This is a genomic window from Acinetobacter sp. SM34, from assembly GCF_022012365.1.
Lineage (GTDB): Bacteria > Pseudomonadota > Gammaproteobacteria > Pseudomonadales > Moraxellaceae > Acinetobacter.
Genome location: NZ_JAKLTP010000014.1, coordinates 1 through 115,343, shown reverse-complemented (window position 1 = coordinate 115,343; position 115,343 = coordinate 1). Strand labels below are relative to the sequence as shown.

The 115,343-nt window shown below is 41.7% G+C and carries 107 protein-coding genes, 5 tRNA genes and 1 pseudogene; 40 read left to right on the top strand and 73 right to left on the bottom strand.

The genetic code is table 11. The features are described from left to right. Nucleotides 1–215 precede the first annotated feature (215 nt). A complete protein-coding gene (locus tag LZZ98_RS12565) occupies nt 216–1,676 on the top strand; it encodes a CYTH domain-containing protein (RefSeq protein ID WP_237788134.1) in 1,461 nt (486 codons plus the stop codon). Between the two features lie 183 nt (nt 1,677–1,859). Then, nucleotides 1,860–3,320, top strand: coding sequence for a CYTH and CHAD domain-containing protein (locus LZZ98_RS12560; RefSeq protein WP_237788133.1), 1,461 nt, complete (start codon nt 1,860–1,862; stop codon nt 3,318–3,320). Nucleotides 3,321–3,341: 21 nt separating this feature from the next. Here the strand turns inward: LZZ98_RS12560 and LZZ98_RS12555 are convergent, their stop codons facing one another. Beyond that, nucleotides 3,342–3,974, bottom strand: a complete 633-nt coding sequence (locus LZZ98_RS12555) for a hypothetical protein (protein ID WP_237788141.1) — start codon at nt 3,972–3,974, stop codon at nt 3,342–3,344. 108 nt (nt 3,975–4,082) lie between these two features. Here LZZ98_RS12555 and LZZ98_RS12550 point away from each other — a divergent pair, with 108 nt between their 5' ends. Beyond that, nucleotides 4,083–4,478, top strand: a complete 396-nt coding sequence (locus LZZ98_RS12550) for a DUF3144 domain-containing protein (RefSeq protein ID WP_237788132.1) — start codon at nt 4,083–4,085, stop codon at nt 4,476–4,478. Between the two features lie 123 nt (nt 4,479–4,601). Next, nucleotides 4,602–5,666 (top strand): amidohydrolase family protein, encoded by a 1,065-nt coding sequence (locus LZZ98_RS12545; RefSeq protein ID WP_237788131.1) that lies wholly within the window; start codon nt 4,602–4,604, stop codon nt 5,664–5,666. 123 nt (nt 5,667–5,789) lie between these two features. Here LZZ98_RS12545 and LZZ98_RS12540 read toward each other — a convergent pair whose 3' ends face one another. Together LZZ98_RS12540 and LZZ98_RS12535 are read right to left on the bottom strand one after the other, a co-directional pair. Further along, on the bottom strand, nt 5,790–8,558 hold the full coding sequence (locus LZZ98_RS12540; protein ID WP_237788130.1) for a M16 family metallopeptidase: 2,769 nt from the start codon (nt 8,556–8,558) through the stop codon (nt 5,790–5,792). 135 nt (nt 8,559–8,693) lie between these two features. Beyond that, nucleotides 8,694–9,518 carry a PhzF family phenazine biosynthesis protein gene (locus tag LZZ98_RS12535; RefSeq protein WP_237788129.1) on the bottom strand — a complete coding sequence of 275 codons (825 nt, stop codon included), beginning with the start codon at nt 9,516–9,518 and terminating at the stop codon, nt 8,694–8,696. A 246-nt stretch (nt 9,519–9,764) separates the two neighbouring features. Here LZZ98_RS12535 and gloB point away from each other — a divergent pair, with 246 nt between their 5' ends. After that, nucleotides 9,765–10,496, top strand: coding sequence for a hydroxyacylglutathione hydrolase (gene gloB / locus LZZ98_RS12530; RefSeq protein ID WP_237788128.1), 732 nt, complete (start codon nt 9,765–9,767; stop codon nt 10,494–10,496). A 21-nt stretch (nt 10,497–10,517) separates the two neighbouring features. Here the strand turns inward: gloB and LZZ98_RS12525 are convergent, their stop codons facing one another. Next, nucleotides 10,518–10,790, bottom strand: a complete 273-nt coding sequence (locus LZZ98_RS12525) for a hypothetical protein (protein WP_442862711.1) — start codon at nt 10,788–10,790, stop codon at nt 10,518–10,520. A 527-nt stretch (nt 10,791–11,317) separates the two neighbouring features. Here LZZ98_RS12525 and LZZ98_RS12520 point away from each other — a divergent pair. Next, a complete protein-coding gene (locus tag LZZ98_RS12520) occupies nt 11,318–11,521 on the top strand; it encodes a hypothetical protein (RefSeq protein WP_086176023.1) in 204 nt (67 codons plus the stop codon). 143 nt (nt 11,522–11,664) lie between these two features. On the opposite strand, the gene LZZ98_RS12515 is transcribed toward LZZ98_RS12520, so the two are convergent. From LZZ98_RS12515 to LZZ98_RS12485, 7 genes are all read right to left on the bottom strand, one after another. Then, a tRNA-Leu gene (locus LZZ98_RS12515) sits at nt 11,665–11,749 on the bottom strand. A gap of 70 nt (nt 11,750–11,819) precedes the next feature. Next, nucleotides 11,820–11,905: transfer RNA gene (locus LZZ98_RS12510), tRNA-Leu, on the bottom strand. A gap of 70 nt (nt 11,906–11,975) precedes the next feature. Continuing rightward, a tRNA-Leu gene (locus LZZ98_RS12505) sits at nt 11,976–12,060 on the bottom strand. 37 nt (nt 12,061–12,097) lie between these two features. Beyond that, a tRNA-Trp gene (locus tag LZZ98_RS12500) sits at nt 12,098–12,171 on the bottom strand. 34 nt (nt 12,172–12,205) lie between these two features. Then, nucleotides 12,206–12,290: transfer RNA gene (locus LZZ98_RS12495), tRNA-Leu, on the bottom strand. A 107-nt stretch (nt 12,291–12,397) separates the two neighbouring features. Then, a complete protein-coding gene (locus LZZ98_RS12490) occupies nt 12,398–13,243 on the bottom strand; it encodes a protein kinase domain-containing protein (protein ID WP_237788127.1) in 846 nt (281 codons plus the stop codon). Further along, the gene (locus tag LZZ98_RS12485; RefSeq protein WP_237788126.1) at nt 13,203–14,714 is read right to left on the bottom strand and encodes a DUF3336 domain-containing protein; all 1,512 of its coding nucleotides are present in this window, start codon (nt 14,712–14,714) and stop codon (nt 13,203–13,205) included. Before LZZ98_RS12485 ends, LZZ98_RS12490 begins: the two co-directional genes overlap by 41 nt. A gap of 187 nt (nt 14,715–14,901) precedes the next feature. Here LZZ98_RS12485 and LZZ98_RS12480 point away from each other — a divergent pair, with 187 nt between their 5' ends. From LZZ98_RS12480 to LZZ98_RS12470, 3 genes are all read left to right on the top strand, one after another. Further along, entirely contained in the window at nt 14,902–15,774 is an 873-nt protein-coding gene (locus tag LZZ98_RS12480) for an ATP-binding protein (protein WP_237788125.1), read from the top strand. 1,011 nt (nt 15,775–16,785) lie between these two features. Continuing rightward, complete coding sequence (locus LZZ98_RS12475) at nt 16,786–18,942, top strand: TonB-dependent receptor (RefSeq protein ID WP_237788124.1); 2,157 nt, start codon at nt 16,786–16,788, stop codon at nt 18,940–18,942. 67 nt (nt 18,943–19,009) lie between these two features. After that, nucleotides 19,010–20,416, top strand: a complete 1,407-nt coding sequence (locus tag LZZ98_RS12470; RefSeq protein ID WP_237788123.1) for a PepSY-associated TM helix domain-containing protein — start codon at nt 19,010–19,012, stop codon at nt 20,414–20,416. Between the two features lie 228 nt (nt 20,417–20,644). On the opposite strand, the gene tsaD is transcribed toward LZZ98_RS12470, so the two are convergent. Beyond that, nucleotides 20,645–21,661, bottom strand: coding sequence for a tRNA (adenosine(37)-N6)-threonylcarbamoyltransferase complex transferase subunit TsaD (gene tsaD / locus LZZ98_RS12465; RefSeq protein WP_237788122.1), 1,017 nt, complete (start codon nt 21,659–21,661; stop codon nt 20,645–20,647). A gap of 145 nt (nt 21,662–21,806) precedes the next feature. On the opposite strand from tsaD, the gene rpsU reads away from it, so the two are divergent. Next, entirely contained in the window at nt 21,807–22,022 is a 216-nt protein-coding gene (gene rpsU, locus LZZ98_RS12460; RefSeq protein WP_001136722.1) for a 30S ribosomal protein S21, read from the top strand. A gap of 34 nt (nt 22,023–22,056) precedes the next feature. Further along, complete coding sequence (locus LZZ98_RS12455) at nt 22,057–22,503, top strand: GatB/YqeY domain-containing protein (RefSeq protein ID WP_086176031.1); 447 nt, start codon at nt 22,057–22,059, stop codon at nt 22,501–22,503. Between the two features lie 92 nt (nt 22,504–22,595). On the opposite strand, the gene LZZ98_RS12450 is transcribed toward LZZ98_RS12455, so the two are convergent. The 14 genes from LZZ98_RS12450 to LZZ98_RS12385 all read right to left on the bottom strand — a co-directional run bounded on the left by LZZ98_RS12450 (nt 22,596) and on the right by LZZ98_RS12385 (nt 35,816). After that, the gene (locus LZZ98_RS12450; RefSeq protein ID WP_237788121.1) at nt 22,596–22,958 is read right to left on the bottom strand and encodes a hypothetical protein; all 363 of its coding nucleotides are present in this window, start codon (nt 22,956–22,958) and stop codon (nt 22,596–22,598) included. 76 nt (nt 22,959–23,034) lie between these two features. Beyond that, entirely contained in the window at nt 23,035–23,403 is a 369-nt protein-coding gene (locus LZZ98_RS12445; protein ID WP_237788120.1) for a GFA family protein, read from the bottom strand. 72 nt (nt 23,404–23,475) lie between these two features. Continuing rightward, complete coding sequence (locus LZZ98_RS12440; RefSeq protein WP_237788119.1) at nt 23,476–24,915, bottom strand: M48 family metalloprotease; 1,440 nt, start codon at nt 24,913–24,915, stop codon at nt 23,476–23,478. 86 nt (nt 24,916–25,001) lie between these two features. Next, a complete protein-coding gene (locus tag LZZ98_RS12435; protein WP_237788118.1) occupies nt 25,002–25,970 on the bottom strand; it encodes a 2-hydroxyacid dehydrogenase in 969 nt (322 codons plus the stop codon). Beyond that, complete coding sequence (locus LZZ98_RS12430; protein WP_237788117.1) at nt 25,967–26,632, bottom strand: hypothetical protein; 666 nt, start codon at nt 26,630–26,632, stop codon at nt 25,967–25,969. Before LZZ98_RS12430 ends, LZZ98_RS12435 begins: the two co-directional genes overlap by 4 nt. Before the next feature lie 97 nt (nt 26,633–26,729). Beyond that, the gene (locus LZZ98_RS12425) at nt 26,730–28,580 is read right to left on the bottom strand and encodes a M48 family metalloprotease (protein ID WP_442862710.1); all 1,851 of its coding nucleotides are present in this window, start codon (nt 28,578–28,580) and stop codon (nt 26,730–26,732) included. 129 nt (nt 28,581–28,709) lie between these two features. Then, a complete protein-coding gene (purF, locus tag LZZ98_RS12420; RefSeq protein ID WP_237788115.1) occupies nt 28,710–30,248 on the bottom strand; it encodes an amidophosphoribosyltransferase in 1,539 nt (512 codons plus the stop codon). A gap of 24 nt (nt 30,249–30,272) precedes the next feature. Further along, nucleotides 30,273–30,860 carry a CvpA family protein gene (locus LZZ98_RS12415; protein ID WP_237788114.1) on the bottom strand — a complete coding sequence of 196 codons (588 nt, stop codon included), beginning with the start codon at nt 30,858–30,860 and terminating at the stop codon, nt 30,273–30,275. After that, on the bottom strand, nt 30,857–31,867 hold the full coding sequence (locus LZZ98_RS12410) for a quinone-dependent dihydroorotate dehydrogenase (RefSeq protein ID WP_237788113.1): 1,011 nt from the start codon (nt 31,865–31,867) through the stop codon (nt 30,857–30,859). The genes LZZ98_RS12415 and LZZ98_RS12410 overlap by 4 nt, the downstream gene beginning before the upstream one ends. 90 nt (nt 31,868–31,957) lie before the next feature. Beyond that, a complete protein-coding gene (gene gspM, locus LZZ98_RS12405; protein WP_237788112.1) occupies nt 31,958–32,437 on the bottom strand; it encodes a type II secretion system protein GspM in 480 nt (159 codons plus the stop codon). After that, nucleotides 32,437–33,576, bottom strand: coding sequence for a type II secretion system protein GspL (gspL, locus tag LZZ98_RS12400; protein WP_237788111.1), 1,140 nt, complete (start codon nt 33,574–33,576; stop codon nt 32,437–32,439). Before gspL ends, gspM begins: the two co-directional genes overlap by 1 nt. A gap of 30 nt (nt 33,577–33,606) precedes the next feature. Continuing rightward, nucleotides 33,607–34,062 carry a phosphoglycerate mutase family protein gene (locus tag LZZ98_RS12395; protein ID WP_237788110.1) on the bottom strand — a complete coding sequence of 152 codons (456 nt, stop codon included), beginning with the start codon at nt 34,060–34,062 and terminating at the stop codon, nt 33,607–33,609. Nucleotides 34,063–34,133: 71 nt separating this feature from the next. Next, complete coding sequence (locus LZZ98_RS12390; RefSeq protein ID WP_237788109.1) at nt 34,134–35,207, bottom strand: NAD(P)H-dependent glycerol-3-phosphate dehydrogenase; 1,074 nt, start codon at nt 35,205–35,207, stop codon at nt 34,134–34,136. A 33-nt stretch (nt 35,208–35,240) separates the two neighbouring features. Further along, nucleotides 35,241–35,816: a nitroreductase family protein gene (locus LZZ98_RS12385; protein ID WP_237788108.1), complete on the bottom strand. Its 576-nt coding sequence runs from the start codon at nt 35,814–35,816 to the stop codon at nt 35,241–35,243. A gap of 227 nt (nt 35,817–36,043) precedes the next feature. On the opposite strand from LZZ98_RS12385, the gene LZZ98_RS12380 reads away from it, so the two are divergent. Then, nucleotides 36,044–36,424 (top strand): hypothetical protein, encoded by a 381-nt coding sequence (locus LZZ98_RS12380; RefSeq protein ID WP_237788107.1) that lies wholly within the window; start codon nt 36,044–36,046, stop codon nt 36,422–36,424. A 129-nt stretch (nt 36,425–36,553) separates the two neighbouring features. Here the strand turns inward: LZZ98_RS12380 and rhlB are convergent, their stop codons facing one another. Together rhlB and LZZ98_RS12370 are read right to left on the bottom strand one after the other, a co-directional pair. Continuing rightward, entirely contained in the window at nt 36,554–37,705 is a 1,152-nt protein-coding gene (rhlB, locus tag LZZ98_RS12375) for an ATP-dependent RNA helicase RhlB (protein WP_086176047.1), read from the bottom strand. A gap of 99 nt (nt 37,706–37,804) precedes the next feature. Continuing rightward, nucleotides 37,805–38,017, bottom strand: a complete 213-nt coding sequence (locus LZZ98_RS12370) for a cold-shock protein (RefSeq protein ID WP_004648643.1) — start codon at nt 38,015–38,017, stop codon at nt 37,805–37,807. Nucleotides 38,018–38,400: 383 nt separating this feature from the next. Here LZZ98_RS12370 and LZZ98_RS12365 point away from each other — a divergent pair, with 383 nt between their 5' ends. The 5 genes from LZZ98_RS12365 (at nt 38,401) to LZZ98_RS12345 (ending at nt 41,184) form a co-directional block, all read left to right on the top strand. Then, nucleotides 38,401–38,634, top strand: a complete 234-nt coding sequence (locus tag LZZ98_RS12365) for a sulfurtransferase TusA family protein (RefSeq protein WP_237788106.1) — start codon at nt 38,401–38,403, stop codon at nt 38,632–38,634. 140 nt (nt 38,635–38,774) lie between these two features. Beyond that, nucleotides 38,775–39,644: an RNA polymerase sigma factor RpoH gene (rpoH, locus tag LZZ98_RS12360; RefSeq protein WP_086176049.1), complete on the top strand. Its 870-nt coding sequence runs from the start codon at nt 38,775–38,777 to the stop codon at nt 39,642–39,644. Nucleotides 39,645–39,803: 159 nt separating this feature from the next. Then, complete coding sequence (locus LZZ98_RS12355; protein WP_237788105.1) at nt 39,804–40,169, top strand: DUF423 domain-containing protein; 366 nt, start codon at nt 39,804–39,806, stop codon at nt 40,167–40,169. Between the two features lie 19 nt (nt 40,170–40,188). After that, nucleotides 40,189–40,386 carry a sulfur carrier protein ThiS gene (thiS, locus tag LZZ98_RS12350; protein WP_237788104.1) on the top strand — a complete coding sequence of 66 codons (198 nt, stop codon included), beginning with the start codon at nt 40,189–40,191 and terminating at the stop codon, nt 40,384–40,386. A gap of 12 nt (nt 40,387–40,398) precedes the next feature. Continuing rightward, a complete protein-coding gene (locus LZZ98_RS12345; protein ID WP_237788103.1) occupies nt 40,399–41,184 on the top strand; it encodes a thiazole synthase in 786 nt (261 codons plus the stop codon). Nucleotides 41,185–41,529: 345 nt separating this feature from the next. Here LZZ98_RS12345 and LZZ98_RS12340 read toward each other — a convergent pair whose 3' ends face one another. The 3 genes from LZZ98_RS12340 to LZZ98_RS12330 all read right to left on the bottom strand — a co-directional run bounded on the left by LZZ98_RS12340 (nt 41,530) and on the right by LZZ98_RS12330 (nt 43,544). Further along, the gene (locus LZZ98_RS12340) at nt 41,530–41,850 is read right to left on the bottom strand and encodes a putative quinol monooxygenase (RefSeq protein WP_237788102.1); all 321 of its coding nucleotides are present in this window, start codon (nt 41,848–41,850) and stop codon (nt 41,530–41,532) included. Nucleotides 41,851–41,876: 26 nt separating this feature from the next. Continuing rightward, complete coding sequence (locus tag LZZ98_RS12335; RefSeq protein WP_237788101.1) at nt 41,877–42,458, bottom strand: NAD(P)H-dependent oxidoreductase; 582 nt, start codon at nt 42,456–42,458, stop codon at nt 41,877–41,879. 474 nt (nt 42,459–42,932) lie between these two features. After that, on the bottom strand, nt 42,933–43,544 hold the full coding sequence (locus tag LZZ98_RS12330; protein WP_237788100.1) for a glutathione binding-like protein: 612 nt from the start codon (nt 43,542–43,544) through the stop codon (nt 42,933–42,935). Nucleotides 43,545–43,763: 219 nt separating this feature from the next. Between LZZ98_RS12330 and LZZ98_RS12325 the strand changes: the two genes are divergently transcribed. The 4 genes from LZZ98_RS12325 to trmB all read left to right on the top strand — a co-directional run bounded on the left by LZZ98_RS12325 (nt 43,764) and on the right by trmB (nt 47,458). Further along, nucleotides 43,764–45,206: a SulP family inorganic anion transporter gene (locus tag LZZ98_RS12325; protein ID WP_237788139.1), complete on the top strand. Its 1,443-nt coding sequence runs from the start codon at nt 43,764–43,766 to the stop codon at nt 45,204–45,206. 231 nt (nt 45,207–45,437) lie between these two features. Further along, the gene (locus LZZ98_RS12320) at nt 45,438–45,725 is read left to right on the top strand and encodes a sensor histidine kinase (RefSeq protein WP_237788099.1); all 288 of its coding nucleotides are present in this window, start codon (nt 45,438–45,440) and stop codon (nt 45,723–45,725) included. A 337-nt stretch (nt 45,726–46,062) separates the two neighbouring features. After that, on the top strand, nt 46,063–46,491 hold the full coding sequence (locus LZZ98_RS12315; RefSeq protein ID WP_237788098.1) for an EamA family transporter: 429 nt from the start codon (nt 46,063–46,065) through the stop codon (nt 46,489–46,491). A 250-nt stretch (nt 46,492–46,741) separates the two neighbouring features. After that, nucleotides 46,742–47,458 carry a tRNA (guanosine(46)-N7)-methyltransferase TrmB gene (gene trmB, locus LZZ98_RS12310; RefSeq protein ID WP_237788097.1) on the top strand — a complete coding sequence of 239 codons (717 nt, stop codon included), beginning with the start codon at nt 46,742–46,744 and terminating at the stop codon, nt 47,456–47,458. A gap of 64 nt (nt 47,459–47,522) precedes the next feature. On the opposite strand, the gene LZZ98_RS12305 is transcribed toward trmB, so the two are convergent. The 9 genes from LZZ98_RS12305 to LZZ98_RS12265 form a co-directional block, all read right to left on the bottom strand. Continuing rightward, nucleotides 47,523–48,983 carry a coniferyl aldehyde dehydrogenase gene (locus LZZ98_RS12305; RefSeq protein WP_237788096.1) on the bottom strand — a complete coding sequence of 487 codons (1,461 nt, stop codon included), beginning with the start codon at nt 48,981–48,983 and terminating at the stop codon, nt 47,523–47,525. Nucleotides 48,984–49,058: 75 nt separating this feature from the next. Further along, nucleotides 49,059–50,672 carry a GMC family oxidoreductase gene (locus LZZ98_RS12300; RefSeq protein WP_237788095.1) on the bottom strand — a complete coding sequence of 538 codons (1,614 nt, stop codon included), beginning with the start codon at nt 50,670–50,672 and terminating at the stop codon, nt 49,059–49,061. 145 nt (nt 50,673–50,817) lie between these two features. Further along, nucleotides 50,818–51,489, bottom strand: coding sequence for a class I SAM-dependent methyltransferase (locus LZZ98_RS12295; protein WP_237788094.1), 672 nt, complete (start codon nt 51,487–51,489; stop codon nt 50,818–50,820). Nucleotides 51,490–51,536: 47 nt separating this feature from the next. Continuing rightward, entirely contained in the window at nt 51,537–52,319 is a 783-nt protein-coding gene (locus LZZ98_RS12290) for a Rossmann-like and DUF2520 domain-containing protein (RefSeq protein WP_237788093.1), read from the bottom strand. A 141-nt stretch (nt 52,320–52,460) separates the two neighbouring features. Next, entirely contained in the window at nt 52,461–53,948 is a 1,488-nt protein-coding gene (locus tag LZZ98_RS12285) for an OmpA family protein (protein ID WP_237788092.1), read from the bottom strand. Nucleotides 53,949–54,110: 162 nt separating this feature from the next. Next, complete coding sequence (locus tag LZZ98_RS12280; protein ID WP_237788091.1) at nt 54,111–55,346, bottom strand: dihydroorotase; 1,236 nt, start codon at nt 55,344–55,346, stop codon at nt 54,111–54,113. A gap of 9 nt (nt 55,347–55,355) precedes the next feature. Beyond that, the gene (locus LZZ98_RS12275; protein WP_237788090.1) at nt 55,356–56,372 is read right to left on the bottom strand and encodes an aspartate carbamoyltransferase catalytic subunit; all 1,017 of its coding nucleotides are present in this window, start codon (nt 56,370–56,372) and stop codon (nt 55,356–55,358) included. Between the two features lie 222 nt (nt 56,373–56,594). After that, nucleotides 56,595–56,933, bottom strand: a complete 339-nt coding sequence (locus LZZ98_RS12270; protein WP_237788089.1) for a hypothetical protein — start codon at nt 56,931–56,933, stop codon at nt 56,595–56,597. A gap of 155 nt (nt 56,934–57,088) precedes the next feature. Next, on the bottom strand, nt 57,089–57,409 hold the full coding sequence (locus LZZ98_RS12265) for a hypothetical protein (RefSeq protein WP_237788088.1): 321 nt from the start codon (nt 57,407–57,409) through the stop codon (nt 57,089–57,091). A gap of 234 nt (nt 57,410–57,643) precedes the next feature. On the opposite strand from LZZ98_RS12265, the gene rlmKL reads away from it, so the two are divergent. Next, nucleotides 57,644–59,851: a bifunctional 23S rRNA (guanine(2069)-N(7))-methyltransferase RlmK/23S rRNA (guanine(2445)-N(2))-methyltransferase RlmL gene (gene rlmKL / locus LZZ98_RS12260; protein WP_237788087.1), complete on the top strand. Its 2,208-nt coding sequence runs from the start codon at nt 57,644–57,646 to the stop codon at nt 59,849–59,851. Nucleotides 59,852–59,915: 64 nt separating this feature from the next. Here the strand turns inward: rlmKL and LZZ98_RS12255 are convergent, their stop codons facing one another. The 3 genes from LZZ98_RS12255 to LZZ98_RS12245 all read right to left on the bottom strand — a co-directional run bounded on the left by LZZ98_RS12255 (nt 59,916) and on the right by LZZ98_RS12245 (nt 64,907). After that, on the bottom strand, nt 59,916–61,193 hold the full coding sequence (locus LZZ98_RS12255) for a DUF945 family protein (protein ID WP_237788086.1): 1,278 nt from the start codon (nt 61,191–61,193) through the stop codon (nt 59,916–59,918). Nucleotides 61,194–61,413: 220 nt separating this feature from the next. Continuing rightward, nucleotides 61,414–63,996 (bottom strand): ATP-dependent chaperone ClpB, encoded by a 2,583-nt coding sequence (gene clpB / locus LZZ98_RS12250; protein WP_237788085.1) that lies wholly within the window; start codon nt 63,994–63,996, stop codon nt 61,414–61,416. A 488-nt stretch (nt 63,997–64,484) separates the two neighbouring features. Continuing rightward, nucleotides 64,485–64,907, bottom strand: coding sequence for an OsmC family protein (locus LZZ98_RS12245; protein ID WP_237788084.1), 423 nt, complete (start codon nt 64,905–64,907; stop codon nt 64,485–64,487). Between the two features lie 147 nt (nt 64,908–65,054). On the opposite strand from LZZ98_RS12245, the gene crp reads away from it, so the two are divergent. Together crp and LZZ98_RS12235 are read left to right on the top strand one after the other, a co-directional pair. Continuing rightward, nucleotides 65,055–65,762, top strand: coding sequence for a cAMP-activated global transcriptional regulator CRP (crp, locus tag LZZ98_RS12240; RefSeq protein WP_237788083.1), 708 nt, complete (start codon nt 65,055–65,057; stop codon nt 65,760–65,762). A gap of 188 nt (nt 65,763–65,950) precedes the next feature. Further along, the gene (locus tag LZZ98_RS12235; protein ID WP_237788082.1) at nt 65,951–67,000 is read left to right on the top strand and encodes an NADP(H)-dependent aldo-keto reductase; all 1,050 of its coding nucleotides are present in this window, start codon (nt 65,951–65,953) and stop codon (nt 66,998–67,000) included. Nucleotides 67,001–67,230: 230 nt separating this feature from the next. Here LZZ98_RS12235 and LZZ98_RS12230 read toward each other — a convergent pair whose 3' ends face one another. From LZZ98_RS12230 to LZZ98_RS12215, 4 genes are all read right to left on the bottom strand, one after another. Then, complete coding sequence (locus LZZ98_RS12230; protein WP_237788081.1) at nt 67,231–68,007, bottom strand: M48 family metallopeptidase; 777 nt, start codon at nt 68,005–68,007, stop codon at nt 67,231–67,233. A gap of 113 nt (nt 68,008–68,120) precedes the next feature. Further along, nucleotides 68,121–68,429 carry a hypothetical protein gene (locus LZZ98_RS12225; protein ID WP_237788080.1) on the bottom strand — a complete coding sequence of 103 codons (309 nt, stop codon included), beginning with the start codon at nt 68,427–68,429 and terminating at the stop codon, nt 68,121–68,123. A gap of 192 nt (nt 68,430–68,621) precedes the next feature. Next, the gene (locus LZZ98_RS12220) at nt 68,622–69,941 is read right to left on the bottom strand and encodes an adenylosuccinate synthase (protein ID WP_237788079.1); all 1,320 of its coding nucleotides are present in this window, start codon (nt 69,939–69,941) and stop codon (nt 68,622–68,624) included. Nucleotides 69,942–70,011: 70 nt separating this feature from the next. Further along, on the bottom strand, nt 70,012–71,178 hold the full coding sequence (locus LZZ98_RS12215) for an ATP phosphoribosyltransferase regulatory subunit (RefSeq protein WP_237788078.1): 1,167 nt from the start codon (nt 71,176–71,178) through the stop codon (nt 70,012–70,014). A gap of 250 nt (nt 71,179–71,428) precedes the next feature. Here LZZ98_RS12215 and LZZ98_RS12210 point away from each other — a divergent pair. Further along, a pseudogene (locus tag LZZ98_RS12210) lies at nt 71,429–71,620 on the top strand (AzlD family protein); the annotation flags it as partial. 23 nt (nt 71,621–71,643) lie between these two features. Here the strand turns inward: LZZ98_RS12210 and LZZ98_RS12205 are convergent. Together LZZ98_RS12205 and LZZ98_RS12200 are read right to left on the bottom strand one after the other, a co-directional pair. Further along, nucleotides 71,644–71,958, bottom strand: a complete 315-nt coding sequence (locus LZZ98_RS12205) for a hypothetical protein (RefSeq protein WP_237788077.1) — start codon at nt 71,956–71,958, stop codon at nt 71,644–71,646. Between the two features lie 385 nt (nt 71,959–72,343). Next, entirely contained in the window at nt 72,344–73,369 is a 1,026-nt protein-coding gene (locus LZZ98_RS12200) for a type I glyceraldehyde-3-phosphate dehydrogenase (RefSeq protein ID WP_237788076.1), read from the bottom strand. Nucleotides 73,370–73,791: 422 nt separating this feature from the next. Here LZZ98_RS12200 and alaS point away from each other — a divergent pair, with 422 nt between their 5' ends. The 3 genes from alaS (at nt 73,792) to csrA (ending at nt 78,342) form a co-directional block, all read left to right on the top strand. Further along, nucleotides 73,792–76,485 carry an alanine--tRNA ligase gene (gene alaS, locus LZZ98_RS12195; protein ID WP_237788075.1) on the top strand — a complete coding sequence of 898 codons (2,694 nt, stop codon included), beginning with the start codon at nt 73,792–73,794 and terminating at the stop codon, nt 76,483–76,485. 66 nt (nt 76,486–76,551) lie between these two features. Continuing rightward, entirely contained in the window at nt 76,552–77,832 is a 1,281-nt protein-coding gene (locus LZZ98_RS12190; protein ID WP_086176336.1) for an aspartate kinase, read from the top strand. 246 nt (nt 77,833–78,078) lie between these two features. Continuing rightward, the gene (gene csrA / locus LZZ98_RS12185; RefSeq protein WP_067723263.1) at nt 78,079–78,342 is read left to right on the top strand and encodes a carbon storage regulator CsrA; all 264 of its coding nucleotides are present in this window, start codon (nt 78,079–78,081) and stop codon (nt 78,340–78,342) included. Nucleotides 78,343–78,405: 63 nt separating this feature from the next. Here the strand turns inward: csrA and rnhB are convergent, their stop codons facing one another. Both rnhB and LZZ98_RS12175 read right to left on the bottom strand, forming a co-directional pair. Further along, entirely contained in the window at nt 78,406–78,978 is a 573-nt protein-coding gene (gene rnhB / locus LZZ98_RS12180) for a ribonuclease HII (protein WP_237788074.1), read from the bottom strand. 72 nt (nt 78,979–79,050) lie between these two features. Further along, complete coding sequence (locus tag LZZ98_RS12175) at nt 79,051–79,437, bottom strand: hypothetical protein (RefSeq protein ID WP_237788073.1); 387 nt, start codon at nt 79,435–79,437, stop codon at nt 79,051–79,053. Between the two features lie 234 nt (nt 79,438–79,671). Between LZZ98_RS12175 and LZZ98_RS12170 the strand changes: the two genes are divergently transcribed. Continuing rightward, on the top strand, nt 79,672–80,226 hold the full coding sequence (locus tag LZZ98_RS12170; protein ID WP_237788072.1) for a cytochrome b: 555 nt from the start codon (nt 79,672–79,674) through the stop codon (nt 80,224–80,226). A 79-nt stretch (nt 80,227–80,305) separates the two neighbouring features. Here the strand turns inward: LZZ98_RS12170 and LZZ98_RS12165 are convergent, their stop codons facing one another. The 5 genes from LZZ98_RS12165 to yaaA form a co-directional block, all read right to left on the bottom strand. Further along, the gene (locus tag LZZ98_RS12165; RefSeq protein WP_237788071.1) at nt 80,306–80,665 is read right to left on the bottom strand and encodes a hypothetical protein; all 360 of its coding nucleotides are present in this window, start codon (nt 80,663–80,665) and stop codon (nt 80,306–80,308) included. Between the two features lie 85 nt (nt 80,666–80,750). Further along, a complete protein-coding gene (locus LZZ98_RS12160) occupies nt 80,751–81,752 on the bottom strand; it encodes an adenosine deaminase (protein WP_237788070.1) in 1,002 nt (333 codons plus the stop codon). Between the two features lie 79 nt (nt 81,753–81,831). Further along, entirely contained in the window at nt 81,832–83,154 is a 1,323-nt protein-coding gene (locus LZZ98_RS12155; RefSeq protein ID WP_237788069.1) for an NCS2 family permease, read from the bottom strand. A gap of 377 nt (nt 83,155–83,531) precedes the next feature. Then, nucleotides 83,532–83,762 (bottom strand): hypothetical protein, encoded by a 231-nt coding sequence (locus tag LZZ98_RS12150; protein WP_086176342.1) that lies wholly within the window; start codon nt 83,760–83,762, stop codon nt 83,532–83,534. A gap of 146 nt (nt 83,763–83,908) precedes the next feature. Further along, complete coding sequence (yaaA, locus tag LZZ98_RS12145; protein ID WP_237788068.1) at nt 83,909–84,691, bottom strand: peroxide stress protein YaaA; 783 nt, start codon at nt 84,689–84,691, stop codon at nt 83,909–83,911. Nucleotides 84,692–84,816: 125 nt separating this feature from the next. Here yaaA and LZZ98_RS12140 point away from each other — a divergent pair, with 125 nt between their 5' ends. Beyond that, complete coding sequence (locus LZZ98_RS12140) at nt 84,817–85,449, top strand: alpha/beta hydrolase (RefSeq protein WP_237788067.1); 633 nt, start codon at nt 84,817–84,819, stop codon at nt 85,447–85,449. A gap of 111 nt (nt 85,450–85,560) precedes the next feature. Here the strand turns inward: LZZ98_RS12140 and LZZ98_RS12135 are convergent, their stop codons facing one another. The 4 genes from LZZ98_RS12135 to pheA form a co-directional block, all read right to left on the bottom strand. Beyond that, the gene (locus tag LZZ98_RS12135; RefSeq protein WP_237788066.1) at nt 85,561–85,938 is read right to left on the bottom strand and encodes a hypothetical protein; all 378 of its coding nucleotides are present in this window, start codon (nt 85,936–85,938) and stop codon (nt 85,561–85,563) included. Between the two features lie 109 nt (nt 85,939–86,047). Further along, entirely contained in the window at nt 86,048–88,294 is a 2,247-nt protein-coding gene (locus LZZ98_RS12130) for a bifunctional prephenate dehydrogenase/3-phosphoshikimate 1-carboxyvinyltransferase (RefSeq protein WP_237788065.1), read from the bottom strand. Between the two features lie 3 nt (nt 88,295–88,297). Then, nucleotides 88,298–89,404: a histidinol-phosphate transaminase gene (gene hisC / locus LZZ98_RS12125; protein ID WP_237788064.1), complete on the bottom strand. Its 1,107-nt coding sequence runs from the start codon at nt 89,402–89,404 to the stop codon at nt 88,298–88,300. A 79-nt stretch (nt 89,405–89,483) separates the two neighbouring features. Further along, nucleotides 89,484–90,593 (bottom strand): prephenate dehydratase, encoded by a 1,110-nt coding sequence (gene pheA / locus LZZ98_RS12120; RefSeq protein ID WP_237788063.1) that lies wholly within the window; start codon nt 90,591–90,593, stop codon nt 89,484–89,486. Between the two features lie 759 nt (nt 90,594–91,352). Here pheA and LZZ98_RS12115 point away from each other — a divergent pair. Further along, nucleotides 91,353–91,871 carry a type 1 glutamine amidotransferase domain-containing protein gene (locus LZZ98_RS12115; protein ID WP_237788062.1) on the top strand — a complete coding sequence of 173 codons (519 nt, stop codon included), beginning with the start codon at nt 91,353–91,355 and terminating at the stop codon, nt 91,869–91,871. Nucleotides 91,872–91,963: 92 nt separating this feature from the next. On the opposite strand, the gene LZZ98_RS12110 is transcribed toward LZZ98_RS12115, so the two are convergent. Together LZZ98_RS12110 and LZZ98_RS12105 are read right to left on the bottom strand one after the other, a co-directional pair. Then, nucleotides 91,964–93,106, bottom strand: coding sequence for an acyl-CoA dehydrogenase family protein (locus tag LZZ98_RS12110; protein WP_237788061.1), 1,143 nt, complete (start codon nt 93,104–93,106; stop codon nt 91,964–91,966). Nucleotides 93,107–93,257: 151 nt separating this feature from the next. Further along, nucleotides 93,258–94,604: a dicarboxylate/amino acid:cation symporter gene (locus tag LZZ98_RS12105; protein ID WP_237788060.1), complete on the bottom strand. Its 1,347-nt coding sequence runs from the start codon at nt 94,602–94,604 to the stop codon at nt 93,258–93,260. 436 nt (nt 94,605–95,040) lie between these two features. Between LZZ98_RS12105 and LZZ98_RS12100 the strand changes: the two genes are divergently transcribed. After that, nucleotides 95,041–96,045 (top strand): glycosyl transferase family protein, encoded by a 1,005-nt coding sequence (locus LZZ98_RS12100; RefSeq protein WP_237788059.1) that lies wholly within the window; start codon nt 95,041–95,043, stop codon nt 96,043–96,045. Between the two features lie 317 nt (nt 96,046–96,362). Here the strand turns inward: LZZ98_RS12100 and LZZ98_RS12095 are convergent, their stop codons facing one another. Further along, a complete protein-coding gene (locus tag LZZ98_RS12095; RefSeq protein ID WP_086195677.1) occupies nt 96,363–96,635 on the bottom strand; it encodes a YeaC family protein in 273 nt (90 codons plus the stop codon). Between the two features lie 3 nt (nt 96,636–96,638). Continuing rightward, on the bottom strand, nt 96,639–97,580 hold the full coding sequence (locus tag LZZ98_RS12090) for an NAD(+) kinase (protein WP_237788058.1): 942 nt from the start codon (nt 97,578–97,580) through the stop codon (nt 96,639–96,641). A gap of 412 nt (nt 97,581–97,992) precedes the next feature. On the opposite strand from LZZ98_RS12090, the gene mrcB reads away from it, so the two are divergent. Further along, nucleotides 97,993–100,386, top strand: a complete 2,394-nt coding sequence (gene mrcB, locus LZZ98_RS12085; protein WP_237788057.1) for a penicillin-binding protein 1B — start codon at nt 97,993–97,995, stop codon at nt 100,384–100,386. Nucleotides 100,387–100,401: 15 nt separating this feature from the next. Next, complete coding sequence (locus LZZ98_RS12080) at nt 100,402–100,968, top strand: tetratricopeptide repeat protein (RefSeq protein ID WP_237788056.1); 567 nt, start codon at nt 100,402–100,404, stop codon at nt 100,966–100,968. A gap of 78 nt (nt 100,969–101,046) precedes the next feature. Here LZZ98_RS12080 and LZZ98_RS12075 read toward each other — a convergent pair whose 3' ends face one another. Then, nucleotides 101,047–101,946 carry a thiamine phosphate synthase gene (locus tag LZZ98_RS12075; protein WP_237788055.1) on the bottom strand — a complete coding sequence of 300 codons (900 nt, stop codon included), beginning with the start codon at nt 101,944–101,946 and terminating at the stop codon, nt 101,047–101,049. Between the two features lie 138 nt (nt 101,947–102,084). Here LZZ98_RS12075 and hemP point away from each other — a divergent pair, with 138 nt between their 5' ends. Then, on the top strand, nt 102,085–102,255 hold the full coding sequence (gene hemP, locus LZZ98_RS12070) for a hemin uptake protein HemP (protein WP_237788054.1): 171 nt from the start codon (nt 102,085–102,087) through the stop codon (nt 102,253–102,255). A gap of 63 nt (nt 102,256–102,318) precedes the next feature. Here the strand turns inward: hemP and LZZ98_RS12065 are convergent, their stop codons facing one another. The 4 genes from LZZ98_RS12065 to LZZ98_RS12050 form a co-directional block, all read right to left on the bottom strand. Then, nucleotides 102,319–103,662, bottom strand: coding sequence for a sensor histidine kinase (locus tag LZZ98_RS12065; protein WP_237788053.1), 1,344 nt, complete (start codon nt 103,660–103,662; stop codon nt 102,319–102,321). Between the two features lies 1 nt (nt 103,663). Beyond that, nucleotides 103,664–104,323 carry a response regulator transcription factor gene (locus LZZ98_RS12060; protein ID WP_237788052.1) on the bottom strand — a complete coding sequence of 220 codons (660 nt, stop codon included), beginning with the start codon at nt 104,321–104,323 and terminating at the stop codon, nt 103,664–103,666. Nucleotides 104,324–104,467: 144 nt separating this feature from the next. Then, entirely contained in the window at nt 104,468–104,830 is a 363-nt protein-coding gene (locus tag LZZ98_RS12055; protein ID WP_237788051.1) for a NirD/YgiW/YdeI family stress tolerance protein, read from the bottom strand. 98 nt (nt 104,831–104,928) lie between these two features. Further along, entirely contained in the window at nt 104,929–106,686 is a 1,758-nt protein-coding gene (locus tag LZZ98_RS12050) for a GspE/PulE family protein (protein WP_237788050.1), read from the bottom strand. A 260-nt stretch (nt 106,687–106,946) separates the two neighbouring features. Between LZZ98_RS12050 and LZZ98_RS12045 the strand changes: the two genes are divergently transcribed. Then, nucleotides 106,947–108,194, top strand: coding sequence for an MgtC/SapB family protein (locus tag LZZ98_RS12045; RefSeq protein ID WP_237788049.1), 1,248 nt, complete (start codon nt 106,947–106,949; stop codon nt 108,192–108,194). A gap of 29 nt (nt 108,195–108,223) precedes the next feature. On the opposite strand, the gene tsaA is transcribed toward LZZ98_RS12045, so the two are convergent. Beyond that, nucleotides 108,224–108,934 (bottom strand): tRNA (N6-threonylcarbamoyladenosine(37)-N6)-methyltransferase TrmO, encoded by a 711-nt coding sequence (gene tsaA, locus LZZ98_RS12040; RefSeq protein WP_237788048.1) that lies wholly within the window; start codon nt 108,932–108,934, stop codon nt 108,224–108,226. A gap of 105 nt (nt 108,935–109,039) precedes the next feature. Between tsaA and LZZ98_RS12035 the strand changes: the two genes are divergently transcribed. Continuing rightward, nucleotides 109,040–109,819, top strand: coding sequence for a ferredoxin--NADP reductase (locus LZZ98_RS12035; protein WP_086176364.1), 780 nt, complete (start codon nt 109,040–109,042; stop codon nt 109,817–109,819). Nucleotides 109,820–109,870: 51 nt separating this feature from the next. Here LZZ98_RS12035 and LZZ98_RS12030 read toward each other — a convergent pair whose 3' ends face one another. Continuing rightward, a complete protein-coding gene (locus LZZ98_RS12030) occupies nt 109,871–111,079 on the bottom strand; it encodes a reverse transcriptase domain-containing protein (RefSeq protein WP_237788047.1) in 1,209 nt (402 codons plus the stop codon). Nucleotides 111,080–111,718: 639 nt separating this feature from the next. Further along, complete coding sequence (locus tag LZZ98_RS12025; RefSeq protein ID WP_237788046.1) at nt 111,719–112,357, bottom strand: cation transporter; 639 nt, start codon at nt 112,355–112,357, stop codon at nt 111,719–111,721. A gap of 82 nt (nt 112,358–112,439) precedes the next feature. Here LZZ98_RS12025 and LZZ98_RS12020 point away from each other — a divergent pair, with 82 nt between their 5' ends. The 3 genes from LZZ98_RS12020 to LZZ98_RS12010 all read left to right on the top strand — a co-directional run bounded on the left by LZZ98_RS12020 (nt 112,440) and on the right by LZZ98_RS12010 (nt 114,608). Continuing rightward, nucleotides 112,440–112,868 carry a Cd(II)/Pb(II)-responsive transcriptional regulator gene (locus LZZ98_RS12020; protein ID WP_237788045.1) on the top strand — a complete coding sequence of 143 codons (429 nt, stop codon included), beginning with the start codon at nt 112,440–112,442 and terminating at the stop codon, nt 112,866–112,868. 70 nt (nt 112,869–112,938) lie between these two features. Next, nucleotides 112,939–114,339, top strand: coding sequence for a prephenate-dependent tRNA uridine(34) hydroxylase TrhP (trhP, locus tag LZZ98_RS12015; RefSeq protein ID WP_237788044.1), 1,401 nt, complete (start codon nt 112,939–112,941; stop codon nt 114,337–114,339). A gap of 14 nt (nt 114,340–114,353) precedes the next feature. Continuing rightward, nucleotides 114,354–114,608: a YfhL family 4Fe-4S dicluster ferredoxin gene (locus tag LZZ98_RS12010; protein ID WP_237788043.1), complete on the top strand. Its 255-nt coding sequence runs from the start codon at nt 114,354–114,356 to the stop codon at nt 114,606–114,608. A 236-nt stretch (nt 114,609–114,844) separates the two neighbouring features. Here the strand turns inward: LZZ98_RS12010 and LZZ98_RS12005 are convergent. Further along, on the bottom strand, nt 114,845–115,343 hold a 499-nt coding region (locus tag LZZ98_RS12005), incomplete at its 5' end, for an FAD-dependent oxidoreductase (RefSeq protein ID WP_237788042.1).

The window sequence follows — 115,343 nt, the reverse complement described above, 5'->3', positions numbered from 1 at the left end:
GTCCGCTAGCATCATTTTTTGATCATTTCCGAAGCAATTATTCACAAATCCATTCGTCAAGTCTTACATCAAACCTCATTTTCGCTACAATCAGAAGCCTAGAATGAACAATACAATTCCGGCGCTAGAAAAAATAGATTTTATAACGCATTTGTAAGCTATCGGATGTCATGTTTCATTGTTGACATCGCATCAAAAAATTAGGATGAAAGATCATGGTTGAAGTGGAATTAAAATTTCAAATTCCTGAAGCAAGACGTAATGCCCTAGCTAAGGCATTAGATCCTAAAAAATCTGAAATTATTCAACTGAAAGCCAAATATTATGATACTGAAGATCGCCTACTTTCTCAGCACGGCGTTGCCTTAAGACAACGTCTGGAAGGCACACGCTGGATTCAAACCTTAAAAGCTGCCGGAAAAAGCCACTTACACCGTTTTGAGCATAATCATGACCTAGGTGAACTTGAACACGCCCCGCAACTGGATTTATCGATTTATAATCAGGATGCCGAAGCACAGCAAATCTTGAAAAATGCTTTGGGAGATGCACAGGATCAGCTCAAACTGCAATTTGAAACCGATATACAGCGCACCTTTCGGGTGATTCAGTTTGAAGAAACCGATATTGAAGTCAGTTTAGATGTCGGTGCAGTGCGTACCGAAACGGCGCAAACTGAAGTGCATGAAGTTGAATTTGAACTTAAAGCCGGCTCTATTCAATCGCTGTTAGCCTTTAGCTTTGAATGGGTAAAAAAATATCATTTATGGCTGGATGTGCGTAGTAAAGCTGAAATCGGCAATCTTTTAGCAACCCAGCAACAAGTGAGTCCGGCAAAATCTGCCAAAGAATTTAATTTAAGTAAAAAAGATCCGGCCAATAAAAACCTCAGACTACTGATTGCCCAGCAACTTCAGCATTTACTGCCGAATATTGCAGCCATTTCAGCAGGCGTTGCGGAAAAGGAACATATTCAGCAAGCGCAAATTGCCCTGGATCATTTGAATTTGACGCTATCTTTATTTAAAGACTGGAATAAGGCTGTTTCAGATAAATGGGCCATGCAACTGGGTGCATTTAAGCAGCAGTTCGATCATTTGCAGCATTTGCAGCACATGCAAACCACTTTAGGTGCATTTTTACAGAACCCTAATACTGCATCAAATTTAGCCAAAGATATTTTGTACGCCAAAGAAAAGTTGGCCAATCTGGTGCGTTCAACCCAAAACGTGCATCACTATCTGGAATTATTGATGTTCAGTTTGGATCAGGAAGATAAGGCGCAAGCACAAGACCTAAAAGGTTTTGCGCAAACCACCCTACAAAATCAATATAAACAGTTGCAAGACAGCCTAAACGGCGCTGACATTACTGATTTTGCGAGTCTGGATATCTTAGCCACTAAAATTCATGAACTGAAGTTTAGCTTTCCGATCCTGACCTCAATTTATGATGTCAAGAATTTGCAAAAATACAGCAAAGCTTTAAATGATGCGCAACTTGCAGCCAGTGAATATCAGATTCTGTCCTCTTCTGCCGAATATATTCAGCAAACCGAACTTGAAGCCAGTGACTGGTTCGTGTTGGGCTGGCTGACAGCAAAACAGGAAGTGTATGCACAAAACCTGCTTGAAGCGACAGAACAATTCCTAGTGAGTCGTAAATTTATTAAGTAACAAATAAAGCAACAAAATTAAACCAGTAAAATCAAAGCGTATGGCATGATCTTTTAATGCACACCAATGAGTGGGGCGACATACGCTTGATCTACTTTCTGGCAAAACCCTACTCTTTTTTTGATACTGGCTTACAATGAAAGTCATGGCCCTATCGGATGATGAAGCGTCAGGAGTTTTAACATGCTTGAAGTAGAATTAAAATTTCAGATCCCCGCATCAGATCAAGAAAAGCTCTATCAGCTCTTCTTGAACAAGAATGCTCGCTTGATTTCTTTATACGCAAAATACTATGACACGCCCGAACGACATTTGGCTGAAAAAAATATTTCATTACGGCAACGTCTTGAAGACGATCACTGGATACAAACTTTAAAAGCGCCCAGCGATCATTCCTTACAACGTTTTGAACTGGAAACCGATCTAGGCAAGCTAGAAAACCCCTCTTTGGACCTTGAGATTTACCAGTCGCATGCAAAAGCAAAACAATTGCTGCAAAAGGCTTTGGGCAAACAGGCTAAAAACCTGACTGTGCAATATGAAACGGTCGTTCAACGTCTGGTACATGTGATTCATTTTAACCGTTCAAAAATTGAAGTGAGTCTGGATCGCGGCGAGATTCGCCATAACGATCAGAGCGTATCAATTTATGAAATTGAATTTGAGCTTAAACAAGGTTCCATACAAGACCTGATCAAGTTTATTCACCCCTGGGTGCAGCGATATCACTTATGGCTGGATGTGCGAAGTAAAGCTCAACGCGGTGATTTGCTGGCACAGGATTTAACAATTCCTCCCGCTCAGTTTGCAAGCCCGCTCAAACTGAATCAACAGGATTCAACAGATCACGTATTCAAGCAGATCATCAATAATACCTTGCAACACCTATTGCCGAATGCATCGACCATCGCTTCCGGACAATATGATAGCGAACATGTGCATCAGACTCGGGTTGCCATTCGCCGTTTAAGAAGTGCCTTACGTGTGTTTGATGATTGGTCGGATGAGGTCAATCCGCAGTGGCAAGAACAGCTGACCAGCTTATTTCGTCAACTGGGTGCAACCCGTGACTGCGATGCCTTGAACGAAGGACTGTTACCGCAATTACAACAAGCGGGAGGACCTTATATTGAACTTCCGAATATTACTAAAGAAAATCAGATTGCAGTGGATGAATCATTACGCTCTTCAGACTTTGTTGAATTGATTCTGGATTTACTACAGTTTTTCCATCGGCCAAGTAAAAAACAGAAAAAATCCGGATTAAAAAAAGATATCGCCAAAAAACTGCAAAAATTACATCACCAGATCTGCAAAGATGCCGATCAATTTTTACAGATGGATATTCCATCCCGGCATCGTACCCGCAAACGGGTCAAACGCTTGCGTTATTGTGTAGAATTCGTGGCTTCGCTTTATCCAAACAAAGATGTAAAGCGCTATCTTAAAGATTTAAAACCAGCCCAAGAAAGTTTGGGACAATATAACGATTTAATGGTGGCTGAAGTCATGTTTCAGAACATCGTAAAAAGGAAGCAAAAAGCATGGTTTGCCGTGGGCTGGATTGCCAATGAAAAAAAATACATTCTGCAACAGGCCAAACAGCATTTAGATGATTATTCTAAAACCGATACTTTTTGGTAAGTAAAAAAAGAAAACCAAATATTAGCGATATTTGCCAAAAATTTTCCAGGTTCCATTATCCGCCAACGGGTCACTATAACTGTCATTGCGCTGTTTGCGCGGCTTATCACGGGCATCGACCAGCTCAAAATGTGGTTCTGTACTCAGCACAATGCCATTTACATAAAACCGTGTGCGGGTATATTCACTTTGCCCATGCTGGAACACATAAGTGCGCAAATCGATAAATTCACGGTGTGCCACCAATGCTGCCGTATCATCGCTTTCCAGCCAGGCTCTCATGGCTTGAATCTGCTCGGGTGGATATTCTCCGCATTTATCGAGCAGGCTGGCAATACCACGAAAGGTTTTCGATTCTTTGGCGCGGGTTTTGTTAATCCGGATTCGATCGACATGAAAATAAAATAACGGCAGGTTCAAATGGCTGGGTAAATGCACAGCATCAATGGTTTCATCCTCCATAAAAGGCTGAAACAGCTCTTGTGCCCTTTCAATTAAACCCGTCCATTGCCGGTAATATTCATCAACTTCTTTTTTAGAACCATAATAAATGGGCAAGCCTTCAACATTGGCCAGATTTGCAGGCGGCCAAATATTTTGTCGCAATAAGGCAATGTCACTTTTTAAACTTTGAACAGCAATGGCATCTTGCATTGGAGTATCCATTTTATGCTTAGGCTATTTTTAGATTAAGCCAAAGGTTTAGTTTCTGCAAGGCTTTGCCTATAATATGCCATTAGATCGTTTTTGCAGGAAAAGTTCATGGTTCAAAAGATTGAAGCAACAGATGTAACCGAAGAAGAAGCGTTAAATGCTGCTTTTTTTGAACGTGCTGATGAATTTATTAAACAAGCCAATGAGTTTAGCCGTGTAGAAAAAGGTTCAGCTGTAAAACCTGCTGAAATGCGTGGACAAGTCAGTGCTGCAATGTTGTTCGGTACTGCCCGTTTTAATACCTGGGTGGCTGCCAATAACTTTAAAGATGGCAATGAAATGCGCGATGCCAAAGATCAGGTGATGTCTTATATCATGCAGCAGTTCCAGATGATGCTGGAAGACAACTATGATGAATATTGTGAACAGTTTGAAAACTATCTTCGCTTCCGTCATAACGAAGAATTTCATGCCAATAATCATGATCATGATCATCAGCACTGATCATCCGTTGAAAAAGCCCGTCAGGGCTTTTTTTAGGCCCTTTTTTTTTGATGAAAGGTTATTTAAAGCCATAATACTTTACAGTATTTTAACTAACAGAGATTTGCTGAACCAAGGACAGAAATGCAACAGCTGGATTTTGCAATTATTGATGCACATATTCACCAATGGAATCCTTATACTACGCCGCATGCAGCTGCATTGGCGGTCAAATTACTGGGTAAACATCCTTACCTGCTCGACAAAATGGTCCGTATGGTGAATGCTGATGATCTCATTGAAACCGTAGGCTTAACCAATCACGTTACCGCACCCTATTTACCGGAAAATTATGTGCAAGATATCGGGCATTACCAGGTTGAACAGGTGGTGCATGTGGAAGCTGGCTGGCATAAGAATAAGGGGAAAGGCGTGATCGATGAAACTCACTTTATTGAATCGCTGCCCTTTAATGTAGAAACGGTCAAACTTGGCGGTATTGTTGCAACGGCAGATCCACGAGACAGCAATTTCAAAAAGATTTTGCAATTGCATAAAAAGGCTTCGCCGCGCTTTAAAGGCATTCGTAAAATGGCCGCAGTGCATGAAGACAAAGAAATCCGCGCCTGGGCCGATGAACCGCATTTATATTGCAATAAAAAGTTTTTAAAAGGCTTTGAAGCCATCGCACAAAACAATTTAACTTTTGATGCCTGGGTATATTCCACTCAATTGAGTGATGTCATTGCTTTAGCCAAGCAGTTTCCAGAAACCTCTATCGTACTGGATCATTTTGGCACGCCTGCCGGTCTATTTGGCCATGTGGGTGCGCTGACCGGCTTGACCAAAGTCGCACGGGAAAACATTCTGGTACGCTGGCAGGAAGATATTGCCGAGCTGGCCAGCTGCCCGAATGTTTATACCAAAATGTCAGGCCTGTTTATGCCTGTGTTGGGTCATCAGTTCCATAAGCAAAACCGCCTAGCCAGCAAACAGGAAGTTTATGACCTGGCCTTTCCCCTTATCAGCCATGTGCTGCAACACTTTGGCAGTTACCGGGTAATGTTTGCCTCCAACTTCCCGATGGATAAGGTCAGCACTTCACTGGTCAACATCATTGATGCCTTTAGTGATGCAGTTGTGGCTTGTGATGCGAGTGCACTGGAACGGATATTTCATCATAATGCGAAGCAGTTTTATCGCTTATAACTGTTCCATCTGCCAAAATCCAAAAATCCCCCCTTTATAAAAGGGAGGTGTTTTATTGGGTTCACTCTTTATTATAAAAATGAAAAATTCAGATCTATAGCTCTATAAAGAAGGGATTAAACATTATGACTTGGTTTGTGGCTTCCCATACTGGTCTGCCATGACTTCCACCAACTGATCCAATTTGATGTATTTCTTGATTACGGCGTCTACATCGACTTTGCTGAGTTTTGCAAATGCCTGATCGCGTTTTTCACGGAACAACAAGTCGCGATTATGTTCCAGTTGTGGCATAAGCATTGCGTGAATATTGCGCTCATCTTCCAAAGCAGTGACCCGTTTTTTCAGAATATTGGCTTTGGCCGCTTCCAGCTCCTGTTCCGTCACCCCATTACTAAGTAAATCATTCAGCACCTTATGCACCCCTTGTGATACTTGCGCCGACTTCGCTGCCGTATAATTGGCTTCAATAGTGAGTGCACCTGAATCGATCCATTCATCCAGATCCAGATCACTGCCAAAACCATACACCAAGGCATTTTTCTCACGTAGTTCTTGTGCCAGACGTGAAGACAGTTGCGAGTCACCCATAATATGACTCAGCACCATGAGTGCTGGTGCATCAGCATGATCTGAACCTACCGGCAAGGTCAAAATAGCCTGATAATTACCAAATTCACGTTGCTCCGCCAAGGCATGAACTTTTTGTGCCTTATAGGCCTGATAATCAGAATTTAGGCGTTGATAAGGCAATTGCGCTTTCCATCCTGAAAATTCTTTTTGCAGCAGTTTAAGCATGGGCTGAGCTTGATAATCACCGGTGATGGCAATTTGTGCATGATTGCTGACAAAGAAATCCTGATACAACTTTTTCACTTGCTCAACGGTTGCCGCTTTAATCTGCTGTTTGGAAAGATCCGGTTCAAAATGGTAACGTAAATCTCCTGGCTGATAAGTTTCTAATAAGCGGGTCATGGTCAGGGCTGCAACCGTTTCAGGTTCAGTATAAGGACGATCCAGACTCGACAAGCTTTGTGACTTGATCAAATCAAATTGCGACTGTTCAAACTTCGGTTTTTTCAGTACCTGCATCATAAATTTAAAGAAGTCATCAAATTTATCTTTTTTCGCCACAATCTGAATGGTAATGCTATTTGCAGAAGCGCTAGCAGTTGCTCCACCGCCTGCTTCAATCGATTTGTCGGTAATATCCTGCAAGCTATATTGATCTGAACCACGCAACAGTAAATACGCCATCAAATCCAGCACTTCACCTTTGTTAAATAAGGATTGTTCTGTACCGAAATCGATAGAAATCGTGGCATAGGTTTTATCATCACGGGTGGAGGTCGGATATAAGGCATAGGCAATGCCATTTTTCAATTTTCCACGCTGAATTTTCTTTTCCGTACTCAGCAAATACTGTTTGGAAGTTTTGACATATTCCGCGACTTCCTGCTTATACACACTGCTATCTTTAAGCGGCTCTTCTTGCACACTGGTCTGATTTGGCGTTTTAGGCTGCTCGGCGGCCTGTTGCTGCAATGCTTTTTTCTGATCTTCCGGTGTCGGTTTAATATCACCAGAAATACGGTGTTCAGGCACTAAAAACTGGGTTAGGGTCTGATTGACCTCGTTCAGCTTGAGCTGTTTTACATTATTCAGATCAGTAAAATACTGTGACCAGTCTCCCTGATAAGCCACATAATAATCACTTAATCGCCCACCCAGCGCAGCTGAATTACTCAGCACACTGTCCGCCTGATTCTGAATCAGGTTTTTCACCCGGTTCAGTTCGGTCTCATTAAAGGGCTTACTCTTTTCCACTCCTGAAACCAGTTCGGATTGAACCTTTTTCTCATCATGATTTGGCGCGTAAACCGCTCCCATAAACACCAGATTAAAGTCCTGATCCAGCCAGGTGGTCGATTGAACACCGGTACTTAGCCCAGTTTCCACCACGCTTTGATAGAGATGTCCACTCGGCTGCATGGTATATAAATAAGGGGCCAGTGCCAAAGCAGATTTGATTTTTTCATTTTTGCCGTTCAAATAAATATTGAACTTGGCCAGATCACTGCCCTTTTTCACGACAAAATTTCTTTGCTGAATTTTGGCTGAATCCAGCACCGGAACTTTGGTCTGGGCAGGAACTTGGCGGGCTGCTATTGAACTAAACTGCTGATCAATCTGTTTTAATACGGCTGCTTTATCAAATTTACCGGAAATGATCATGACGGCATTATTCGGTGCATACCAGGTTCGGTAAAATTTATTCAGCTCATCCATTTTGATCGACTGTAATTCTTTTAAATCGCCAATCGGCAAACGTCCCAAATACCGGTTGCCATAAGCCGATTTCCACATCTGGTCCATCATCACCGAAAAAGGCTGGTCCATACGAACTTCGCGTTCGCGCTTCACAATGGAAATTTCAGAAGGCACAAACTTTTCTTGCAGCACCAGTTTATCCATGCGCTCGGCTTCAAGATGAATCACTTCATTAATCACATTCTGTTCAGGACGAATAATATTGGTATATTTAGTGGAATAATAATCGGTACTGGCATTGGTCATTAAGGTGTACTGATCCAGACGGCGCTGAAATTCTTCACCCTTAATATTCTGGGTACCCTTAAATGCCAGATGCTCTAGCAAATGCGCCAAACCGCCTTTGCCCTGCGGATCATTGAGTGAACCGGTCAGATAGACCGTGTTCATAAATACTTTATTTTCTTTATCATTTTGCGCCAGCACCACGCGAAAACCATTGTCTAATTTATATTCTTCAATCTTCTGCTCAGATTTAATTAAAATAGGTTGTGCCCAAGCAGTTGCACTAAAGCCAACAAATAATAATGAGATAGTAAGTTGTTTAAACCGCATGAGCATAATTATTCCAATTTATTCAGTCATATGAATTTTTAAGCCATCACATCTTAGAAAATGATGATGATGACGAGTAGTAGCTTTTTGCAAGAATTGCTGTTTATTTCAACAGCTTTGTAGTTCTTTTATATCTATAAGTTAAAAATTTAACTCGGCCTGCATATATAACTTGGCATAACCTGAAATTTCAATCCGTTCATTTTCAAGCACTTCACAATATAAGTGTCCTCCACGTGCAGATGCCTGATAAGCCAGAATTTCACTCTTGCCCAATTTTTCTGCCCAAAGCGGTGCAATGGCGCAATGAATTGAACCGGTAACCGGATCTTCGTCAATACCATTGGCTGGGGCAAAATAACGAGATACACAATCATAAGGTGCAGCAGCCTGAGCCGTAATGGCAAGATCCAGCGCAACCTGCGGTTCTGTTACTTTTGCTTGATGTTGTACCCATTGTTTTAATAATTGCAGGTTGGGCTTTTCATCCAGTACATCTTGCGGATTTTCATATTCCATAATGTAAGCCTGAGTATTTAAATAAACATTTTTAAATGGCTTGCTTAAAATTTGCTTTAAAATTTCAGGATAATGGGTAATTTTTTCTGCACGGCGAATCGGAAAATTCATTTTGATTTTGCCATCAGCCGCTTGGCTTACGACAAAAACACCCAAGTTTTTTACATGAAAGTGAATGGTTTTCGCAGTAGTAAAATCCTTAAATAGCACAAAACTGCTGGCTAAAGTGGCATGCCCACAAAAATTCACTTCTGTGGTTGGGGTAAACCAGCGGATTTCATAATTCTCTGCATCCATTACTCTAACAAACGCCGTTTCAGACAGATTATTTTCCAGAGCAATATTTTGCATTAACGCCTCATCTAACCATTGCTCGGTGATAATCACAGCCGCTGGATTCCCTTTAAATAATTCTGTTGTAAACGCATCCACCTGATACATTTTCATATTTATTTCCCCAATTTTAGGCTCTGCATTTTTGCATGTGCTGACTGCAATACAGAAATCGTTTCAACCAGCATTCAATAGCAACCATTTCTAAAATAAACAGCTGTCTATGAGGATGAGCTTTATCTCTTCCTACAGATCAGCAACTTTATGTATAAATCCTGCCCTATTAATTGCGATTTTCCCCTAGAAAAAACTTGGCTTTAACGCTAGCTTATTCATATCTATATTGTTGATTTCTATCTCATGAATTTTCAAATCCATATGATTGATGTGAAAAATCAATTACAGAACTATATTTGGTTATTAGAACATATCCCAACTAAAGAAGTGGTCGCAGTTGACCCAACCGAAGCACATATGGTCGAAGACTATTGCGCAGAACATGGTTTAAAACTCAGTCAAATCTGGCTGACGCATTGGCATAAAGATCATACCGGTGGTGTACCTGAACTTTTAATCAACCGCCACATTCCTGTGTATGGGCCACGTGATGAGTTGAGCAAAGTTCCTTTTATCACTCATCCCCTGCAACATGAAGCACATATTCATTTTCATGATTTAAATGTAGAGATTTTTGCCGTACCGGGACATACGCTGGGGCATATTGTTTATTTTATTGATGCTCTGGATGTGCTTTTCTGTGGCGACACATTGTTTGCCATGGGTTGTGGTCGGGTATTTGAAGGTACTTACGAGCAAATGTACCATTCGTTGAATCGTCTGGCTGCTTTGCCTGCACGAACCAAGGTTTACTGTACCCATGAATATACGCTGGCCAATGCCAAGTTTGCCTTGCATGTAGAACCCGATAATCTTGCGATTCAGCAACGCTTCGATAAAGTAGAAGCTCAACGCATGCTAGGACAATGTACCTTACCCAGCACGATTGAACTGGAGCTACAAACCAATCCTTTTTTAAGAGTGGAAAGCATTGCAGCATTCCAGCGCCTACGTGAAATGAAAGATCAGTTTTAATTGAACTGGCGAACAGGACATTTATAAAAGTTGATGCGTTTGAGCATAAGCATCCAGCTTAGCCTGAGTAACCACCTGGGTCATGTTCATCTCATCCACACGAACCAGCAGTAAACCGCCTAAAGCCGGTTGATAACGGCGAGCACTGCCAAAAGGTGTATAAGCTACTTTCGACTGCTCAGCAAAAATCAGCCAGTCTTCATGCCCTAACATCACAGCAACAGGAACTTGATCCTGTTGCTGCATCTTTTGAATTTGATCCAATACTTGCTGTTCGATGGTTTCTGTCATCATTTCAATTTAACCAGTTTAATCTAAGCTTGTTGATATCATCTGCACTACACACAGCCCAGAACTGCTGAGCGATCCTGCTACACTGTGCACGGCAACTTTAACGTTTTTCACTATATCAAGCATGGCCATTTTTTAGATGCATATTTTTTAGATAACTATCTTTTGGCTATCTATATATCAATAAAAAATCTGAAAGTGGATCGCTTTACTTAGATATTTTTTAAGTAATCACCTGGCAATAGAATATTTAACAGCAATTGAAAATTGTGTATAAATATTTCCATAATCTCACCAACAATAATAAAGCGATTAAAATAAATAAAAATCAGTCATATAATTTCTATTTAATCTAACTCCTTGCTTAAATAAAAATCATTTTTTAGCGATTATTTAGCCATTTACTGCATAAAAAAAATACAAAAAAATTATTTTATAAAAAACCTGCCAAAGCTACCCTTTAAAAAAATTGCTGCATCCCTATTATTTATTAAATAGCGGTTCGTAACTTATATACAAGGAGTTTTCTCGTGAAGAAAGTTGTTAAGGCAAAAAATTTAATTGCATTTCGTATCTGGTTAGAAAAATTGGGCTATTCAGTAAAATCATTGACTGATAATCGTGGCTTCACTTTTAGCTTTAAAAAAGAATATGGTCTGGTCACTTGTGATTTGGCAGGCAATGCACTTGCCATGCAACTTGGCGAAGAATTCGAAGATCATTTAAAAGCTTAAACGCTATTTTCCTTTTGGATCGAGACAAAAACAAATCAATTATTCAAATCTATTTAAAGCCCTGTTTGGGGCTTTTTTTTATTGATCTTTAACTTATTTTCAGACAATAAAAAAGCAAGGTCATTTACCTTGCTTTAATATAATGGTGGGGACGGAGAGACTCGAACTCTCACACCTTGCGGCGCTGGAACCTAAATCCAGTGCGTCTACCAATTTCGCCACGTCCCCGTCAGGATACCAACTTAGTGCTAGATTTTTTACAACAAAAAAGCAAGGCATTTACCTTGCTCTAATCTGATGGTGGGGATAGAGAGACTCGAACTCTCACGCCCAGAAGGCGCTGCGACCTGAACACAGTGCGTCTACCAATTCCGCCATATCCCCATCAGGGCACCAACTTTATGCTGGATTTTTTCAACAAAAAAGCAAGGCTCTTTACCTTGCTCTAATCTGATGGTGGGGACGGAGAGACTCGAACTCTCACACCTTGCGGCGCTGGAACCTAAATCCAGTGCGTCTACCAATTTCGCCACGTCCCCATCAGGGTACCAACCAAGTAGTTGGATTTTTAAAGCTTGGCAGAGGATCAAGGATTCGAACCTTGACGAACGGTTTTGGAGACCGTCATGCTACCATTACACCAATCCTCTGTTACCTAATTATCAAGCTATGTTGATATTTAAGTGGTGGGGACGGAGAGACTCGAACTCTCACACCTTGCGGCGCTGGAACCTAAATCCAGTGCGTCTACCAATTTCGCCACGTCCCCAATGGCTGTGTATATTATAGAGATCGATTACGCATGACAAGACCTTTTTATGAAAAATCCACTTGTTTGTTTAAATAAGAAACAAAAAATGTTTTCCTGTATTTTTCTTAAGCATTTTCAGTGAGTAAGAGCTGTTTTATCGCGTAAATATCGGCAAATCTCTGCTTGTTTTGCTTGGCCAACATGCCCATCAATAACTTTTCAAATACGTGCAAATGTTGTGGAAGTTCAATACTTAAGCACTGACAATGCAAATAGGCCCAATCCTTGTAATTTTTTGCCGTCAAACGCTGCCCGCTTAACCATTCATAAAGAATAATGCCTAAAGCATAAATATCGCTTTGTACGGTTTTATCTGCACAGTGAAAAAGTTCGGGCGCCATATAGCGTGGGGTTGCAGTTAGGTTTTTCTGCTGTTGTGCTGAATTGATGTTTTCTACCTGTTCAAAATCGATTAAACAGGCGCGCTTTTGGTACTCAACAAAATGCTCTCGCTTTAAATCACCATGCACCCAGCCCAGTTGATGTAATTGATCGATGGCGTCCAGTAACAGTAAGATCTTCTGTTTGATCTGTTGAACTGATTGGAGGGTACAGTCATCTAGAAACACATCCGCATGCGCCAATAGCAATGCTGCTGTACCCTGCCCTTGAGTTTCTATGGCATTTTTAAAATGGGAAATTATTTGAAAAGGCAATAAAAAATTGACCGTTTTTGCTTGATCTAGAAATTGCCGATAAAAATTGAGTTCCTGCACAAAGCCGGCTTCGATGTCCGGATGAATATTGAGGGTTTGAGTCTTTAACCAATAGCGTTGCTGCTGATATTCAAATGTGTATAAACAACGCCCAAAAGTTAAACTTTTGGGCTTGGTGTACAGCTGTAATGGGATGTTGGCAAAATCCTCTTTTTTAAACTGCAATAAATTCTGCGGTTTTCTGTTCTGGATCATGCTGATAACTTAAAAGCTCTAAACAATGCTGAATGGTTTTACCCACTCGAGCATGGGTTTCAATAGAGGATATTTTCGGCCAGGTTGCCCGCTCACCTTCACGTTGCAATAATTTGAACAAATATGGACGCGGGTTCTGAAACATATAACTATAGTGACGTAAGCTATAATTTCCCACAATATTCAAATCACCATAATAGCCTTGGTTGACTACACCAAAGCCATGATCGAGGAGCCGACGTATCGGGGGGATTTTACCCATCCGTCCCCGGCTAAAGTCCATAAGGCCTCTGGCAATCACCTTGCCTTGACGGCGAATAATCCGTTCAGGCCAACTCAGCATGTCACTACGATAACGCTCCAAATCGCTTTGCATAAACGGCACGATATGCGGATTCACCTGACTGGCGATGGTGTAATTTAAGTTATATAACCTGGCCATTTTCTCTTGTGGAAAATCACTTCTTACACTCCCATCCACCCAACGCGTGTTTGCCATATATGGGGTAAGCTGACCATTCTGACGTTTACTGGTCAGCTTCACCGGTGGAAATAAAATTGGCACGGCGCAGGAAGCCAATACCGCACTCCAAACCAGCAAGTCTGGAGATGTATAGGCATTCATAATGCGAGCGTCCTGTGAGGCATCATATGGCGCCACAGCTACATTGACATTCAAACCCGAGGTTTTAAATGCCTCTTCAAATGTCACATCACCCAGATTTTCAACCAGGAATTTTTTCAGATATTTAACATCGGCAAAACCACCATTGCCTTTGATGATTTCATTAAATTTACGGAAGTGAAATGCTTCTGTAAAAAAGTTTTCGCCATTTAACAGACCTGAAATATGTGAAGGTTTTGAAGTCCCCAGCATGGCGGTCATAATCGCTCCAGCACTGGAACCAGATAACACCTTAGGCATTAAATCCTGCTCAAGCAGTGCCTTACACACCCCAGTATGAAACAACCCCAATGTTGCCCCACCCGAAAACATGATTGCAGGTTGACCATAGGCCTTTTTACAATGCTGGAAAAATTCTATTTTTTCCGACATCGACAAACAATGACAAGACGAGGATGCGATATATGCCAGGCTTTCACTGACTTCTTCCACATAATCTTCAATAATTTTTTTGGTGCCGACATAAGTTGCCGCAAAAAGCATGGGATGGGCAATATTGGCGATATCGTAGGTAAGACCTTCACGTAATATATACATCAGGTCTTGGGTGCGCTTTTGAAAACGATAGCGTTTTAGCAAACTTAAGCGATAGGAAATAACTTCGGCATCGAAATAGGGAGAACAGTTGTCATATTTCCATTCTTGGGCACCGGATTCTTCATCTATTTTTAGGGCGATGCTTTTCCATTCTTCATAGGTTTCTGCCGCTGCGAGCTGGCCTTTTAATTTTTTTATACGATACGCTTGATGTGGATTAATATCTGTCGTGAAGTCTGTAAATAACATATCTATCCCTCAAACACTTTCATTATTATGTCCTATTCTCAATAGGTGATCAAACAACATATGTGCACAATACTTAATTGATTATTCACCCATCATACCCCCGATTCAATTGGCAAACTATGACTATTTGATATACAGTCCCAAGTAAATTCTTCTTTTAATTTCGTACGCATAAAGCTGAACAATCATGGCAACAATTGATCTACCCGACAATATCTTACAAGCCCTTGCTACTGTACTCCAACAGCTACAGCAAAATTTACCCGAACTGAAACAAGAAACCAACTTTTCCGCCTCTGCCTTTAAATGGCAAGATAAACAGTTGAAAGCCATTCAACAGCCGAAAAAAATTTATCTGGACGATTTAAAAGGTATTGAGAAACAAAAAGAAAAAGTCATTCAAAATACCTTGCAGTTTTTAAAAGACTTGCCGGCTAATGATGTGTTACTGACCGGCTCACGTGGTACAGGAAAATCTTCTATTGTACGTGCCCTGCTGACTGAATATGAATCGCAAGGTTTACGCCTAATTGAGATTGAACGTGATGATTTGTCAGACTTACCGGAAATTCAAAAAATCATTGCCGGTCGCCCGGAAAAATTCATTGTCTATTGTGACGATTTGGCTTTTAACGCAGAAGATGAAAATTATCGCAGTTTAAAAAGTGTGCTGGATGGCTCATTACAGTCCGGTGCAAGCAATTTTATTATTTATGCCACCAGTAACCGCCGACATTTATTGCCTGAATTTATGCATGAAAATACTCCAGTCACACGTGTCGATGTTCCACAATATACTGAACTGCACCCGCAAGAAGCGATTGAAGAAAAGATTTCACTGTCTGACCGTTTCGGCATGTGGCTGTCGTTCTATCCGATGGATCAAAACCTGTATCTGGAAATTGTGCAGCACTATTTGGCCAAAGCCGATATGCCAATGACTGAAGAAACTCGTGCTGAAGCATTAAGATGGTGTCAGGGTCGTGGTCAGCGTTCAGGTCGTGCTGCCTATCAATTCTCTAAACACTGGATCGGGTCACAGCAGTTGAAAGCGATGTAATGAAAGCAGCAGCCTGATTAAATATCGGGTTGGAATGTGACCAATCCACAAAAAATCCCGGACTGAAGAGTCTGGGATTTTTTAATTAAGCAGATTTCTGTATTTTAAATTTATTACCGAAATCATTGTAAACAACACTTCTGATGTAACTTGTATAAGTTATTAAAAATAAAACTTTAAACAAAGCTGTTATGCCTTAGGGGTTACCTTATTTTTAAACTGATATGATGTCTTTAAACTTAATAAACACCCAGACCCTAACTGTCAATATCATGTCAATCACAGGAAATATAAATTTCTGTTTCATTCATTCTACTAGAGGGTAGCAAAATTAGTGATGTAAGGTTGCACAGCCCAAGCTGGCTAAAATAATGTAACTAAAAAAAATTATTCTCTTTATCTCTATCAACTTTTACGCTATTAAGAAACACCATCTTCTGTATACATTCACATCGGTAAATTCATTTTGCGTTCATTTACTCAGAAAGCAACTATTACATTGACCATCTTTGCATGGTTGATGCAGCTTTCTGTCTTTATTACGCCTATTTTACAAAAGCATCCAGAACTTGGTTTTGGTGTTTGTGAACAACTTGCTATTTTCACAGAACCCCAGCCACATTCCCAGCATGTCAAATTAGAACATGCACAGCATCATATGCATGAACCCTTGCTCCAAAGTGAATCGAGCAGTACCAAGAAAAATCCCTTGCATAGAGCAGACTCATATTGCAAATTCTGCTTAGTGTTGGGTCAAAATTTTAATCCCGTTTTTTTGGCCTGCCTTTTGGTGTTATTGGCATTGATACTGTGCAAAGTGCCTCGCCCTCTGCATGTTTACAGTTTTAAGCTGCATCAGAAACTCTACTTTTTTCTCTTTCAAAACCGGGCTCCACCTGTTCCTGTCGTGTTCACACCATAAGCTGGTGTTTGAAAAATTATTCATACTTCGTGTTTAAAGCACGCAGTTTTGCATTTCCTTTTATGTCCTCATCTGGGCGGAATAATGTAATGAACACACAGAACAATTTATTTAAATTCAGTACACTTTCACTGGCAATTTTGACCTGCAACCTGAGTTATGCAGAAGATGAAAATGTAAAAAAGCCACAGCAATTAGCAACCATATCGGTCATGGCAAGCCGTGGCAGTGACTTAAAAGACATGGATATGAGCACCACGATTATCCAGCATGCACAAATACAACATGCACCCCAAACCAGTATTGATCAAATCATCAATAAAATTCCCGGGGTATTTGCTCCAGCCCGCTTATCTACCCAGATTCATCCTACCGGACAATTGCTAAACATTCGTGGCTTCGGTACGTCCACCAATGGTTTAACTCTGGTTTTATTAGATGGCATTCCAGCCAATGATCCATATTTTAGAACCATTAATTGGGCTCAGATTCCTAAAGAGCAAGTTGAGCGTATTGAAGTCATCCGTGGCGGTGGCGCAACCAGCTTATGGGGCAATATGGCTATGGGCGGTGTGATTAATATCGTCACACGCCAGCCTGCGCAAGGCAGCGAAGTTTATGCCAGTTATGGCAGTTTTAATACTGCAAGCTATGGGGCTAGCCAAGGGCTTGAACTGTCAGAAAAGTTAAAAATTGGCTTAAGTTATGACGGTAGCCAGTCTGATGGTTATTGGCAGACGCCGAAACAATACCGCCACCCCGAGATGAGTAAAACGCAGACTCAGGTGGATAGCTTAAATGTTAAAGCCGTTTATACCCCAAATCAGCAGGATGAATATTGGCTTGCCTTACAAGCCAGCCAAACCCAAGAAAATGGTTTGCAATATCAAAATGCTGAAAATGAATGGAACAGTTACCGCATTGCTGCAAGCGGGAAAACTGTGCTTTCATCCGATTGGAGCTTAAATACTTTAGGCTGGTATCAAAGCAATGAAATGAATACGCAGAATGTGTCTAATGCCGGCTATAGCTTGGCCACACCGAATAATGGCACAGCCAATATCAGCCAAAAAGAATTTTCAAAATACCATAGTTTCGGTAGCTCAATGACTGCAAGTACGCAATGGAAAACCTTACACGACATTAAGTTGGGGGTTGACTATCGTCAAATCGAGGTGAAAGATCCACTGAATATTTATAATAGTTCAGGTGCTTTAGGCAAAATTACCGCAGAAGCGACCCACCAGTTCGCAGGCATTTTTGCTCAGGCTTTGTATCAGCCCGACAGTCTTCCCTTAGATATTACCTTAGGTTTACGGCAAGATTTTTGGCAGGCTTCCAAAGCAAAAACTTATGGTGAATATAGTGGTAGCCCCATTCAAAATAACTTGGCGGATCAGGATGAACGCCATTTTAGCCCGCGACTAGGTTTTAAATATCATCTGAATGATCAGCTTGATTTGCGTGGTGCGAGTTATAAAAACTTCTCTGCACCCGGGCTGAACCAGATGTACCGTAGTTTTATCAGTGGTGCTAACTACACGGTACCCAACACCGACTTAAGTTCACAAACCAACCGTGGTACCGAGTTTGGTTTCGATTTTAAACATCAAGATTTAAATTTTTCTGGCACATATTTCTATAATAAAGTTCAGGACTACATTGATTATGCAACCGTGCGCACAGACTGCAGCAGTGCCAATAATTACTGCAATACCGGTGTAAGCACGGCCACAAATTTACGCCAGTATATCAATGCGGGTAATGCAAAAATGCAAGGTTTTGAACTCATTGCAGATTGGCAACTCAATGACCGTCTCAACCTGAATGCTGGATATACACGTACCCAGTCTGAGCTCACCAAATCAAAGCTGGGCGCAAATATAACACCCACAGGACAACAGTTAGGCCAGATTCCGACGTGGAATGCCATACTGGGTGCATCCTGGCAAGCCACAGACAAACTCAATCTGAATGTGCAGTTACGAGACTTTGCCGATTACTGGAACAATACCGCACATACACAGCTGAATGAAGGTGCACTGACCACAGATGTGAGTGCCAACTATCAAGCAACCCCGAAGTTACAGCTATTTGCTATTGCCCAAAATATTACCGATCAAGCTTATTATGATCAGGGAGTTAGCTATCTGGCAGATAGTCGCATCAATACTTCAAGTTCAGGCACAATCCCCCAATATGCAATGCCGTTAAACTTGACTATAGGTGCGAAGTACCGCTTCTAAGCGCTGCTTGTGAATAGTTGCCTAGAGATAGAAGCCCAAATGCTTTTATCTCTATTTCGAGATGCTTATGACACATTCCAATTTTTCTCAGCACATTGATGCACCACAGGCTCAAAAACAGGGCTTGCACTACAATACGGTATGGCGCTGGCATTTTTATGCGGGACTGCTTTGTATTCCCTTTATACTCTGGCTTTCTTGCACAGGTTTAATATATTTATTCAAACCGCAGATTGATGCCTATATTGATCGGCCTTATGACCATTTAATCATTCAGCATGCGCAGCCTGCTTCTGCTCAGGTTCAGGCCGCTGTAAATGCCGTTCCCCATGCTGTATTTTCAGCTTATCAAATGCCGCCTTATCCAGATGCGGCAGCAAGAATTTTAGTTGCACAGCAAGACCAGCTGATTAAAGTCTATGTGCATCCGGAAAATTTGCAGATTTTAAAAGTCATCAATCAAAATGATGAATTTACTCGGCAAATTTTCTTGTTACACGGCGAATTTATGCTGGGTGACAAAGGTTCACATCTCATGCAAATTGCCGCTTCATGGACTGTAGTGCTCATCATTACCGGTATTTTCATGTGGCTAGGCAAAGGCGGAAAATTGCAACTGGGCGGCATGCTATATCCACGTCTAAACCGTACAGGACGAAGTTTTTGGAAAGACATCCATAGTGTGCTCGGTTTCTGGATTTCAGCAATTGTACTGTTTTTGATTGTTTCGGGTTTACCCTGGTCTGCCTCCTGGGGTGCCATGCTAAAAAATATCCGTCAATGGTCGGCGCATACAGAAATCCATCAGGATTGGACCAGCAGCAGCAAAGCCGAGGCACAGCATCAGCAGCATGTATTCAATCAGCTCACAAAGCAGCAAAAATCTGCGCATCATGGTGAAATGCATGCTGCAGATTTAAATGCAGCTCAAAATCAAACACTGGATAAAATCACAGCACAAGCATCTACTTTTGCCTTGGCAAATCCAGTTTTAATTAAACCCGAAATTCAAGATATGCAGCAGCCTTGGACTGTAGAATCTCAAGCACAAAATCGTCCCTTAAGAGAAAAGATTATCTTTGATGATCATGGTCAAATCACACAGCATAAAAAGTTTGCCGATCAAGCATTTTTAGACCGTTTAATTGCTTATGGTGTTGCTATTCATGAAGGTCGGTTTTTAGGCTGGATCAATGTCGTTATTGGTGTCGTGACCCTGTTTTGCCTTATTCTTGTGTCTATCAGCGGCTTAATGATGTGGCTTAAACGTAAACCTCAGGCTGTACTTGGAGCTCCTCCAATCATTTTGTCCCGACGTTTAAGCTGGGCATTAAAATTGACCATGATCATCTTGGGTATTGCATTGCCTTTGCTCGGTTTATCGCTCATTGTTGTATTGTGCTTAGAACAATTTATTTTATCCAGAATTCCTAAAGTTGCCCTTTACTTAGGACTTAAAGATCAAAATACTTAAACTTATGTGAATATCTTGAGAGACTCTACCGTTCAACACACAGACATGGTTCGCATGCTCAACGTTCTTCATTAGATTAGGAACAGCACCATCAAGAGATAGTTAGGTGTCTAGAATTTTGCCAGCTATTCAAAAAATATGCCTTTTTGTTGAATATAGGACAAAACCACAACACAGCTTTTTAAGTAAATAAAAAGAGGCATTACGCCTCTTTTTTATTTCGAATGTTTAAGCTTGATTTGGATTAGTCAACTCCGTCATCGGCCAGCGCGGTGTAGTGGTCACAGACAAGCCATCATGCTGGCCTGCTTTTAAACGCTGATAACCGGCAAAGGCAATCATCGCGCCATTATCTGTACACAGTGCAGGTTCAGCATAATAAACCTGTGCTTTGATTTTGGCCAAATCGGCTTCCAAACGTTCACGTAAACGTTTATTGGCACTTACCCCACCAGCGATCACCAGACGTTTTAAACCGGTCTGTTTCAAGGTTTTTACCGATTTTTTTACCAGTGTATCGACCAGTGCTTCCTGGAAACTTGCTGCAATATCGGCTTCGCGACCTTGACCTGCCACTTTTTTTAACTGAATCGAAACTGCCGTTTTTAGGCCGCTGAATGAAAAATCCAGACCTTGATGCAACATCGGACGCGGGAAAGCAAAGGCTTCAGGATTCCCCTGCTCAGCCAGTTTTGAGATGTTCGGACCACCTGGATAAGGCAAGCCCATCATCTTTGCCACTTTATCAAAAGCTTCACCGGCAGCATCGTCAATGGATTCACCAAGCAATTCGTACTGACCAATACCATGTGCTGCCATCAACTGTGTATGTCCACCAGACACCAATAACGCCACAAACGGAAACTCTGGTGGAGTTTTAGACAACAGTGGCGCAAGCATATGACCTTCCATATGATGTACACCAATAGCCGGTTTATTTAGCGCAAACGCCAAGGTACGACCAAACAGAGCACCAGTCATTAATGCCCCCATTAAACCGGGACCACGTGTATAAGCCACTGCATCAATGTCTGATTTTTTAATCTTGCTTTGTTCAAGCAATTGATTAATTAAAGGAATTAACTTGCGCACATGATCGCGTGAAGCCAGTTCCGGTACCACGCCACCATATTCTGCATGCAGTTTAATCTGACTATATAACACCTGTCCTATTAAGCCGACTTCACTGTCATAGAGTGCTAACCCAGTTTCATCACAAGAAGTTTCCAAGCCCAGAACGATCATTAAACTGCCTTTTACCCGTATCTAAATATTGCTAAAGCTATTATAGACTTGTGATATGAGATGTAAATGAGTAAAATACTGTCCTTCACTTGTGATCCAAGGCAATACAGCCTAGATCTTATCCATAACTTAATGAGGATTCTTCATGCCACAAGTTAAATTGAAAGAAGGCGAACCAGTAGACGTAGCTATCCGTCGTTTCAAACGTTCATGCGAAAAAGCGGGTGTTTTAGCTGACGTTCGTAAACGCGAATTCTATGAAAAACCAACTCAAGAACGTAAACGTAAAAAAGCTGCTGCTGTTAAACGCTACCAAAAGAAATTGGCGCGTGAATCAGTACGTACTACTCGCCTTTACTAAGATTAATTTGTGATTGACTGCCTGGACTAAATAAATGACTACTTTAAAAAACCAAATAACCGATGTTTTGAAAGCCACTATGCGTGCTAAAGAAATGTCCAAGTTAACGGTGATTCGTGGTCTACAGGCAGCAATTAAGCAAATCGAAGTCGATGAGCGCAAAGAACTTGACGACGCTCAAGTTCTTGCGGTCATTGAAAAGCAAATTAAACAACGTAAAGAATCGATCAAAGCCTTTGAAGGTGCTGGTCGAGATGATTTAGCTAGTAAGGAACAAGCCGAAGTTGAGGTGTTATCTCAATTTCTACCAGAAGCTATGACTGAGGAAGAGCTTGATTCTATTATTGCGCAGACGATTACTGCTCAAGAAGCTACTAGCATGAAAGATATGGGTAAGGTGATGAATTCTCTGCGTCCGCTCATAGCCGGGCGCGCCGATCCTGCACAGGTTTCAGCTAAAATTAAAGCGAAACTTGGCTAATCCCCACTCCTAAAATCGTTCTTTATCGTTGAACTGCCTTTATTCAAAGACAGTTCAAATGTTTCCCCCTAATCCCTCATAAATATTTTCTGTTATTTCAGATCACACTGAATATTATATTTTTTCAAAATCAGCATTTCTCTTGATGACATGACTTGATTAATCACATCTTGCCGAGTCATTTGTCTAAATTGACGATCCAAAGAATCCCTGTTCTGATCTGCCGCTTGATATAACCGATCTATATAACGACCCACAATTGCACAGTACTGTGTTTGCTGCTGTGACGTAAAGCTTGTCTGTTGCGCATTTAAACTGCTAAAAAAGTTTCTGCTCTCCTGCTTGTACTGCTCAGAGATTTGATCCACTGCTGCGACATATTGTTCCACGCCTGCAAAAGCCGTATTTAACCCCACACACCCCAATACCGATAAAACCAATAATATTTTTTTCATAAATCGATTCTGTTCATTATTTAAAATTCACAAGACATAAAGATTATCATAGGCATAATCATTCTAGCAGCAGATTTTATTCATCGATATGCAGAAAATCAGGTTTGTATTGCACATAAGCCTGTTCGGGTGGCGCAGATACATGACCTTGAGTTACCGTCCCTAAACGTAAACGGATAATATCCGGTAAATCCAAGCGATATGAATAGATCGGGCTGCCACATTTCTGACAAAACACCCGTGCTTTATGTGGACTATGAAAATATTCTTTTAGAAATTTAATGCCTTGAGTAATTTCAAATTTTGATTTCTGCAAGGGACTGTTCCATCCAAAGATGGAGCCTTGCGCCATTTGACAGTGCTTGCAATAACAGATGATGGTTTTTTCAATCTCAGCATGATAACGATACTTCACCACCCCACATAAGCATTGACCTTCTATCATCTGCAACTCCTTATTTTTATCAGCACGGTAAAGGTAAAATAGCTATTTCAAATTTAAATCCCAAATCCTGAATTAAATTCTTAACTGTCGTTCTTTTTGCATTTCATTGATGCGCAGTTTTAATTTTGCAGCCAACAGTTCATTATCTTTCGTCAAGCGTTGTGCATGCAATAAGGATTTAATCGCATTTTCTTCCGATCCCGACCAGTATTCCACTTCTGCCCGATATCGCAATACATTCACGGTTCTAAACGCTGACTGCTGATCGAGATTTGCAGCTTGCTGCATCAAGCGCCAGGCCTGTATATCACGCGGGTTTTTATTGGTGAATCGCTGAATCAGCTTCTGTGCCTGCGCAGCATCTTTCTGGCGAATATAAACTTCTGCCAGTTTAAAAGCCAAAGCCCGGTTTTCCGGCATAATCCGTGCTGCTGATTGAATGGCCTGATAGGCTTGCTCGTTTTTATTCTGTCCCAGATAAATGTCGGTTTGAATTAAAACCAATAAATTATTTAAGCGCTGCTGTGCTTTCGCCTGATTCAAAACCTGCTGCGCCAGAACATAATCACCCTGTTTTAAATAAAATGCAGCCAATGCCAGCTGGCCGGCAAAATTATTGCGATTGGCCAAAACTTGCAATTGCTGTTCTGTCGCCTGATTAGAAATGACCCTGCTGTACCATTTCAGTATTTCAAAATCTTCATCATGCAAGCTTGATTTTACCAGAGGGAATTGATTGGCTCTTAAACGAGCTTCACTCATCCGCTCGGTACTGAGTGGATGGGTTAACCAGAAGTCAGGCAAGAAACTGACCTTGCTGGTTGACCGATCCATCACTTCAAAAAAGTCGGCCATACTTTGCGGATTAAAGCCAGCGCTATACATATATTGCATCCCAATCCGGTCTGCTTCCCGCTCCTGATTACGGCTATAGTTCAGCTGTTTATCCATTAACGCCGCCTGAGAACCCAGCATCACCGCAGTCCCTGCATCACCATCAGCTTGGGAAGCAATCAGCGCACCGACCAGTAATCCTGCCACAGTTAACAGGCCTTGCCCCTTAAACGCCTCTTGCGAGCGACTGTAATGACGTTGTGACACATGTGCCACTTCATGTGCCATCACTCCAGCCACTTCATCGATATTTCGGGCAGATGTCACCATCCCCGTATTGATGGCAAACAGTCCACCGGGAACAGCAAAAGCATTGATTTGCGGATCATTGATAATCACCAGACCTATGGGCTGTCCCAGCTGGGTCTGGCTTAGAATATGGGAAAATACATCACCTAACTGGTCTTCCAACCATGGGTTTTGCAGCACCGGCATTTGATGTTGCACTTCACGGAATACTTTTTCGCCAATCATTTTTTCTTTTTGTTGGTCAATCAAACCAATGCCGCTGCCGATTTCAGGAACATTAAATTGCGGCATTGAATTGAAATTCGCACTGTGCGTCAATGCCATTGCAGAAAGCAAACCGATGTTGCAAGCCCATAAAAACCGTTTCAATGTGATGTTCTCAAACTGCTTTTTTAAGATTTATCAGACTATAACATTGAAAATTGGAGCAATTTGCAATGAAGTGTTATCAAATTTTAAGAAAAGGAAGGATTCAGCACATACGCAGGTGTGCGCCCTTCCAGAGCATCTACCAAGTTACGATAAGCCAGTTCAGCCATTTTTTTACGTGTTTCTGCAGTCGCAGAACCCACATGTGGCAAAGTCACTACATTTTCCAAAGCAAAAAGTTCAGATTCTTGTAAAGGCTCTTTTGCATAGACATCTAGGCCAGCGGCAAAAATTTTACCGGCTTTGAGTACCTCAATGAGCGCCTGCTCATCCACCACAGAACCACGGGCAATATTGACAAAAACCGCATGTGACTGCATTTGATCGAACTCGTGCTGACCCATCAGCGCTTTAGATTCTGCATTGAGATCAACAGCCAGCACAACAAAATCGGACTGTTGCAACAATTCATCCAAAGCACAATAACGGGCATTTAACGGTTGCGCCAGTTCCAGTTTTTCACGGCGGTTGTGGTACAGAATGTTCATGTTAAAACCATAAAAACCACGCCGTGCAATCGCAGCTCCAATATTTCCCAAACCGATGATTCCGAGGGTTTTGGCAAAAATATCCTGCCCGAATTGCGCCATCCCGACGGTACGTTGCCAATTGCCCTGCTTGGTCCATTGATCAAGAGCAGGAACTTTTCGTGCTGCACTCAGCATTAAGCTAAAAGCCAAATCGGCAGTGGTTTCGGTTAATACATGCGGGGTATTGGATAACCAGATTTTTTTCTGGTTTAAATAGGCCAGATCATAGTTGTCATAACCCACACTGACACTTGAAATAATTTTAAGCTGTTGTGCTGTGGCCAAATTACTTGCATTGAGTAGACGCCCTGCGCCAATCATTGCATCGGCATCTTTAACCTGTTCAAGTAGCTGCGCATTGATATCCCCAAGTTTCGGGTTAATCATGACTACATGATATTGTTGTTGTAATCGCTGAAGGATATCCTGATCTAACTGGCTAAAAACGACAACTTTCTGCTTCATGTTCCATCCGTGTTTTGCGGCCTTTTTTGCATAAACTGCCACAAGCGTTTTTTTAATAAGGGCTGATCCAGCATTTCCTGCAAACCAGCCAAATTGATACTTTTGGAATGTCTAAAATAAGTACATTGCCCGAGAAAGATAATATTTTTATCTGCACTTATTGCATCGAGAAAGCCTTGCACATAACTCTCCGCTCCGTGACCATCCTGAAAATTCATTAAAGGAAATGGCCACTGCAATTCATAATATTCAGCCAGCATTGCCTGTTGAATATTACTCCAAAGCTGCTGCTGCTCAGCGCTCATTTCGGTTGCATCAACCACGATGACGCAATGTGGCAAACTTAAGGCTTGCAATTGAAAAGCTGCAATTTGCAGCGCTGCACGTTCTGCGATGGCTTCAGCAACAACTTCAACTTTTTCTGTACTTGCTGAAACCGGAGCCTTGACAGGTTCTATACGCTCAATCGCTTGCTCAGGATCGGCCTTAAGCTCTAATGGCAAGACTGCTGGCGCTTTTGCCAGCACAATTTCAGTCTGGTATTCAGGTGCAGTCTGGTCGCGCCAGATTGATGAAGAGGGCATTTTTTGACATACAGCATCCCGGGGAATCCAGATATCGATTCCCAATGTTGCCAGTATGTCACGCTGATGCCCTATCATCTTTTTTCATCACCCATTGAATACTTGGTATTCTAACGAGATTACTGATTTTTTGCTGTGCTTTTATTGAATCATCACTAATTTTATCGCAACTTGTTTAGACAATCATCAAACTATTTTTCTTCTGCATCAGTTCAACAATTTCATCGGTTTCAAAACCAAAACGCCAATACAGCAGTTGCAAAACATCCAGTTCATCTTGGGTAATAATACGATCATTCCACAAACATAGCTCAGCAACACCCAAAATACTTAAGCGGTCACGCAGCAATAAACCTGCAATATCATTTAAGATTTCTGACAAATCAATCGGCTCATCCGAAATTTCGGCATACATTTCCAGCTCTTTTAGCGTGAGTACCCGTCGCAGAATTTTTTTACGTACATCGAGCTGATTATGGCTATTAATCTGCTGTACATGCAACAAGGCATCAATCAAACGCACGATCTGCGGCTTTACATCTTCCAGTGAGGTCGGAGTATGTAAAGGCAGCAGATTCAATTCATATTTCACACGTTCCAGTAATAAAGCATCTAGCAGACCTATTTCACCATCTTCCTGAATGATTCGCGCCAGTTTCATTAAAAACTGTCGTGCAATGGTCGCAGGCATGCTGCCAATATTTTTACATGCTTCATAAAAGATCGAGATATGCACCCGGCCATCCAGATGCAGTAATGAATCCACGATGGCACGGCTAACTTCGGCTTCAGCCGGAATAAATTCACGGTACTGCCGAATCATTAAAATGGCTACCATCACTTCTCGCGAACCCGTAGCAGTCTGCAATGCACGCTGGATTAATTCAGGACGCTGCATATTGTTTCGAATTTCTGGATTTAAGGGTTTAATGGCATCCTTCAGGGCAAAACTGATTGGTGACAGGCGCAGCAAGGGCAAGGGTTGCGGGGAACTCCAAGGTATATAGACTTCACTGTTCAACTCATCAAGCGAACGGAACAGACTAAATAAGGGCTGATTGCGTAATTTCTTCAAATTTTCAAGCTGTAAATCCTGCACCAGCCCGGGATTCAACTCATAAATACGTTGATCAATACGCGGATGAATATTCATCCAGTTTTGTGGGCCTAAAGAATTGGCAAAACACATATGTGAAATGGATTCTGCATATTCGCTATGAATTTGTGAGCCTGAATGATGCACATAAATTCTGAGCAAGGTTTGCACATTGGCATCATTTTGAATCAGACGTCTGGTTTTTTGATCATTCTTAAAAGTGCGGCTACCGAGTGAAATATATTTAATAAAACGGGTAATCAAAACCCCTAAACTTCCAACCAACCAGATCAGCCCACCCATAGCCACAAAGAAAGTCGCAAGTTTATGCCTATATGCCTGACCATGCTTGGTAAAGCCCAATTTGGCAATTTTACTGCCCCACTGGCTCAAAGTCGTCAGGCTGCTGTAAAGAATTTTTAAACGCGTATTTTCAGCTGTTTCACCCGATAAAATTTTATTGAACTCATGACTTAACAGACCATACAACTCTAATTCATCCAGATTCTGCAAAGCGCCCCAGGTTAAAATGATCACAATATCACGTGGATAAAATCCGGCTGTAAGTGCATTTACTCCGACTTCATCAGGCAATACATATACCGTAGGTGTATCAATTAAAAAGGTTTCAGCCAGCTGTTCGGTAATTTTAAGCGCTATACTTTCTTCAGGAATACTTTCGATTAAGTTTAAACGACGAGCCCCCATCTGTTTCGCCAGTGAATGTCCACCAGAACGAAAAACATAAAACTCATACCCTATAGAAACAGCCATCACACTCAGTAATAAAGCGATCAAATAAGGACTTAACACATGCCAGAAGATGGATTGAGTTTGATCAAAATAGAAAACATTCAACCCCAAAATGGTATTTAAAATAAATAATGTAAGCAACACCGCAAGTACACAGATACTTGCAGACCAAATCATATTTTTGTTTTGAATAAAAGAATAACCAGCACTCTTCAATGTAAAGTTCCTTTATTACATTGTATTTACCTACTCATCATAAATTAAAAAAGCGGGAATTTCCCGCTTTTCATCGCATGAAAGAAGAATTTATTCTTCTTTCACGCCAGTCAAGTCTACTGATGCAGCATCGATATTGACATCAATATAGCCATCTTGAGCTTTTTTCGCAGAATCGTTACGCTTATTCTCAAGATTATCGAGATAAGCTGCATCAATACCACCTGCCACATACACACCATCAAACACCGAACAGTCAAATTCCTGCAATGCCGGTACTTTACTGGTACGTACTGCGCCTTTCAAATCTTCCAAATCCTGGAAAATTAAACGGTCAGCACCAATAATTTCACGAATTTCTTCAACACTACGGTTTGAAGCAATCAATTCTGCTTTTGCAGGCATATCAATACCGTACACGTTCGGATATTTCACCATCGGTGCAGCTGAAGCAAAGAATACTTTTTTCGCGCCAGCATCACGTGCCATTTGAATAATTTCGTTACAGGTGGTACCGCGTACAATCGAGTCATCTACCAGTAAAACGTTTTTGCCTTTAAACTCAAGCTCAACCGGGTTGAGTTTTTGACGTACTGATTTTTCACGTTGCTGCTGACCCGGCATAATAAAGGTACGTCCGATATAACGGTTTTTCACAAAACCTTCACGGAATTTAACACCTAAGCTATTTGCCAATTCCAAAGCGGAAGTACGCGAAGTATCTGGAATTGGGATCACCACATCGATGTCGTGCTCCTCACCCCATTCACGGATAATTTTATTGGCCAGTTTTTCGCCCATCTTCAAACGTGCCTTATACACTGAAATGCCGTCGATGATTGCATCTGGACGTGCGAAATAGACATATTCGAAGATACAAGGACGATATTCAGGATCTGCAGCACATTGCTTGCTGAACAATTCACCTTCTGAAGTAATCAAGATTGCTTCACCCGGTTCAATATCGCGCTCAACCTTAAAGCCTAAAGCGGTAATCGCTACAGACTCGGAAGCAATGATATATTCCATGCCTTTTTCAGTTTCACGTGAACCATAAATCAATGGACGAATACCATTTGGATCACGGAAGCCGACCAAACCATGTCCAGTGATCATTGCCACAACACCATAAGCACCTTTACAACGCTCATGTACACGTGACACTACATCAAAGATATCTTCCGGTGATGGATTCAACTTGCCGTTCTTGTGCATTTCATGTGCAAAAACGTTTAGTAGTACTTCAGAATCCGAATCGGTATTCATGTGACGAAGATCTGTTTTAAACAAATCTTCATGAATTTCTTCAGCATTGGTCAAATTACCGTTATGCGCCAAGGTAATACCATAAGGCGAGTTCACATAAAATGGCTGTGCTTCAGCACTGCTTGAAGAACCTGCTGTTGGATAACGCACATGACCAATACCGTAATTCCCTAGCAGTGCACGCATGTGACGTGTATGAAAGACGTCTCGTACCATACCGTTGTCTTTACGTAGGAACAAACGCCCTTCATGACAAGTTACTATTCCGGCTGCATCCTGACCACGATGCTGTAACATCGTTAATGCATCAAACAACATTTGGTTAACAGGTGACTTACCAGCTATACCAATTACTCCACACATAGCAACCTCGCAAACAAGCTAGGATTAATAAAAAGGATTATTTGTCGATTCATCTGTACGCGCTGCATGCTTTTGCGTTTTATCAGATGATGAGTCGGAAGATGTCGGCGCACCTTCATCGGACTTGATATGGGCAAGTGCCCCTTGCGCCGCTTCTTTAGAAAGTTCAGTCGCCCAGGGTGCATAAGGAATAAGGAGTTGTACAAATTTAGACTGTTTCCAATGCGGGGAGCTTTCTACCCAGGGGCCAATGCCCTGCATGGTAATCAGTACAATCATTAAACCTTTTAAAGAGCCAAAAGCACCGCCTGCCAGTCTATTCAGAGGACCAAGCTTCAGACTCTTTAATATCTTGTTGAGAAATGCGGTAATAATCCAGGTTAATACCACCATGACCAAGACAATAAATGCAAAAGCTGCAATTTTTTGTACTACTGGATCTGCACTGAGTGAGACCATCGAAGGTGCCAGGATAGTTGCATATTTTGCACCGATGACCAGTGCAAAAATCCATCCTACCAAGTTCGCAAAGGCTGAAACCAATCCTTGTCGCAAACCGTTGAGCCCTCCAATGAGCAGAATAATCAGTATGAAGATATCCAGTGTATTCATGGCGTTTTTAAAGCATCAACACAATCTTTTACCAAGCTTGGACCTGTATATATGAGGCCACTATAAATTTGTACAAGGTTAGCGCCTGCTTGCTGTTTCGCAACCGCCTGTTCACCTGACAAAATACCGCCCACGCCAATCAATGGAATCTGACCTTTCAGTGCTTTAGCAAAAGCTGCCAGACAAGCAGTACTTTTTTCAAATACCGGAGCACCAGACAAGCCCCCGGCTTCATCGCCATGCTTCAGATTTTCTACACCTTCACGAGACAAGGTGGTATTGGTCACAATCAAACCATCAATTTTAAACTGGATGAGTTGTTTCGCAATAAACTCGATATCTTCGGCAGTCAGATCTGGTGCAACTTTAAGCACCAAAGGGACATAATGCTGATGTTCTTCAGCCAGTTCAAGCTGACGTTTTCTTAAGGTTTGCAACAATTCGGTCAGTGCATCGCCGCTTTGCAGGCTACGCAAATTTTTGGTATTCGGTGATGAAATATTGACAGTAATATACGAAGCGTAGTTGTAGACTTTTTCCAGACAGATCAGATAGTCATCTACTGCATTTTCAACCGGCGTATCGGCATTTTTACCAATATTAATGCCTAAAATGCCTTTGAATTTAGCTGCTTTGACGTTTTCAACCAGTTTATCCACCCCATCATTATTAAACCCCATACGGTTAATAATGGCTTTGGCTTCAGGTAAACGGAATAAACGGGGATGTGGATTGCCCGCTTGTGGACGCGGTGTAATGGTTCCAATTTCAATAAAACCAAACCCCAGTCCAGCCAGGGCATCAATATAAGCGCCATTTTTGTCTAAGCCGGCAGCCAAACCCACTGGATTGGGAAATTCGATTCCCATACAGGTCACAGGTTTGGACGCTACGTTTTGACGCATCATGCCCATACGATGAGCTGATTTCAATAACGATAATGTTAGCTCATGTGCACGCTCTGGTGCTAAAGAAAACAACAAAGGGCGGGCAAGAGAATACAACATATCTATAAAAGTCTACTGCTTTTTAAGTCGCCATATTATAGGCATAGCCTGTACAAAACACCATGCTTAGCAGATCTTTATTTTTACCCATTATTGCACTGTCGCTGTTAATTTAATCTGCCCCGCCTCGGAAATTAATTCTATTTTTTCAAGGCTTAGACCCATTTGCGTCAATTGGGTTAAAAAATTGGCCAGAATCGCATAACTTTCATGCACTACCACAATCTGAATTTGCTCACCTGCTTGTTGCGATGCCACAGATAATCCCTGCTGCTGAGCAACACGCTGCACCTTATCAGCTGCAGACAACTGCAAATCATCTGCAGGTTTCATGGTCACCGCATTACTTTGCATCCACACCATCATGTCTTTTAAATCATTGACCCGATTCTGCTGTTTATTCGCGGCAGCATGCATATACCAAAGCGCTGAACCAATGGACGCAACCACAACAAAAATAGTGGTAAAGATCACCATATAACGTTCACGTACAGACAGCCGATCCAGATAATCAGTGATTCTTTCAATGGACTGATCAATCGAGTTTTGCAGTTTTTCTGAGCTATTCATTATTGTATTTTCACCAATCCCATTACACCCGCACCGTTCGGCTGAATATTACCCAATTCTGCCTTAAAGCCTTGCTGATTCAGCTGCTGGATTAAATTTTGCAGCACAGTAGATGAATTCGCCTTCAATTCCATGTTTAAAGCTGAAGCCTCGTAATGAACACGATTAGCCACAATCTGGTTTTGCATGAGCACCGGCCCAATACGGCTCAGCAACTGCAAAGCTTGGGTGTTAGCACTTTTATTTAAGCGCACATGACTTTCAAACTGGCTTTTTAAATTCTGTTCAGTAACACGGCTACTCTGCCCAAACCAGTATTTATACTGATCAACAGCTTGCAATGCAGTCTGGTCTGCCACCTTTTTATATTTATACCAGCGGGTTACATCATAGCCAAATTGAACCACTAAAGCAGCAACCAATACCGCAGCGCACGCTTTCCAATAGCCAGATACACCCGTGCTATTTTTGGCTTTGGGCAGAACATTAAAAGGATGATGTTGTGCTTTTTTTAATAAAGGCACGGCATAATCAAAAGTTTTAATCTGTTCATGCGTCACCATGGCTTCAAGGCTTTGCATTTGTTCAGCAGTAAAGTTGCTGATTTTATAAGATTGCCCCGGAGGCTGATAATCTAAAAAAAGTGCCAGATCATCTACAGAATTTCCCATAAATTCACTTTCACGTACCAGCAAGTGCCCGGACAGGTTGGCAATAATGGTTTGCCCCACTTCTGGAACCGGCAAAATGAGAAAATCAGGCAATAAGGAAATAACTTTAACCGGAATGAGGTTCAAAGCATGTTGCAAGGTTTCAACGGTACTATGTGCCACGCCCAAAATAACCAGCCGATCGGGATTTTGAAAATGATGCAATACTTTCATGGAATCGATGGGTAAAACCACAAATTCTTCTAATAAGTATTTTACCCCGTCCACACCCAATTTCTTGTATTGAGGCTTGGCCAGACTCTGTTGCAGCATTTGCACATCGCGACTGGGGAAAAAAACCACCGCTTCTTGCCCATGATAGCCTTGAGTATCTTGAATCAACTGTTCAAGACTAGCGGCCTGAGACCAGCTCTCTCCAGTCGACCATTGCCAAACCCCATTGGCTTCAGGCATCCATAAATACAACATTAATGTTTTTCTGCCGTTTTAATTAATATTTTATGCGTTTGGAATAAAACTTTTTAACTGGGTTGATAACCCAGTTGCAATGACTGCCTGCTCATAGATCCGCGCTTCAGCCAAAGCATACGGATGAAAAGGTTCTGCTGTCAACAATGACGAAATATGTGCCACCACATTCATATGACACACCACCACAATGGATTCATAAGGAAGCTGTGACAACCAGTCCACTGCCAATTTCGCGTCGTCATCGGGTTTGATTTTATTGCACACCAAGACTGGCACATCATGAAAATAATGTAACAGATGAGCCAAAGTTTCTTGCGCGCGCAATAAAGGACTCACCACAAAAGCATCTGGCTGAATCATGTTCTTTAAATATTCTGCGGTGAATTGTGCCTGCGTATGCCCACGCTCGGTTAAAGGCCGCTTGTCATCATTGCCATGCACTGCTGGAGCAGCTTCACCATGACGGACTAAGGTAAGTTGCATAAAATTTCCTTATTTTCGAATATGCAGCAATTATAACCAGGCTTTATGAAGGTAAGAATCTTATTAAAAAATTACACTTCATTATGAGGCAAAACAAATTCCACATCACTACGATGCCCATTTTTCATGAGTGAAAGTGCGATGCTTAAAGGTGGAGCTCCCTCAAAAATCACATCATATAAGGCACTGGTAATTGGCATATACACATCCAATTCTTCCGAACGGCTGCGCACCTGTACAATGGTATTAATCCCTTCAGCGGTTTGACCCAATTCTTTAGTGGCCTGCTCCAGACTTTTACCAGAACCCAGGGCAAACCCAACTTGATAGTTACGGCTGAGCGGACTATTACAGGTGGCAAACAAATCACCCACGCCTGATAAACCAAGAAAAGTCAGAGGATTTGCACCCAACTTCACTGCAAAACGGCTCATTTCTGCCAGTGCACGGGTTAAAATCATGCTCTTGGTGTTTTCACCCACCTTATAAGCAGCAGCCATACCCATGGCAACAGCATAGATATTTTTTAACGCCCCACCCAGCTCCACACCATGCACATCATCGCTACCAAAAACCCGGAACAATGCACTATGCAATGCTTGCTGTACGGCATAACGCACCAGTTCCGATTGGCTGGCAATCACCGTTCCTGCAGGTTGTCCGGCCATAATTTCCTTGGCCAGGTTTGGTCCTGAAAGTACACCATACGGAACCTGAGGCAATTCCTCACGAATAATATCGCTCATAAAATGGAAAGTTTTTGCCTCAATCCCTTTGGTCAAGGAAATAACGGCCTGCGAAGTAATAAAAGGCTTAATTTGTTTCAGTACATCGCGAAAAGAATGGCTCGGAATAGCCACTAAAATAATGTCACGATCACAAACGGCAGTTTCCAGATCCGAAACTGCCTTTAAACCCGGTTCCAAAACAAAATCGGGTAAATAGCGTTTATTGATATGGGTCTGGTTAATTTCTGCTGCTGCCGCTTCATCACGAATCCAGATCATGGTATCGCAACCATTACGTACCGCAGTATTGGCCATAGCAGTACCAAAACTACCACCCCCTAATACCGTTACACGCAAAGCCGTTTTTTGATCGATTGCAACTGGTTCAACAAGATCTGAAAATTTCAACTCTGACATTATTTTTATATCTCAACTCATGATTTAATACAGTTATTTGTTCCAATAACTGACATAATTTTGTGTATCCACTGCTGTACGCGCTGGAATCGCTTTCGCTGCGGTTCCAATATAAATAATTCCAGAAATTAAATCATCTTCTGATAGTCCCAGGCTTCGCTTAAACAATGGCGACTCAACCACCGCCCCACTACGCCACATGGTTGAAAAGCCTTGTACCTGTAAAGACAATAAGAAGTTTTCTATTGCCGCGCCTGAACTTAAGGTTTGTTCAAAATTAGGCACTTTAGGATGGGGCTGAAATTGGGTTAATGCCAAAACCAGCAGCGGTGCACGAAATGGATGATTTTTTACCCGATCCAATTGAGCGGGATCAGTTTCACCCAAATCCGCCAAAGCTCTGGAGAGCAACTCACCAAAAGCTTCACGCTGATCACTCGGAATCACCACAAACCGGGTAGGCTTTAAACGGTGATGATCTGGTGCAGTCAAAGCCGACTGAAAGGCTTTCTCCAGTTGCTCTGCATTCGGCGCAGGCTCAACCAAATGCCCAATCGACTGACGTTGATGAATATTTTGATGAACCGTGTCTACCGCTGAATCCGTCATTGACTTTGATATCTGTGTACTAAATATTTCATCAAGATTAGCATAATCTCGTTCAGATACTCTAGAGCGTTGAGTGAATGTCTACTCCACAATAGCCAACTTAACCAACTTTCAGTCACAGAGAGTTCATATAAAGCTGCATATTTCATACAAGTCCTTCAAAAATCATTCAAAAAATCATGTTCAAATAATTCAAACTCTTTTTAAAACAATCTCAGGGGAAAAAGATGAAACAAGTTTTTGCACTCGCTTCAACAGCTGCCGTTGCTCTCACCCTCACCGCATGTGCATCCAATCCAACCACATCATTAGCTGTGCAAAAAGAAAATAATCAATATGAAGTGACAGGTATCGGTAAAAGCAGTTTAATTTCTAAAAATAATGCGATTACCGCAGCCAATAACACTTGTGGTAAAAAAGCCACCCCTGTCATCGTGAATGAAAAAACTGAATACAATGGCGCCTTAAAAGGTGTAGTTGATGAAAAAACCGGACAAATGATTCAGGCTGCAACCACGGTACTTGGCACCTTGGCTGGCAAAAGCGGCAGTCTGGCACGTGATGAAGACTATCAAACTGTCCTAACCTTTACTTGTCGAGCCAACTAAAGTTTCTAATAAGGGTCTATCTCAGCTTATTCACTCAATAAAATGTCTAGATCAAGAAGCAAAAAAAGCCGCTTATTGAAGCGGCTTTTGGTTTACATGTTATTTAACACTTAGATTAACATCTTAAAATTAACAGTAACCTTCTAAACGGGTTAAAGGTAATTTCTGGCCAATGGCCTTTTCAATTTCCGGAAGATAGAACGCATCATCTTCAGACAAGAAACTGATACTCACGCCACTGGTTCCCGCACGACCGGTACGGCCAATACGATGGACATAGTCATCCGACTGTTCAGGCAAGGTAAAGTTAATCACATGCGAAACGCCATCCACATGAATACCACGACCTGCCACATCGGTTGCGATCATAATATTGTGTTGACCATTCTTAAACTGGTCCAGCATTTTCAAGCGTTTGTCCTGTGCAATTTCACCAGACAGCATCACCACTTTATAACCGTCTTTTTTCAGGTGATCATAAAGCTTACGTACTTGATCACGACGATTGGCAAAGATCATGACTTTTTCAATCGGTTCATCACGTAAGATTTCTTGCAACAACTTATATTTATCTGTTTTAGCAACCATATAAACGCGTTGCTCTACATCAGCATTGGTTTTCTTTTCCGGCTCAATTTCTACAGTCACCGGTTCGAACAACCACTGCTGCGCCAGGTTCAACACATCATAGCTAAAAGTTGCAGAGAACATTAAGGTTTGACGTTGTTCTTTACGCGGAGAAAAACGCACAATACGTTTTACCGATGGAATAAAGCCCATATCCAGTAAACGGTCTGCTTCATCAATCACCAAAAATTCAATCTGGTCCAGCCAGACTTCTTTTTGTTCAACGAAATCAATTAAACGGCCTGGAGTCGCCACAATAATATCGACAAAATTTTTATCTAGCTGTGCTTTCTGCTTATCAAAATCTACCCCACCCAGCAAAGTCACCAGATGCAGATCGGTAAATTTGGTAAGCTCCTTGGCATCACTTTCAATCTGTAAAGCCAGCTCACGTGTAGGTGCAAGAATCAATGCACGCGCTTCACCACGAAAACGCTGTTGTTTGATCGGATTATTCAGCAAATCGTTAATCACGCTGACCAGAAAAGCCGCTGTTTTTCCCGTACCGGTTTGTGCACGACCAATGGCATCATGTCCAGCCAAAGTGAATTTTAAAACCTTTTCCTGAATAGGTGTCATTTCTTTGAAACCTAAAGCATCAATTGCCTGTTTCAGTTTCGGATGTAAATTTAAGGTTTCAAAACCAGATGACATATAAATGTGCTCTAACTTAATGATCAGGAAAAATAGGACTCTATTATAAACAAAAACGCCCCAAATTACATTGGGGCGTTCTCATGAATAATCAGGCGATTAGTCTAAAGGTTGCACTTCTTCAGCTTGGAAGCCTTTTTGACCTTTAACTACGCTGAATTCAACACGTTGACCGTCACGAAGTGAACGGTGGCCGTCACCTTGGATAGCGCGGAAATGAACGAATACGTCGTCGCCGCCGTTACGTTGAATAAAGCCGAAGCCTTTAGTGTCGTTGAACCATTTAACTACGCCTTGTTCACGAGCTGTCATAAGTTAATCCTCATTGTATTTAATTAAAGGACCACCCGGTGTTGCAAACAGCAGAGTAAACAAGGTTTAAAAATAATTATTATTTCTAAGCTTGTAATCATTCTGTATTACTATTAACAAAATCCCGGTTACATCCATTGCAATATTCAATTTTAAGACACCTGAAATAGTGTCATTAATTTTGAATACGCGACGAGCTTAACACGGGTTTATAACAATTCATACTGTTTTTTTTGATTAATCTTCTTTTTGATTCCGCTTCTTTTTTACTAATTATTTCCTTATTTTAGATAAGTATATTTATGTTTAAGTTATATAATTTTATTGGGCTTTGGCACCAAATTTGCTAATATTTATTTAATGTTAATCAGATATAGAATGTGATGAATGATCTAGCCAATTCAGCAATAATTATTGATGCAATGGGTAAGCCTTGCCCCATGCCATTATTGATGCTTAAGCGAGCGATCAAGAACAAATCAGGCGGCATATTTTTACTCAAATCTTCAGATCCCCATAGTCAGCAAGATGTAAGCCGTTATTGCCAGATACATCAGATGAATTGCAAGATGAGCAAAATTTCTGATTTTGAGTATCACTACTTAATTGAATCTTAATTATTTTCAATTAAACTAGAACGTTTCAAATGTGCATAAAAAATTACATTTCTCTACCCAAAGTTCCTAATTTCATGGAAATATTGGATTAAAATAAATTTATTAAGATGGTTATGTCATCCAACTCTCAAGGAGAACACATGAGTGACAGCAGCAATCAATTGATGCCCCTGTCATTATCGGCACCAGGGGTAAATCTCGGTGCTTATATAAGTACTGTCAATCAGATTCCTATTTTGACGGCTGAACAAGAAAAAGAGTTAGCCGAACGCTATTATTATGACCAAGATTTAGATGCCGCAAAAATGCTGGTAATGTCGCATTTGCGTTTTGTGGTACATATTGCACGTAGCTACGCAGGCTATGGTTTGCCACAAGGCGATCTGATTCAAGAAGGCAACCTGGGCCTGATGAAAGCGGTTAAACGCTTTGACCCGAATATGGGTGTGCGTTTGGTGTCTTTTGCCGTGCATTGGATTAAAGCTGAAATTCATGAATACGTGATTCGTAACTGGCGTATTGTTAAAATTGCCACCACCAAGGCGCAACGTAAATTATTCTTCAATCTACGTAGCCTAAAAAAATCCAGTAAAAAATTAACCCTGGATGAAGCACAATCCATTGCCAATGACTTGAATGTCACACCTGAACAGGTGCTGGAAATGGAAGGTCGTCTAACCGCTTATGATGCTGCCTTTGAAGCACAAGGCGATGACGATGATGAAGGCTCGACCCATGTCGCTCCAGCCTTATATCTGGAAGATAACCGTTACGATCCGGCACGTTTAGCTGAGGAAGAAGACTACGAGGAACAAAGTACTTCTGCCCTGCATGATGCCATGGATCAACTGGATGACCGTTCACGCAACATTTTACAGCGTCGCTGGTTAGATGATGAAAAATCGACATTGCACGAGCTGGCTGCTGAATATAACGTATCTGCCGAGCGTATTCGTCAGTTAGAAAAAAATGCCATGGAAAAAATTAAGGTCGCCATGTCATCTAATTAAGTCTTCCAACTAAGTGATCGAACCGATTTTATGATATTTTGAAAAAAAGGGCTGCGTGCTCTTTTTTTATATAGGCTGCAGGAATGTTGCTTTTTGCCTTTCGTGCAAGTGCCAGAATATGCTAAGTTATGCGCAAATTTACTCAGGTAGTCATTGCTTATGTGGATTGCAATTTCAGCCCTCAATTTAGCTTTTGCTGTCATGCTAGGTGCTTTCGGTGCCCATGGTTTAAAAACACGTGCAACTGAAGCGCAATTGGCATGGTGGCATACCGCAACTGATTATTTTTTCTATCATGCGCTTGGACTTTTGGCGCTTGCCATTTTAGCCAGAGTACTTCCCCAGCTTCCCATTAAAGCAAGTTTTATCCTGATTCAGGTTGGTATTTTCTTTTTCTGTGGCTCACTCTATGTCATGGCCTTGGGCCTACCCCGCGTTTTAGGTGCCATTACCCCGATTGGCGGTGCTTTGATGATTGCAGGCTGGCTGGTATTGGCGTGGAATGCCTTTAAATACGTGAAATAAAATTAAAGGGAAAATAGAGATGCAGATTTATTTAAATGGCGAAGCAAAAAATACCACATGCAGCAATTTATTAGAACTAATTCAAGAGCTTGAACTTGAAGGCAAACGCTTTGCTGTAGAACAGAATGAAATGATCATTTCCAAAAGCAAACTGGCACAAACCCCTATTTGCGCTGAAGATCAAATTGAAATTATTCATGCCGTCGGTGGCGGCTAATTCGGAGCTCCCATGGAAGACACCCCGCTTATAATTGGTTCTCGTACTTTTAATTCACGTTTATTGGTCGGTACAGGTAAATATAAAGATTTAACTGAAACTGACCTGGCTATTCAGGCCAGCGGCGCAGAGATCGTCACGGTTGCCATCCGTCGGGTGAATATCGGCCAGCATCCTGATCAGCCGAATTTGCTTTCTGTCGTTCCACCAGAAAAATATACCATTTTGCCTAATACAGCCGGCTGCTTTGATGCCAACAGCGCAGTACGTACCTGTATGCTGGCACGTGAACTGCTGGATGGGCACAATCTGGTGAAACTGGAAGTACTGGGCGATGAAAAAACCCTTTATCCAAATGTCACTGAAACCTTAAAAGCAGCGCGTACATTAATTGATGATGGCTTTGAGGTTATGGTGTATACATCAGATGACCCGATTATTGCGCAAGAATTAGAGAGCATGGGCTGTGTCGCGATTATGCCTTTAGGTAGCCTGATCGGTTCAGGTTTGGGTATTTTAAATCCGCACACCATTTCGATTATTAAGGAAAATGCCAAAGTTCCGGTATTGGTGGATGCAGGCGTCGGTACAGCGAGTGATGCTGCTATTGCAATGGAATTGGGTTGTGACGGCGTACTCATGAATACTGCCATTGCTGCGGCGCAAAACCCTATCTTAATGGCATCTGCGATGAAAAAAGCGGTTGAAGCCGGACGTGAGGCGTTCCTTGCAGGACGCATGCCGCGTAAACGCGTGGCCAATGCAAGCTCACCTGAAACCGGTTATTTCTTTAAATAAAGTTAAAACCTTAAAAGAAAGGACTTAAAGGAGCACGGCTGTCCCATAATTTGAATCTTATTTTAATACTGAACCAACATGATGATTTGTGATCTTTAAATATTTGATATTTATATTTTTCACAGCCTTGTCTTTTCTTTAAAAGTTTAAATGGCTTTGTGTAGGCTAAACCCTACTTTTGACAGACCAAAAGTAGGCAAAAGTCTTTATTCCCCATACACGACATCCTGTCGTGATGGGGAATGTGTGGCATCCCTGCCACACTCGCGAATCTAATACATGGACTTCAACTACGGGATAGTAGTGCTCAAAGGAGTCCTTTTTTATATTTCAAGAATAATACACTTAATTACTTAAACCCTTTTGCATAATCCGGATTTTGACATTCAGCACATCGTCTTTAACTTGTTGTTGATAGGCTTTCATATGGGGTGTTTGTAAATGAGCATTCAAATGCTCTATACGTTCCCAATGTTCCAACATGGTAATTGAATCAGGTGATTTAGTCTGATAATCAACATCCGATTCATGATCTATTAGTAATTCATAACCGTGACAGCCCTCTTCCTGCAAAACAACAGGTGTTATTTTTCTAAAGGCGTTTAGTACGTTTTCACGATGTTCAGTGCCTGAGCGAATCTGAATATCTGCAATCACAATCAACATGATTTACTCCTTCAACAACCGATCAATTAAGCAAAAACATCCATAAGATGTTGACGGTACTCATGTTCATATTGAGCGACATTGGGCATTTTTATCACATCATTCACGATGAAAGTATCCAAACTTTTCATACCCAAAAATTGATTGGCTTTATGAAAAGGCAGATAAACCCCGTCGACCCCAACGCCATGAAAAAATTGATAAGGGTCATTAAAAGCTTCGATCGGTGCATTCCAGGTTAAGGACAACATATATTTTTTATCGTGGATGAGGCCACCTGAACCATATTTTTTTGATGTATCTGAACGTGATCGGCCATCACTGGCATATAAAGTGCCATGCCCTTCGGTAAAAATTTCATCCATATATTTTTTTACTGTCCACGGTGCACCCATCCACCAGCCTGGCATTTGGTAAATGATGACATCAGCCCAGACATATTTTTGAATTTCCTGCTGAATTTCATAGTCGCTATCGGCACGGGAAATTTTAACGCTATGCCCCAGTTCGCCAAGCACAGTATTTGCCAATTCAGTCAAGGTGTCATTTAACTCGCCATTCGAGTGTGCAAACTGCTTGGCACCATTCACAATCAGGATATTACTCATTCATTCGCCTTTGAGGATTTGTTTTCAGCAACCAATATACTTAAATATTTTATTGATAAAAATTCATAAATTTGCAAAATACTATTGATAAAAAATCAACAATATCATTTTCAAATCCTTCCACTTCTAATAATTTTTAAAACCCCAAAAGCACCCTTAGGTCACTGCTGTCCCATAATTTGAATTTTATTTTAGTACTGAATCAGTATGATGATTTGTTATCTTTAAATATTTGATATTTATATTTTTCACAGCCTTGTCTTTTCTTTAAAAGTTTAAATGGCTTTGTGTAGGCTAAACCCTACTTTTGACAGACCAAAAGTAGGCAAAAGTCTTTTATTCCCCATACACGACATCCTGTCGTGATGGGGAATGTGTGGCATCCCTGCCACACTCGCGAATCCAATACATGGACTTCAACTATGGGACAGCAGCACCCTTAGGTGCTTTTTCAAATCAATTCAATGTAAAAAATTAAGGAATCAAACCTTCATCACGCATGGCAATCTGTACCGATTGGCGTTCTGCCACTTTATTACGCAAGGCAATAATATTCTTATACGGCATTAAGTCATGTTCGATACCATTCGACCAGTTGGTTAATACGAATAAATATGCATCTGCCGGGCCAAAGTTATCATCGACCAGATAATCGTTATCTGACTCGCCAATTGCTTTATCGATATAAGTCAATAAACGGTCGATTTCGGCGTAGGCTTTTTCTTTTGCTTCTTTTTCCAAGGGAGCACCAAAGAAAACCGCATAAGCATCATGTAATTCTGAGTTTAAATATCCCAACCATTCTAGAACTTTGGCACGCCCAAGCCCGGATGGTGGAATCAAATCTTGTTTAGGGTCGTGCTGAGCAAGGAAAGGTAAAATGGCAACGTTTTCAGTAAGGATCAAACCTGGATTAATTTCTAAAGCCGGAACATAACCTTTAGGGTTAATGTCGTAATAATCTGTGCCTTTTTCAGTTTTATGTGTTTTTAAATCAACGCGCTCCAAGTCAAAATCAACATTAATTTCATTTAAAATAATGTGGGATGCCAAAGAACATGCACCTGGAGAATAATAAAGCTTCATACCTGATCCTTGTTATATATCTATTTACTGTTTTAAATTGCTTCTAACAAACTTTCAAGTGATCAAACCTGTAAATTGCAAAAAAGCGTAAATGTATAAAAATCACTTACCTTTTGAATATTGTATAAATCACGCATATTTTCAATTCAAACTGTTATGCATTTTTTATTAAACTTGTTTTAACATACGCATCTTTAAAATTTGATGAAATCAATTCGTGTGATTAGCCTTAAAAAAGAACAATGGTTTTCCAATATCCGTAGCGATGTATTGGCCGGATTGGTGGTCGGTTTAGCCTTAATTCCCGAATCCATCGCTTTTTCAGCTATCGCTGGGGTTGATCCACAGGTAGGCTTATACGCCTCTTTCTGTATAGCAGTATCAATTGCATTTTTTGGTGGTCGCCCTGCGATGATCTCTGCTGCCACGGGTGCCATGGCTTTGCTGATGATTACCCTGGTGAAAGATCATGGGCTGCAATATTTACTTGCGGCCACGATTTTAACCGGGATCATTCAGGTGATTGCTGCCTATTTTAAAGTTGCAAAACTGATGCGCTTTGTCTCGCAGTCGGTGGTTTATGGTTTTTTGAATGCCCTCGCCATTTTGATTTTTGCTGCACAGCTGCCAGAAATCGGCAAGATGGATAGCTTAGGCTATTTATTTATGGCGCTTGGCCTTGGCATTATTTATCTGTTTCCTTATCTGCCCAAAATTGGCAAAGCCATTCCTTCACCTTTAATCTGTATTGTGGTGCTGAGTGGTTTAGCTGTTTTACTGGGTGCCGACATGCGTAGCGTCGGTGATTTAGGACAATTCCCTGATACTTTGCCGATCTTTTTGATTCCAGAAATTCCGCTGAACTTGGAAACCCTGCAAATCATTTTTCCATATTCGATCACTTTAGCCACTGTGGGTTTACTGGAAACCATGATGACTACAACGGTGATTAATGAAGTGACTGAAACTGAAGCTGACCGTCATCAGGAATGTCGCGGTCAAGGGATTGCCAATATTGTCAGTGGTTTTATGGGCGGTATGGCCGGTTGTGCCATGATTGGCCAGTCGATTATTAACGTATCTTCAGGTGCACGTACCCGCCTGTCGACTTTGGTGGCTGGTATGTTCTTGCTCTGCCTGGTCGTTTTCTTAAAAGACTGGCTGGCTTATGTGCCGATGGCGGCATTGGTGGCCATTATGGTGATGGTGGCCTTGACCACTTTCCAATGGGGTTCAGTGAAACAGTTCCGCCAGCATCCTGCTTCATTTAATGTGGTGATGCTTGCTGTGGTGATTGTGGTACTGGCAACGCATAACTTGGCTTTAGGCGTATTGACTGGTGTGCTGCTGTCTGCACTATTCATTATCAACAAGCTGGAAAGTGAAGTGAAAGTACAATCAAGCCTGCACAATAATCAACGCCACTATGTAATTAGCGGTCAAATCTTCTTTAGCAGTTCAGAAAAATTCTTCCAGTTTTTTGACTTTCAGGAACACATTGATCAGGTCACCATTGATCTGACACATGCGCATATTTGGGATATTACTTCGGTGAATATGCTGAATTCCGTGGTACAGAAATTTGAAGCTAAAGGCATACAAACCACTTTGATGGGTTTAAATGAAGCCAGCAGTACCTTGATTGACCGTGTCAGTTCTTAAGTTATAAATTTGAACTGAATCTGAGAGATAAAGCAGCCCATTCAGGCTACTTTTATTTTGGATTTTAAGTACTTAAATAAAATATCCGGCTTGATAAAGTCATATTCTTAAAGATAAATCTGTTATATTGACTATTAAATAAACAGTAATTTAAAAGCGCTTTAGCGCTTTGATATCAATGTATGCCTTTATTTGAGGAAATACGTGATTTTTTAATGGGGAACCTCTGAAATGCAATGCATCTTCAGCCGAAATACATTCAATGTATTCTATTCAACACTAGAAGTCATGGTTTCTTTATCTGAGTCCGATCATAAACTAATATTACAAATTCAGGATAATGGCATCGGCTTTGACCCGGCAACGGTTGAGCAAGGCCTGCACGTTGGCCTGCATAGTATGTGCACCCGAATTTCCCGTATTGGCGGTGAATTTAAAATTGATTCGGAACCTGGTCACACAACCATTCAAGTGATTCTTCCCTTAACGGAAAGCAAGCAGATGACAGCCATGGATTAGCGCATGATTACTGTATGAATCAATACATTATTACAGGGTATCCGGTCTGATTTTCTTTATCATTTCAGATAAATCCAGTTTTTTGATTTTCAACAAAACCTATCAAAAATCGTGATGGATCTGTGTGATGTTTATATATGGGCTATGAACCATGGGGTACAGCAATTTAAAAGCTCAGCATATTGAAGTTGCCGGTTTAAATGAAGCAAGCCAGACTTATTGATTGCTATAATCCACTGTAACTTTGAATTAAAATAACCATGAGATCATCGCTGCTATCGTTTCTATATCCCTCTTACGATAGCCACCTAAAACTAAAAAAATCATAGGCAGCTATATGAATACGAATCACTGGTTGATGTGGGCGATATTATCTGCCTGCTTCGCAGCTTTAACCGCTATTTTTGCTAAAGTCGGTTTACGCCAGGTAGATTCCGATTTAGCCACACTCATTCGCACCGTGATTATTGTATTGGTATTAAGTTTAATGGTTTGGAGATTAGGCAAATGGCAGAATCCCTTATTGCTTTCAGGGAAGACCTGGCTGTTTTTAACTTTATCTGCCTTAGCGACCGGTGCTTCATGGTTGTGTTATTTTCGGGCCCTGCAACTAGGTCAAGCATCTCAGGTTGCACCGATTGATAAGTTCAGCGTAGTTCTGGTGACGGTATTTGCTGTTATTTTTTTAGGTGAACGGCCAAGCGTGCAGGAATATCTGGGTATTGTCCTAATTGCTGTTGGCGTACTCACCATTGCCTTAAAATAAAGTATTTTCTGACCCGCACCGCTTCCATATTTTCTAAGCCAATATTTTACAAAATACGCATTACTCTTAATTTAGTCAAAATATCCTTCCACAGCAGAAATTCTTACAGATTGGTACTTCTTATAATAAATAAGGGCACAACAACTACAAGACACTGCTGTCTTTGTTGCATCTTAAAAATGAAAAAGTTTGACTTGTCAGGCTCAGGACTTAAAATACCGCATTCGAATTTTTTACATTTGCCAAAGTTATGTCGAACGATCAATTAGACCAGCAAGTCGTAGAGCTGGACAACTTGAATGAACATCGTGAAATTGTCACTTTTATGCGTCGTTCATCTCCGCTGAATACCTCTCAACGTACTGCGCTTGAACAATATGGTCACCTAATTTTGGAATATCCGGTGGGTGACTTACGTCAGCAGTTTGAGCACCCTGAACGCCCGCTTACCGTTGAAATTGGTTTTGGTATGGGTCGCTCACTGGTACTCATGGCAAAAGCCAACCCTGAGCGTAACTATGTCGGTATTGAAGTTCATGTTCCGGGTATTGCGCAATGTGTGTATGAAGCCGGTATGGCAGGTCTAACCAACTTACGCTTGCTTGATGCGGATGCCATTCAGGTACTTCGCGAAATGCCAGATAACAGCATTAATGCCGTACAGCTGTATTTCCCTGATCCTTGGCAAAAGAAACGCCATTTCAAACGTCGCTTTGTATCACACGACCGTATGCCACTGGTGGAACAAAAACTGGAAATGGGCGGTACTTTCCACTCAGCGACCGATTGGGAACCGTATGCTGAATGGATGCTCGACGTTTTAGATAACCGTCCAAATCTTGAAAATATGGCAGGCAAAGGCAACAGCTACCCTCGCCCGGACTGGCGTCCGCAAACAAAATTTGAGCGTCGCGGCTTAGAGGAAGGTCATAAAATTAATGACTTCCTGTTTAAGAAAATTGGCTGATTTCGCCTAGACTGGAAATATTACAACCAAAAAGCGCTCAACCGAGCGCTTTTTTATTGAGCAATTAGCGTATAAATAAACGGTAAATCAGCTGTTGAATCCACGTTCCATACGGTGGATAAATCAATTTCATCAAGCTGAATTTCGGCCGCACAAAAACCGACTTGGCATGACTAAAGGTCTTAAAGCCTTCCTGACCATGATAGTGCCCCATACCTGAAGCACCAATGCCACCAAACGGCATATCTTCCATCCCGGCAGTCATGAGGGTTTCATTCAAACAGACACCGCCACTATGGGTTTCATGCAGCACTTTCTGCTGTTCAGCCTTGTTATAGCCAAAGTAATACAAGGCCAAAGGACGCTCGCGTGCATTGATATACTCAATCACTTCATCTATATGCTCATAGCAGACTATCGGCAAAATAGGCCCAAAGATTTCATTCTGCATCAATTGCATATCGTCATTTACATCTGTAACGATTGCATGAGGCATACGTCTATCATCCGCTTCTGGCTCAATCTGGATCAGCTGCGCGCCTTTTTGCTGTGCATCCAGTAAATAATGCTGTAAACGCGCGAACTGACGCTCATTGACGATGGCGGTGTAATCTGGATTGGCATGAATGCTGTCGGGATAAAACTGCTGAATCACGTCAAAATAGGCTTTGATGAATTCATCCTGCTGACTGCGATGCACCAGAACATAATCCGGCGCTACACAGGTTTGACCTGCATTCATGGTTTTACCAAAAGCGATACGGCGCGCGCTTTCTTTCAAGTCTGCATCCTGAGCCACAATGACTGGAGATTTGCCGCCCAGCTCTAACGTGACTGGAGTCAAATGCTCAGCTGCCGCATGCAGTACATGTGATGCAATTGAAGTTGCACCAGTAAACAGCAAGTGATCGAATGGCAGTTGGGTGAACTCTTGTGCGATTTGTGCATCGCCTGTAATGACATTGACATGACTTTGTGCAAAGTTTTCAGCAATCAGCTTTTTAAACAGTTCAGAAAATGCAGGCGTGTACTCGCTCATTTTCAGCATCACGTTATTGCCTGCTGCCAAAGCCTGTGCCAATGGCCCTATTGCCAAAAACAAAGGATAGTTCCAGGGCACAATTACGCCGATAACCCCTAAAGGCTGATACATGACATAGCCGCTGGCGGGCTGGAACAGAATACCGACTTCCCGCTTGCTCGGCTTCATCCATTTTCTTAAATGCTTCAGACTGTGCTTGATGCCATTCAAGCTGGTCATCACTTCAAACAGTCGGGTTTCATCGGCACTGCGATTGGAAAAATCATGGCTGATGGTCTCAGCAATTTCATCCTGATGCTGTGCCACCATTTGATACAACGTTTGTAAATACTGCTTGCGCTGCTCAAAACCAGGATAAGTCTGTGCTTTAAATGCCTGCTTCTGCAGTTCAAAGACCTGCTGCAACTGCCCCTCTGCTGTGTCAGAATCGCCTGTTCCAGGCTCATCGAGGCTTTCAAAAAGCTGATGCTGTTCCATCGCCATAATCTTTTTTCCTATTTTTCTTGTTTTACAACATAGATGAAACTTAAGTTGATGTTAGTACAATTTCTTGTCTATTCAAGCCACATACTGCGTAAGTGCACTTTGACGGATCAAATCGGCCGCTTTTTCCGCAATCATGATCACCGGCGCATTGGTATTGCCATTTACCACGGTTGGCATAATGGATGCATCCACCACGCGTAAATTCTGTATGCCGTAAACCCGTAATTGCGGGTCAACCACAGCCATGTCATCCACACCCATCTTACAACTGCCGACCGGATGATAAACCGTGTCTGTGCGCTCACGCAGAATCTGGCGAATATCATCATCGGTTTTGACATGCTCGGTAAACAGGTCACGTTTATAAATTTCAGATAATGATGGCGACCGCATCAATTTTTGTGTGAGTTTAAAGCCTTGCACCAAGTCTTCCAAATCCTGTTCATCTGCCAAAAAGTTAGGATCAATTTTTAATGGATCAGAAATTTTGTTACCGCTGAGCTGAACCGAACCACGACTGCGCGGATTTAACAGGCAAACGTGACAGGAAACCCCATGACTGGCATGAAATTTACGTGCATGATCATCGACCAACGCCACCACAAAATGCAATTGCAAGTTTGGAATAGAGAGTGATGGATGGCTTTTTAAAAAACCGCCACATTCAGCAAAGTTTGAAGCAATCATGCCACGGCGTTCTTTCCGATAACGCCCTACCTGCTTAAACATATCCAGCGAACCTGGGATGGATATGCCAAAAGTCCCCTGAATATCCTTAACGCTATAGCCAAAAATAAAGTCGGGATGATCATGAAAATTTTTACCTACACCAGGTAAATGATGCTGCACTTCAATCTGATACGCTTTCAGCTCAGCCTGATCCCCAATGCCAGACAGCATCAAAATTTGCGGTGACTGGATTGCGCCAGCGCTGAGCAATACCTCTTTGCGGGCACGTAGCTGCTTGATTTTCCCGGCATGCTGAACTTCTACGCCTATAGCCGTTTTATGTTCAATCAGAATCTTCTGCGTCAGCGCCTGGGTCAAAACCATCAGATTTGGCCGCTGCAAATGCGGATATAAATAGGCACGGGCAGCGCTGCAACGCTCACCATTGACATGGGTGACCTGATAAACGCCTAGCCCTTCCTGTTCCGCGCCATTAAAGTCATCCAGTATTTTGTAGCCTTGTTCCTTTGCAGCTGCAATATAGCGCTGATGCAGCGGATTGTCAGTGCGTACATCGGAAACTGAAAGCGGCCCTGAATTGCCATGATATTCATTCTGCAGGCGTTCATTATTTTCGGATTTGATAAAATATGGCAATACCTCTTGATAAGACCATCCTGTATTGCCTAAAGAAGCCCAATGATCATAGTCTGCCTGATTACCACGTATATAAATCATGGCATTGATATTGGAAGAGCCACCCAGACCTTTGCCGCGAGGCTGATAGCCTTTGCGCCCATTCAGTCCTGCCTGCGGTACGGTTTCAAAAGCCCAGTTATTAATTTTACTCGGTAAACTAACTACAGCTGCGGCAGGGATATTCACGGTCCAATTTTCCCCGTTGCCCCCTGCCTCCAAAAGGCATACCGAAATGTTCGGATCTTCAGTTAAACGGCTTGCTAAAACACTGCCGGCACTGCCTCCACCAATGATGATGTAATCGAATTCCTGTTGCATCTTTTTTTGTTCCTTAGCATTATTTTATTTATTCGTTTTATAGTGTCTTTTAATAGCATAGAACTGGATGCAACAGCAGTATCTTTCATCCAAATTAAATAAATATATGGATGTGCAGTAATTCCATAACCATGACCACACATTTTTAAACTTGAGCAATGAAGCCCTGATAGCAGAGAATTTGGGTAAAGCGTTCTATAGAATCAAAACCACAGCCTTTGAGTTGTTCAAATGTTTCCTGTTCCGAGAGTGGATAAAAGTCATCGTCTAAACGATCCACCATTGCCGCAGCCTGCGAAGTAGTTAAGCCGTTTGCCTCACATAGATATTTGAGTGCTTGCAACCCCTGCTCGGACTTGATTCTGGTCAAGTCAAAAGTTATGAATATTCCTTGAGATTTTAAACGCGAAGAAATGGCTTTAAAGAATTGGGGCTTATCTGCATAGTCCACAAAATGCGTAACCAGAATAGAAAGTGCCGCATCATAAGATTGGCCTGTTTTTAACTGATCCAGATTGCCCAATACAAACTCCACCCGATGCGATGCATTTAAGGCATGAATATGATGTTTGGCTTTATCCAGCATGGTTTCCGACAACTCGGTTGCAGTAAAGGTCCAGTCAGGGAACGATTGGACCAGATGCCCCAGCTCATAGCCTGTTCCACAACCGACAATCAGCACATGCGCATATTCATCCACATACGTTTTTAATAAAGCCCTGATCTGTTGATGTACAACTTCATAGCCGGGAATTAATTTCCGGATATGTTCATCATAGCCATCCACAACATACTGGCTTTTAAAATCCTTGGCCATACGCCTCTCCTTTTGCAATATATGAGCTAAATCTATTTAAGTTTGAGTCACGCTTTAGCCTGATGCGCTTGTAGAATCTGTTGACTCAGCAACTGATACACATTTTTCAAATCTTCCCGATCAACATCATCTAACATCTGCTGATGCATATTCAAGATATTTTGATCCCCTCGCATTGCAGGCCCTGTCTGTACTTGTTTAGGGTCATGCTGTACAGCTTTATGCGCTGTTTCCAAAATCAACGGATAAAGCAGCGAGAAATCTACCTGCTTGGCATCGACAATCTGTTTCGCCATATCATAGCAATAATTGCTAAAATTACAGGCAAACACTGCAGCCAGATGTAAACTTAAACGCTGTGCCGATGTATAGGCATAGACTCGTGAACTTAGGCTATTTGCTAACTGGATCAATTGTGCCAGATCATTCGGCCGGGTTGCCTCCACGAACAAGGGCGTGGCCTGCCAATCTACTTCACGAGCCAAGCTAAAGGTTTGTAAGGGATAAAATACCCCGGCACGTGCATGAGCCTTTGCCAGAACTTGAATATCGGTACTGCCTGAGGTGTGGACAATCAAAATATCTGCCAATTGTGCATGCACTTGTTGAATGACCTCAGCAATGGCCTGATCACTCACTGCAATGATCACCAAATCCACATCCGGTTCAAGTTCTGCAATATCGGCCGTAGCCCTTGCAGATACCTGAACAGCCAAAGTCTGGGCATGTTCTAAAGTTCGGCTATAAATCTGCACAATTTGATGATTTTGGCTTAGAATAGCAGCAAGATGATGCGCCACCCGCCCCGCACCAATAAAACTAATTCGCATAGCAAGTTCACGTTTTACAATTCAGCACAAGCATGCCAATAATAAAAGGACGAATCAATTCATCCTTTTATTTAATTACTATTCAACAAGTATTGTTAGGCATATTATTTTTAAACAAAAATTTTTTCTTGCTTCACTCAGTTACTGTTTATTTACGCCTTGTTCATCCACTTCACGCACCACGCCTGTTTCGGTATTTAACACTTCAAACTCAATCCGGCGATTTTTAAACTGGCCTTCAGGCGTTGCATTATCCGCTACAGGTTGTTCCGAACCATAGCCCACTGCTTGTAACTGAGCTGGATCTACACCTTGTTTAACCAGATAATCCACTATCGTCTGCGCACGCTTTTGCGATAAGGCTTTATTGACTTGAGCATTTCCAGATGCATCGGTATGACCTTTTACGGTTAAATGTACTTGCGGTGCCCGCTTAATCAGCGCAGCAGCCTGATCTAAAATCGATTTATTGGCATCAGGGATTTCAGCACTTGACGTCACAAAATTAATAATTTGCAGATTCAATGCCGTAGCAATATCTAGCGCACGAATCTGATCTGGATTAATTTCTTTCAATGTTTTTTCTGCATTGCTATTGCCTGTAGCAATCGCCGTATTGGTATCTACAGCTGCTGATACACTCTCCATTCCAGCCGGAGTCAGTACAGTCATATTTTTTACCAGGGGACGAATTTTAGCTGCAAGCTGTTCAGCATCAGCTGGATTAGCAGTCTGAATAGAGAGCTGGTCACCCATCCAGGTTAATGAAGCATTTGGCACACCCTTAACCAGCTTCAATACACTTGGAATCACATCCTGATCAATAAATTCCGAGTGATAACGCGCATTATTTTCTACGCCGCAACCGATAGGATGATTAAAAATCTGTTTAATTTCATTTTGCAGAATATCAATGTAATTTGCATTGCCAGAATAGAGCTGACAGCTGGTTAAATCCCCCGTAGCTCCGGTACTCAGTTGCAATTTTGCAGGCTCACTACTTGCAGTTGTGGCAGGTATTCCACTGGCAGTAGCGGTTTCCTGCTTATCTGAACACGACTTAAAAATCAATGCCAATAGTGCAGCTAAAATAAGGAAAACAATCAAGGGAATTAAAAAACCTGATTTCCTATTTTCCTCGGGTACCCGATAAGGATCAACGGAGGGCGCTTGATGTAAAGTTTGCCCTGATGCAGTATTTATCCCCAAAGCACTGAGTAGTGCGGGAACCCAATGCGGCAAGGCACTCGTTACCGCAGGCCATTGGGTTTCAATCAGATGTATGATCGCACTGGGCTCGGAAGATCCAGCCTCATCTTCCAGTACACCCAAGGTAGGTGCTATAGCACGATTGAGCGTTGATTCGATTGTTTCGGTCGGCACCGTGCCGGAAATCTGTTGCAAAAACTCCTGCTTTAAAGTGGGGTTAATGTTGAAGATATCGCCCAGTCGCGGATTTAATTGATGCTGTAAATTGGTAATAAGATCGGGTTTAGATTTTAAGATAGCTAATAGAATAGGCAAAAAACTGTTGAGTGCCTGACTTTTTTCACTCAGATGGGCAGTCTCCCCCTCCAGAACCATTGCAGATACTTTCTGCTTTAATAAATCTATCAAATTCATGTTCATTCTTTATTCCTCTTATTCTCTTTTTAGCCGCCTTTTTTAGTTTATATGCTGATTTTTTAATCGCTGTAAATAATTGTATTATTTGAATACTATTTTATTTTTGAACAAAAAAAAGCCAGCCGAAGCTGACTTTTTAAAAAGTATAAAAATGAATTAAAACATTTAAACTGCGAAAGTTTTTACTACTTTACCGACTACTTTTTGGTTAATCAGTGGGGTATTTTTACCTTGAGAGATAATGCTCTCTTTACTGACTGTCCACTCAAGTTGAGGGTCAAGCAAAGCCCAGCCCGCTTCTTCAGTCCAGCGTTCTAGCATGTTGGCTACTTTTGCCGGTGCAAGCGTGACTTTCTCCACCCATTCTAAAGGCTCAAACAAACCTTCATTAATCAGTTGAATACCAAAAGGTACAAATGTATCAAATGCAGTAAAACCCGGTTGAGTTTCGGCAAATGGCGCCATTTTCGCAGAGCTGCTGAGTGGTTCATGGTGAGTGGTAATTGCATCAATTACACCGTCTTTCACACCTTGACGCAGCAAGTTCTTGTCTTGCTCGGAACGTAAAGGAGGACGTACATGCGCCAATGAATTAAAACCATCAATCAGCTGATCGGTTAGATGCAACTGGTGCATGGCTACATCACAGGTCACTGGCAAGCCTTTTTCTTTTGCAATGCGAATCAGTTCAACAGAAGCACCACATGACAACAAACCAAAGTGGGCACGCACTTTAGTCGCTTCAATCATGAGCAGATATTTTGCAATGGCCACAGTTTCAGCCAAAGCAGGAATCATTGGCAAACCCTGACGTGAAGCGATAAAGCCTTCATGTACACAGCCATCTTTGGCAATTTGTGGTTCTTCCGCATAGAACACTACAGTCACGTTTAGACCCGCAGCATATTCCAGGGTACGGATCACTACATCATCGTCGGCAAATGGTGCATTGGCATTGGAAACCGCAGTACAGCCACCTTTCTTCAGGCCAGCCATATTGGCAGGTTGATTACCTTTCAAACCTTGAGTTTGCGCACCAATCACCTGTAAATAGATGCCGCCATCCAGCATGGCTTTTTCAACCAAGCCGTGGATTAAGGCACCATTGTCTTGTACGATCGGTTTTGAGTCTGGCGGGGTAAACACATGCAAAATACCGTTTTCACGTGCCGCCTTTCCTTCAGACTTTAAGGTCCCGTGCTGCTGCTGTCCCGGTTCACGCAAACGTGCACACAAGTCCACCATAGTGGGCATCAACCATTTGCCTTGCCCGTCAATCGTTTCACTAACTTCGGCAGTTTCAGCAACCAACTTGCCATTTTCAAGATAAACCGTTTGTACGCTGTCGGTTTTTTTGATTGGGTCTAAGACACGTACATTTTCAATTTTTACTATACTCATGACTTTCCCTTATCCCGCAATCGCTTCTAACAAAGCTTTTTCCTGCAACTGACCTTGCATTGCCAGTGCCAACACCGCCATACGTACCGCAATACCGTTAGTCACCTGATTTAAAATCACCGACTGTGTTCCATCAGCAATGCTGGAATCAATTTCTACACCACGGTTCATTGGGCCTGGATGCATCACGATGCAATCCGGTTTAGCCAAAGCCAGACGCTCTTTGTTCAAACCGTACATTTTGTAGAATTCAGCTTGGGAAGAAAGTGCTGGGGAATCAATACGTTCATTTTGAATACGCAGTGTGATGATCACGTCACAATCTTTAATGCCATCTTCCATGTTGTTAAATAGGCGAACATCTTCACCGTATTCAGCAAAACCATAAGGCAGCAAGGTATTGGGCGCAATCACACGGATATCTTTACAACCTAAGGTTTGCAATGCCGCAACATCAGAACGCGCAACGCGAGAATGCTTGATGTCGCCAATAATGGCAATGCTGATATCTTCAAAATTCTTTTTGGTTTCACGGCGAATGGTCAGCATATCCAGCATGGCTTGAGTCGGATGTGCATGACGACCATCGCCGGCATTAATAATGGCGACATTGGGACAGACATCTTTGGCAATAAAATGCGGCGCACCTGAAGATGAATGACGTACCACAAAAATGTCCGTTGCCATCGCTTCCAGGTTCCACAGCGTGTCGCGAAGCGTTTCACCTTTGGAGGTACTTGAACGGGCAATATCAATGTTCAACACATTGGCGGAAAGACGCTTTGCAGCTGCCTCAAAAGTGGTGCGGGTACGGGTAGAGTTTTCAAAAAACAGATTCATTACCGTACGGCCTTCAAGCAGGTTATTGGTAATCAGCTGATTTTGGTCATTAAAAAAGGACTGCGCAGTGTCCAATATTTTTGTGAGGGTTTCTTTAGAAAGGCCTTCGATGGTGAGGAAATGTTTTAAGTTACCATCGTGGTTGAGTTGAATCTGGCTCGGAGTATGCAATGCCGCCAAGTGCATAAGAGATTCCTTATACGTTAAGTCAACGTATTATACAGAGTTTAATCGATTTAAATAGTTCAGCTTGATCTTACTTGTCTAAAAAGCAGCTCGGTATTTGAAATAAAAATATAATTCCTATTTAATTTTTCAATAACATAATTTAACCATTTAATGATTTAGCCCTCTGATTTTAAAAATAAAAACAGGTAACTCAGCCTAGTTCCGAGTTACCTTAGGCAACTAGCGTAAAGCACCAATGTAGCGGTTGACCCCTTGTGCACGCTCTATGTCTTCTTGAGTGGGTTCAACCGAAATTAAGCCTTCATGTTGCGTGAACTGAATTTCATTTATCGGCTCTTCATCAATTTTTAATCCCAGCACTTTAGTCAAACGTTCAACCAGGCGAAGTAATTCAGGGTCTTGTGTTTGTTTCGCCATTGCCATCACATGTTCGGCATATTCGACGTTCTCTGTAAGATAGCTTGCATCAATCACGCGCCCGGATACCCGTCTTAACCGTGCATAAATGAGAGTTGCCACTGAAAAAACTTCATTTGTAATGATTACACTTTCTGACATTTGTCATTCCCGTCTCTAAAAAAGAAAGCGAGGCATCAAGTACTCTCCTTGATCAAGCTGCCTCACTGGGCTATGTAGCAATATCTGTACCAATATAAAAAAAGCTCATATGATTTAACATATGAGCTCTCTTAAAATTATGTTTTTATTCTATTTTAGAATAGGCTAAAACTTACATGACCTTCGTCAAGAGCTTTTTTATTGGTGTTATTTTCCTTCGAAAGAAGAATCTGTTGGTCTTCTCCATTTATAAGCTCATGATCTTCTTGCAAGTCTAAAAGAGCTCGCAGACGTTCCACATAGCCCGCAAGTTCTGGATCTTTTGTCTCAAGTGCAAGTGTGACCACATAATGTGCATAGGAACGATCCTGCATTAAATACATGACATCAATAACCCGGCTATTCACTTTCCTTAAGCGTGCATACAACAATGTCGCAACTGAAAAAATATCATCCTTTTTTGCTGTAATATTCATACTTTACCCTACATAAAATCCATTGATTAAATTTTAAAATTCATTTTTAAGCCCAGTGTAATTTTACATATCCCCTGAATTTTTAATTGGCTTTTTATTCCAACATTTAGAGCTTTTTATAATTAATACACTGACCTAAGTTGCTTGAAGTTTTCAAAATATAAAAATTTTTCAGCACTAAAATAAGTTAAACTTATACAAGTTTTTATTTTATTTTTTCGGTCTCTCTATTTTATGAATACCTCTTCACGTTTAAGCAATTACTGGGTCACCTGTGCAGATGGACTTGAAACCTTACTCCGCGAGGAAATTGAAGGTTTAGGTGTTCAAAATATTGAACAGTTACCGGGTCGTTTGATTTTCAAAGGCACATTGGCAGATGCGTACCGTGTTTGCATGTGGTCGCGTTTAGCTTCACGTGTGTTAACCCCTATTCATACTCATGAACTTGAATTTACCCATGATGCACGTGATGTTGCCGAAGAGCTCTATGAAGGTGCAATCAACTTTGACTGGTCGCTCATTTTCGCACCACAAAGTACATTTGCCATTCGTTTACATGTAGAACGTGACATTAAGGTCAATACCCAATTCGCAACTTTACGGGTAAAAGATGGTGTGGTGGATTCCTTTATGGAAGCGGTGGGCAAACGTCCAAGCATCGACATCAAACAGCCAGAAATTACCCTATATGTGCTTGCTGGCAAAACTGCGCATACCTATTGCCTAGATTTATCTGGCGATTCTTTACATAAACGTGGCTATCGTCATTACATGACCGATGCGCCGATTAAAGAAAACCTCGCAGCAGCTATTCTGCAAAAAGCTCAATTAAAACAACGTAATCCCGATATTATTTTGGATCCAATGTGTGGTTCAGGGACTTTTATCATTGAATCACTGATGATGCTGACTGACCGTGCGCCAGGTCTGGTACGTCGCTTTGGCTTCAATGGCTGGAATGGACATGACCATGAATTATGGATGTCGATTAAAGCTGAAGCAGCAGAACGTTATAAAGCAGCTTTAGAGCAGCCTTTACCGCAGTTCTATGCTTATGATGCCGACTGGGAAGCTGTTAAAGCCACCAAACAGAATATTATTGCTGCAGGCTTTGAAGCATTGCTTGACCATATCAAAATTGAAGAGCGCACCTTGGCTGATTGGCCAGATTTCAAAGCTGAAGGCAAAACCTCATTTATTGTGACTAACCCGCCTTATGGTGAGCGTTTAGGCGATAAAGCATCGAACCGTGCTTTATATTTAGGCTTGTCTGCCCTGTTGCAAAAGAACTTCCCGAATCAATATGCAGCCGTAATTGCTGCACAGGTTGAACAAGCCGATGTACTGGCCTTTAATGAGCCACAAATTCTACGTTTGATGAATGGTAAATTGCCTATTTACGTGCGTTTCGGCATCATCAAACCGGCTGCTGTGTCAGAACCATTTTTAGCACATTGGCAGCCACAGCAGTTCGAGCCAATTGAAGGTGCGCAGGACTTTACCAACCGTTTGCAAAAGAACATGCAAAACCTGAAAAAATGGGCAGTGAAAGAAAATATTTACTGCTTGCGTTTATACGATGCCGACTTGCCAGATTTTAATGTTGCGGTGGATTTATACGGCGATCGCTTGCATGTACAAGAATATGCGCCACCAAAAACCATCGATCCGGAAAAAGCCAAAAAGCGTTTTAATCTCGCGTTGCAGGCCATTCGTTCGGTAACTGGTTTAGGCCGTGATGCGATCTTTATTAAGACACGTGCCCGTCAGGAAGGTAAAAACCAGTACACCAAACAAAGTACCGCCTCTAAACGCTTTATTGTGCAAGAAGGCAAAGCCAAGATTTTAGTGAACCTGACAGACTATCTGGATACCGGGCTGTTCCTTGACCATCGTCAAATGCGTTTACGTATTGCGGCTGAAGCCAAAGGCAAGCACTTCCTGAACTTATACAGTTACACCTCAACTGCGAGTTTACATGCCGCTTTAGGTGGTGCTGCAAGTACTACCAGTGTCGATTTATCCAATACTTACTTAAACTGGTCTAAAGAAAACTTTGTCTTGAATGGTTTAACGGTAGATCATGCCGATGAACAGCATCAGTTCTTTGCCAGCGACTGTTTTGAATGGTTGAAAGAAGGTCATGAACAATATGACCTAATCTTTATCGATCCGCCAACTTTCTCCAATTCGAAAAAGTTTTATGGCACATTCGATGTGCAACGTGACCACCTGTCTCTCCTTAAACGTGCCATGAACCGCTTAACCACGGAAGGTACCTTGTACTTCTCCAACAACTACCGTGGATTTGAGATGGATGATGAAATTCTGGCATTCTTTGATGTTCAGGAAATTACCAATGAAACCATTGGCCCGGACTTCAAGCGTAATACCAAGATTCACCGTGCCTGGAAAATCCAGCATCCACAAAATGGCTAATATATTTTAGATACTGCACTAACTAAAAAGGCTGCCTATCTGGCAGCCTTTGTTTTTACATATGTTAATTTAAAAATTTCTTTTCACCGTATTTATATTCAATACCAACCTTGAGGATATCGCCCTCCCGTTTAGCTTGCAGCGACTGCTGCATACCATTCAGCATTTGCTCAAGTTCTTGATCAGATAAGGTTTTACCGCCCTGTTGCAAATAATTCTTCATGATAATTTTCATAATTTGTTTATCATATTCAACATTCGCCTGATATTCGACCAGATTCGGTGCCATTTTGAACAAGCTTTCAAAAGATGTTTGATGACCTGGCATCACCTTGCCCGTCAGGCTCGCCTTGGCATAACCCTCACCTACCTTAATTTGATTATTCTGCGATTCAAAAGCAAAACCGTCATTTACAATCGCCAGGAAACTGCTTACCACATCCTGATTGAGTTCTTCTTTTGCTATACATGCTGCACTACTTTTTTCCAATAAATCAAAAAAATTCTGCACTTTTTGTCGATTAAGAGCAGCCAGCTTAAAGTTCATTTCAAAATCATGAAAACTAGGAGTTTTATACATGGTCATTTCATCAATTTTGACCTGAGTATCAAAAGCAACCTTGGTTTTATCGAGCTGAGTATTTACCCGCAAAGCAAAGCCTTTTAATTCACCACTGCCAAACTGCTGCACATTTCTATCCGTACGCTGAATTGAAGCAATATTTAATCGAGTTTTCCCTTCATCCAAAACAGAATTTAAGCCCTGATTGGTCTCAAACTCTAAATCACGCATCTGTACATGGCCCAATTTATCATTCACCGTCATATTCGGAATTTGAAATTTTACATTCAACACATCGAATTGGTCATCTTTTGATTTGGCAAGGATTGTAAAAGTCATGGGATCAATGCGAGTTTGTATATCTGCATCATTTTTCTCATACACCGGAGTGACGAGTGAAGTGTGCATTCTTCCCAACCAATCAATTTTTGTTTGAACTGTTAACGGTTGCTTCAGTAAACGTTGGAAGGTTGCATCACCTTGTTTTAGGGAGATTTTTGATTGAATCTGATAGCCATTCCAGCTGCGCTTGATTTCATCTTGCCCGCTAATCATCAGGATATCTTTAGGCTTACAGGGATCAAGAGTAAATTCGGCCGTCCAGTCAGCAGAACCCTGCATCGCACCCATATTAAAATTTTTATACTGAATCGACATGAAATTTGATTTTTGATGCTGTTGATAATAGGAAGTTAAACTTTTGTCTGCATATAAATTCCCTCCTATGACCGCTGTTGCCAATACCACAATGCTTCCCAGACCCCAAGTTAATTTTGACATAGTATCTGCTCTAGATTTATGTGTTTTTATTAAAGAAAAGTATAAGTAAATTTTTTAATAAAAGATAATTATTTTGCATATTAATAACTTATATGCATAAAGAATCACAAAAAAATTAGAAATTATGTCAATTTTTTACCCAAATTTTCACTTTTTCGACTGAAATTGTCAGGCGTAAAAAAACCCGGCCGAAGCCAGGTTTTTTTCTATTTACAGCAAATTAACTTAATTTCATTTTTTCAAATTCAAGATGACCATTTTCCCCTTTCACGAAAATGGTATCTCCTGGCAGAAAATCACCACTCAGGATTTTTTGCGCCAATGTATTTTCTACTTGTTGCTGGATAGCACGCTTTAATGGACGAGCACCATACACAGGGTCAAAACCGGCATCAATCAATTGATCAAATGCAGTATCATCCACTGAAAGTCGCATATCTTTTTCGCTTAAACGTGCACGTAAACGATCTAGCTGAATATCGGCAATACCACGAATTTGGGCTTTTTTGAGTGAATGGAATACCACCAACTCATCAATACGGTTAATGAATTCCGGACGGAAGTGTTGAGATACCGCGCTCATCACCACCGTACGAACTTCATCATCAGTTGCGTGTTCACCCAGTTCACGTACATCCTGTGAACCGAGGTTTGAAGTCAACACAATGACCGTATTTTTGAAGTCCACCACACGACCCTGCGAGTCGGTCAAACGGCCATCATCCAGCACTTGCAGCAAGATGTTAAATACATCTGGATGGGCTTTCTCGACCTCATCAAACAGCACCACACTATAAGGTTTACGGCGTACTGCTTCAGTCAAGATCCCTCCTTCTTCATAGCCCACGTATCCTGGAGGTGCACCCACCAGACGGCTGACGGAATGTTTCTCCATGAACTCGCTCATATCGATACGTACCATGGCATCATCACTGTCGAACAGGAAATTAGCCAATGCTTTGGTCAATTCAGTTTTACCCACCCCGGTAGGACCCAAGAACAGGAATGAGCCACTAGGACGGTTTGGGTCAGACAAGCCTGCACGAGAACGACGCACTGCATTCGATACAGCCACTACGGCTTCATCTTGCCCCACGACACGGTTATGCAAGAATTCTTCCATATTTAGCAGTTTCTCGCGTTCACCTTGCAGCATTTTAGCGACAGGGATACCGGTTGCAGCACTGACCACTTCAGCAATTTCATTTTCAGTGACTTTGGTACGAATCAGTTTAGGCTCTTCGTTATTTTCTTCAGCAACTTCTTCTGCATCCAGACGTTTTTGCAGCTCGGGAATGACGCCATATTGCAAACGGCTGGCTTCAGCCAAGTCACCTTCACGTTGGGCTTTTTCAAAAGCGGTACGTGCTTTGTCCAATTCTGTTTGAGCCTGACTGGTACCTTGAACCAAAGCTTTTTCGGCACGCCACACTTCTTCCAGATCGTTATATTCACGCTGAACTTCTTCAATCTGTTTTTCCAGATGGGTCACTTCAGCCTTACTGACTGAATCTGCATCCTGTTTGACCGCCTCTAGTTGCATTTTCAGCTGAATCAAACGACGGTCCAAACGGTCGAGTGGCTCAGGTTTTGAGTCAATTTCCATTTTGATCCGCGAAGCTGCTTCATCAATCAGGTCAATAGCTTTATCGGGTAATTGGCGATCGGTAATATAACGATGTGACATCTTCGCAGCAGCGATAATGGCCGAATCCAGAATTTGCACTCCATGATGGGTGGCATACTTTTCTTTCAAGCCACGCAAAATCGCAATGGTATCTTCCACGCTTGGTTCATCAACCAGTACCTTCTGGAAACGGCGTTCCAGTGCAGCATCTTTTTCAATATATTGACGATATTCATCCAGTGTTGTTGCACCGACACAGCGCAGCTCACCACGAGCCAATGCAGGTTTCAACATGTTGCCGGCGTCCATGGCACCATCGCCTTTACCTGCACCCACTAGCGTATGCAATTCATCAATGAACAGAATGATTTGCCCTTCATATTTGGCCAAATCTTTGAGCACTGCTTTTAAACGCTCTTCAAACTCACCACGATATTTTGCACCGGCCAACAATGAACCCAAGTCCAAAGATAGAACCCGTTTACCTTTCAAACCTTCCGGCACTTCATTATTAACAATACGCTGTGCCAAGCCTTCTACAATCGCAGTTTTACCCACCCCTGGCTCACCAATCAACACCGGATTGTTTTTGGTACGGCGTGACAACACCTGAATGGTACGACGGATTTCTTCATCGCGGCCTATCACAGGATCGAGCTTGCCATTCAGGGCACGTTCAGTTAAATCAATGGTGTATTTATTGAGTGAATCACGTTGATCTTCGTGGGTATTACTCATGACTTGTTCGCCGCCTCGAATATTTTCAATTGCTTTGCGTAAGCCTTCAGTGGTTAGGCCTACATTATTTAATAAAGTTTTGGTTGCCCCGGTTTCCGCTAAGGCTAACAGCACCCAATCGGTAGACAGAAACTCATCCCCAGCTTTTTGTGCATAGCTGTCCGCCAGATTTAATGCGCGTACTGCTTCGGGATTTAGGTTAATGTCTCCAGTAGGATTGGCGATGGTCGGTGCATCTTGAAGCGCTTGCTGCAATTTAGTTTGAAGATCACGCAGATTTGCCCCGGCTTGTTGTAACAAGCTGATATTGGCCGGTTCTTCTAAGAGCACCGATAAAATATGAATACCTGATATTGCGGTATGGTCTTTACCCATGGCCAAGGACTGAGCATCTGATAAAGCTTGCTGCAAGCGGTTTGTAAATTTTTCAAAACGCATTCTTATTTTCCTCACAACAAATTTTGTACTTGGATAATAGATGGGAATGGTTTGATATTTTTCAATAAAATTTCTTAAAAAATATTTTAATTTTCAACAACTAATATAATTAAGTTAAAAAAGTAAACCTTAATTATAATATGGGTATTCGGGCTATTTTTTTCAAGTCAATTTAGACTGCTTCTTTATAAAAATTTATTCAAAATGTATTTAGATAAGACCCGAAGAGATTAAATTCAGGAGAAAAAATCTTGAGATGCATTTTGGCTAGATGCGTACTGCTTAAAAATGAGATCAGATGATAATTAAATGTTAAGGATAAAAATCTAGATGCGAAATTGAAATCAAATAGAAACCAGACAATAAAATCAGGTAAATTTTTAATCCAGACAAGAATTAAGTCTGAACTTCTTTATATTCAACAATATGAATTTTGGATGTTTGATTAAAAATGGCAATCCACCAATGAATTGCCATCTAGATTTTTATTATGCTGCTTCAATAATTTCAAAATCGTGGGTAATTTCTACCCCACCGTCTGATAACATTTTGCTTGCAGAACAGTATTTTTCAGCTGAAAGTTCAACTGCTTTAGCCACCTGTTTTTCTTTCACGGCTTTACCCGTCACCACGAAATGTAAATGGATTTTGGTAAATACCGCAGGAATGCTGTCAGCACGCTCAGCTTTTAACTGACATACAACATCCGTCACATCTTGGCGAGATTTCTTTAAAATAGTCACAATATCAAAGGAAGCACAGCCACCAAGTCCCATTAATATCAACTCCATGGGACGTGGTCCACGGTTTTCACCACCATAGGCCTCGGCCCCATCCATTACAATTTGGTGACCACTTTCCGATTTTGCTTCAAAAGCAACATTCTCTAGCCAATGAACGCTTGTTTGCATTGCAACTACCTGAAAAAAACTATAAATTTACGATGTACCTGTACACTAACATAAATTGAGTTGATAAGGAATTTCAGCTCTTCTATGTGACAAGTTCATTTTAGGTCTTGTGCGATCTATTAATTATCCATATTCGGAACCGTTAGCATGACTTCAAACTTTTCACAACTGAGTACCGATGCTCTTTCACCCGGCCAATTACCTGAGTCTGTGAAGGCATTATTAAAACGTGCTTATATTAACCGCTATCCAAAACGAACTGCCATTGTAGATGCAGGCTCAGAATCAAAATCGCTTTATTTGATTTTAAAAGGTTCAGTTTCCATTATTTTACGTGAAGATGATGAGCGTGAAATTGTGGTTGCTTATTTGAATGCTGGGGATTTTTTTGGGGAAATGGGCCTATTTGAAGCAAATCCACAACGTACCGCAGAAGTACGCACACGTGACGTATGTGAGATTGCTGAAATTACCTATGAAAACTTCCACGAATTAAGCAAGCAATATCCAGATCTGAGCTATGCCGTATTTGCCCAACTGGTTCGTCGCTTAAAAAATACGACACGCAAAGTGACTGACCTGGCATTTATTGACGTATCGGGTCGTATTGCTCGTTGTCTGATCGATCTTTCTTCTCAACCAGAAGCCATGATTTTACCAAATGGGCGCCAAATCCGTATTACCCGTCAAGAAATTGGCCGTATTGTAGGATGCTCGCGTGAAATGGTCGGTCGTGTTTTAAAAACACTAGAAGAACAAGGCATGATCCAGACCGATGGTAAAGCCATCCTGATTTTCGATGTTGCAACTGCGGATGCCGAAACATCTTTAGATGACCTCGATGACGAAGAATAAGTTTTATGCTATACAAGATAAAAGCAAATCTTAGGATTTGCTTTTTTTTATGCCTGTATTTTTAGACAGGTCTTTTTTAAATTTTATGACAAGGTTAATACTATTGATGATTTAACACTGCGAAAAAAATAAGTTAGCCTTATGAGCTATTTTAAAACCTCATGATAAAAAATTAAGGATGGATCTGCATGCAACTCAAACCTTTAGCAAACACCGGGATTCTGGTTCCTGAAATTTGTTTAGGCACCATGACCTTTGGTGAACAAAATACCCAAGCAGAGGCTTTCCAACAACTTGAATATGCTTTAGATCAGGGTTTGTTTTTTTGGGATACTGCAGAAATGTATCCTGTACCACCAAAACCTGAAACCCAAGGTGCAACTGAGACCATACTAGGGAACTGGATTGCACAGCGCGGCCAACGTGAAAAACTGTTTATTGCATCAAAAATTGCTGGCCCTTCACAAGGTGGCAGTCACATTCGTGACGGGCAAACGCGCTTTACTGCACCGGAGATTGCTTCTGCTATTGATGGTTCCTTAAAACGCCTGCAAAGCGATTATATCGACCTGTATCAACTACATTGGCCCCAACGTCCAACCAACTTCTTTGGCAAACTGGGTTATGGTAATGCGGAAGCCCAAAATGAGCAGGAAGTTACCGCGTTAGAAGAAACCTTAAGCGCCTTAAGTGATGAAATTAAAAAAGGACGTATTCGTTCTATTGGGCTGTCCAATGAAACTCCATGGGGCACTTTAAAGTTTTTACATCTGGCAGAAAAATTAGGCCTGGAAAAATTTGTCAGTGTGCAAAATCCGTATAGCCTGCTCAACCGGACTTATGAAATTGGCATGTCTGAAATTGCCCACTATGAGAATGTCGGACTACTGGCTTACTCACCTTTAGCTTTCGGTTATTTGACTGGAAAATTCCGTCATGGCGCTCGCCCTGCAAATGCGCGCGTGACTTTATTCTCACGTTTTAGCCGCTATAGCAATCCGCAAAGCGAATGGGCAACCGAACAGTATGCCCAGCTTGCAGAACGACATGGCTTAACCCTGACTCAACTGGCATTGGCATTTATTAAGCAGCAGTTCTTTGTCACCAGTACTATTATTGGAGCAACCAATCTGGATCAGCTTAAAGAAAATATTCAGGCCTTTGATATTGATTTATCGGCAGAAGTTTTACAGGGTATTGAAGATATTCATCGTAAACAACCTAATCCAGCACCCTAATTTCATTTTAAGCACTGCTTTAAAATGAAATTAGGAAATTGAAGTAAAAAAGTTTTTACCCTATTTTAAAGGAAAAAATAACTTCTTTATTTCTTATAACCTCATAACCTTTAATGCCCTCACCCCTTGCGCACTCAGAATATATTCAGAGGATGCTCATCCCATAGGGAGAGGGTACAAAAATTAAAAAAGGATGCACTAAGCATCCTTTTTTAATGAGCTACAAACAATTAACGTTTGTTATAAACTGCTTGAGCTGCTGGCAAGTTTTTACGCATTGCATCAATACGCTGTGCATTTGAAGGGTGAGTAGACAAGAATGATGCACCACCTGCACCTTCCAACTTGTTCATTTTTTCCCAAAGCGTAATTGCCGCTTGCGGATTATAACCTGCACGCGCCATGAGCATTAAACCACCTTGGTCAGCACGGCTTTCAAGACTGCGTGAATATGGCAAGCCCACACCCACCTGTGCACCTAACTGTGCTGCTGCAGCACCGAGCTGTCCTACGTTATTACCCGCATAGCCTAGACCAATATTTAAAGCCAAATCCGTTAACGCCTGTGCACCAATTTTCTGTTTAGAATGCTCTTCTAAAGCATGCACCATCTCGTGACCCATCACCGCAGCAATTTCTGCATCAGTCAGGTTGAGTTTATTCACGATACCGGTATAAAACACGACCTTACCGCCTGGTGCTACATATGCATTAATTTGATCTGACTTTAGAACTGCCAGTTGCCAGTCAAACTTCTGACCTGTCTGGTTAATTTGGTCACCATAAGGTTTTAGACGTAAAAATACCGAATTGATGCGTTTATACGTAGATGATGACGTATCCAAGGTTTTATTTGCGTTTGCTTCCTGAACAGTTTTATTAAAGCCTTGTGCAGCCGTCACATTTAATGTGGATGAATCTGCCCCAGCCATATCTGCTACAGTAGTACAACCCGAGAAAGTGATTACACTAGCTGCACACAAACTTAACATCAGCTTGCTGTTCATTATAATAATCTCCACCTTAAAAATAGATATCTCTTTTCTAAAGATTATATGGAATAGTAAATAATCTTTAAATTAATATTCTCTCCACAATCATATCATTTATGTAAACAGGCTTATTTAAGAAATTGAAAACTAAGCCAATAAATTAGACATAAAATATTCAGTCCCAAATATATCTGGCAAAATGGTTTAATTTTCTGTTCCAGTTGCTCGTTTTTACGCTTCAAAAATAAAATTGCATTTTGGATCAGTACAATCGGAACCAAAATACACGCAATAATGACGCTTAATCCAATAAATGCTGCATTAATAATTTGAGGATCTTGAGTTTGTGCCTGTATCACCAGCATGGCAATGGTCGGAGCCCCACCCATTGCAAACAGTAATGAATAAAACATCGTTGCTGATATATTTTTATGCATCATGCATAACCTTAGATTTATTTTATATTTTTTTATTCTAACAAGAGCCCCTAAATTAAACAGTATGCACGGATGCAACTTTAGTCTGGCGAAAATTATCTCCATGCCCCTTCTATTTTATATTTTTCAAATCAAATTCCATAAAAAAGCCCCGCATATAGCGAGGCTTTTCAATCAATTTAATGCTTGAAATTAAGCATCAAATGGGTGGCGAAGAACGATCGTTTCTTCACGGTCTGGACCAGTTGAAATGATGTCGATTGGACATTCAATCAATTGCTCAAGACGTTTCACATAATTAATTGCAGCTTGTGGCAATTGATCTAGTGATTTAGCACCGAAAGTAGACTCAGACCAGCCTGGCATAGTTTCATAGATCGGTTTTAAAGTTTCGAATGCAAGCGCATCAGAAGAACCTACACAACCAGAATCAGCTGCTTCGTAACCTACACAGATTTTCACTTCTTCCAAACCGTCAAGAACGTCAAGTTTAGTTAAGCAAATACCAGAAAGTGAGTTTACTTCTACAGAACGGCGTAGAATTTCAGCATCGAACCAACCACAACGACGTTGACGACCTGTAGATGCACCAAATTCTGAACCAACAGTACCAAGGTGTTTACCGATTGCATCACCAACATCGTTAGCAGCATCGTATACAAGTTCAGTTGGGAATGGACCAGCGCCTACACGAGTTGTGTACGCTTTAGTAATACCCAATACATAGTCAAGGTGCAATGGACCAAGACCAGAACCAGAGCTTACGCCACCAGCAGTTGTGTTTGAAGATGTTACATACGGGTATGTACCGTGGTCAACGTCAAGAAGTGAACCTTGCGCGCCTTCAAACATGATTTTTTTGCCAGCTTTACGGTATGCGTGAAGTTCGCCAGTCACGTCGATTACCATAGGTGCTACAACTTTGCGCCATTCGTCGCATAGTGCGATCACATCTTCAACGTTAACTGCTTCAACGCCGAAGAATTGAGTCAACTGGAAGTTGTGGTATTCAAGCAGCTCTTCAAGTTGAGCTTTAAGATGTTCACCACCACGTACAAGGTCAGCAACACGAATTGCGCGACGTGCAACTTTATCTTCGTAGGCAGGACCGATACCACGACCAGTCGTACCGATTTTCGCATTACCACGTTTGATTTCACGTGCCTGGTCAAGCGCGATGTGGTGTGGAAGAATTAATGGACAGTTTGGAGAAATACGTAAACGTTCACGTACTGGCACACCTTCTTTTTCAAGAATGTCCATCTCTTTGATTAAAGCTTCAGGTGAAAGAACAACACCGTTACCAATTAAGCAAAGTACGTTTTCACGTAAAATACCAGATGGAATGAGGTGTAATACAGTTTTCTTACCACCAACCACAAGAGTATGGCCTGCGTTGTGTCCGCCTTGATAACGAACTACCGCTGCCGCTTGATCTGTGAGCAGGTCGACGATCTTGCCTTTGCCTTCGTCGCCCCATTGGGTACCAAGTACCACAACATTCTTGCCCATAATAGCCTCATTACATCATGCTGTTAAAATAGAAAACTAAATGGCGTGACATGAACACACCATCTAGCGATTAAATTTTTTCGACAGTCCACTCGCCCGCAGCATTCACCAATTGGTGAGTCGCAAACGGAATTGAGTTTAAATCATCATTACCTAATAACTGAATAACACTTAAGCCTTGTGCACGCACAGCTGCAATCGCGTCAAGCAATGCTTTGTCTGTACCTTTAGGTGCAACAACCTTCTGAACCTTCTGAAACTGGCCTGCACTGAGTGCATACAAGTCACAAGAGAAGCCCGTTGCAGGACGTGCACGACCAAAGTGTTCACCAATACCGTCATAACGACCACCTTGAGCCAGTGGTGCTGCACGGTTCGGCGCATATACCGCATACATTAAACCAGTGTGGTAGTGATATGAACGAAGTTCTACAACATCAATACCAATATGTAAGTTTGGCCAGCGTGCCTGAATTTCAGATCGTGTGGTTTTTACTGCATCAAATGCCTGTTTAAATGCCGGGTCTGCAATAATTTCAGCATTCAGGTTGGCTTCTAATGCATCCAAATCACTTGAATAACGACCTAATGCGTAAAAATCTGCACCAAATTTTAATTCTTGTGTAAATTCAGCCAGTTCAGGCAATGCTTTGCGTTGATAAAGATCCGAAAGCTGACTTTCTTCCGCTTTGGTTAAACCTGCATGTTTAACCAGACTACGGAATAAGCCGACATGACCTAAATCCAGATGGATACCATCCACAAAGCTTGCAGTTTTTAATAAGTTGAGCATCACGTCAATCATTTCGACGTCAGCATCAATACTGTCTGAACCAAAAAGTTCCGCACCCAATTGCAGCGGTGCACGCGTGGTATTAAAACCTTGAGGTTTGGTGTGTAAAACCGTGCCAGCATAGCAATAACGCGCTACGCCTTCGACTGGATGTACATGCGCATCGATACGGGCCACTTGCGGTGTCATATCGGCACGCACACCAAGCAAACGGCCAGAGAGTTGGTCGATTACTTTAAAAGTGGCTAAGTCTAAATCTTGATTCGATTCTGAGAGAGAAGAAAGAGATTCGATGTATTCGATAAATGGCGTGTACACCAGCTGATAACCTCGAGATGCGAGGAAATCTAATGCTTCACGGCGCAAAGCTTCAATTACTTGCGCTTGTTCTGGTAATACATCAGCTACACCATCAGGTAATAACCATGTCTCTGAAATGGGCATGTTGTAAACCTAAATACTTGTCAGCGCGGAAGTAATCCGCATAAAAAAATCGGGAGCACACCCGATTTCTCCTAGTCTAGCACGATCACTTTAGCAGTGCACATGACTTTTTGCAGATTTGTTCGATTTTTACCAACTAATTAATAGCGTTTGAAAACTGAATAACCAAAATCATTACCGATTGATGAGCTGGCATGCAAATTCGGTGGTGACCATGAATTTTCTGAAATATAGAATGATTCTGTAACTGCAATGCCAAATTATGCAGGTTGTGCCTGGCTGCGTGCTAATCTCGGTCATTGCACCGTATTTTGTTAAAGACAACCCTGCCGATATGATTGCAATAGTCATTACCCTGATTGCAGCATCACATTTTTCTTTATTACCCACGGTGGCCATAAGCATGGCATCTGCCGCAGTTTTAAGAATGCTGCTGATATAAAGTAAATTCGTAATAAATTATAGCTATAGCAAGGGTTTATCAGCAGAACTGACTTTTGCCAATATCCCGACCAATTCAGCATTTTGTGATTCAACCTGACTCAGTTTAGTCGTGGTCTTCTCAATCACTTCTTGCTGAATATGCATTTTCTTCGCCAGATCCTGCATAATTTCCAGAGTTTTTTTAAGATTCTCTTCCAGATGAATCACTTTTGTTTCCAATTGTTGATTCAACTGAATTTCACTGAGGGCAGCACCTTGATTGGTAAATTGTGCCCAAATCAAAAAAATCACTGCTATGGCTAAAAGGAAAATAAATCCCCATATAAATATCAACATAGATGCGCTACCCGTGTTATTGATTCATGGCGTATCTTTACCGTGAATCCATAAGATTAAGTTTTAAAAAGCTTATAATTTTCAAATAGAATATAAAATTAACCGTGCTGGAATTGTATTTATTATAAGCATTATTATGAGTCGACGTTGAGCCGCTAATCCACTGCTATTTCTAACACATGGAACTTCATAGCAGTCTATTCATCCTACTCAAGGCAAGATCTTTACTCAACAACAAATCAACCATTCGAACAAATTGATAATAATTGAGTTACAGGTCTCACTATTTACAACCGCACGCTATGCAATTCGATCAATTTCCAAAGCAGCAAGATGAAAAAACTCATCTCACTCACAATCATCTTTAAATAAAGGCATGGATCATTTATCGGGTAAATGACTCACATAAATCCAGCAAGCGATTCGCATACCCCCATTCGTTGTCATACCAGGCAAAAACTTTGGCCTGATGTCCAACCACCATGGTTTGGCTCAAATCCACAATCAATGAATAAGGCGAATGGTTAAAGTCTGATGAAACCAGAGGTTCATCGGTAACATCCATAATTTCCGCATAATCCTGACGTGCCGATTTGATCAGGATTTCATTAATTTTATGTGCTGTAACATGCGACTGCGCAACAAAAGTAAGGTCAATAGCAGCCACATTAATGGTCGGTACGCGTATGGAATAACCATCTATCCGCTCTTCCATTTTCGGCATCACCCGTTTTAACGCAGCCAATGCCGAAGATGTGGTTGGAATAATATTGTGACCTGAAGCACGGGCACGGCGTAAATCACGGTGCGCATGATCCAGCACCGACTGATCTGCCGTAACCGCATGAATTTCTGTCATCAGTGCAGTATCGATTCCAAAAGCATCATCAATAATTTTAACTAGAGGAACCAGGGCTTGTGTAGTGCAGGATACACTGGAAATAATCTGGTCTGTGGCTTTGACTTCGTGATGGTTTACCCCATACACAATGGCCGCATCCACACTATCGAATGGTGCAGCGCCAATAATGACCCGTTTTGCCCCTGCGCTAATATGCTGTGTTGCTGCTGCACGCGAACGGAATAAACCGGTACACTCCAGCACCACGTCAATATTCAAATCATTCCAAGGCAGGCTTTCAGGCTGTTGCTGACAAAAGACCTGTACTTTTAATTGCGCCAGTCCGGCCGAAATATGTAAAAAAATCTGCTCATCTTGCAAAAGCACTTCGACCTTGCCCTTAAAGCGGCCATGCGTGCTGTCGTATTTGAATAAGTGAACCAGCGTCTCTACATCTGCAATATCGTTAATGGCTACGATATCAAAATGAAAATCTTTAGGATTTTCAAACCAAGCCCGTAATACATTGCGACCAATTCGCCCGAAACCATTAATGGCTACTCGTTGCATTAGATATCCTTAACTCTTGGGTAGATGTAAACACCGCTCTATGTTAATGGATTTTAACCAGATACCGATACCATTTCTGCTGGTGTATTTATGAAATATCTAAGCAATAAGGGTTTCAGCCTGCTTATTTTGCCTCAAATTTTATTAAGACCAAGCTACTTCAAAATATTTACTTCACTTTTCATTTATTTTATATCTTATGCCTATACCTGCATTTAGCTTATAAATTGAATGCAAGAAACCTAAATACAGCTTAAATAGAATTGTGATTAATTCGCCTGAAAGTGATTGGTGCATGCGGCTTTTTCCGTTATACTTTAGCGTTTTAAAATTTTAAGCCAGTATCTCAAGCCAGCTTTATAAAAGTAAGACTTGCTTGACATGCTATTAGCCAAATACAAGATTTATGGAGTGACTTGGTTGTGAGTACTCGTTTTATGACATCAGCTGAAATTCGCGAAGCTTTTTTAAGCTATTTTGAATCGCAAGGGCATACACGTGTCGCGTCGAGTTCTCTGGTTCCTGCCAACGACCCAACATTATTATTCACCAACGCTGGTATGAACCAGTTCAAAGACTGCTTCCTCGGTCTTGAAAAACGTGATTATGTTCGCGCAACATCTTCACAAAAATGTGTACGTGCCGGTGGTAAACACAACGACTTAGACAACGTCGGTTATACCGCACGTCACCATACTTTTTTTGAGATGTTAGGTAACTTCTCTTTTGGTGATTATTTCAAACGTGATGCGATCAAATTTGCCTGGGATTTTTTGACTAATGAGCAATGGCTAGGCTTACCAAAAGACAAACTCTATGCCACGGTTTACCACACCGATGACGAAGCCTTCGACATCTGGAACAAAGAAATTGGCTTAGATGCATCTCGCATCATCCGTATTGGCGATAACAAAGGTGGTCAATACGCATCTGACAACTTCTGGGCAATGGGTGACACTGGTCCTTGTGGTCCATGTTCTGAAATCTTCTTTGACCATGGCGACCACATTTGGGGTGGCTTACCGGGTACTCCTGAAGAAGATGGCGACCGTTTCATTGAAATCTGGAACAACGTATTCATGCAGTTCAACCGTACTGCTGATGGCGTCCTTCACCCTCTTCCAGCACCATCTGTAGATACAGGTATGGGCCTGGAACGTATTTCTGCAGTTTTACAACACGTAAACTCAAACTACGAAATCGACCTGTTCCAACATTTATTAAAAGCTGCTGCTGAAATCATTGGTCTAGATACCACTGAAATTGAAGCTGCTGCAAAAGCTGCAAACAAACCAGTTGACTACCCTGCTTCGCTTAAAGTAGTTGCCGACCATGCACGCTCATGCTGCTTCCTTATTGCAGATGGCGTGAACCCTTCTAACGAAGGCCGTGGTTATGTGCTACGTCGTATCATCCGCCGCGCAGTTCGTCACGGTAACAAACTGGGTGCGACTGGCTCATTCTTCTACAAAATGTTGCAACCTTTGATTGATGTGATGGGTGCTGCATATCCTGAACTTGCAGTTAACCAAGCACGCATCGAAGCACAGCTTCTTAAAGAAGAAGAACAATTTGCTAAAACTTTAGAGCAAGGTTTGAAATTGCTTGAAGGCGAATTAACAAATCTGAAAGGTTCAGTGATTCCTGGCGCAACAGTATTCAAACTGTACGACACTTACGGCTTCCCAACTGACTTAACGGCTGACATCGCACGTGAACGTGAATTAACCATTGATGAAGCTGGTTTTGAAGTTGAAATGGCTGCACAACGTCAACGGGCACGTGATGCAGGTAAATTTGCCATCGACTACAACAGCATTGTAAAAGTTGAAGGTGAAACCCAGTTTGAAGGTTATGAAGCCACTCAAGCTCAAGGCCAGATTGTTGCAATCTACAAAGATGGCGAACAAGTTGAAGAAGTTCATGAAGGCGACGAAGCACTGATCGTATTGAACCAAACGCCTTTCTATGCAGAAAGCGGTGGTCAAATCGGTGATACAGGGATCTTCAAAAACGATACCGGTATCTTCGAAGTTCAGGATACCAAGAAGTCTGGTGGCGCTTTTGTTCACCAAGGTATCGTGACCATGGGTAGCTTAAAAGCCACTCAATCTGTTGAAGCTATTGTAAAAGCAGACATTCGTGAAGCAACTGCACGCAACCACTCTGCAACTCACTTGTTGCATGCTGCCCTTCGCCAAGTATTGGGCTCACATGTACAGCAAAAAGGTTCATTGGTTGCATCTGACATTTTACGTTTTGACTTTGCCAACGACCAACCGGTGACTTTCGAACAGCTGCAACAAGTTGAACGTATTGTAAACCGTGAAGTGATTGCCAATACTGCTGTTTCTACTGAACTTTTAGACATTGAAGCTGCCAAAGAAAAAGGCGCGATGATGTTGTTCGGTGAAAAATACGGTGACGAAGTTCGTGTACTTTCTATGGGTTCAATCAAGGATGAGAAAAACTTCTCGATCGAACTCTGTGGTGGTATTCACGTTAAACGCACCGGTGATATCGGTCTGTTTAAAATCACTTCTGAAGGTGGTGTTGCAGCAGGTGTACGTCGTATTGAAGCGGTAACCGGTACTAAAGCGGTTGAAGTCGTACAAAAAGCGGATAGTGATATTCAGCACATCAACAGCGTGTTAAAAGCACAAAAAGATCAAACTATTGAAAAAGTTGAAGCAACTGTTGAAACTGCACATCAATTGCAAAAACAGATTGAACAATTGAACCAAAAATTGGCGAACTTCCAGGCAGCTGAACTTTTAAGCCAAGTTCAAACTGTTGCTGGTCGTTCAACACTTATTACCACTGTTCAAGGTATGGATGCAAAATCGCTTCGTAACCTGCATGACGGTGTGAAGTCTAAATTAGACAACGCAGTAATTGTACTTGCAGCTGTAGAGGGCGACAAAGTTAGCCTTCTTGCTTCTGTAGCAAAAGACTTTACTGCAAATATTAAAGCAGGTGACATCATCAAACACTTGGCTACCGAGCTGGGTGGTAAAGGTGGTGGTAAACCTGACTTGGCACAAGGTGGCGCGCCACTTAACGAGAAGTTTGCAACAGTGATGGCAGATTTAACTGCTTGGCTTGAAGCAAAATAAAACTTCACTTTTTGTGTAACTGATCCTGAAAAGGTAATTCAGGATCATGGCTTTTATGGAACAACTATGGCATTAATCGTTCAAAAATATGGCGGTACCTCAATGGGTACTCCCGAGCGCATTTTAAATGTTGCTCGTCGTGTAAAGCGCTGGCATGACCACGGCCACAAGGTAGTGGTGGTTGTATCAGCAATGAGTGGCGAAACCAATCGCCTGCTTGCTTTAGCGAAGGCCATTACCGAAACCCCTGATCCACGTGAATTAGACCAGATGGTGTCTACAGGTGAACAGGTTACGATTTCTATGTTAGCGATGGCGCTTAACTCCATTGGAGTAGAAGCAAAATCACTGACTGGTCGCCAGGTTGGCATCAAAACCGACAGCGCATTTAACAAAGCCCGCATTGAATCGATTGATACTGACGTATTAACTGAAAACCTAGATGCTGGCCGTGTACTTGTTGTTGCCGGTTTCCAAGGTTTTGACGAATTTGGCAACACAACGACTTTAGGTCGTGGCGGTTCAGATACTTCTGGTGTGGCACTTGCAGCTGCGCTCAAAGCAGATGAATGCCAAATTTATACAGACGTGGATGGGGTTTATACCACCGACCCACGTGTTGCACCAAAAGCGAAAAAAGTGGATCGCATTTCTTTTGAAGAAATGCTGGAAATGGCATCACTTGGTTCGAAAGTCCTGCAAATCCGTTCAGTTGAATTTGCCGGTAAATATCAGGTGCCTTTACGCGTACTATCAAGCTTCGATAACGACGATGATGGCGCATTTGACGAAGACTTCAAAAACAACGTCGGAACTCTTATTACTACTGAATTGGAAGACAACATGGAACAGCCAATTATCTCTGGTATCGCGTTTAACCGTGACGAAGCAAAATTGACTATCTTGGGTGTGCCTGACCTACCTGGCATTGCATCCAAAATCCTGGCGCCAATCGGTGCAGCGAATATCGAAGTCGATATGATCATCCAGAATGTGGAAGAAGATGGTACCACTGACTTCACTTTCACGGTCAACCGTGGTGAGTTCACTAAAGCAAAAACAATTCTGGAGCAAACTGCGAAAGAAATTGGTGCACGTGAAGTTGCGACTCGTTCAGACATCGTTAAAGTGTCTATCGTGGGTGTAGGTATGCGCTCACATGCTGGCGTGGCAAGCAAAATGTTTACTGCTCTAGCTGAAGAAGGCATTAACATCTTGATGATTTCAACTTCAGAAATCAAAATTTCTGTGATCATTGAAGAAAATTATTTAGAACTTGCTGTGCGCACTCTTCACACGGCTTTCGGTTTAGACCGTGAATCTGGCGAATCAAGCGCGCGTGCTTAATTCGTAGTAGCAAATTTCTGATCATTGTTGAACAAAATTTGCGAAATACGACAAAAAGAACAGAGCCACTATAGTTTTTTTTATAGTGGCTCTGTTATATTTGAAACCGAGGATTTTAAAATATTAATGAAATGTATCCTGTTAAACTTTTGAGGGATTCATTCTGTTAATATTTTGTTTGTATAAGGTTGTGTTTTTTAAAATTTAAAATCAATTGCACGTTTAGCGTTTTGCAAGGAGATAAACATGCTGATTCTAACCCGACGTGTCGGTGAAACATTAATGATTGGGGATCAAGTCAGTGTAACTGTGCTTGGCGTAAAAGGTAATCAGGTTCGTATTGGCGTAAATGCTCCAAAAGAAGTATCTGTTCATCGTGAAGAAATTTATCAACGAATTCAACATGAGCGCGCTATGCACGAACACCTGCAACACCTTGATCAGGATTATCAGCCTTCTTTTGAAGAAGATAATTTCCCACAGAATACCCAGAATGACTTTAATCGTTAAACATTAAAGATTGTTCTAATAAAGCGGCTATATAGCCGCTTTAAATTTATCTACGGGTTATTTCTATTCCAGCAAGGCCAAAGCCTTTTTAACCGGTGCATAACTACGGCGATGCTGATCAATCACACCATGTTCAGCAATGGCTTCAAAGTGAGCTTTGGTTGGATAACCCTTGTGTTTGGCAAAACCAAAGTGCGGATATTGCTGATCCAGCACAACCATTTCACGGTCACGGGTTACTTTTGCCAGAATACTGGCTGCAGAAATTTCTGCATGCAGGGCATCCCCACCCACCACCGCATCACAGCTCATCACTAAGCCTTGTGGGACTTTATTACCATCAACCAGTACATGCTCTGGCTGAAGCTGCAAAGCTTCTACAGCACGACGCATAGCCAACAAAGACGCCTGGAGAATATTGATCTCATCTATTTCTTCATGACTGGCTTCAGCAATAGCCCAGGCCAAGGCTTTCTCTTGTATTTCTATAAATAATTTTTCACGCTTTTTTTCGCTAAGTTTTTTAGAGTCATTTAAACCTTCAATCGGATTATTGGGATCTAAAATAACCGCAGCCGCAACCACCGAACCAACCAAGGGACCACGCCCCGCTTCATCTACACCCGCAATTTTCATCAACGCTTTACCTACAAAAAAAGAGGCTGAATAACATCAGCCTCTTTAATTTTAACACGAATTTAATCTGTATTATTTCACAGCTTCAGCAACACAAGCATTAATGGTTTTAGTCACTGCATTTGAAACAATAGTATTGCGCGCTGCCGGATCAATCGCAGCTGTAGCCAAATCGACTGCTGTTACACTTTGTGGTGCTTTGTCACTTACACAACCACAAATTTCAGTCTGAATATTTTGCTTTTGAGTTGCAGTCATTAATTTCGTTGCATTCTGCCAAGCAGGAATAGTATTCAATTCAGTAGTACATTTCGCATTAATTGCAATTTTAATTGCAGCAGTGCCGAGCTGCTGAGTTGCTGATTGCGTAGTAGATGTTGTGCCTGTAGTTGTATCCGTTGCTACACAAGCAGTTAAAACCAAAGCGAGAGGTGCAAGTACTGCAATTAATTTTTTCACAGCTTAATCCCTAGGTATAAAATTTGTTGCACATATTTTGCCGAAACTTAGCCAAGGAAGAAATGTATATTTCAACTGAATTTTCCCCACTCATCTTGCTTGACTGAAAAACATGCAATTCCCCAGTGTTGCAAGAAATATACGCTTCGTTCTATATTCATCATTTTTAATAATGTGTTATTTGATTAGCATACACAGACTTTTAAAATGACATGTGGGTTGGGTATAAATAACATGAACAACACATCACAATACTATACGCGTACAGCACAAATGCTTCATTGGCTCATGGCTGCTATTTTTATTGCCGCATGGGGCATTGGTTTTTATAGCGGAAATTTTTTAAGTTATGAGGTCGATGGCAGCTTTAAAGGTCAGGTCATTAGCTTACATAAGAACATCGCCACCACCATTATCTTTCTGGTCCTGATTCGTATTTTTTGGCGCTATACCCACCCTGTTCCGGCACTGCCCGACAGCATGTCACCTTTCATGAAAGTCTTGGCACACCTGGGACATTTAGCCCTATATATCATGTTACTGGCGCTCCCGATTACCGGCTGTTTGTTTAGCTGGAGTGCGGGACATCCGGCACCAGTTTTATATTTATTTGAAATTCCACGCTTGGTACAAGAAGACCCTGACCTGTTAGCCATTGTTAAACCTGTACACATTTATTTGTCTTGGTTCGCAGGTTTACTTGTCATCGGTCATATTGCAGCAGCATTAAAACATCATTTTATTGATAAAGATAATATTTTGCGCAGCATGACCCGCCAAGCAAAATAATCTGCTCATGCCCAATAAAAAAACCGCATTCTAAATTCAGCAATGCGGCTTTTTTTATAACTCAATTTATCGCTATCCATTATTTCAAAGCGTCTTGAGCACAGCCTTTCACACTATTCATCACCGCCTGTTTAATCAGGCTATTTTTTGCCGACTCACTCATGGATGCCATAGCCAATTCTTTGGCTGAAATATCCTGCAAGGCATGTTCGCCCACGCAACCACAGATTTGTTTTTGTGCCGAATTTTGCCGTTCTGTATTCATAAATAAAGCTGCTGATTGCCAGATTTTTGAATCATTTAATTCACTTTTGCAACCTTGCTCAATTACAGGTTTCAACATTTTCTGAGTTAATGACTGATTTTTATTCGTTGCAAAAACCGATACCGAACCAATCAATAAACAGATAGCAAATATCCAGCAAAAACTCTTTTTCACATTAGAACCTAATTTTTAACACCTTAGCATTCAACCGACCCATAAATGAACCGGCTGAATCAAGATCAAACTTGATGAGACTCAATTACACTAAGGCATCAATTTCTTGAGCCCATTTTTGTTTTTCCGCATCAGAAATAAAGGAGGCTTCAAACGAGTTTTTAGCCAACTGCTTAAGCTCCGCATTGGTTAAATCCAGCGCTTGGGTAATCGCAATGAAATTATCATTCATGTATCCACCAAAATATGAAGGATCATCTGAATTGACCGTAACATGTACGCCTTGTTGCAATAGACGACGGATATTGTGCTGTGCCATATCCTCTACCACACAAAGCTTTAAATTACTTAAAGGACAAACGGTTAACGGCATTTTTTCGGCAATTAAACGTTGCATCAGTTTTGGGTCTTCTTCAGAGCGTACCCCATGGTCCACGCGGTTCACATGCAGCAGATCCAAAGCTTGCCATACATATTCAGCAGGTCCTTCTTCACCGGCATGGGCGACTACCAAAAAGCCTTCTTCTCGTGCTTTGGCAAACACGCGTTCAAATTTAGCCGGTGGATGCCCGACTTCACTTGAATCCAACCCTACCCCAATAATTTGATCTTTATAGGGTAGCACTTGCTCTAAAGTTTCAAATGCAGCTTCTTCGCTTAAATGACGCAAGAAGCACATAATCAAATGCGATGTAATGCCGAATTTGGCTTTTGCATCATCACAGGCACGTTTTAAACCCTTAATTACAATTTCAAAAGCAATACCTCGATCGGTATGGGTTTGTGGATCGAAGAACATTTCGCTATGCACCACGTTATCGGCAGCACATTTTTCAAAGTATGCCCAAGCCAGATCATAAAAATCCTGTTCATGAATCAGTACATTGGCACCGGCATAATAGATGTCGAGGAAAGACTGTAAATTGTGGAAGTTATACGCCTGTTTGACTTCCTCAACAGATTTATACGGAATATCAATATGATTGCGTTGAGCAATCTCGAACATAAGCTCAGGCTCAAAAGTACCTTCAATATGTACGTGTAACTCTGCCTTTGGCATCGCTTGAATAAGCTCGATTTGATTCATATCTTATCCTTATAAAACCTTTCTCTAAAAATAAAAAAGGGTGCAAACTAAGTTTACACCCTATTCTGGATGGGGTGAATTAGCCGCCAAATACAGCAAATTTCAATGCCCAAAGTGCAGCAACAATCCAAACCATGTAAGGTACAGTTTTCGCTTTACCTGTTAAAAGCTTGATTAATGCGTAGCTGATAAAGCCCATCGCAATACCATCGGCAATTGAATAGGTAAATGGCATGCAGACGATGGTTAAAAAAGCAGGAACGGCTTCAGTAATATCATCCCAATCAATATGCACGATTCCCTGGATCATTAACACACCCACGAACAGCAATGCTGGCGCTGTAGCAAAACCTGGAACCGATTGCGCTAAAGGTGCCAGAAATAAACACAGCACAAATAACACAGCAACGACTACAGCGGTCAAACCGGTACGGCCACCTGCAGCAACACCAGCAGACGATTCAATATAAGGCGTTGTTGAAGATGTACCCAAAGCTGCACCTGCAACAATTGCAGTTGAATCCGCAAAAAGTGCTTTTTTCAACCGTGGTAATTTTCCATCTTTTAACAGGCCGGCACGATGCGAAACACCCACCAAGGTACCTGTTGAGTCAAACAAATCGACCAAGAAGAACACAAAGATAACACCCACCAAGCTAGCAGTGAATAAGCCTTGGAAGTCCATTTGCAGGAAGGTTGGAGCAATCGATGGAATGGCACCCACCACACCCTTAAACTCGTTCAAGCCCATTGCTGTAGCAATAGCGGTAATGACCAGAATACTGATAATAATGGCACCACGGATTTTAAAGTGATGCATCACCACAATCATCAGAAAACCCAGCAAGGTCAGCAATACTGTCGGCTGTTTCAAGTCACCCAAGCCTACAAGCGTTGCCGGATTATCGACAATAATGCCTGAATTCTTTAATGCAATCAGTGCAAGGAATAAGCCAATACCCCCGCCAATCGCAAATTTCAGCGACATAGGAATGGCATTAACAATCGCTTCACGGATTTTGAACATACTGATGGCAATAAACACCAGCCCCGAGACAAACACGGCAGCCAGTGCCGTTTGCCAAGGTATACCCATGCCCATACACACCGAATAGGTAAAGTAAGCATTCAGGCCCATACCCGGTGCAAGTGCAATCGGATAATTCGCAACAAGTCCCATCACCAAACAGCCAATTGCGGCTGCAAGACAGGTTGCAACAAAGACAGCCCCATGATCCATACCGGTTTCGGATAAAATCATTGGATTGACAATAATGATGTAACACATGGTTAAGAAAGTGGTTACACCTGCAAGAACCTCTGTACGAAAACTGGTTTTGTTTTCGCTAAGCTTAAATAAGCGTTCCAGCATATTCTCTGAAGATGGATTAGGAGTCGTCATGACTTTACCCCTGTAAGTAAACTTTATGCCGTGAGCACGCTATAAAATTAATGATCCGTTTCTCAAATCATCATTAAGTTTATAGATGTCCAAGCAATGGATATGCCAATATTTCCATTCAAAAACAAGTATTTTGCACAAGTTTTCACTGGCGATTAAATAGCCAAATGACAGAAACTGTAAACAAAAAAGCCGCATAACTTTTATGCAGCCTAGTTAGATAAAAAGAATCAAACACTTACAATATAAATATAATGATTCAATTAAAATCTTGGCAAATTATAACACAATGCTTTTTTATTATTTCTAAAATTTATTTTTAATTAAATTTCAATTATTTGTTAATATTTATCAAACATACAGTAAAAATTCAATCGCTAGAACTGCTTGTATTTTACCTGCGAAAGCTCTGAAGAATCTATATCTACAATTTCAACCGAGCCTAAAGCAGCATTATTCGGATTGCTATTCACTATCTTCAATGACTGATGAGCATCCTGAATCAATTGATCTACTTCCTGTCTTTTTTTCATTTGATTGTCGTGATAAACCACACACCCCAGCATAAATACTGCAAAAATAAAGATAGGAATCAATAATTTTTTCATAACAAAATTTTATTATTCAAAAAACTTTATCTAATACTAAACAAAAGAATACACAAAACATATTGCAAAAAATATCCAAAATTATATTTATTTTTTATAAAAAATCCCGAAAATTCATCGGGATTTTTTTTTACTTATTGAATCATTTAGGCGGCTTGCTGTTCATCACGTTTAAAGACCAGTTCACCTTTTAGCGAACTATCCGCATCAAAATAGTAACCATTCATATTAAATGATTTTAAATCCTCAGTACATTCTGGTTGGTTTTCAATGATAAAACGTGCCATCAAACCACGTGCTTTTTTGGCATAAAAACTGATCACTTTATATTTGCCATTTTTCTGGTCCAGAAACACTGGCTTAATAATTTGCGCCTTAATTTTGCTTGGTTTTACCGACTTGTAATATTCATCCGAAGCAATATTCACCAATAGCTCCGAATTCGCCTGTTCTAAATCAGCATTGATTAAATGGGTAATATGTTCACCCCAAAATTCATACAGATTATGACCACGTAAATTTTTGAGTTTGGTGCCCATTTCCAGACGATACGGCATCATCAAGTCCAAAGGACGTAGCAAACCATAAAGTCCAGACAACATACGCAAATGCTGCTGTGCATACGCAATATCTTGCTCACCAAGAGCATAGGCATCTAAACCTGTATATACATCGCCCTTAAAGGCAAATAAAGCCTGCCGTGCATTGGAAAAATTAAATTCCGGTTGCCAGTCATTAAAGCGCTCGACATTTAACTTGGCAATTTTTTCACTTACACTCATTAAATTGGCAATATCTGTAGCAGAAAGATGACGACTCACATCGATAAGTTCTTGTGAATGTTCCAGCAATCTTGGCAAGGTATAGATATCTGTTGGAAGTGCAGATTCATAGTCTAAAGTCTTGGCAGGTGAAATTAAGGCGAGCATGGACAACCGGATTAAAGAATAAGTAAACAAACTATAACAGTAGCGTTATTTTATTTCCAATTCGTGTTTTAAATGAACATTATCGCTAAAATATCCTATTCTCCCTGTTATTTATCGGTAGTTACATGTCCGAGCAAATTTTCATGCAAGGCCCTGCAGGTCAACTGGAAATTTTTGTTGATTATCCTCAAGGGGAAGTGAAAGGATTCGCGGTTGTATGTCACCCCCACCCCTTACAAGGCGGTACTCCACAGCATAAAGTGCCAGCGCTGCTTGCTCAGATGTTTCTTGAGCGTGGTTATGTCGTCTATCGTCCAAGTTTTCGTGGTTCTGGTCAAAGTGCTGGAGTACATGACGAAGGCAATGGTGAAACCAAAGATACTTTGAACGTGATTCAATATGCACGTAGCCAACACTCAAACCTGCCATTTTATGCAGCTGGCTTTAGTTTTGGCGCGAATGTAATGACCAAATGCTATGCTTTGCTTCCTGTTGAACAACAACCTGTACAGACCATTTTATGTGGTTTACCGACCACAACAGTTGCAGGCGTTCGCCACTATGTAACCCCACATATTAAAGGTGATATTTTATTCATTCATGGTGAAGCAGATGATGTAACCCTGTTATCTGATCTCATCCAATGGGCTAAACCACAATGCCATTTAATTACTGTTTTACCAGGTGCCAATCACTTCTTTACGGGCTATTTAAAGCAATTGCGTGTGGCTATTTCTCGTTTCCTTATCAACCCTTAAGTCAAAATACCCTCTCTGGAGGATACTTTTTAGCTGCTACGCTCAAACGTTATAAAAATAAAAAAGGAGGCTGATTGCCTCCTTTTTCATTCATTTATTCATTAAAAATATTTAGCTTTTCCACTCAAACCCACTAAAAGATTCATCTTCTTTTAAGGTATTTTCTACTGCTTGAGCCAATTGGTTTAATAAGCTTTGTTCAGTAATTCGTTCTAGCCAATCCTGATCTTCATCTGGGTACGAGGTGATCTCACAGACCAGATGCCCTTCTGCATCATGACTCTGACAAGTGACAGATAAAGGCAAGGATTGATTGTCTACACTTACAGCAACCTGATCACCACTTTGCGACAAGGTTTGAAAACCATATTGACCCAGTTCTTTAGACAATAAATCCGCAACATATTCCTGAGTCACATAACAGTCATTCGGTTGCTGTGACACATGATTATGCTTTTCACAGTTTGCAGTAAATTGTAATTTTCTCATCTGTGTATCCAAAGACATTATTGTTGTATGGTTTTAGCATAAGCAATAAAAACAAAACAGCCAAGCAAAAGCTTGGCTGTTTTCTAACAAATCTACAAAATTAGACTAATTACTCACTCACCTGAATCGCTAAACCGGCTTGATTTGCAAGTTCAGTGAATGTCGGGAAACTGGTTGCAACCGTTTCGGTACCGACAATGTTGATTGCACCTGAAGTCCGTAAGCCAGCCATAGAGAAACTCATGGCAATACGGTGGTCATGATGCGATTCAATTTCACCACCTGTGAAAATTGCAGACCAATCCCCAGATTTACCCTTACCTTCAATAATAATGCCATCATCGGTTGGCGTACAGTCAATGCCCATAGTTTTCAAGCCATCTGCCATCACCTGAATACGGTCAGATTCTTTTACGCGAAGCTCGGCAGCGCCGGTTAAAATGGTTTGACCTTCAGCACAAGCTGCAGCAATAAATAAAGCTGGGAATTCATCAATGGCTAATGGGACCTGATCTTCCGGCATATGAATGCCTTGCAAGGTACGTGTACCGCGAATACGAATGTCTGCAATCGGTTCACCACCTGCAATGCGTTCGTTTTCAACGGTTAAATCTGCACCCATCTGTTTCAGGATTTCAATGACACCGGTACGGGTCGGGTTAATCCCTACCGCTTCCAAAGTGACATCGGAACCTTCAGTAATGGCAGCACCCACCATAAAGAATGCAGCAGATGAAATATCAGACGGAACCTGAATGTCAGTACCCACCAACTTACCACCACCTTGCAGTAAAATGCGGTTGCCTTCGGTTTTCACTTCATAACCAAAAGCACGTAGCATACGTTCGGAGTGGTCACGGGTCGGTTCAGGTTCAGTCACCACCGTTTCACCTTCAGCCCAAAGGCCTGCCAATAAAATACCTGATTTTACCTGAGCCGATGCCATAGGTAAGTCATAATGAATACCTTTGAGCTTTTGATTGCCGGTAATGGAAACAGGTGGCGTACCGCGCTCACCTGTAGTCTGAATCTGCGCACCCATTTCACGTAAAGGTTTGGCAATACGTTCCATTGGACGTTTAGACAATGAGGCATCACCGGTCATGACTGAATCAAACTGCTGTGCAGACAACATGCCTGAAAGCAGACGCATAGAAGTACCCGAGTTGCCCATGTATAAGGCACTTGCCGGGGCTTTTAAACCATTCATTCCTACGCCATGAATAGTTACTTCACCATTTTTAGGCCCTTCAATGCTTACGCCCATATCACGGAATGCCTGCAGCGTTGCCAAGGCATCTTCACCTTCCAAAAAACCGGTGACATGGGTAGTACCTTCAGCAATCGCACCAAACATGATGGAGCGGTGTGACACAGATTTGTCACCTGGCACGGTAAATTTACCTTTAAATGTCTTATCACCCGGCAAAATGGTAAATTGTTGTGTCACTTTATCGTTCTCCATCAAAGGTTTTTTAGCGAGCATATGATTAAAATGCTGACGAGCCGCCTGTGCATGCTCCAACAGTCCGATCAATGCCTTGGAATTTTCATCTTCAATGAGTTTGCGAATTTGAGCCAGTTGCTGCTCAAAGCCATCCACTGCATTTAAAATTGCTTTTTTATTGGCAAAAAAGATGTCATGCCACATTTGCGGGTCACTCGCCGCAATTCGGGAAAAATCACGAAAGCCACCAGCGGCATAACGGAAAATATCCAGATTATCTTCCCGGTTGGCCAGTTGCTCAACCAGGTTAAAGGCCATCAAATGCGGAAGATGGCTGGTATGGGCCAGCACTTCATCGTGCTTGTCCACATCCATGCAAATCACTTCTGCTTTTGCAGCTTGCCACAGTTGAACCAGTTTATCCACGGCCCAGTCACCACTGCTTGGAAGCGGTGTCAAAATCACTTTATGGTTGGCAAACAAATCGACCTTACCTGCATGCACGCCAGTATGTTCCGCACCCGCAATCGGATGACCTGGAACAAAACCTGCCGGCAGGTTTTCACCATATACGGCTTTGGCTGCATCCACCACATTGCCTTTGGTACTGCCCACATCGGTAATGATGGTGTTCTCTGACAGATAAGGCTTGATGGTTTCTAACACCTTTTGCGTTGCCCGCACAGGTAAAGCCAAAACCACCAGATCTGCACCTTGCACCGCTTCTACGGGATTGCTATAGCCCTCTTGAATCAGTCCAAGCGCTTTTGCATCATCCAGCGTTTTCTGTGAGCGTGTAGAGGCAACAATCTGCTTCGCCAGTTTTTCCGCAATGATGACACGAGCCAGACTTGAGCCAATCAGTCCAAGTCCAATAAAGGCAACTTTTTCAAACAGTGGCTGAGACATGGCTTAAGCTTTTTCCTCTACCGCATCAGGCGCTAAATCAAGTACTTTCGCCAGTGCTGTCAGGAACTTCGCATTTTCCGCTTCTGTACCAATCGATACACGCAGATGATTTGCAATACCCACAGGACGTACAATCACGCCTTCTTTTAACAAGGCATTGAAGGTCTGAGCAGGATCAGCCTGTACATCGACCAAAATAAAGTTGGCACGTGAAGGCACATAGTTTAAACCCAGCGCTTTAAAACCAGCTTCGAGCTGTGCCATACCCGCCTTGTTCACCACACGCGATTGCTCGATAAAGTCTTCATCCTTGAGTGCAGCAACTGCAGCAACCATGGCTAAATGGTTGACATTGAATGGCTGACGGATACGGTTCAGGTAATCGGTCACTTCCACCGATGCCAAGGCAAAACCAACACGTAGTGCAGCCAGACCATAACATTTAGACAAGGTACGACTGACAATAATGTTTGGATATTGTTCTAAGAATTTTAAGCTGTTGAAGTTTTCAGGGAAATATTCCACATAGGCTTCATCCAGAACAACGATGACATTTGCCGGAACTTTTTGCATGAAGCTTTCAAATTCAGCTTCTTCAAACCAGGTTCCCGTCGGGTTATTTGGATTGGCAATAAAGACTAATTTGGTATTGTCTTTAATTGCTGCTGCCATGGCATCCAGATCGTGAGCAAAACCTTTGGCCGGCACTTCAATAGCTTCTGCATTAATGGCTTGAGTCACCAAAGCATACACGGCAAAAGCATGCTGGCTATAAATCACCGAGTCTTTCTCTGAAACGAATGCGCGGGCAAACATTTCCAGCAAGTCGTTTGAACCATTACCTAAAGTAATACGGTCAGCGGTCACACCGAATTGTGCCTGAATCTGGTCTTTTAAGATAAAACCGCCACCATCCGGATAGCGGCCAATTTCTGCCAATTCAGCTGCCACAGCCTGTTTGACTTTGTCAGAACAACCCAACGGGTTTTCATTCGAGGCTAATTTGACAATATCAGTAATCCCTAACTCACGCTCAAGTTCACTAATAGGTTTACCTGGTTGATAAGGCTTTAACTTTGAGATGCCTTCATTGGCAGGGACAAACGACATGTTACTCTTCCAGTTATTTCAAGTGATAAAGCTGGCCAACTTCATTGTCAAAATTGACCACGACTTTGATGGATAAGATTTACAATACTGCAATCGGATATGAACCCAATACTCGAACTTCTTTCACTAAAGGACGAATTTCTTCAATTGCCGCTTTGACATTGTCCTGATCAACATGACCTTCTAAGTCAATGAAGAAAACATAGGCCCATTTTTCAGGCAATGCAGGACGAGTTTCAATACTGGTTAGACTGATGTTATGTTTGGCAAATGGAGCCAAAATTTCCAGTAAAGCACCGGCACGGTCATGTGCAGAGATCAGCAATGAAGTTTTATCATTACCACTTGGCGGCACTTTTTCACGGCCAATCACCAAGAAACGTGTGGTATTTTCCGGATTATCTTCAATATTGCTGTGCAGGATTTCCAGGTCATAAATATTGGCAGCCACTTCTGACGCAATCGCTGCGGAATGCCATTCATTGCGAATACGGCGTGCAGCTTCGGCATTTGAACTTAAGGCAACGCGTTCCACGCCTGGATAATGAGCATCTAACCATTTTCGGCATTGCGCCAAGGTTTGCTGATGGGCATAAATCTGTTTAATGCTGTCTTTACGGGTATTGGATGACACCAGAAATTGATGATGAATACGCAGTTCCACTTCACCAATTACATTCAAATGCGAAGATTTAAAACAGTCCAAAGTATGGTTCACCACACCTTCAGATGAGTTTTCGACCGGCACCAAACCATAATGCGCACTGCCAGCTTCGACTTCACGGAATACTTCATCGATGGTTGGCAATGGACGGACAATCGCATCCTGACCAAAGTGTTTCAGTACTGCTGAATGGGTATAAGTACCCACAGGCCCAAGGAAAGCAATACTTTGTGGGGCTTCCAATGCCAGACACGCAGACATGATTTCACGGAATAAACGCGCCATGGTCAAATCAGACAATGGCCCTTCATTACGCTGCATAACATTGCGTAAAACTTGTGCTTCACGTTCAGGACGGTAAAACAAAGGATTCTCTTCAGCAGCAAATTTTGCCTTTGCGACAGCTTCAGCCAATTTTGCTCGTCGATTAATAAGCTGTTGAATCTGTTGATCTACAGAGTCAATATCCTCACGGATTTGAGCAAGGTCAAGAGAAGTCGTTGTGTTTTGATCGTCGTTGATCATTGTTATGTTGCCCTTCAAAAACGTTATGCAAACAGTATAACAATAGTTAGCTTTCAAATGTTACGCAATAAGACTTTGATTGATTCAGTCTTAAAAACATACAGTTGATTTAATCAGCAATTTATTCCTCATGTTTTTGCCCTGAGTATTTTAAATTGCTGAGCTTTTGCCAATTCGCTAAAAAAGACACCACGGCTATACATCTGTAATTCAGCAATCTGGCTCGCAATTTTATGTCATTTCATTGAATAAATTTATTGGTATTTGCAAATAAGCTCATCGTTAAAAACGCTTAATACTGAGTTATTTTTAACCATTTTTTCTTGTTTTAAAAGATTAGATTAAGCGATTCTGGTCGAGTATCTTCAATTTCTGCAAGCAACAGTGATCGGTATTGTAGATAAACAGATTCAGGAGTTGCTTCAAACATGGATAGCCACGATAGCTTTTCATCTCGCAATGAATAACGTCACAAAACGTGATCAAGTCCATCTGAGCGCATACAAAGTTTAAAAATCCACAGCCATTTTGAAATAATTGACAAAACCCATCATCGGAAAAATTCTGCATGCTGACCATTTGACACATGTAGAAACAAAAGTTTTTAGTTTAATTTTTTAATATTTACAAATACTTGAAAACACTCATCTAGCTAAACTTACAGATATTTTACAGATGCAAGAGTCCTTTACCAAACTCCATCACAAAAGTTTAATGTTTAATTTATAGTCTGTGAACAAAGCAATTCGGAGAACAATAATGTCCAAAAGAATCGCCGTTCTAGTGACCCATGATTTTGAAGATGTCGAATACTCAGAACCCGTGCAAGCCTTTCGTGCAGCACGCCATAGTATTTTAAATATTGAAAATAAAGCAGGTAACATTGTCTATGGTCATAAGCGAAAATCGGCCGTCACTATTGACCAAAGTATAGATGATGTGTCGGTGCAGGATTTTGATGCCTTGCTCATTCCGGGTGGCTATTCTCCCGAACGACTCCGTGGCGATGACCGTTTCGTGGATTTTGTGCGTAAATTTGCCAATGCTCAAAAACCCATTTTGAGTATCTGTCACGGTCCGCAACTACTGATTTCTGCCAAAGTGGTTAAAGGCCGTTTAATGACCACCATTAAAACACTCGCCAAGGATCTGGTTAATGCCGGTGCGGTATATTACGATGTCGGTGTGGTGAATGATAATAATCTGTATATCTCATCGCGCTCACCGGATGATTTACCCGCTTTTATTGAAGAAAGTTTAATGGTGTTGAGTCAATAAAAAACACCCTTTAAAGTCAGACGTGGTATCCGGCTTTCAGGGTGTTCTTTTTCGACTTCTTTTATTTCAGGCTTTGCATTTCAATGCCATCATTAACGTCCCAATAAACTACGCGCCACAATCTCTTTCATAATTTCATTGGTTCCACCGTAAATTCGCTGAATACGCGCATCTACAAAGAAACGTGAAATTGGATATTCTGTCATATAGCCATAACCACCAAACAGCTGTAACAAGTTATCCGCTATTTTCATCTGCATGTCGGTTGCAAAACTTTTTAAGGCTGCAGCTGTTTCCACATCCAGTTTACCTTGCATATAAAGTTCAACATTTTGGTTATAAAAAGCAGCAGTTGCCTGCTCGTCTATTTTTGCCTGAGCCAGCACAAAGCGGGTATTTTGAAACTGGCTGATGTGCTGACCAAAAGCCTGACGCTCTTTCACATAAGCGATGGTGACATCAATTGAACCACGAATGGCGCCAATCGCCGTTGCAGCAATGGCAGTACGTTCACGTGGCAATTCTTGCATTAAATAGGCAAAACCCTGCCCCGCCTGGCCCAGTAGCTGTTCTTTAGGCACCTTGATATTATCGAAGAACAGTTCTGAAGTATCTTGTGAATGCAAACCAATTTTGTTGAGGTTGGTGCCCTTTTTAAAACCGTCCAGATGCGTATCTAAAAGCAATAAAGACACGCCTTTTGCCCGTGCTTGCGGATCAGTTTTAGCCGCCAGTACCACCAGGTCAGCATGTTGACCATTGGAGATAAAGGTTTTGGAACCATTGAGCAGATAGTGATCTCCCTGTAAGATGGCATTGGTACGCATTGCCTGCAAGTCCGAACCGGCACCTGGTTCAGTCATGCCAATTGCACCTACCACTTCACCTGTCACCATTTTTGGCAACCAGTACTGCTTTTGTTCTTCTGTCCCAATATGCAAAATATAAGGTGCTGCAATCTCAGAGTGGCAGGAAATACCGGTGGATAGCGCGCTAAATCCGGCACGGGCAGATTCTTCCACCAGCATCAGTGAATAATGGGTTGGAACGCCATAACCGCCATATTCTTCAGAAACATCCACACACAGGAAACCATTTTCGCCCAGCAAATTCCAGACTGAACGCGGCATAATGCCTTCATGTTCCCATTGTTCATAATGTGGAGCAATATGCTCATTCATAAAGCGTTTGAAATTGTCGCGGAATAATTCTAAATCAGCATCATAAGCCAACATACGGCATCCTTATATTGAGTTGTTGTAGTTCTGTCCCTTTCTCATGCTATCCACTTTAAAGATATCTGTCATGTCGTATAAGCTTTATATTTTATGACCTTAGGGTCAATAAAAAAGGAAGCCTCAGCTTCCTTTTTTAAATCTGCATTGGTTAAACGTGTGTTTGAGCCGCTTCTTCCAACATTTTTTGGTCAACCATTTCCGGATTGTTTAATGCTTCATTTAATTTAACTGTATCTAATTGACCCACCCATTTTGCAACGACAATGGTCGCCAATGAGTTACCGACCAGATTCGTCAAGGCACGTGCTTCAGACATAAAGCGATCAATACCCAGAATCAATGCCAGACCTGCTACAGGGATATTTCCTACAGCAGACAATGTTGCCGCCATGACAATAAAACCAGAACCTGTTACACCTGCCGCACCTTTAGAAGAGATCAACAACACCGCTAAAAGTGTAATTTCATGTGCTAAATCAAGCTGAGTATTAGTTGCCTGTGCAATGAAGATTGCAGCCATGGTTAAATAGATTGAAGTACCATCCAGGTTAAATGAATAACCGGTAGGAATCACCAGACCCACAACTGACTTTTCACACCCGACAATTTCCAGTTTTTTCAACATGCGTGGAAGTACGGATTCAGAAGATGATGTACCCAGTACAATCAGGAGTTCTTCACGAATCATACGAATCATTTTCAGGATACTAAAACCACTGAAACGTGCAATACTGCCCAATACAATGAAGATAAACAGCAAACAGGTAATATAGAAACAGATGATGAGTTGAGCTAACTGAGCCAGTGAACCAATACCATATTTACCAATCGTAAATGCCATCGCACCGAACGCACCAATAGGTGCAAGTTTCATGATCATATTTACGATGTTAAAGAATACATGCGAAATTTGATCGATGAATTTAAGGACCGGTTTACCTGCATCGCCCAATTTATGTAATGCGAAACCAAACAGTAATGCGAATAAAAGGACTTGAAGAATTTCACCTTCGGCAAAGGCACCCACCACCGTATTCGGGATGATATTCATAAAGAAATCAACGGTCGATTGTGAAGCACCGGATTCCACATACTTAGCGATACCTGAAGTATCCAAAGATGCAGGATCAATGTTCATGCCAACACCCGGTTTTGCAATATTAATCACCAGCAAACCGATAATTAATGCAAGTGTTGAGACAACCTCAAAATAAAGCAGTGCGATACCACCTGTTTTACCCACAGATTTCATGCTTTCCATACCTGCGATACCGCTAACCACAGTACAGAAAATCACCGGTGCAATAATCATTTTGATGAGCTTAATGAAGGCATCACCTAATGGTTTTAATTGCTCGCCCAAGCCTGGAACACTTTGCTTAACGCCGTCAACGATTACAGATGAACTTGGGTAAAAATGCCCAACAATCACACCTAAAATGATGGCAACAATCACTTGAAAATAAAGTGACTTATAAATTGGTTTTTTAGCCATAACATTACTTCTTTAGATATTTCCAGCACTAGAAATATTCAGTTTTTGCCTATTCTTACGAATACACAGCCTTTAATCCTTTTGTATTCATCACAAAAGAACATACAAAAAGTATTGAGTAAGCTCAAATACTGGGATATAAAACAAAAAAATCATAAACTTATCATCACGAATGAATTGAATTTATAAAAAATCCACCTATTCGATTACACATACTGATAAGCAAATCTACATAATTTTACCTAATGTTAAATTTTACCTAATTTTTATTTGTTGATGCAGTCTATATTGTTAAGTTTGTTTAAAATAGCATCGCTACTCATTAGACATTAGTCGAAACAACTAAAGTTACTTTTATTTAAATTAGGCTGAAATATTTACCTTATCTTTATAAACTATTATCCATCCCATTTTCCATTGCCAAGAAATACTCCTTATGCAAACCAAAAGAAATATCTACAAAGATGCTGAACATCCTTTCGCACAATATGTCCGTATTATAGGCAAAGGAAAAAACGGTGCCCGTTCGCTGAGTTTTGACGAAGCCTATCAAGCGTTCAGCATGATCTTAAAGGATGAAGTGCTGGATGTTCAGCTAGGTGCTTTCTTAATGCTACTTCGTGTTAAAGAAGAATCTGTCGATGAACTGGCCGGTTTTGTACAGGCCACCCGTGATCAATTGAATTTCAAAGCCTTAGATGTGGATCTGGACTGGTCGTCTTATGCCGGAAAACGTAAGCATTATCCCTGGTTTTTATTGGCAGCACTGACCTTGGCCCAGCATGGCTATAAAGTCGTGATGCATGGCGCATCTGGACATACCATTAACCGCCTTTATACCGAACAGGTTCTGGAATATCTTGGTTATCCAATTTGCCAGAATGACAGCGATGTGGAACAGCAGTTACAACAACGCAATTTTGCTTATATGCCCTTAGCAGCGATCTCACCTATTTTGAGTGATTTGATCTCTCTACGGAATGTGATGGGTTTACGTTCCCCAATCCATACCCTTGCCCGTTTAATTAATCCATTTAATGCTAAAGCCACCATGCAGGCTATTTTCCATCCTGCTTATCGTACTTCACACCAGCAAGCCGCGTTTAAACTGGGCTATCAAAATAGTGCAGTCATTAAAGGTGAAGGTGGTGAATTCGAGCGTAATCCGGATGCCAAAACCTTAATCTGCGGCATTAAAAATGGTGAACTGTACGAACATGAATTACCCAAATTGACAGATAACCGCAGTCCTGTTGAAGAAGAGCTAGACTTGGCTATATTTAAAGCGGTATGGGAAGGCAAGCAGCATCATGAATATGGCGAAATTGCTGTCACTGAAACCATGGGAATTGCGTTATACACCATGGGTGCTTGCGCTTCTTATAATGAGGCAATGTTAAAAGCCAAAGAGCTATGGCTAAATCGCCAGTCTAAAATCTGATTTGATGCAGAATAGATGATACGTGACAAAGCCATTCGCAATTGTTTGAGGCAAGACTTCATTTGATAAAAATGGTTCTGCGAAACATTCATCAAATGATAGTATGGAACGAGTTTTGCGATGAGAACACTTGAAACATGTTTCAAGTGTTCGCAAGGTGACTTTGGCCTTACGAAGTAATACTTCTCAGGGCTTATCCAAAGTAACAAGATGAGCTTCTATAAATTGAGGTTTATCGGTAAGACATCCGTCGTACCTTTCAAAAAATTAAAATATAAAAAAGACACCGCAGTGTCTTTTTTATTACAAATAAATATTTAAACAAAACGAATCGGCTTGAATTCTTCGTCTTGCTGCGGGTCATGTGAATCGCAGTGTTCATCTTCTTCTTTGGTGCCGCGGTCAATATAGCCACTGCGTTCAGTTTCAGGCAAATTTTTTATTTCCCAAGCATAAACCGCTTGCATACAGATTTGACGTTGCTCTTGCGTAAGTGCTACGCCATTCGGCCATTTACCAATTTCCACTGCTGTCTTTAAACGCGCAACAATTTCAGGATCGAGTACGGCCAGCATTTGTTCAATATTCATCATTTAATCCTGCTGTTGAAAAGAGTCAAAATCTTGGTTCCAGCCCAGCTTGGTACGGCAAGCAATATAGAAATCATAGCCAGGTGGATGAAGGAGATTCAATTTAAATGGATGTTTGCGGATATGCAAACTATCCCCAACACTGAGTGAAACACTGTGTTGACCATCGGCACTGACCATTGGCAATACACGGTTTTCACGAATGATAATCTTAATTTCACTATGCCCACCGACCACAATTGGACGGGAAGACAAGGTATGTGGGTGCATGGGCACCAAAGAGATGGCATCCATACTTGGATGGACAATCGGCCCGCCACCAGAAAGCGCATAAGCGGTAGAACCGGTAGGTGTCGAAACAATCAAACCATCACTATGCTGACGATAGACATATTGACCATCAATATTCAGTTCAAAATCAATCATATGCACCGACTTGCCCGAATGCAAAACCACATCATTCAAGGCAATCGCATCATAAATACTTTCGCCTTTGGAACGGATTTCCATTTCCAGCAAGAAACGGCGGTCGAGCTGAAACTCGCCTTTGAGCACCTGATCCAGCTTAAAAATAACCTCGGTCGGCTTAATATCGGTTAAAAAGCCCAAACGACCACGGTTTACCCCAATCACAGGTGTATTGTGTCGCACCAGGGCACGTGCAGCATGCAGCAAAGAACCATCACCACCCACTACAATGACCAGATCAACCACTTCACCCAGTAAACTGCGGCTCACGGTTTGAGTATTATTATAAGGGACTAAAGCTGCTGTTTCTGAATCAAAAACAGGATGTAAACCTAAACTTAAAAGATGGTCATGAATAAGACTTAAAGTTTCCACGACGGAGGATTTATCTGGACGCCCTATTAATCCAATGTTCCGAAAAGTTTTATGTGAAATTTGCACCTGGGTCATCGCTCCGCTACGATTCCTGCCTATCATAGCATTAACCCTGTTCATTTTAAAAAACTTTAACTGCTGATTACACTAACAATCTAACAAATTCAAAGACTCAGCCAGGTTTTTAGCCTGTCATCCAGATCGGTTCACTTTGCATGCAATCAACCACTAAAATCCGGATGATTTTTTATGATAAAAGTCACCCGATCTGCAAGATCATTTTCATCCGCAGACCTGGCATGACTTAAGCCTGTTAACTTGCTTAAAAATTGACAGATAATTCGCAAATACCGTTTTAGAGCTAAAAATAATATCTTTTATAAAATCAAAGACTCATTCCAAATATTTTGTGCACTTTATTGTTATATTTTATCTTCATTCACAGATTAATTATTGCAAAAAAATGAAAAGCTTCGCATGATTAGCACAATTTATTTGGATCTTATAATAATTGATGAAGTCTGAACGCGGTATCGGTTTACTGGCCCTTATTTTTTCAATATTAGTCATTGGTGTCTTCTTAGTTTTTAGTATCTATTTAATCCGAATGGATAATATTGTACGCAATAAATTTGAAGGACAGCGCTGGGATATTCCGGCAAAAGTTTTTGCTCGTCCTTTAGAAGTTTATACCAATGCACCGGTTAACCAGGCAGACTTCTCTCAAGAGCTTAAACTTCTGGGTTATAAAAGTTCTGACAGCTATGCCCACTCCGGCAGTTATGTAAGCTCCGGTGATGCACTCTATGTGCATACCCGTGGCTTCGACTTTGGTGATAGCGTTGAACCCGAGCAGGTGTTAAAGGTTACGTTTAGCGGTAATCAGATTGGTGAAGTCAGTGCCACCAAGCCTTCCTCTACCGGTATTGCGCGTTTAGAGCCCTTACTGATTGGCGGAATTTATCCGCAACATAATGAAGATCGTGTGCTGATTAAGCTCAAGAGTGTGCCTAAACCGCTTATTGAAGCACTGATCTCAACCGAAGACCGTAACTTTTATCATCATCATGGGATATCGATACGTGGTACAGCACGTGCTTTAGTCAGCAATGTCACTGGTGGTAAACGTCAGGGTGGTTCAACCCTGACCCAGCAGCTGGTTAAAAATTTCTATTTAAGCCCGGAAAAAACCTTAAAACGTAAGGTCAATGAAGCCCTGATGGCGATGCTGATTGAGCTTCATTATGATAAAGATGAAATTCTGGAAGCTTATTTAAATGAAGTGAATCTGGGACAAAACGGCAATTATTCCATTAACGGCTATGGTCTGGCTTCACAGTTTTATTTTGGCTTGCCGCTACGTGAACTCAATATTGCTCAACAGGCGTATTTAGTCGGTCTGGTGCAAGGGCCTTCGCTGTTTAATCCCTGGAAAAATCCCGAAGGTGCAAAAAAACGCCGTGATATTGTGTTGCACAATATGCTGGTGATGGGATACCTGACTCAAGCTCAGTTTGAGCAAGAAGTTGCACGCCCACTGAATGTTATTGCCAAACCAACCCTAGGGCCTGCCCGTTTCCCGGATTTCATGGATATTGTACGTCGACAGTTGCGTACTGAATATCAGGAAAGCGATCTGACCAATCAAGGTCTAAAAATCTTTACCTCGCTGGATCCGATTGCCCAAACCAAAGTACAGGAAGCATTTAAAGCCTCTGTTTCCCGTTTGACCAATGCCAATCCAAAAAACCTCAGAGATTTGCAAGGTGCAGTTTTAATCTCGCATCCTGAAAATGGTGAACTGGTTGCAGCTGTGGGTTCTACCCAGGACTTTACCGGCTTTAACCGTGCCCTGGATGCAAAACGTCAGGTCGGTTCCTTGCTTAAACCGGTGATTTATTTAAGTGCGATTGAATCTGGACGTTATAACTGGGCAACACCAGTTGAAGACAGTGCCATGAATGTTTATAGCGAAGGCAAAAACTGGACTCCTAAAAATTACAGTGGTGGTGAACACGGCATTGTTCCTATGTCCGAAGCACTGGCAAACTCTTATAACCTTGCAGCCGTGCGTTTGGGCCAAGAATTCGGTATTTCGACCTTTAGCAATCACCTGAAAAAATTTGGGGTGACGTCTGATATTCCAAGCTATCCATCCATCTTTCTCGGTGCAATTGATATGTCGCCGATGGAAGTGATGAGTATTTATGGCAATTTTGCAACCGGTGGTTTCAAATATCCAATCAAGTCCATTCGTTCTGTGGTGGATGCTAACGGCCGCCTGCTCGACCGTTATGGTTTAACGGTACAAAAAACCATTGATCCCTCTGCAGCTTATATTCTGAATTATGGTCTGCAACAGGTCATGAGCTCGGGTACTGGGCGTGCAGCTTATAGCGCTTTCCCTGCTGATTTAAAACTGGCAGGCAAATCGGGTACCACCAATGATACCCGCGACTCTTGGTTTGCAGGCTATTCAGGCAATTATGTCAGCGTGGTCTGGCTGGGTCTTGATAATAACAAGGTGACTGGCCTAACCGGTTCTTCAGGCGCATTGCCAGTGTGGATTAATGTCATGAAACAGTTGCGGCAAAAACCGGTTAACTTGCGTCAAACTGACAGTGTGCAATGGCAATGGATTGACCGTTCGACGGGTCATCTATCAGCACAAGGCTGTGAAGGTGCGATGTACATTCCGTTACTTCGCAGTAATATGCCACGTCAGGCCACTGCCTGCGGTTTACCGAGTTATCAGGTAGAACCTGCTTCCAATCCTGATACTGAAAACAACCAGACGCCTGCCGATCAAAACGATAGTATTGGTAACTATATTCGTGAAAGTGAGACTGAAACCCAGAACGATGGTTCTACCAATCAGGTCATTTCAAGCGGTAGTTATAACAATTAAAGGTGATAATTGAGCATGAACGGGCAATGTAAACGGCATAAACAGGGGCTGATTATTCTGAGCTTGATCGCTTTGGCGGGCTGTCAAAGCCTGCCTGCTCCTGAGAACAAACAGCCACCAAAACCTGCCCAGACAGAAAAGCGGGACATTAAAACCCCTGCAGGCGTGGTCATTACCCCTTATGAACGTGAAGAAATTCAACGTAAAAAGATGCAGGTGATTGTTCCTGAGCAACAGAGCAAACAGCAGTTTGATGATGGCCGCCAGCTACCTGCATTTCAAAAGCTCATGCAAAAAACTCAACTCGCCTATAAGCAAGGGCAATGGAATGAAGCTGAAGCTGCGGCATTGCAAGCTCAACGCCTTGCTCCGCAATCTGCTGAAACCTTCTTGTATCTGGCCCTGATTGCCAATAAAAAGAATCAGCCGGCAAATGCTCAAGCTTTGGCACAACGCGGGCTTAGTTATGCTCAAACGAATACTATGAAGAAACAGCTTTGGCAGGTCATTTTAAAAGCTGCACAACAGCAAAAAGATCAAAAAACCATTCAACAAGCGCAAAAAGCCCTGCAAGGCTTATAAAAGCCAGAATGTATTGAGGCAAAATAATCACGGTTCAATACATTCTCTGGTTCTGTTTTTATAAAATTTGATCCTATTTTATAAAAATCGCATCCCTGCAATGCCATAGGCACCCTGTTCTTTTGCAGTAGCAAGATCTCCAGCTTGCATGCCACCCAAGGCAAAAACCGGTATATCCACTTGTGAAACCCAGGCCTTAAACTGTTCCCAACCCAATGCTACAGCGTCTGGATGGGTTGCGGTCGGCAATACCGGACTCAGCAAGATGGCATCACAACCGATCTGCTGTGCCTGTTGCATGGAAGCCAGATCGTGACATGCCGCAATGTAACGCTTTCCAATGCTTAAATCACCCGGCTTTAGAGCCATCAGTTGTGACTGTTTTAAATGAATGGCAGAAATGGCCTGCTGTTGAATCGAGCTTAATTGTTCAAAAATATTGATATTGACAATGAGCCGAGGCAAATGCTCCACACTGCGCCCAGCCAGTTCCGTGAGCTGCTGCTGAGTTCCCTCCACACGCCAATATAACAACTGATTCTGTTTTAATTGCGCCAGATCATCCAGCTGCGCTGAAATTTTAATCTGATGAGGCCAATACAGGCGCTGAATTATAGCTTGATTGGCTTTAGGGAAATTTAGATTCAACAATTCTTCACGGCTGTACCAGGTCCACGGCTGTTGAATTTCATTCAATAAAGCGGTCGGTACAATGGCATGAAATAAATGCAGCTTGACAATTACATCCTCATATTCATGAACAATCACATCAAAGGCATGCCAGTCATGCAGACCAATTCCCACTTCTTCATAAATTTCACGGCGGCATGCTGCCAAGGGCGTTTCACCCTCTTCCACTTTTCCTCCCGGAAATTCATGTTTATTGCCCTGATGCTGTTTCGCTTCACGCCAGCCTACCAGCACGTTGTTTTGATGCAGTAAAATTGCAATGGCAACATCAATTACGGGTTTAGACATTCCCTGTTCCTCGACATGAAATATTACAGAGTGTAAGCAAATTTAAGTTTTTTATAAAATCTTAAATAAACGATTGACAGTTATATTTGATAATGATTATCATTTAAATAATTCAATGCATACCACGGAATCGACGGAATGAATGCACCATTTAGCCTATTTACCCGTAATCATGACACCGCTCACTCACTTCCCATGTTGCACTCCAACAACCTGTTTGCTCTGGGTCGAGAAATTCGGATTATGCATGCCGGAGAAGAATATCGTCTACGTTTAACCCGTAATAATCGTCTTATTCTGACCAAATAAAAATAATTCACTCAACAATAATAAACGTGGAAACAAGCAGTATGAGCGCAAACATACTGCTTCTTAACGTTGGATATGCAATGGAAATTGCAACTCAACTTTTAATCCACCATGTGCCGATCGGGAAAATTGAATTTCACCGGCATGTAATTCAATAATCTTTTTACAAATCGACAGCCCTAATCCTGAACCTTGGGTTTTGGTACCCAATGCCCGATAAAAGCGCTCACCCAGTCGTTGTAAAACCTCTTCTGTCACAGCTTGTCCATCATCTTCAATCACCATGCTGATGTATGATTGCTTGTGCTGCATCTCAATCCATACATGGCCATTTTGCCCGGCATAACGGATGGCATTGTCTAGCAGATTGCGCAGGCAACTGAAAATGAGTTTGTCATTTCCAGTAATCACCAGATTTTCGGCGAATTGTGTCTGGATTTGAATATTTTTCTCGGCTGCAAAGGGTTGTAAGGCTTGCAAGACCTCGTTGATGACCCTATTCATATCCATTTCAGAGCTGGGCAATTGATTCGTATGGGCCGGGTCCAGTCGTGCCAGTAACAGCAAGTTTTCTAACACCTGTGTACCACGGTTGACATCATTTTGAATACTCGCCAAGTCTTGGTCGAGTTCCGGATATTTGCGTTTCAGTACCTGCAAACGCATTTGAATGGCAGATAAAGGTGACCGGAGTTCATGCGAGGCATCCGCAGTAAAGCGCTGTTCTGCCACCAGAGATTGTTCAAGTCGCTGTAATAACTGGTTCAGTTGCCATACCATCGGCTGCAATTCTTTTAATTCAGGCACCTGCTGATGAATCGGTGCGAGATCATCCGCACTTTTAGCTGAAATTTCTCTGGACAGTTGATGAATGACTTTAAATTGGCGTTTCACGGCAAAGTGTAAAATCAGCCATTGAATGAACCAGAGCACAATTAAAATCAGGCCATAGCCCATGACATTTTGAGCCAAAGCTTTAAAGCGCTCTCCCATCGGCTGCAATAGCAATACCGATGTATTCAGTTCAGTATTTTGCGAGGTATAGATACGCCACAACTGCTGATCGTGCCAAATCAAATCATAACCTTCATCGGCATTATTTTTGAACGTTGAAGATAGATGGTCCAAATGGAAATTTTCTGATTCGCTCAGCACCTGTTTCTGATCTTTTAACTGGTATTGAATCTCAAATTCATCACTGAGTTCATCGACCTGTTGTCCTGAACTCGTACTTACATCTGAAATCAACAGCATATCTGCAATTTCATCCATGATCTGGTCTTGCAGCTGCATGGTCTGGTACAGGGAAATCCCCGTAAAAAGCAGCAAGGCCAAAACCCCAGCCAACATGGAACTGAATAATGAGGTCTTGATTAACCTGGTTTGTAGAGAAATGGCTTTTGACATACTAACCCTGACTCATGCGATAGCCCAAACCACGAAGGGTCTTGATATATTGGCTGCCTATTTTCTTGCGTAATTGATAGATAAACACTTCTATGGCATTGCTTTCTATTTCATCGCCCCAAGCATAGAGAGATTCCTCCAGCTGCTCACGGGTAATCACATGTTCCGGCTTTTGCATCAGTTTATGTAAAATCTGAAATTCTTTAGCAGTTAAATTTATGGTTTGACCATCTTGGGTAAGTGTCTTCGCCTGTGGATCGAGGACTAAATTTGCATAGCGCAGATATTGTCCGGCACTGCTTTGATGCTGGCGTAATTGCGAACGTACACGCGCAGAAAGTTCTTCCAAGCTAAAAGGCTTAACCAGATAATCATTGGCACCCAAATCCAGCCCTTCAACACGGTCATGAATACTGTCCCGCGCGGTAATAAAAATCACAGGGGTTTGTTGCTGATGCGCACGTAGAGCTTTAAGAATGTCATCGCCACTGGCTTTGGGTAGCCCACGATCGAGCAGGATGCAGTCATACTGATGCTGTTCAATGGCTAAAATGGCATGATCGCCACGTTCCACCCAGTCAATATTGTAGCCATCCATTTCCAACCATGTTTTGATGCTTTCTGCTTGGGAAGCATCATCCTCTGCCACTAAGATTCGCATGTCTTGTTCTCATGTCTGGATATGTTTTTGTTTAAGATAACAGTTTTTTAAACCACATGATTGCAAAAAAACCACATGACATGCATGTGGTTTTGGGGAGAAATCAGGAAGAATCTCTTACATCTTGATCTATCATGGCATCACTTAAAAACGGATGGCATCCACATCAATTTCAACGCGTTTAGCCGGTTTGTAATCGATGTCAACTTCACCGATGATGGTCACTGGCGTTTTGGCATTTACGGGTTTACCTTGCCATAACTCATCGTCAATCTCGACGGTCATGGTGCCGGTATTATCACGGAACTGGTATTTTTCATCCCCGATTGCTTTTACCACATAGCCTTTAAGCTGTACCTTGCTGTCATCTTTTAAAGTTAAAGCCTGTTTAACCGTAGTGGCTTTTTGTGGTGCAATTGCAGCTTGATTTACCGCAGTATTTGCCACGGCGAATGTTGTTGCACCGACCAAGGCGGTTATTAAAGCTGCTTTAGAAATCATGTTCATGCTCAAACCCTCATTAAGTTGTTGCTCATTTCGATACCATGATTAAAACAAATCAAGATGAGGTGAATCTTAAGGTAGCTTCATTTTCAAACAGTATTTCAATTCAGTGGAACAACGCGTAACACTTCTTCCAAAGTGGTCATCCCTGCCAGCACTTTGCGCGCCCCTGCGATGCGTAGCGGCTCAATCCCCTCTTTCTTGGCCTGATCACGCAGCTGGTTCAAAGTCGCATCTGCACCAATCAGTTGTTTTGTCTCCAGACTTAAAGGCATAAACTCATAAATGCCGACACGCCCTTTATAGCCGGTATGGCGACATTCTTCACATCCCACAGCCTGAAATAAGAAGTTTGGCATGTCGATCGTATAATCAAAGGTTAAATGCTTCCATTCCTGCTCATTAATAAAGCTTTCTTGTTTGCAATGCGGGCAAAGTTTACGTACCAGACGCTGTGCCAGCACGCCTAAAATCGTGGCTGACGTTAAAAATGGCTGCACACCCAGGTCATGCAGTCGGGTCAGACTCGATGGTGCATCATTGGTATGTAAGGTTGATAACACCAGGTGACCGGTTAATGCCGCCTGAATGGCCATATTGGCGGTATCCTGATCACGAATCTCGCCGACCATAATAATATCCGGGTCTTGACGCATCAGGGCACGTACCCCATCGGCAAAACCTAAATCAATGCCCTGATTCACCTGCATCTGGTTAAAGCTCGGTTCCAGCATCTCGATCGGATCTTCAATGGTACAGACATTGACCTGTTCTGTTGCCAGCTGTTTAAGCGAAGAATATAGCGTCGTGGTTTTACCTGAACCGGTCGGCCCGGTAACTAAAATAATGCCGTGACTATGTGCAGTTAGGGCTTGCCAATCATTGAGCAAACTGCCTTCAAAACCCAGCTGCTGAAAACTGCGCACCAATACTTCAGGATCAAAAATACGCATCACCATTTTTTCACCAAAGGCGGTGGGTAAAGTGGATAGACGTAACTCTGTTTCCTGTCCTTTAGGCGTACGGGTTTTTAAGCGGCCATCCTGAGGTTTGCGTTTTTCCGCCACATTCATGCGACCCAAAATCTTAATCCGCGAGATCACGGCGGTCAGGGTATTGGCGGGCATTTTATAAATGGTATGCAACACCCCATCAATTCGGAAACGCACTTTACCGGTGTCTTTACGCGGCTCCAGATGAATATCACTGGCCCCCTGCTCAAAAGCGAACTGCAATACCCAATCCACCAGCTTGACAATGTGCTGATCATTGGCATCCGGATTTTGCGTATCGCCCAGTTGCAACAGTGCTTCTACACCTTTGTTATCACGGTCATAGGCACTGGATTTTTGCGATGAATTAACCGCACGGCTGACCTGATAATATTCCACCAGATAGCGCTGCAACTGATCTGGGCTTAATAGTACACGCTGAATTTTTTTCGGGGCAATCGTATGTTGAAGATTGGCCACCCATTCCGTTTTAAACGGTTGATCGGTCGCGATTAGCACTTGATCCGCCTGAATTTCAACCGCCAGAATTTTATTACGCACGGCAAATTCTTGCGACATGATACTGGTCAGTGCCTGCACATCTGCTTTTAACGGGTCAATGATATAAAAAGGGATATTGGCTTTGTCTGCAATCCACTGACACAAACGGTTTAAGGTTAAGGTCGATTGTGGATGCGCCTGATCGACCAGATTAAAATGTGCGATCCACTGCAAGGGATGCCATTTCAGTTGCTCACGTTGACGGTGTGTGGTTTGGATCAGCAGCTTGTTACGTTCGGTAATACGTCCATCTTTTTGTAGTTGTTCCAGACACCAGGATGTATCCATTTCAAAATTAAAATTCATTGTTCTAAGCCCCAAAATCAACCCACACTATAACAAACTAAATTTCATCTGACTTAAATCGCTTTTAGAAAAACAGTATCCCCCGACCATTTTCCCCCCAAGCTATTTTGTAGATTGTTTATAGCAAAACTATAACGTGTTTTCCCGTCAAGATGCTTTTACTTTCATCCATTTATGGCCAATAATGCTTCATGTGTTGCTGAAATAACCACCATACTTGCAGATGCCCAATCGAGTAAATGAACCCTGTGAATAATATAATGAATCTGTCGCTTCAAACGACATCCTTTCAAGAATTGCTGATGATTATGGCAGCGGCATTAGGCTGTGGCTTGCTGATTGGCCTGGAACGTGAGCGTAGCAAGCAACGTGAAAATCAGCACAGCTTTGCTGGAGTTCGTTCATTTACCATTTGTGCCTTATTGGGTGCCCTGTGTTTTGCTTTTGGCCATATTTTTGGCGTGATGGGTGCGCTAATTGTAGGCGGTATCGGGATTTTTTCACTGAAGAACCAGTTGCAAGATCCCGGGGTCACTACAGAACTGGCTTTTGTCATGACCTATTTTATTGGGGCATTATGTATCTGGAATATCACACTGGCGGCAAGTTTATCCGTTGTGCTGACCGTTATTTTAATGATGAAACATTCGATTCATGGCTTTGCAGGAAAATGGATTACCGGAGCAGAATTTAGAGATGGCTTATTTTTACTGGCCCTGATTTTAATTGGCTTGCCGCTTACTCCCAATACCCCGTTATGGGGCTCAGTTCTCAACCCGCATATTATTTTAAAACTGCTGACCATTATACTGGTTGTTCAGGCATTGGCACATATTGCCAAACGTTTACTTTCAAGCAAGAAAGCACTCATGCTTTCTTCAATCGCTTCCGGATTTGTTTCCAGTACCGCAACCATTGCACATTTAGGCGTGCAGGTGCGTAATGGTGAAGTCGATGCCCGTTCCAATGCCGGTGCAGCACTGATGTCATGCATTTCAACTTTAGTGCTGCTCTTCATTGTGGTCGGCGGTGTGTCTTTAACCTGGCTAAAACTGCTGATACTTCCCTCGCTCATTGCCATCGCAATTTTAGCGCTTTGTGCTTACTGGCTTTTACATAAAGCGGAACCTGTCGAAGAAACAGAACCGGAAGATAGTCCAATGTTTAGCTTAAAAGAAGCGGTCATCATTGCGGTTACTTTAACCTTGATTCAGGCGGGCGTTTATGGACTTGAACTCCTACTCGGTGATGCTGGTTTAATTGCAGGTACACTCTTGGCTTCACTGTTTGAAATTCATGCCGCTGCGGCAGCTGTGGTTGTTCAAGGTGAACCTACAAATACCAGTTTACTCTATGCAATGATGTTAGGTCTGGCTGCCCATGCCGTTTCTAAATCCATTAATGCAGCCATAAGCGGAGGATTAAAATTTGCACTTTATTTTGCTCCGGTACAAATTCTGCATATGCTGGTTTTAATTGCGGTACTGTGGTGGATGGTACAAGCTTGACCTTGAGCAAATAGTCCTTGGTATAACAACTATTCCAGCTCCTGAATTTCGACCCCTCTTTCAGTCACTTTAAATTTGACATTGATTGCCGAAAACAGCATGCCATATACCCGCTCTGCATCTTCCTGATAAGCTGGACGCGGATCCAAAGCCAGCACCTGTTCCAGTTCATTTACAATTTGCACTGTCAGTTTATTGTGCTTGAGTAAAGTCTGCTTTTTCTGCTCAGCACCTTCTGTCCAAATAACCGTCATTCGTTCAGGCTCATCCTGTGCATAGCCACTTTTCGCCGTGATTACAGCATCTGAATATTGAATGTAGGGCTTAATATCGACGATAGGCGTGCCATCCAGAAGGTCGCTGCCCGTCACATAAACACGTACAGACTTGCCCACTTTCTTCACTGCTTTCAGCTGAACCACAGATAAACCAAGGGGTGATGGACGGTACATGCTGCGGGTGGCAAATACCCCGATTTTTTTATTGCCACCCAAACGTGGCGGCCGTACTTGTGGTCTAAACTTTTGACTTTGCTGCTGATTTTTATTGTCATGAAACTGCCACAACAACCAGAGATGACTAAATTCCTCGATCCCCTCAAATGCCAGCAAATCATTATAAGGTTCCACCATTTCAATATAGGACTCAACCTGTACCAAATTGGGTTGTCGTGGAATGCCAAATTTTTCCTTATAGGGCGATTTCATATACCCGATTATTGGCATTTTAAGCTCAGTCATAATCACTTTTTCTGATAAGTTCAATTAAATATATTCAGTTTATCGAGAATGTTTTTAGATTAGAATAGTAAGCTGTTCTAATTTGATAACTTATTGAGACCTTTAATGGCTGCTTTCAACGTCGAAAAGATTACTCACGTCCACCACTGGAATGACACTTTATTCTCGTTTAAAACCACTCGTGACACTGCATTGCGTTTTAAAAACGGACAATTTGTGATGATCGGTCTTGAAGTGAATGGTAAGCCTTTAATGCGCGCTTATTCAATTGCAAGTGCTAACTATGAAGAAGAACTCGAGTTTTTCTCTATTAAAGTGCCAGATGGTCCTTTAACTTCTATTCTACAAAAAGTAAAAGTTGGCGACGACATTCTGGTATCACGTAAACCGACAGGCACTTTGGTTCTTGACGATTTAAACCCAGGTAAAAACTTGTACCTTCTTTCTTCAGGTACCGGTCTTGCGCCTTTCCTTTCGGTGATTCGCGATCCTGAAACTTATGAACGTTTTGAAAAAATCATCGTGGTTCATGGCACACGTTTCATTTCAGAATTGGCTTACCAAGACTTGATTGAAAACGAAATTCCAAATCATGAGTTCTTCGGTGAACTAGGTGCTAAAGAAAAATTAGTCTATTACCCAACTGTAACTCGTGAAGAGTTCCATACTCAAGGTCGTGTAACCACTGCCATTGAATCTGGTCAATTGTTCGAGAAAATCGGCTTACCACGTTTCAATCCGGAAACTGACCGTGCAATGCTTTGCGGTAGCCCGGCATTCCTGGATGACGTTGCTGCACTTCTTGACCAACACGGTTTAAAAGAATCTCCAAAAATGGGTGTACTTGGCGACTACGTGATTGAACGTGCATTCGTTGAAAAATAAGATGCTATAGCAAATATCGCATTTTAAAGACCGAGGTTAATGCCTCGGTTTTTATTCATTAAAGAAGTATTTTTTCTTTTCAACAGATAAACTTGCATAATCGACTCCTATTGGTGCAAGTAATCGCTTATAAACAAAAATCTTTTTTTCTTGTATAAACTTTTTAAATTCCATTAAATTAGCAGCATTTTCATAGCAAGCTAAGTAACCATTACATATTAGATCAACTTTTTGACAAGTTTTATAAAAGTTTAATCCGCCTTTAATATTATTTCTGTAACCCTGAAACTTTATGACCTTAGTATTTAAATCTTGAAAAGCTTTTTTAGGAATAAATAATTTAAATTCTTTAGATACTTTTTTTAATTCAAGCCCTAGAAACAACAAGGTTTGACTATGACGATAAGTCTCTGTTTTTCCAATACCAATTTCGGGAATAGATAATTTAACTTTGTATAATTCACTTTTTATTAATTCAAAATGATCTTGAATTTCTTTCTCTGTATTACTAAATACAACTAAATCATCTGCATATCTTATAAATTCAACACCTTTATCTTTTAGTACTGTTTCAAAATCCTGCAAATAAAATGAAGCTAATAATGAGGCTATAGGCATCCCTTGACGAATTCCCCTCCCTCTTTTTTTCTTAATAATACTCGAAAATTTATTAAACTCTTCCTCAGATGTTGCTTGAAGCAACTTAAAATTGGGATCAGCATGAATTATTTCGTTAAAAATTTTATCTAAATATGGAATATCGATTTTATCTTTAAATAATTCAACAACTTTACTTCTATCCAACTCATCAAAAAATGAAGAAATATCTGTTTTTAATGCAAATTTATACAATTTTCTTAGATTTGATAATTTGTCATGAGCAGCCTTGACACCCCCATTCCCCTTTAATGCAAAATCATTAGTGGAAAATTTTTTAAATTTTAAAGGATGTATTTTTTCTAAATATTTAATGAAAAGTAATTGAATAAGCCTATCCTTAACTGATGGCACACAGACCATACGATAATCACCGGAGTTATCTTTTGGAATAAAAATAGGCGTCAAAGGATCAAATTTAAAATTATTTGCTCTAATAGCATTAAGAAGAATTAATTTGTTTTTATCTTTTTCAATGTAGTAGCTTTCAACGGTTTGATAATCTGAGTGATATTTCCAAGAAGATTTTCTTTTTCCTATCTTGGTTTTAAAGCTACTCAAAACATTATCAAATTCTTGTTCACAAAATTGATCGAATTTCATTCTCGTCTTACTACGCTCTTGCAAGGTCATGGTCACATAGTTTTAGAGTGGCATCAGATCGCTTCCTAGTGGTCTTACTCAACGATTGTACCTTGTCGGTTGCCATTGCCAAGTGCCAAGAACACACTTCTGCGTCCTCGCCCTCTAGGTGCGATGTTATGCACGAAATAGCATTTAGAGATTTTATCTCACAATGTAAAGTCAGTGCACTTTTTAGACACATTCCCCATATTATTATATCGGAGAATAACTGTCCTTTATGTTGTGATATTGTGTAAATACAAGAGGTTGCGCCTGTTATTAGTAACAAAACATTACCATCGCATATCCCACCATACACTGTCAGCACCAAATAACTCAACAATAAAATATCTGTTAAATAGTGTCGGACTTTTTCGATCATTTTCACACTCCAAAATTTCAAACATTCTGTATGCTTCCAAGTTTTTACCATGACAGAAGCATCAGATCGCTTCCTAGTGGTCTTACTCAACGATGACACCTTGTCGGTTGCCATTGCCAAGTGCCAAGAACACACTTCTGCGTCCTCGCCCTCTAGGTGCGATGTTATGCTCGTAAGAGCATGAAAAGATCTGGGTTATATATTAGGGATAGGCTTTTAAAATTCAAGCACATAAATCAATCATATTTAAAATCATTTGCATTTTTATTTTGAACTCGCTCTTGCAATGCTTTCTTCATCACCTGATAGCCACCGCTTAAACCTAAACTCGCCATAATCACTGCCACCCCAATATCCGGCCACATGCTCCCTGTACCAAAGACACCCACCGCAGCTAAAACCACCGCGACATTGCCAATCGCATCATTACGGCTACACAGCCAGACCGACTGCATATTTGAGTCACCATCACGGAAGGCATATAAAACCACTGCCGCAGTGACATTGGCAATTAAAGCAAGCAGACCAATTGCCCCCATGGTCATGGCTTCGGGCGGAATGCCTTGTACATAGGCATAGAGTGCTTTTGCAATGACCACAAAACCAAACAGTGCCATGGTCACGCCTTTTAACAATGCCACTGTAGCACGCCAGTATAGGCTTGCGCCCAATATGGCAAGTGAGATGCCATAATTCACCGCATCACCAAAGAAATCGAGTGCATCTGCCCAAAGTGCAGAGGAATGGGCATATGCTCCCCCAATCAATTCCACAATAAACATCACAATATTAATAATGAGCGCAATCCACAAAGCAGTCCGAAATTTACTATGTGGCTTTTGCGGTGCAGGTTCATGACTGCAAGTACATGCCATTTTTCACTACCTCTATGACTTTATTTAAAACCTTGTTTGTATTATTGTTATTCAAAACTATGGAGTAACTCCAAGGTCAAGTATGAATACGCCTAAATATTATTTAATTAAAGAATTAGCCAATAAGACTCAGCTCAGCACGGACACGATCCGTTTTTATGAGAAAAAGAAGCTGCTCCAACCCAGCTTTCGTGGCAACAATAATTATCGCTATTATGATGAAAATACATTCAAACGACTGATGTTTATTAAACGCTGTCGAACTCTCGATATTTCACTCAGCGAGATTGAAGCATTGCTTGAACTAGAACAGCAGCCCTCGCAAAGCTGCCATGCCGTGAATCAACTGATTGAACAACACATTGAACAAGTCACTGATAAAATTATAGAATTACAAAAATTCCAACAACAGCTCATCCAGCTACGTGCTTCTTGCAGTAGCACCAAAACCATTGACAGTTGCCAGATTTTAAAACAACTCGAAGCCGAAAATAAGGAAATATCCAACTAATTTACTGGGTTGAATCTAATTTTTAAATCCATACAATTAAGCCATATCTTTTATATGCCTTTATTTTTTCATGAGCATTACTCACGTTACTGAACTTCTCTCTCCTGCCGGCTCTTTAAAAAACATGCGCTATGCCTTTGCCTATGGTGCAGATGCGGTATATGCAGGTCAGCCACGTTATAGTTTACGTGTGCGTAACAATGCTTTTGATCATGACAATCTGGCAATTGGCATTGAAGAGGCTCATGCTTTAGGCAAAAAATTCTATGTGGTGGTGAATATTCAACCGCATAACTCCAAGTTAAAAAACTTCATTCGTGACCTGGAACCCGTGGTTGCCATGAATCCAGATGCACTGATTATGTCTGACCCTGGCCTGATTATGATGGTGCGTGAACATTTTCCGGACATGCCTGTACATCTGTCTGTACAAGCCAATGCCGTGAACTGGGCAACGGTCAAATTCTGGAAAAATATGGGTCTGACTCGCGTCATTCTGTCACGTGAACTTTCAATCGAAGAAATTGAAGAAATTAAAAATAATGTTCCTGACATGGAAATTGAAGTTTTCGTGCATGGTGCATTATGTATGGCTTATTCCGGTCGTTGCCTGCTTTCTGGTTATATGAATAAACGTGATGCCAATCAAGGCGCATGCACCAACGCCTGTCGTTGGGATTATAAAATTCACGAAGCAGCTGAAGATGAAACTGGAGATGTGATTCCAGTTCAACAAATTGAAGAATCATCAGCATGCTGCAAAAACCAAGATGCCGATGAGCAACATGCCCTAGAACAACACCAATTTGGCGAGCCGGTTTTATTACAACGCAATGAAGAAGACATGTTTGCAGCCGAAGAAGACGAACATGGCACCTACTTCATGAATTCCAAAGACTTGCGAGCGGTACAGCATGTCGACCGTTTAGCGAAAATGGGCATTCATTCCCTAAAAATTGAAGGTCGTACTAAATCGTATTTCTACTGCGCGCGTACTGCCCAGATTTACCGTAAAGCGATTGATGATGCGCTAGAGGGCAAACCGTTTGATCCATCCCTGATGACTCAGCTGGAAGGCTTGGCGAATCGTGGTTATACGGAAGGTTTCCTGCGTCGTCATGTACATACTGAATATCAAAACTATGAAACAGGTTCATCACGTTTTGACCATCAGCAATTTGTCGGTGAAGTATTAGAGCGTAACGGTGACTATATCAAGATTGAGGTAAAAAACCGTTTTGTGGTGGGTGACTCGCTTGAGCTGATGACCACTTCAGGCAATATCACTTTTACTTTAACAGAAATGAAAGATAAAAAAGGTAATCTAATTGAAGACGCCAAAGGTTCAGGCTATGTCGTGGATATTCCTGTCCCTGCAGATGTTGACATGAACTATGCCCTGCTGATTCGCAACTTGCCGAATTCAACGGCAGATATTTCAGCATCTTCTTTGGCTTATCAAGCCATCTAGTTTGAGAGATCAGGATGGCTTTACTGATTACCGATAAATGTATCAACTGCGATATGTGTTTGCCTGAATGTCCAAATGAGGCCATTTATGAGGGCGATAAAGTGTATGAAATTGATGTGAAGCGCTGTACAGAATGTGTCGGCTTTTATGAGCACCAAACCTGTATAGCCGTGTGTCCAATTGAGTGCATTATTCCGCATCCTGAACATGTGGAAACGCAAGAACAATTGATGCAGAAGTTTAAGAGCTTGAATTTATTAAAATCTTAAAAATATTTGAAAATGGCATATAACTTGCTTAATTAAATTTAAAAAGCTTGGGGAAAGAACAATAAAAAAGCAAAACAAAAAATGCAGAAGAACAGAATAACCATGGAAATGGTCATAATAAAAAAAGGAACCCAGAGTTAGCGTGCTGAGTTCCTATAAACAGGGTAAAACAAAAACTTGGGGAACTAAAGCCAAAGTGTCTATGTCAATGTACATAGCCACTTTGGCTTTTTTAGTTACTGTCCCGAACGGATAATGTAATCAAAGGCAGATAGCGATGCCTTGGCACCTTCACCGGTGGCAATAATGATCTGCTTGTACGGCACGGTAGTACAGTCACCGGCAGCAAACACACCCTTGACGTTGGTTTCGTTGCGCTCGTTAATCACGATCTCGCCACGATTGGTCAGTTCAACTGCTGTATCTTTCAGGAAGTCAGTGTTTGGCAACAAGCCGATCTGTACAAAAATTCCCGCCAGTTCAACTGTATGCTCTTCATCAGTGGCACGGTCCTTGTATTTCAGTGCCGTCACCTGTGAACCGTCACCCACCACTTCAGTCGACAGCGCATTCTTGATCACGGTGGTATTCAGCAAGCTGTTGAGCTTGTCCTGCAAGACCTGATCGGCACGCAGTTTGGTATCAAACTCCACCAAAGTTACATGCTCGACAATCCCGGCCAGGTCAATCGCGGCTTCCACACCCGAGTTACCGCCACCAATCACCGCAACACGT

Excerpts from the sequence above, each read along its gene's own strand:
- LZZ98_RS12565 (WP_237788134.1), top strand. The coding sequence starts at position 216 with ATGGTTGAAGTGGAATTAAAATTTCAAATTCCTGAAGCAAGACGTAAT.
- LZZ98_RS12560 (WP_237788133.1), top strand. The coding sequence starts at position 1,860 with ATGCTTGAAGTAGAATTAAAATTTCAGATCCCCGCATCAGATCAAGAA.
- LZZ98_RS12555 (WP_237788141.1), bottom strand. The coding sequence starts at position 3,974 with ATGCAAGATGCCATTGCTGTTCAAAGTTTAAAAAGTGACATTGCCTTA.
- LZZ98_RS12550 (WP_237788132.1), top strand. The coding sequence starts at position 4,083 with ATGGTTCAAAAGATTGAAGCAACAGATGTAACCGAAGAAGAAGCGTTA.
- LZZ98_RS12545 (WP_237788131.1), top strand. The coding sequence starts at position 4,602 with ATGCAACAGCTGGATTTTGCAATTATTGATGCACATATTCACCAATGG.
- LZZ98_RS12540 (WP_237788130.1), bottom strand. The coding sequence starts at position 8,558 with ATGCTCATGCGGTTTAAACAACTTACTATCTCATTATTATTTGTTGGC.
- LZZ98_RS12535 (WP_237788129.1), bottom strand. The coding sequence starts at position 9,518 with ATGAAAATGTATCAGGTGGATGCGTTTACAACAGAATTATTTAAAGGG.
- gloB (WP_237788128.1), top strand. The coding sequence starts at position 9,765 with ATGAATTTTCAAATCCATATGATTGATGTGAAAAATCAATTACAGAAC.
- LZZ98_RS12525 (WP_442862711.1), bottom strand. The coding sequence starts at position 10,790 with ATGATGACAGAAACCATCGAACAGCAAGTATTGGATCAAATTCAAAAG.
- LZZ98_RS12490 (WP_237788127.1), bottom strand. The coding sequence starts at position 13,243 with ATGATCCAGAACAGAAAACCGCAGAATTTATTGCAGTTTAAAAAAGAG.
- LZZ98_RS12485 (WP_237788126.1), bottom strand. The coding sequence starts at position 14,714 with ATGTTATTTACAGACTTCACGACAGATATTAATCCACATCAAGCGTAT.
- LZZ98_RS12480 (WP_237788125.1), top strand. The coding sequence starts at position 14,902 with ATGGCAACAATTGATCTACCCGACAATATCTTACAAGCCCTTGCTACT.
- LZZ98_RS12475 (WP_237788124.1), top strand. The coding sequence starts at position 16,786 with ATGAACACACAGAACAATTTATTTAAATTCAGTACACTTTCACTGGCA.
- LZZ98_RS12470 (WP_237788123.1), top strand. The coding sequence starts at position 19,010 with ATGACACATTCCAATTTTTCTCAGCACATTGATGCACCACAGGCTCAA.
- tsaD (WP_237788122.1), bottom strand. The coding sequence starts at position 21,661 with ATGATCGTTCTGGGCTTGGAAACTTCTTGTGATGAAACTGGGTTAGCA.
- rpsU (WP_001136722.1), top strand. The coding sequence starts at position 21,807 with ATGCCACAAGTTAAATTGAAAGAAGGCGAACCAGTAGACGTAGCTATC.
- LZZ98_RS12455 (WP_086176031.1), top strand. The coding sequence starts at position 22,057 with ATGACTACTTTAAAAAACCAAATAACCGATGTTTTGAAAGCCACTATG.
- LZZ98_RS12450 (WP_237788121.1), bottom strand. The coding sequence starts at position 22,958 with ATGAAAAAAATATTATTGGTTTTATCGGTATTGGGGTGTGTGGGGTTA.
- LZZ98_RS12445 (WP_237788120.1), bottom strand. The coding sequence starts at position 23,403 with ATGATAGAAGGTCAATGCTTATGTGGGGTGGTGAAGTATCGTTATCAT.
- LZZ98_RS12435 (WP_237788118.1), bottom strand. The coding sequence starts at position 25,970 with ATGAAGCAGAAAGTTGTCGTTTTTAGCCAGTTAGATCAGGATATCCTT.
- LZZ98_RS12430 (WP_237788117.1), bottom strand. The coding sequence starts at position 26,632 with ATGATAGGGCATCAGCGTGACATACTGGCAACATTGGGAATCGATATC.
- LZZ98_RS12425 (WP_442862710.1), bottom strand. The coding sequence starts at position 28,580 with ATGATTTGGTCTGCAAGTATCTGTGTACTTGCGGTGTTGCTTACATTA.
- purF (WP_237788115.1), bottom strand. The coding sequence starts at position 30,248 with ATGTGTGGAGTAATTGGTATAGCTGGTAAGTCACCTGTTAACCAAATG.
- LZZ98_RS12415 (WP_237788114.1), bottom strand. The coding sequence starts at position 30,860 with ATGAATACACTGGATATCTTCATACTGATTATTCTGCTCATTGGAGGG.
- LZZ98_RS12410 (WP_237788113.1), bottom strand. The coding sequence starts at position 31,867 with ATGTTGTATTCTCTTGCCCGCCCTTTGTTGTTTTCTTTAGCACCAGAG.
- gspM (WP_237788112.1), bottom strand. The coding sequence starts at position 32,437 with ATGAATAGCTCAGAAAAACTGCAAAACTCGATTGATCAGTCCATTGAA.
- gspL (WP_237788111.1), bottom strand. The coding sequence starts at position 33,576 with ATGTTGTATTTATGGATGCCTGAAGCCAATGGGGTTTGGCAATGGTCG.
- LZZ98_RS12395 (WP_237788110.1), bottom strand. The coding sequence starts at position 34,062 with ATGCAACTTACCTTAGTCCGTCATGGTGAAGCTGCTCCAGCAGTGCAT.
- LZZ98_RS12390 (WP_237788109.1), bottom strand. The coding sequence starts at position 35,207 with ATGTCAGAGTTGAAATTTTCAGATCTTGTTGAACCAGTTGCAATCGAT.
- LZZ98_RS12385 (WP_237788108.1), bottom strand. The coding sequence starts at position 35,816 with ATGACGGATTCAGCGGTAGACACGGTTCATCAAAATATTCATCAACGT.
- LZZ98_RS12380 (WP_237788107.1), top strand. The coding sequence starts at position 36,044 with ATGAAACAAGTTTTTGCACTCGCTTCAACAGCTGCCGTTGCTCTCACC.
- rhlB (WP_086176047.1), bottom strand. The coding sequence starts at position 37,705 with ATGTCATCTGGTTTTGAAACCTTAAATTTACATCCGAAACTGAAACAG.
- LZZ98_RS12370 (WP_004648643.1), bottom strand. The coding sequence starts at position 38,017 with ATGACAGCTCGTGAACAAGGCGTAGTTAAATGGTTCAACGACACTAAA.
- LZZ98_RS12365 (WP_237788106.1), top strand. The coding sequence starts at position 38,401 with ATGAATGATCTAGCCAATTCAGCAATAATTATTGATGCAATGGGTAAG.
- rpoH (WP_086176049.1), top strand. The coding sequence starts at position 38,775 with ATGAGTGACAGCAGCAATCAATTGATGCCCCTGTCATTATCGGCACCA.
- LZZ98_RS12355 (WP_237788105.1), top strand. The coding sequence starts at position 39,804 with ATGTGGATTGCAATTTCAGCCCTCAATTTAGCTTTTGCTGTCATGCTA.
- thiS (WP_237788104.1), top strand. The coding sequence starts at position 40,189 with ATGCAGATTTATTTAAATGGCGAAGCAAAAAATACCACATGCAGCAAT.
- LZZ98_RS12345 (WP_237788103.1), top strand. The coding sequence starts at position 40,399 with ATGGAAGACACCCCGCTTATAATTGGTTCTCGTACTTTTAATTCACGT.
- LZZ98_RS12340 (WP_237788102.1), bottom strand. The coding sequence starts at position 41,850 with ATGTTGATTGTGATTGCAGATATTCAGATTCGCTCAGGCACTGAACAT.
- LZZ98_RS12335 (WP_237788101.1), bottom strand. The coding sequence starts at position 42,458 with ATGAGTAATATCCTGATTGTGAATGGTGCCAAGCAGTTTGCACACTCG.
- LZZ98_RS12330 (WP_237788100.1), bottom strand. The coding sequence starts at position 43,544 with ATGAAGCTTTATTATTCTCCAGGTGCATGTTCTTTGGCATCCCACATT.
- LZZ98_RS12320 (WP_237788099.1), top strand. The coding sequence starts at position 45,438 with ATGCAATGCATCTTCAGCCGAAATACATTCAATGTATTCTATTCAACA.
- LZZ98_RS12315 (WP_237788098.1), top strand. The coding sequence starts at position 46,063 with ATGAATACGAATCACTGGTTGATGTGGGCGATATTATCTGCCTGCTTC.
- trmB (WP_237788097.1), top strand. The coding sequence starts at position 46,742 with ATGTCGAACGATCAATTAGACCAGCAAGTCGTAGAGCTGGACAACTTG.
- LZZ98_RS12305 (WP_237788096.1), bottom strand. The coding sequence starts at position 48,983 with ATGGCGATGGAACAGCATCAGCTTTTTGAAAGCCTCGATGAGCCTGGA.
- LZZ98_RS12300 (WP_237788095.1), bottom strand. The coding sequence starts at position 50,672 with ATGCAACAGGAATTCGATTACATCATCATTGGTGGAGGCAGTGCCGGC.
- LZZ98_RS12295 (WP_237788094.1), bottom strand. The coding sequence starts at position 51,489 with ATGGCCAAGGATTTTAAAAGCCAGTATGTTGTGGATGGCTATGATGAA.
- LZZ98_RS12290 (WP_237788093.1), bottom strand. The coding sequence starts at position 52,319 with ATGCGAATTAGTTTTATTGGTGCGGGGCGGGTGGCGCATCATCTTGCT.
- LZZ98_RS12285 (WP_237788092.1), bottom strand. The coding sequence starts at position 53,948 with ATGAACATGAATTTGATAGATTTATTAAAGCAGAAAGTATCTGCAATG.
- LZZ98_RS12280 (WP_237788091.1), bottom strand. The coding sequence starts at position 55,346 with ATGAGTATAGTAAAAATTGAAAATGTACGTGTCTTAGACCCAATCAAA.
- LZZ98_RS12275 (WP_237788090.1), bottom strand. The coding sequence starts at position 56,372 with ATGCACTTGGCGGCATTGCATACTCCGAGCCAGATTCAACTCAACCAC.
- LZZ98_RS12270 (WP_237788089.1), bottom strand. The coding sequence starts at position 56,933 with ATGTCAGAAAGTGTAATCATTACAAATGAAGTTTTTTCAGTGGCAACT.
- LZZ98_RS12265 (WP_237788088.1), bottom strand. The coding sequence starts at position 57,409 with ATGAATATTACAGCAAAAAAGGATGATATTTTTTCAGTTGCGACATTG.
- rlmKL (WP_237788087.1), top strand. The coding sequence starts at position 57,644 with ATGAATACCTCTTCACGTTTAAGCAATTACTGGGTCACCTGTGCAGAT.
- LZZ98_RS12255 (WP_237788086.1), bottom strand. The coding sequence starts at position 61,193 with ATGTCAAAATTAACTTGGGGTCTGGGAAGCATTGTGGTATTGGCAACA.
- clpB (WP_237788085.1), bottom strand. The coding sequence starts at position 63,996 with ATGCGTTTTGAAAAATTTACAAACCGCTTGCAGCAAGCTTTATCAGAT.
- LZZ98_RS12245 (WP_237788084.1), bottom strand. The coding sequence starts at position 64,907 with ATGCAAACAAGCGTTCATTGGCTAGAGAATGTTGCTTTTGAAGCAAAA.
- crp (WP_237788083.1), top strand. The coding sequence starts at position 65,055 with ATGACTTCAAACTTTTCACAACTGAGTACCGATGCTCTTTCACCCGGC.
- LZZ98_RS12235 (WP_237788082.1), top strand. The coding sequence starts at position 65,951 with ATGCAACTCAAACCTTTAGCAAACACCGGGATTCTGGTTCCTGAAATT.
- LZZ98_RS12230 (WP_237788081.1), bottom strand. The coding sequence starts at position 68,007 with ATGAACAGCAAGCTGATGTTAAGTTTGTGTGCAGCTAGTGTAATCACT.
- LZZ98_RS12225 (WP_237788080.1), bottom strand. The coding sequence starts at position 68,429 with ATGCATAAAAATATATCAGCAACGATGTTTTATTCATTACTGTTTGCA.
- LZZ98_RS12220 (WP_237788079.1), bottom strand. The coding sequence starts at position 69,941 with ATGGGCAAGAATGTTGTGGTACTTGGTACCCAATGGGGCGACGAAGGC.
- LZZ98_RS12215 (WP_237788078.1), bottom strand. The coding sequence starts at position 71,178 with ATGCCCATTTCAGAGACATGGTTATTACCTGATGGTGTAGCTGATGTA.
- LZZ98_RS12205 (WP_237788077.1), bottom strand. The coding sequence starts at position 71,958 with ATGTTGATATTTATATGGGGATTTATTTTCCTTTTAGCCATAGCAGTG.
- LZZ98_RS12200 (WP_237788076.1), bottom strand. The coding sequence starts at position 73,369 with ATGCAACGAGTAGCCATTAATGGTTTCGGGCGAATTGGTCGCAATGTA.
- LZZ98_RS12190 (WP_086176336.1), top strand. The coding sequence starts at position 76,552 with ATGGCATTAATCGTTCAAAAATATGGCGGTACCTCAATGGGTACTCCC.
- csrA (WP_067723263.1), top strand. The coding sequence starts at position 78,079 with ATGCTGATTCTAACCCGACGTGTCGGTGAAACATTAATGATTGGGGAT.
- rnhB (WP_237788074.1), bottom strand. The coding sequence starts at position 78,978 with ATGAAAATTGCGGGTGTAGATGAAGCGGGGCGTGGTCCCTTGGTTGGT.
- LZZ98_RS12170 (WP_237788072.1), top strand. The coding sequence starts at position 79,672 with ATGAACAACACATCACAATACTATACGCGTACAGCACAAATGCTTCAT.
- LZZ98_RS12160 (WP_237788070.1), bottom strand. The coding sequence starts at position 81,752 with ATGAATCAAATCGAGCTTATTCAAGCGATGCCAAAGGCAGAGTTACAC.
- LZZ98_RS12155 (WP_237788069.1), bottom strand. The coding sequence starts at position 83,154 with ATGACGACTCCTAATCCATCTTCAGAGAATATGCTGGAACGCTTATTT.
- LZZ98_RS12150 (WP_086176342.1), bottom strand. The coding sequence starts at position 83,762 with ATGAAAAAATTATTGATTCCTATCTTTATTTTTGCAGTATTTATGCTG.
- yaaA (WP_237788068.1), bottom strand. The coding sequence starts at position 84,691 with ATGCTCGCCTTAATTTCACCTGCCAAGACTTTAGACTATGAATCTGCA.
- LZZ98_RS12140 (WP_237788067.1), top strand. The coding sequence starts at position 84,817 with ATGTCCGAGCAAATTTTCATGCAAGGCCCTGCAGGTCAACTGGAAATT.
- LZZ98_RS12135 (WP_237788066.1), bottom strand. The coding sequence starts at position 85,938 with ATGAGAAAATTACAATTTACTGCAAACTGTGAAAAGCATAATCATGTG.
- LZZ98_RS12130 (WP_237788065.1), bottom strand. The coding sequence starts at position 88,294 with ATGTCTCAGCCACTGTTTGAAAAAGTTGCCTTTATTGGACTTGGACTG.
- hisC (WP_237788064.1), bottom strand. The coding sequence starts at position 89,404 with ATGTCGTTTGTCCCTGCCAATGAAGGCATCTCAAAGTTAAAGCCTTAT.
- pheA (WP_237788063.1), bottom strand. The coding sequence starts at position 90,593 with ATGATCAACGACGATCAAAACACAACGACTTCTCTTGACCTTGCTCAA.
- LZZ98_RS12115 (WP_237788062.1), top strand. The coding sequence starts at position 91,353 with ATGTCCAAAAGAATCGCCGTTCTAGTGACCCATGATTTTGAAGATGTC.
- LZZ98_RS12110 (WP_237788061.1), bottom strand. The coding sequence starts at position 93,106 with ATGTTGGCTTATGATGCTGATTTAGAATTATTCCGCGACAATTTCAAA.
- LZZ98_RS12105 (WP_237788060.1), bottom strand. The coding sequence starts at position 94,604 with ATGGCTAAAAAACCAATTTATAAGTCACTTTATTTTCAAGTGATTGTT.
- LZZ98_RS12100 (WP_237788059.1), top strand. The coding sequence starts at position 95,041 with ATGCAAACCAAAAGAAATATCTACAAAGATGCTGAACATCCTTTCGCA.
- LZZ98_RS12095 (WP_086195677.1), bottom strand. The coding sequence starts at position 96,635 with ATGAATATTGAACAAATGCTGGCCGTACTCGATCCTGAAATTGTTGCG.
- LZZ98_RS12090 (WP_237788058.1), bottom strand. The coding sequence starts at position 97,580 with ATGATAGGCAGGAATCGTAGCGGAGCGATGACCCAGGTGCAAATTTCA.
- mrcB (WP_237788057.1), top strand. The coding sequence starts at position 97,993 with ATGAAGTCTGAACGCGGTATCGGTTTACTGGCCCTTATTTTTTCAATA.
- LZZ98_RS12080 (WP_237788056.1), top strand. The coding sequence starts at position 100,402 with ATGAACGGGCAATGTAAACGGCATAAACAGGGGCTGATTATTCTGAGC.
- LZZ98_RS12075 (WP_237788055.1), bottom strand. The coding sequence starts at position 101,946 with ATGTCTAAACCCGTAATTGATGTTGCCATTGCAATTTTACTGCATCAA.
- hemP (WP_237788054.1), top strand. The coding sequence starts at position 102,085 with ATGAATGCACCATTTAGCCTATTTACCCGTAATCATGACACCGCTCAC.
- LZZ98_RS12065 (WP_237788053.1), bottom strand. The coding sequence starts at position 103,662 with ATGTCAAAAGCCATTTCTCTACAAACCAGGTTAATCAAGACCTCATTA.
- LZZ98_RS12060 (WP_237788052.1), bottom strand. The coding sequence starts at position 104,323 with ATGCGAATCTTAGTGGCAGAGGATGATGCTTCCCAAGCAGAAAGCATC.
- LZZ98_RS12055 (WP_237788051.1), bottom strand. The coding sequence starts at position 104,830 with ATGAACATGATTTCTAAAGCAGCTTTAATAACCGCCTTGGTCGGTGCA.
- LZZ98_RS12050 (WP_237788050.1), bottom strand. The coding sequence starts at position 106,686 with ATGAATTTTAATTTTGAAATGGATACATCCTGGTGTCTGGAACAACTA.
- LZZ98_RS12045 (WP_237788049.1), top strand. The coding sequence starts at position 106,947 with ATGAATCTGTCGCTTCAAACGACATCCTTTCAAGAATTGCTGATGATT.
- tsaA (WP_237788048.1), bottom strand. The coding sequence starts at position 108,934 with ATGACTGAGCTTAAAATGCCAATAATCGGGTATATGAAATCGCCCTAT.
- LZZ98_RS12035 (WP_086176364.1), top strand. The coding sequence starts at position 109,040 with ATGGCTGCTTTCAACGTCGAAAAGATTACTCACGTCCACCACTGGAAT.
- LZZ98_RS12030 (WP_237788047.1), bottom strand. The coding sequence starts at position 111,079 with ATGAAATTCGATCAATTTTGTGAACAAGAATTTGATAATGTTTTGAGT.
- LZZ98_RS12025 (WP_237788046.1), bottom strand. The coding sequence starts at position 112,357 with ATGGCATGTACTTGCAGTCATGAACCTGCACCGCAAAAGCCACATAGT.
- LZZ98_RS12020 (WP_237788045.1), top strand. The coding sequence starts at position 112,440 with ATGAATACGCCTAAATATTATTTAATTAAAGAATTAGCCAATAAGACT.
- trhP (WP_237788044.1), top strand. The coding sequence starts at position 112,939 with ATGAGCATTACTCACGTTACTGAACTTCTCTCTCCTGCCGGCTCTTTA.
- LZZ98_RS12010 (WP_237788043.1), top strand. The coding sequence starts at position 114,354 with ATGGCTTTACTGATTACCGATAAATGTATCAACTGCGATATGTGTTTG.